Here is a 114773-nt window from a genome sequence, read left to right as displayed (position 1 = left end):
GGGGGCTGGCGAGGCGGACTTCTGCTCGCCGCGGCGGGCGGACTGGTGGTCCTTGCCGTCCGCGTGCTGGTGCGCCGCACCTGGGCCGTCGCCGTCTGCGCGCTGCTGCTGATGCTCGCCGTGATCAGGCCCGCCCCGCTGACCAGGGTGGTCACGGGGTGGCCGCCACCCGACTGGACGTTCGCGATATGCGACGTGGGGCAGGGCGACGCCACCGTGCTATCGGCGGGCCGCGGTACGGCGGTGGTCGTGGACGCGGGTCCCGATCCGCAGCTGGCCGACCGGTGTCTGAGCGAACTGGGTGTCACCCGGATCCCGCTCCTGCTGCTGACGCACTTCCATGCCGACCATGTGGCGGGGCTGGCCGGGGTCCTGCGGGGCAGGGCGGTCGGCATGGTGCAGACCACGCCCTTCGAAGAGCCCCGTGACCAGGCGGCGTTCGTACGGCGCGAGGCGGCGGCGGCCAGCGTGCCGCTGGTGCACGCGGTGCCGGGGGAGCGGCGCAGGCTGGGCCGGCTGGACTGGCGCGTGCTGTGGCCGCCGGGCAGTTCCGCACCACCGCCGGACGGGCCCAACGACGCGAGCGTCGCCCTGTTCGTCCGGGCCGCCGACGGCCCCTCGCTGCTGCTCCTCGGAGATCTGGAACCGCCGGCCCAGCGCAGGCTCATACGGGATCTCCCCGCCCTCCCGCACGTGGACGTGCTCAAGGTCGCCCACCACGGCTCGGCCTTCCAGCACCCCGGACTGATGGCGGGAGCCCGGCCGCGGCTGGCGCTGATCAGCTGCGGCCGGGACAACCGCTACGGGCATCCCTCGCCGCGCACGATCCGCGCTCTACGGGCACACGGGGCCGCCGTTCTCCGTACGGACGAGGACGGGGCGATCGCCGTGACCGGCGCTGGCGGGGAACTGCGTGCCGTGTCCCGGGGCGCGGCCTCTCACCCCCGTCAGTCCAGCCACTGACCTTCGCGCATGAGCACTCGGTCCGGCTGCTCGTTCACCTCGCGCCAGGCCTTCAGCACGACAGGAGCGAATCTGATGTACACCCAAGGCGTCCGTTCCCGCGGGTCCCAGCTGAGCTTCGCCGCGAACGCGTCGGCCGACTCCTTCGCGAGGTCGCGGCCTTCGACGAGCTCCGCGTCCGCGTCGATGTGCACCACGTCCCGGGTTTGGCCGAGGGCCACCACAGCCCGGCCCTGGCGACTCACATTGATCGCGGTCGGATTGGCACGGCGCGTGCTCACCAGCAGGGTGCCGCGCTCCCATACGAACGACAGCGGCACGAGACAGGGCTCGCCGGACGGCGAAGCCGTGGCGATCCAGGCATCCTCATCGCGGTCCAGCCGGTCCAGCCGGTCCAGCACGTCCTGCTTGCGCTGGCTGCGGCTACGTGCCGGCTCTCTGCTCGTCATGTGGCACAACCCAGGCAGCCCGTCCGGTGTCGCATGTCAGGCGGTGGTCGGAGATCCGCCTGGGCCGACCGGCCTAGGTCCCCGCCTAGGACCAAGAGCGCATGGCGCACTGGTGGGCCGGTGGCCAGACTGGAGGCATGGACACGCCCCAGCCCACAGCACCGGAGGCCATCGACGCCTATCTCCGCCGTATCGGCGCCACACGTCCGGAGCGACCGGATGCCGCGGCGCTGCGCGAGCTACAGCACCGGCATCTGCTCTCCGTGCCCTTCGAGAACCTCGCGGTGCACCTGGGCGAGGAGATCGTCCTGGCGGACGAGCCGCTGTTGGCCAAGGTCGTGGAGGCCCACCGGGGCGGCTTCTGCTACGAACTCAACGGGTCGTTCGCGGTGTTGCTGCGCGGGCTTGGCTTCGGGGTCACTCTGCTCCAGGCCCGGACGTTCGGGAAGGACGGCAGGCTGGGGATCCCCTACGGCCATCTCACCCTGCGTGTCGAGACCGAGGACGGCACCGGGCCCTGGTTCGCGGACGTCGGGTTCGGCGAGCACAGCCAGTACCCCCTGATGATGGAGGAGCGTGGAGACCAGCTGGACCCGGCGGGCACGTTCCGCATCGTCGGGGCGCCCGCGGGCGACCTCGACGTACTGCGAGACGGCAAACCGCAGTTCCGGGTGGAAGCCCGGCCACGTGTGCTGGCGGACTTCGAGGCGGGTGCCTGGTACCACCGCACCTCACCCGCCTCGCACTTCACCCAGTCCCTCGTCTGTTCCCGGCTCACCGGGAACGGCCGGATCACCCTGACCGGGCGGAAGCTGGTGACGACGGTGCACGGCGTACGCGAGGAGCGGCAGCTCGGGGACGACGCCGAGGTGTTGGCCGCATACCGGGACCACTTCGGTGTCGAGCTCCGCCAGGTCCCGCAGGCGCGCCGGCCGGACTCCGGATGAGCGGCACAATGTGGCGGTGGACGATGTGAGACATGTGCTGGTGCTGCCTGACCGCGACGCCGCAGAGGAGGTCATCGAGGCCATAGGCGACCACTTCGGCGGCCTCGACGAGCCCCAGCTCGTCAGGGACGCGCTGGCGGGCGAGGACGACGCAGAGGACGCCCAGTGGCTGGTGGTCGTCGAGGATCCGGAGGGCCGACTGGACGCGGCCGAGCTGGACGAGTTCGTCGCGGACTGGGACGGCTGGCGCGAGGAGCCGTAGGCCGGTCGGCAGGTCGGTACCCCACCGCGGTGTCGGTGCCCCGTGCGATGCTGGTCCGCGATGGCCACCAGGAAGAACACCAACGACGACCCTCTCGCCCCGGTCACGATCGCCGTGGGGCAGGAGGACCTGCTGCTGGACCGCGCCGTGCGGCAGGTCGTGACGGCGGCCAGAGCCGCCGACGCCGACACCGACGTACGCGACCTCGCTCCGGACCAGCTCCAGCCCGGCACCCTCGCCGAACTGACCAGCCCCTCGCTCTTCGCCGAACGCAAGGTCGTGGTCGTACGGGACGCACAGGACCTGTCAGCGGACACGATCAAGGACGTCAAGGCGTATCTCGACGGGCCCGTGGAGGAGATCACCCTGGTCCTGCTGCATGCGGGCGGGGCGAAGGGAAAGGGCCTGCTCGACGCGGCACGCAAGGCGGGGGCGCGTGAGGTCGCCTGCCCGAAGACGACCAAGCCCGCGGAGCGGCTGACCTTTGTGCGGTCCGAGTTCCGGGCCCTCGGCCGGTCGGCGACGCCTGAGGCGTGCCAGGCGCTGGTCGACGCCATCGGCAGCGACCTGCGCGAGCTGGCCAGCGCGGTGTCCCAGCTCGTGGCGGATGTCGCCGGTGCCATCGACGAGGCCGTCGTCGGGCGCTACTACACAGGTCGTGCCGAGGCCTCCAGCTTCACCGTGGCCGACCGCGCGGTGGAGGGGCGGGCGGCGGAGGCCCTGGAGGCGCTGCGGTGGTCGCTGGCGACCGGTGTCGCCCCCGTGCTGATCACCAGCGCGCTGGCGCAGGGGGTGCGGGCGATCGGCAAGCTGTCGTCCGCCCGGGGCGGTCGCCCAGCCGACCTGGCACGGGAGCTGGGTATGCCGCCCTGGAAGATCGACCGGGTGCGCCAGCAGATGCGCGGCTGGACCCCGGACGGGGTGGCGCTGGCCCTGCGCGCCGTCGCCGAGGCGGACGCGGGTGTCAAGGGCGGCGGAGACGACCCCGAGTACGCGCTGGAGAAGGCCGTGGTGACGGTGGCCAGAGCGGCGCGCCTGCGGCGCTGAGCCGTCGGGCCTGAAACCCGCGCCTGAAAGCCGAGGCCAGGGCCCGAAGACCCCCGAGACCCCGGCCCGTAATCCCGAAGCCGGGGCCCGAAGATCCCAGATCCCGGCCCGTAATCCCGAGGTCCGCGCCTGAAAACCCGAAACCGGGGTCCGAAAACCCGAAGCCCCGCCGCTCCATCCTCGGAAGGAAGGAGAGGCGGGGCTTGAGGTCCGGCCGGAAGGGCCGGGAAGTGCTGGTCTCGCACCCGCGTGGCGAACGCAGGCCGCGTGCGAGTCCGGGGTGCCGGGCGGGAGCGGATGAGAGAGGGCCCGCTGGATCCGCCCAGGCGATCAAGTCATGGGAGTCGCCTCCCGGGGGTGGAGCTCAGCCCTGGAGGGAGGCAACCTTGGACGACAGCGCCGACTTCTTGTTGGCGGCGGCGTTCTTGTGGATGACACCCTTCGAAACAGCCTTGTCGAGCTTGCGGGACGCCTCACGAGCGGCCACGGTGGCCTTCTCGAGGTCGCCCGAAGCGGCAGCCTCACGGGCCTTGCGGATCGCGGTCTTGAGCGACGACTTGACGGCCTTGTTACGCAGGCGCGCCTTCTCGTTGGTCTTGTTCCGCTTGATCTGGGACTTGATGTTCGCCACGAAAGAGCCTTTTCAGGTTCGATGATTATCCAAGATGCGCTCGCAGCTGAGAGGGCGTACGAGACACAGCTGCCCAGGCTACCAGCCACGGTGCGAGCGGCCCAAACCGGGCTCAGGGCCCCGGTCGTGGGACCATGGAGGCTGCGTATCGATCCGACACGACCCGAGACGAGCGCTCGGCGCTCAAGAATCAGGACCCTGCGTGCCCGCGACCCCTAGCCATGTGCCCGAGCCGAGCCGTACCGACCCGGCACTGATCCGCAACTTCTGCATTATCGCTCACATCGACCACGGCAAGTCCACGCTTGCCGACCGGATGCTCCAGCTGACCGGTGTGGTCGAGCAGCGGCAGATGCGCGCTCAGTACCTCGACCGTATGGACATCGAGCGTGAGCGCGGCATCACGATCAAGTCCCAGGCGGTGCGTCTGCCCTGGGCGCCCACAACGGGTGATGGTCAGGGCAGGACCCATATCCTCAACATGATCGACACGCCGGGCCACGTGGACTTCACCTACGAGGTGTCCCGTTCGCTCGCCGCCTGTGAGGGCACGGTCCTGCTGGTGGACGCCGCCCAGGGCATCGAGGCGCAGACCCTCGCGAACCTCTACCTCGCGATGGAGAACGACCTCACCATCGTGCCGGTCCTCAACAAGATCGACCTTCCGGCTGCGCAGCCCGAGAAGTTCTCGGAGGAGCTGGCGAACCTCATCGGCTGCGACCCGTCGGACGTGCTGAGGGTGTCGGCGAAGACCGGTGTCGGTGTGGACGCGCTGCTGGACCGGGTCGTCCAGGACGTCCCGGCGCCCGAAGGTGTGGCGGATGCCCCCGCCCGCGCGATGATCTTCGACTCGGTCTACGACTCCTACCGGGGCGTCGTCACCTATGTGCGAGTCATCGACGGTCACCTGGGCAAGCGCGAGCGCATCCGGATGATGTCCACCGGCGCCACGCACGAGCTTCTGGAGATCGGCACCAACTCGCCGGAGATGCTCGCCGCCGACGGTCTCGGCGTGGGCGAGGTCGGCTATCTGATCACCGGTGTGAAGGACGTCCGCCAGTCCAAGGTGGGTGACACGATCACCCAGCAGACCAAGGGCGCCACCGAGGCGCTCGGCGGCTACAAGGACCCCAAGCCGATGGTGTTCTCCGGCCTCTACCCGCTGGACGGCTCGGACTACCCCGAGCTGCGCGACGCCCTCGACAAGCTCCAGCTCAACGACGCCGCGCTGGTGTACGAGCCCGAGACCTCCGCGGCGCTCGGCTTCGGCTTCCGTGTGGGCTTCCTCGGCCTGCTGCACCTCGACGTGATCCGTGAGCGGCTGGAGCGTGAGTTCGGCCTCGACCTGATCGCGACCGCGCCGAACGTGGTCTACCGGGTGGTCATGGAGGACGGCGTCGAGCACACCGTCACCAACCCGAGCGAGTTCCCCGAGGGCAAGATCGACGAGGTCTTCGAGCCGGTCGTACGGGCCACGATCCTCGCCCCGAGCGAGTTCATCGGCTCGATCATGGAGCTCTGCCAGAACCGGCGCGGTGTGCTGCTCGGCATGGACTACCTCTCCGAGGACCGGGTGGAGATCCGCTACACCCTCCCGCTCGCCGAGATCGTCTTCGACTTCTTCGACCAGCTGAAGTCCAAGACCCGCGGTTACGCGTCCCTGGACTACGAGCCCACCGGCGAGCAGAACTCCTCGCTCGTGAAGGTCGACATCCTGCTGCACGGCGACAAGGTCGACGCCTTCTCCGCGATCACCCACAAGGACCAGGCGTACGCGTACGGTGTGCGGCTCGTGGCCAAGCTCAAGGAGCTCATCCCGAGGCAGGCTTTCGAGGTGCCGGTGCAGGCGGCGATCGGCTCCCGGGTCATCGCCCGCGAGACCATCCGCGCCATCCGCAAGGACGTCCTCGCCAAGTGTTACGGCGGTGACATCTCCCGTAAGCGGAAGCTGCTCGAGAAGCAGAAGGAAGGCAAGAAGCGGATGAAGATGGTCGGCTCCGTGGAGGTTCCGCAGGAGGCCTTCATCGCGGTGCTCTCCAGCGACGACTCCGGGGGCGGCAAGGCGAAGAAGTAGGCCCCTGGCGGCCCTGGGGTGTCCTCCGGGCGTCCTTCGGGCCTCCTCCCGGGCTCGGCTGTTCGCGTGGCGGGTCCGCGATCGGGTCCGCGGTCGACCCCCGGGCAAGCTCACAGCCGGCTCTCAGGCCGGCACGTGAGTCGCCCGGAAGCACCAAACACCTCTGTTCGCCTGAACCGCCCCACAGGCCCCCGTGCCCCCGGCACGGGGGCCTGTTCGTTATGAAGCGGCAGCCTGCTCCCCCTTACGTGGGGGAGCCATGGCCTTTACCCTGACAACGCCTGACGGGTTACTCGCGAGTTAAACAACCGTGTCCCGTAGCGCAATCAGCCAGTCATGCAGCAACGCCGCAGCAGCAGGCCCGGAGGATGTCGTGACCGACGCAAAGACCCTGATCGAGAACCGTCCGCCTTCCGTGGCGAATCTCTTTGTCCAGCGGGTGGCGGCCACTCCCGACGCGGAGGCGTACCGGTACCCGGTACCCGCGGCATCAGGGCAGGGGCCCGATGACTGGAAGTCGCTGAGCTGGGGCGAGGCGGCCGAGCGGGTGTATGCGATCGCGGCGGGCCTCATCGACCTCGGCGTACAGCCCGAGGAGCGGGTCGCGCTCGCCTCCACGACCCGGGCCGAGTGGATCCTCGCCGACCTCGGCATCCTCTGCGCGGGTGCGGCCACCACGACCGTGTACCCGCAGACGAACGCCGAGGAGTCCTCGTACATCCTCGCCGACTCCGAGAGCCGTGTGATGATCGCGGAGGACGCCGAGCAGCTGGCCAAGGCCCGTGAGCGGCGCGTCGAGCTGCCCAACCTGCAGCATGTCGTCGTGATCGACCCCAAGGGCGTCGAGCCGTCCGACGAAGACCCGGAGGGCTGGGTCGTCTCCCTCGCGGATCTGGAGGCGCGCGGCGCCCAGTACCTGGCCAAGCACCCCGGCGCGGTCAAGGAGCGGGTCGAGGCGATCACCTCCGAGCAGCTCGCCACCCTCATCTACACCTCGGGCACCACGGGCCGTCCCAAGGGTGTCCGGCTGCCGCACGACAACTGGTCGTACATGGCCAAGGCCGTCGCCTCGACCGGCCTGATCACCAAGGACGACGTCCAGTACCTCTGGCTGCCGCTCGCCCATGTCTTCGGCAAGGTGCTGATCTCCGGCCAGATCGAGGTCGGACACGTCACCGCCGTCGACGGCCGCGTCGACAAGATCATCGAGAACCTGCCGGTGGTGCAGCCGACCTACATGGCTGCCGTGCCCCGGATCTTCGAGAAGGTCTACAACGGCGTCGCCGCCAAGGCCCGTGAAGGCGGCGGGGCCAAGTACAAGATCTTCCAGTGGGCCGCGGGCGTGGCGCGGGCGTACGCCAAGGAGACCCAGGACACCTTCCGCCGCACCGGAAAAGCCTCGGCCTCCTTCGGTCTCACCGCCAAGCACAAGATCGCCGACGCCCTCGTCTACTCGAAGCTCCGCGAGGCGTTCGGCGGGCGGCTGCGCGCCGCCGTCTCCGGTTCGGCCGCGCTCTCGCCCGAGATCGGCTTCTTCTTCGCCGGTGCGGGCATCCACATCCTCGAGGGCTACGGACTCACCGAGTCCAGCGCCGCGTCCTTCCTGAACCCCGCCGAGGCCTACCGCACCGGTACGGTCGGCAAGCCGCTCACGGGCACCGAGGTCCGGATCGCCGACGACGGCGAGATCCTGCTGCGCGGCCCCGGCATCATGCAGGGCTACCACCGGCTTCCGGAGAAGACCGCCGAGGTCCTGGAGGCGGACGGCTGGTTCCACACCGGGGACATCGGCGAGCTCTCGCCCGACGGCTATCTGCGGATCACCGACCGCAAGAAGGACCTCATCAAGACCTCCGGCGGCAAGTACATCGCCCCGGCCGAGGTGGAGGGCCAGTTCAAGGCGGTCTGCCCGTTCGTCTCCAACATCCTCGTCCACGGTGCCGACCGGAACTTCTGCACCGCCCTCATCGCCCTGGACGAGGCCGCCATCCTCGGCTGGGCCAAGGAGAACGGGCTCGCGGGCAAGTCGTACGCCGAGGTGGTCGCGGCCGCGCAGACCCAGAAGTTCATCGAGGGCTATGTGAAGCGTCTCAACGAGGGCCTCCAGCGCTGGCAGACCATCAAGCAGTTCCGTCTGCTCCCGCGTGACCTCGATGTCGAGCACGGCGAGCTGACGCCCAGCCTGAAGCTGAAGCGCCCCGTCGTGGAGCGCGAGTACAAGGACCTCATCGAATCGATGTACGAGGGGTCACGCGAGGCGTAGCCCCGAGGGCCCTGAGCCGGGCGCGACGAGGAAGTCCTCCTCGTCGCGCCCGCGCCTTTTCTCTCCCGCTTCAGAGCACGGAATTCCTTCATCCGGGTGTGGTCATATCGGGCACTTCGATGACTCCGTGCTTATGAGTGAGTCCGGTCTGTCACCCTGTCCGTGTCGTCAGTCGTTCACCGGGGCAGCACAGGGCAACACAGAGCCGGACAGGAGCCGAGCGTGGGGTCCGTACCGACACAGCAGGAGAACACCGCAACGGCCGCCAACGCCTCCACGGCCGCCCGGCGGTCGAGGCACCTGCTCTCACAGCGCGCCGCCGCACGTGCCACGGCGCGCACCAGCCTGCCCGCCAACCCGGCCGCCGCATCGGCCGCGCGGCGGTTCGTGGGCGCGGCAATCGCCGAGTGGACACGGCTCGGGACGGTTCCGGTGCGCGGGGCCGACCGGCTGGCCGAGGACGCCGCGCTGGTCGTGAGCGAACTCGTGACCAACGCGGTGGTGCATGCCGGGACCACCGTGGAGGTGCTCGTACGGCTGGACACCGCGACGGATGACGATCCGGCGTCCCTCGTCGTCGAGGTCGGTGACCACCACCCGGCCCGGTCGGTACGCGGTCACGCCGCCGATCCGGGATCGGATCCGGGCGTGGCGGCGGGCGAGCCCGAGTACGGCAGGGGGCTGCGCCTTGTCGCGGCGCTGGCCGGGTCCTGGGGGATCATCTACCGCACGGGCCGCAAGGCGGTGTGGGCGAAACTGCCGCTCGACGGCTCCGAGATCCCGGCAGTGGCCGGCCCGACCGGCCTCACCGGTTTCCAGCAAGGTGTCCAAGGCGTCCCAGGCGTTCAGGGAGTTCAAGCGGCGCACGGCGTCATCGGATTCCCCGTGAGCCCCCCGCCACCCCGCACGCCGCCCGAGCAGCGCGACGACCACCCCGGCTGGACCGGGCGCGGCGCACTGACCTTCCTCGCCGAGGCGTCCGATCTGCTCGCCGGACAGCTGGACGAGGACATGGTCGCCGCCCTGACCGGGCAGCTCCTGGTACCCCGCTTCGCCGACTGGTGCGCGGTGTGGCTGGACGGTGAGACCGGCCCCGCACCCCGGCTCGCCAAGGTCTGGCACGCGGACGAGTCCCGGATCGAGGAGCTGCACACGGCACTGATCACGGACCCGCCGCGGTTACCGCGTGAGGCCGCCGGCACCGCAGCGACCGTCCCCGTCCCATGGCCGTGCGGGGCAGTCGCGGCGCCCGGCACGGAAGCGGGGCGCACGGTCGGCAGCGCCATGGCCCTGCGGCTGGCCGCCGGGGCCCGGCCGCTCGGCACTCTGCTGCTCGCCCGCGAGGGCGAGCACGGCGCGGACACCTGTGCGGGCATCCCCGACCAGGCGACCGCGCTGATCGAGGACTTCGCCCGGCGGGTGGGACTCGCCGTCGGAGCCGCCCGTGCCTACACCCGGCAGGCCACCATCAGCCGGGTGCTCCAGCGCGGACTGCTGCCCGCCCAGGTGGCCCAGATCCCCGGGGTCGACAGCTCGCTCGTGTACGAGCCCAGCGGCGACGGTCTCGCGGGCGGCGACTTCTACGACATCTTCCCGGCCGGGAAGGGCGGTCGCTGGTGCTTCATGCTCGGCGACGTCCAGGGCAGCGGTCCCGAAGCCGCCGTCGTCACCGGTCTCGCCCGCCCCTGGCTGCGGCTGCTCGCCCGCGAGGGCTACCAGGTCGGCCAGGTGCTCGACCGCCTCAACGACCTGCTGCTCGACGACGCCATGGAGGCGGCGGAGGCGGCGGCGCTCATGGCGGTGACCCCGGGCAGCGCGGTACCCGAAAGTCCCCAGTCGCGCTTCCTCTCCCTGCTGTACGGGGAGCTCACACCACTCCCGGGCGGCGGCGTCAGCTGCACCCTGGCCTGCGCGGGCCACCCGCTCCCGCTGCTGCTGCGCCCGGACGGCACCGTCCGGCCGGCAGGCGCGTCCCAGCTGCTCCTGGGGGTGGTCGGGGACACGACGTACGAGAGCCAGACCTTTGTGCTGAAGCCCGGCGACACACTGCTCTGCGTCACCGACGGCGTCACGGAGCGGCGCTCGGGCCAGCGGATGTTCGACGACTCCGACGGGCTGGCGCGGGCACTGGCCGAGTGCACGGGCCTGAGCGCCCAGGGTGTCGCGGACCGCATAAGGATGGCCGTCCACACCTTCGCGGAGACCCCACCCGGCGACGATCTGGCGCTGCTGGTGCTCCAGGCACGCTGAACCCCCGGCCCCAGGCACGCTGCCGCCTCCGGACCGCGGGTCCGGGGGAGTCGACGGGTGGCGGACAATGGTGTGCATGCCTTCCGTACTGCCCGATGGTGAGCCCGTGCCCGCGGACGGGTCGCTGCCCCCGCACGTCCTCGAGGGTGCGGGCGACCGGCCCCTCGGGTTCTATCTGCACGTCCCGTACTGCGCCACCCGATGCGGCTACTGCGACTTCAACACGTACACGGCGAGCGAGCTGCGCGGCAGCGGAGGCGCCCTGGCCTCCCGTGACAACTACGCCGACACCCTGATCGAGGAGGTCAGGCTGGCCCGCAAGGTGCTCGGAGACGACCCCCGCCAGGTGCGGACCGTCTTCGTCGGGGGTGGTACACCGACCCTGCTCCCCGCCGCCGACCTGGTGCGGATGCTCGGGGCGGTGCGCGAGGAGTTCGGCCTGGCCGATGACGCCGAGATCACCACGGAGGCCAATCCCGAGTCCGTGGACCCGGCCTATCTCTCGGAGTTGCGGGCCGGTGGCTTCAACCGGGTGTCCTTCGGGATGCAGAGCGCCCGGAAGCATGTGCTGAAGGTCCTCGACCGCACCCACACACCCGGCCGCCCCGAGGCCTGCGTCGCCGAGGCACGCGCGGCGGGCTTCGAGCACGTCAACCTCGATCTGATCTACGGCACGCCCGGGGAGACCGACGACGACTGGCGGGCCTCGCTGGACGCGGCGATCGGCGCCGCCCCCGACCACATCAGTGCCTACGCGCTGATCGTCGAGGAGGGCACACAGCTCGCCCGGCGGATCCGCCGGGGCGAGGTGCCGATGACCGACGACGACGTGCACGCCGACCGCTATCTGATCGCCGAGGAGGTGCTGTCCGGGGCGGGATTCGACTGGTACGAGGTGTCGAACTGGGCCACGTCAGGTGCCGGGCGCTGCCTGCACAACGAGCTGTACTGGCGGGGCGCCGACTGGTGGGGAGCCGGGCCCGGCGCCCACAGCCATGTGGGCGGCGTCCGCTGGTGGAACGTGAAGCACCCCGGCGCTTACGCCACGGCCCTCGCGGAGGGCCGCTCACCCGGCGCCGGGCGGGAGATCCTGCCCCACGAGGACCGCAGGGTCGAACGGATCCTGCTGGAGCTGCGGCTGCGCGAGGGCTGCCCGCTGGACCTGCTGCGCCCCGCGGGGCTCACTGCCGCCCGCCGAGCCCTGGCGGAAGGGCTGCTGGACCCCGCTTCGTACGAGCAGGGCAGGGCGGTGCTGACCCTGCGAGGGCGGCTGCTGGCGGACGCGGTGGTCCGGGATCTGGTCGACTAGGACGCCTCAGCCGGGTCGCCTCAGCGCGCTGGAGGCCCGGTGCCTCCCCGGGGCCCCGGAGGGACGCGGACCCGGGAAACATCGCCGGGACGGGGTGCTGCGAGGCCTGAGCGGGCTCGCGGTTCAGTCCGTCGCCGTCACGAAGTCGATGAGCTCCTCCACCCGCCCCAGCAGCGCCGGCTCCAGATCCCTGTAGCTGCCCACCTTCGACAGGATGTGCTGCCAGGCGGCCCCCGTGTTCTCCGGCCACCCCAGCGCCCGGCACACGCCCGTCTTCCAGTCCTGTCCGTGCGGCACGGAGGGCCAGCCCGCGATCCCGACCGAGGACGGCTTCACCGCCTCCCAGACGTCGATGTACGGATGCCCGGCCACGAGCACATGCGGGTCGGTGACGGACGCGGCGATACGGGACTCCTTGGAGCCCGGCACCAGGTGGTCCACGAGCACGCCGAGCCGGGCGTCCGCCCCGGGGGCGAAGTCCGCCACGATCGCCGGGAGGTCGTCGATGCCCTCCAGGTACTCGACCACCACGCCCTCGATCCGCAGATCGTCGCCCCAGACCCGCTCGACCAGCTCCGCGTCGTGCCGCCCCTCCACATAGATCCGCCCCGCCCGGGCCACCCGGGCCCGTGACCCGGGAACGGCGAGGGAGCCGGATGCCGTGCGGGTGGGCCGCACCGGGGCGCCCGAAGACGGCCGCACCAGCGTGACCACCTTGCCCTCGAGCAGGAAACCGCGCGGCTCCAGCGGAAACACCCGGTGCTTGCCGAAGCGGTCCTCCAGCGTCACCGTTCCCGCCTCACAGCGGATCACCGCGCCGCAGAAGCCCGTTCCGGCCTCCTCCACGACCAGGTCGCACTCGGCGGGGACCTCGGGCGCGGGGGCGGACCGCTTCCAAGGGGGCGTCAGATCAGGGCTGTAGCTGCGCATTGGGCAGACGCTACGACACCCCGAACCGCCGGGCCAGCTCATCCCGTTGGGCGCGTACGAAAGCCGCGTCCACGACCGCCCCGTGTCCCGGTACGTAGAGCGCGTCGTCCCCGCCCAGCGACAGCAGCCTGTCGAGGGCAGCGGGCCAGCGAGCGGGGATGGCGTCCGGACCGGCCTGGGGCTCGCCGGACTCCTCGACCAGGTCACCGCAGAGCACGACCCCGGGGCCGCCCGCCGTGCCCGGCACCAGCACCACGAGGTCGTGGCCGGTGTGACCGGGCCCCACGTTGGCCAGCAGCACCTGGCGGCCACCGAGGTCCAGGGTCCACTCACCGCTGACCACATGCCGGGGCGCCACCAGCACGTCCGCGGCCTGGGTGGCCTCGGCGGGCGCCACACCCTGGCTGATGGCGTCGTCGCGCAGGGCGTCCCGCTCCCGTGCCAGCCCCATGAGCTGGTCGGTCCCGACCGCGCCGTAGACCCGTGCCCCTGAGAACGCCGCCGTGCCGAACACGTGGTCGAAGTGCGGATGGCTGAGAGCGATATGTGTCACACGCCGGCCGCCGAGCAGGGACTGGATCTGGGTGCGCAGCTCGGCGCCTTCGCGCAGCGTGGCACCCGTGTCGTACAGGAGTACGGCGTCATCCCCGACCACCACGGCCGCTGTCGCGTCCCATACGGGCAGCCGCCGCCGCCCGACCCCGTCGGCGAGGCGCTCCCAGCCGAAGTCTTCCCAACTGACGTCCATGAGGCGACGCTATCCCGTAAGGGGACGACAGCCCCACGCGCTGCCGTGGCGGGCGCTGCCGCTGGTCCCGGCGACGGGCCCCGCGACATGTTCCGTCGCGAGCTCTGTGGCAGGGTCCGTGACGTGTTCGCCGTCCGGTCGCCCTTGCTCGGGGTGTACCTCACGGCCGTACACTGGCCGGGGGGCTTTGGCACTCCGCCCTGGTGAGTGCCAGATCACACCGACCGACCGATCCGCCGATGAACCACAGCTGGAGGTGCGCACGATGCTCAGCGAACGCAGGCTGGAGGTTCTGCGCGCCATCGTCCAGGACTATGTGGGCACTGAGGAGCCGGTCGGTTCCAAGGCGCTCACCGAGCGTCACCGGCTCGGCGTGTCGCCCGCCACCGTGCGCAACGACATGGCGGTGCTGGAGGACGAGGGCTATATCGCCCAGCCCCACACCAGCGCCGGCCGGATCCCCACGGACAAGGGCTACCGCCTGTTCGTGGACAAGCTCGCCGGCGTCAAGCCGCTGTCGTCCCCCGAAAGGCGGGCGATCCAGAACTTCCTCGACGGCGCCGTGGACCTCGATGACGTCGTGGCCCGCACGGTGCGGCTGCTGGCGCAGCTGACCAGGCAGGTCGCCGTGGTCCAGTACCCGTCCCTGACCCGCTCGACGGTGCGGCATGTGGAGTTGCTGGCGCTCGCGCCCGCACGCCTGATGCTGGTGCTGATCACCGACACGGGCCGGGTGGAGCAGCGGCACGTGGACTGCCCGGCGCCGTTCTCCGAGACCTCGCTCGCGGATCTGCGGGCGCGGCTGAACAGCCGGGTCGTCGGCCGGCGCTTCACCGATGTGCCGCAGCTCGTGCAGGACCTCGCGGATTCCTTCGAAGCGGAGGACCGCGGCACGGTGTCGACGGTGCTCTCGACGCTGCTCGAGACCCTCGTCGAAGAGACCGAGGAGCGGCTGATGATCGGCGGTACCGCCAATCTGACACGCTTCGGGCACGACTTCCCGCTCACCATCCGGCCCGTCCTCGAGGCGCTTGAGGAGCAGGTCGTGCTGCTGAAGCTGCTCGGTGAGGCGAAGGACTCCGGTATGACGGTCCGGATCGGGCACGAGATCGCCCACGAGGGCCTCAACTCCACTTCCGTGGTCGCTGTCGGCTACGGTTCGGGCGACGAAGCCGTCGCCAAACTCGGCGTGGTCGGACCGACCCGCATGGACTACCCCGGAACGATGGGAGCGGTACGCGCAGTGGCACGTTACGTCGGACAGATCCTGGCGGAGTCGTAAGTGGCCACGGACTACTACGCCGTACTAGGCGTGCGCCGCGACGCATCGCAGGACGAGATCAAGAAGGCCTTCCGGCGGCTGGCGCGGGAACTCCACCCGGATGTGAACCCGGACCCGAAGACGCAGGAGCGCTTCAAGGAGATCAACGCCGCCTACGAGGTGCTTTCCGACCCGCAGAAGAAGCAGGTCTACGACCTCGGCGGAGATCCCCTGTCCAGCGCGGGCGGCGGCGCCGGAGGCTTCGGCGCGGGCGGCTTCGGCAACTTCTCGGACATCATGGACGCGTTCTTCGGCACGGCGTCCCAGCGCGGGCCGCGGTCGCGCACCCGGCGCGGCCAGGACGCGATGATCCGGCTGGAGATCGAGCTCAGCGAGTCGGCCTTCGGCACCACGAAGGACATCCAGGTCGACACCGCCGTGGTGTGTACGACCTGTACCGGTGAGGGCGCCGCCCCCGGCACCTCGGCGCAGACCTGTGACATGTGCCGCGGCCGTGGTGAGGTCTCGCAGGTCACCCGGTCCTTCCTGGGCCAGGTCATGACCTCGCGCCCCTGCCCGCAGTGCCAGGGCTTCGGCACTGTCGTCCCGACCCCGTGCCCGGAGTGCGCGGGCGACGGACGGGTGCGCTCCCGGCGCACGCTGACGGTGAAGATCCCGGCCGGTGTCGACAACGGCACCCGTATCCAGCTCGCGGGCGAGGGCGAGGTCGGCCCCGGTGGCGGTCCGGCCGGTGACCTGTACGTGGAGATCCACGAGCTGCCCCACTCGATGTTCCAGCGGCGCGGTGACGACCTGCACTGCACGGTGACCATCCCGATGACGGCGGGCGCCCTCGGCACCAAGGTGCCGCTGGAGACCCTGGACGGGATGGAGGAGGTCGACATCCGGCCCGGCACCCAGTCAGGGCAGTCCATCCCGCTGCACGGCCGCGGTGTGACGCATCTGCGCGGCGGTGGCCGTGGTGACCTCATCGTCCACGTCGAGGTGCAGACCCCGTCGAAGCTGGACCCGGAGCAGGAGAGGCTGCTGCGGGAGCTGGCGAAGCTGCGCGGCGAGGAGCGGCCCACGGGGCAGTTCCAGCCCGGCCAGCAGGGGCTGTTCTCCCGGCTGAAGGACGCGTTCAACGGCCGCTGACGCCGCTGAAGTAGTGCTGAGAGGTACGGGGATGGGGTCCTCCCGCTGAGGACCCCATCGCTCATGGGCGCGGGATTCGGCCATGGCACCGGGACGTGGCACCATGCGGGGCATGTCCTCCGTGCCGACTGTGCTCTCGGGTCTCTGCCGCTACCCCATCGTGCAGGCCCCCATGGCCGGCGGCGCTTCCTGTCCGGATCTCGCGGCAGCCGTGTGCGAGTCCGGTGGCCTGGGCTTTCTCGCTGCCGGCTACAAGACCGCGGACGGGATGTACCAGGAGATCAAGCAGTTGCGAGGGCTCACCAGGCAGCCTTTCGGGGTCAATCTCTTCGTGCCGCAGCCCGCGCACGCCGATCCGGCCGCCGTGGACGTCTACCAGCAGCAGCTCGCGGGCGAGGCGACCTGGTACGAGACACCGCTCGGCGATCCCGACTGCGGACGGGACGACGGCTATGAGGCCAAGCTGGCACTCCTGTGCGACGACCCCGTACCACTGGTGTCCTTCACCTTCGGCTGCCCCACCAGGGCCAGCGTCGCCGCGCTCAAGCGGGCCGGCACCCTGAGCGTCGTCACGGTCACCACGGTCGACGAGGCGCAGGCCGCGCAACTCGCGGGGGCCGACGCCCTGTGCGTGCAGGGCATCGAGGCGGGAGGCCACCAGGGCACCCATCGCGACGACCCCGCCCTCGACGGCTCGGGCACCGGGCTGCTCGCGCTGATCGCGCAGATCCGCGAGACGGTACGGCTTCCGCTGATCGCGGCCGGAGGACTCATGCGCGGCAGCCAGATCGCCGCGGTACTGGCCGCGGGAGCCGACGCCGCCCAGCTCGGCACCGCGTTCCTGGTCTGCCCGGAGTCGGGTGCGCACCCGCTGCACAAGGAGGCCATGACCGCCTCGGTGTTCACCAGAACCGCGCTGACCCGGGCCTTCACCGGCCGCCCCGCACGGGCGCTGGTCAACCGGTTCATGAGCGAGCACGGACCGTACGCTCCCGCCGCCTACCCCGAGGTGCACCACATCACCTGGGGCCTGCGCAAGGCCGCCGCGAAGGCGGGCGACCCGCAGGGCATGGCCCTCTGGGCGGGCCAGGGCCACCGGCTCGCCCGTGACCTGCCCGCTGCCCAGCTCACCGAGCTGCTCGCCGCCGAGACGGCCGCCGCGAGCGCCTCCCTGACCCTGAGGAACCCCTCATGACCGCCCCCGTGTTCCTCGTGGACCAGGTGCACCCCGGCACCGTCGTCGTCGACGGTCCGGAGGGGCGCCATGCCGTGTCCGTACGCCGCCTCCGGGTGGGCGAGGAGATCGTCGTCACCGACGGGCAGGGCACCGGCGGCTACGGCACCGTCGCCGCCGTGGAAGGCAAGGACCGGCTGGAGGTCAGCGTCACGGAGGTACGCACGGAAGCGGAACCCGCGCCGCGTATCACCGTCGTCCAGGCCCTCCCCAAGGGCGACCGCGGTGAACTCGCCGTCGAGACCATGACGGAGACCGGTGTCGACGCCGTCGTCCCGTGGTCGGCGGCCCGCTGCATCACGCAGTGGAAGGGCGAGCGGGGCGCCAAGGCCCTCGCCAAGTGGCGTGCCACGGCCCGCGAGGCGGGCAAGCAGTCCCGGCGGCTGCGCTTCCCGGAGGTGGCGGAGGCCGCGACCACCCGCCAGGTGGCCGCGCTGCTCGCCGGGGCGGACTTCGCCGCCGTCCTCCATGAGGAGGGTGCCGAACCCCTCGCCACGGCAGAACTCCCGGTTTCCGGGCATATCGTGCTGGTCGTCGGCCCCGAAGGAGGCGTGTCGCCGGAGGAGCTGGCCACCTTCGCGGAGGTGGGCGCGAAGCCCTACCGCCTCGGCCGCAGCGTCCTGCGCACCTCCACGGCGGGCACCGCCGCCTCCGCTCTGCTGCTCGGGCGCACCGGCCGCTGGTCCTGACCCGGCGGACCTGTTCGGACCTCGAGGTTAAGGATCAAGCTAGGGCGTGTTGCGAAAGTAGCGCCGTCCGCCCGGAGGGTGGGGCTCGCGGCGTCTGGTGCGTGCGATCGCAAGGCGGAGGGTCGTCCTCGTACTGGACGTACTTGGCTGAGTCCGACAACGCAGTGAGTGTGCGTGCTGGGGGGCACCTCCCAGGCGAAGCTCTGGGGGAGTCGCGTACCAGGCGGGACTTTCGCAACACGCCCTAGGCGGACGGGGAGGATTCGTCGGCGCGCGCGATCGCGTCGTACAGCGTCCAGCCGTCGACCTCGGCCGGGGCACTGACCCCGGCGGTCTGTGCCGCTTCGAGGAACTGCCTTACCACGCCCGGCTCATGCAGGTTCAGGGCCTCGCCCTGACTGCGGGCGACCAGCCCGTCGTGCCAGTAACCCCCGGACACGATCAGCCCCGGCCCGTCCTTGAACACGATCCGCAGTCGGGCCGCCGTCCCCTCGCGGGTCAGCGAAAGAATCTGGCGGCAGACCCCGTCGGGGTGCCCGTGCCCCTGGGACCAGAGCCACACGGCGTCGCCGATGACGAGCCTGCGTACCCTTCGCTTGCTGCTCATCCCGTCACCGTACGCGGCCCCGTCGAAGGGGTGGGAGGTTGCGTGACCGCCGGACCGCTCCTCGGGCGCTGTCCACGCAGGCCATGCCGTCCGCGCTGTCGACAGCGCGCCACGTGGGCCGTCCGGCACTGCCCCAGGCCCGGTTCCTGCCGGCGAAGCCCCGACAGCACGGTAAATCCGTTGGTCGCGTGCGGATCTCGCGAGGCACAATCGCGCACATGTCGCCCACGGTCAATGATCTGCTCGCCGCACTCGAACCTCTGCCGCATGGGCGCCGCCTCGAGCATCTCGCCCGCACGGCAAGGGAGTCCGACCGGCGGGGTGAGCTCGACGCCATGCTCGCCGAGCTGGACCGCGGAGGGTCGTACGAGCGGCGCCTCGCGGCGCTGGCCGCGACGGTGTGCGGGCGGGGGGACTACCTGGCCGCGCGGCTCACCGACCCGGACCGTGGGGTGAGCGGATACGCGCTGCGCGCCGCCCGTACGCCGCTGGTGCCCGACGAGGCGATCGAAGCGGCCTACGAAGGGGCGTCCGCCGCGACCCGGCGCAGGCTCGCCGGGGTGCTGCTGGTGGGCGGCCGCACCGAGCTGGCCGAGCGGATGGTGGGGCGGCTGCGTGCGCAGTGGGGTGACGGGGAAGCGGCCAGGCTGCTGCCCGCCTGCTCCGCCCCGTTCGTACGCGCCCACCTTCCCGGGCTCGCCCATGCCGTCGAGTCCGGCACCCGGCTCGCCAAGGACCACCCCGATCCCGTACTCGACCAGTGCGAGCGGGAACTCGCCGGCATGACCGAGTCGAGGCAGCGCGACGCGTGGTGGAAGGACCGGGCACCGGTCATGGCGGTGCTGGCGTCCATACGCCCGCTGCGGCTGCTCGACCTGCTGGAGCGGCACGGGCCGTCCCGAGCCCCCGCGATGCTCTGGAACAGGTTCGGACTGCTGATCCGTGCGGACGCCGAGCGCACCGTGCGCTGGCTGCTTTCGCCCGACCGCAATCAGGACCGCTTCGCACCGCTTCCGTCCACCGGAATGCTGCGCGAGCTGGTCCGTGCCGACCCGCCGTCGCTGGCGGCGCTGGGCCGCCTCTGGCTGCCTCCGCAGCGGCCCTTCGTCGGTCTGGTCAAGGCCATGGCACCAGCCCGGCGGGGCGCGTTCGTCGACGCGGTCGCGGCCGGCAGGGAACTCACGAGCGATCAGATGTACTCGGTGCTGCACCTTCTGCCCCGTGAGCGGCGCTGGGCACAGCTCCGGACCTGGCTCGCCGGACAGGACGACGACGGGGCGCAGTGGTTCTGGATGGACCTGCTGGAATTCCGGTCGCTCGGTCCCTTGGACGAGGTCAGGCCCGACCTGCTCGCCGCGCTGAAGCGCCCCGACGCGGACGACCGGGCGTTGGTCTGGCCCATCCTCGTCGCCGCCACCGGGTGCGGCGGTGACCGTGCGGCGATGTCGGAGCTGCTCGACCTGATGCGGGAGCGGCTGCGCAACGAACGGGACCCCGTGCGGGTACGGGCGCTCGAAGCGCTGGCGGAGCTGCGCCCAGGGCACTTCGCCGCCGAGGACGCTCCGATGCTCGACCGGATCGTGCTCGACGCGCTCGAGGCCAGGGACGGTTCGGACGCGTCACGACGGGCGCTGTGCCGGCTCGCCGTAGGGGTGCTCGCCGAGCACACGACCCAGGAGGCGTCCGCGGGGCAGCCCGCCCTGCTGGACTGGGCCCTGCGTGCCCTGGAACGGATCACCGCCCACGCCGGGGTCCAGGATCTCGGCCCCTTGTACCGGAAGCTGCGCAGGGGTCAGGAGCACCGGGTCTTCGAGGCCCTGCGGCCCTGGGCCGAGGCAGCCGCCGGCAGGTCCGAGTACCGGCTGCTGTTCTCGTTGGCAGCCTCCTTCGGTCCCCGTGCGCGCCGGATGCCCGAGCTCCAGCGGATGCTCGAGGACGCCCTCGCCCATGGCGGCGACCGGGCCTTCGCGACCGCCGCCGAACTGTGGCTGGACGACCCCGCGGCCCGGGACGAGCGGGTGGCCAGGATCGTGGCGATGGAGCCTTCGGCCGTGGTCCTCGGCCCCGTACAGCGCGTGCTCGCCCGGCGCCGTACCGATCTGCTCGACGGCCTGCTCGGGCTCGACGGGAAGTCGCCGCACGGTCGCTTCCTGCGGCCTGGGGCCGACCGTCCGCGGCCCGCGCCGGGCCACAGCGACCGCTGGACGCCGCGCCAGCAGGAGGCGGCGGTGCGGCTGCTGCGTGCGACGGCCACGGACACGTCCCGGTCGGTGTACGAACGGGCCGCGGCCGTCCGGGCTGCCGCGCCGGTGCCGGGGCACGGGCACCGGCTGGTGCGGGAGTTCGTGGAATCGCCGGAGGTCGTGGTCGCCGAAGCCGCCCTCGGAGCACTGCCCTGGACGGACCGCCCCGCCGAGGCGCTCGGGATCCTGCTGGCCCACTCGGGCAGCGACCGCGCGCGCGTCGCGGTGTACGCGGCGGCTCGTGCCGCGCGCTTCGTCCCGCCACCGGAACTCGCGGAGCAGCTGGCGCGGTTGCTCACCGCCACCCGTGGGGTGAAGGTGACGAGCCGCAAGGAGGCGGTGCGGCTGGCCGCCCGGTACCTGCCCCCGGCGCAGGCGGCCGAGTTGCTCACGGCGGCCTACCGGATGCCGGGCCGGCACGCCGACGTGGCGGCGGCCGTCATCGCGGTCGCCCCCGGGCTGCTCGACCAGCCGCAGATGTGGGAGGTGCTCACGGACACCGCCGCGTGGACGCCGCAGACCGCGGGTGCACTGACGGCGCCCGTGCCATGGGAGGTTCCGGACGCGCACCGCCCCCGGTACGCACGGCTGATCGGCACGATGTGCGCGGCCGCGGACCAGGAGATCGCGGCGGTGGGGCTGAGGGCCCTGCCGAAGTGGGTGCGCTTCGCGCCCGAGACGGCGCACATGGTGACCCGCTGGGTCACCTCCCTCGACGCGCGCGGGAACTGGCGTGTGGCGGCCGACGCGCTGAGGTCGGTCGCGGCCTCCGGGCTGCCGCATCCGGTAGGCGGGGCAGCGGTGGGCAGCCTGCTCCAGAGCACGGTGGCGGAGCTGCTCGCCGTCGTCCGGGCAGGCGACGGGGAGGTGTCCACCGAGCGGGACCAGCCCGCCGGCCAGCGGCTGGCGTCACTGGTGGATGAGCTGTGCGCGGAACCCGCGGAAGCGATGCGTCCGGTGCTCAGGGCGCTGGCGGACCAGCTGGCGGACGAGCCTTCGCTCATCGGCCCCCGCGCCGCCCTGCTGCGCGGGCTCGTGGACCTCGACGCGGAACTCCCGCTGCTGCACGCACAGCTGACCGACCTGGCCCGGGTGCTGCGTGACCATCGCCTGCTCGCTTCCTCCACGGCGGACCGGCTGTGCTCGTGGCGTGCGTACGGGTCCTGGATGCCCCGGGACCCCGCGACCCTGCTCGCCACCGCTGAGCGGCTCGCGGCCGACGGCCTCGGCTCGGCGGGTCTGTTCGCAGTGGCCCTCGTGGGGCTGATGGGGCTGCGGCTGAACTGGCCGGAGGAGTGGCGCGGCCTGCTGTGCACGCTCAGGCGCCACGAGGACGGGGATGTGCGGTACGCGGCCATGAAGGTGCTCCTGCATCGCCAGTGACTGCCCGGGCCACGGCAACCGGCCACGGCAACCGGCGACTGCCGAAACCAGGGCGCCTACCCCGCGGAGCGGATTCAGCCCCCGCGATTGGGCCGAGTTGCGCACGTGTGCACCACGCCGCTCACGCCGCGGCTGCCGAAGGATTTGTGGGAGCAAGCGGCGGGAGCGGGGCGGGTTTCCGTTCTGAGGGGTCCCCCGGGAGGTGCGCGATGAAGATCATCTCTCGTTGAAGAGTGCACTATCCGTATGCGGTTGTCTTGTTCATGGCCATGTGCGGTCATGCCTCTCTTTCCTACCGTTCGCCACTGCCAACATGTGGGGCCACGGGACGCGTTCGTCCCACCACTCGAAGAAACGTTCCTGTTGCTGGTCATCCACGGCCGGCGGCGGACCGACGAGAGGAGCAGAACGTGCAACGTCTCACACGCCGCGACATGGTGCGAGGAACCACCCTCGTGGTCGCCGGTGCCGCGCTCGCCGCACCGGCAGCCGTCGCAGCCGCCACCGCGTCGCAGCCTTCCGGGACCCAGGGTGCGGTGCACCACGGTGCCGGTACGCAGCACACCGCCGGAGCCCATGCCGCTCAGGCCCGCGCGGCCGACGTGCCGGAGCCGTTCGACGAAACGTACCTCGGGCGGCACATAGAGGGCTGGCCCGCCGAGGAGGGCGACGGCGGCGGACACCACGGCCACGGGCAGAAGGCCCAGGCGCCCCAGGAGCCCGTGGAGTTCGTCGTCCGCGTCGACGACGACGAGCTGCATGTGATGCGTAACGCGGACGGCACCTGGATCAGCGTCGTCAACCACTACGAAATCCACCGCACACCACGCGACGCGGCCCGCGCCGCCGTACGGGAACTGCACGGCGCCTCGCTCGTGCCCCTCACCGTCTGACGTCCGACAAGGAGCGTGGTATGGCAGACCGCAAGAACCAGGCAGACCTCTCGGCCACCGAGAAGCGCGACTTCGTGGACGCCGTGGTCCAGCTCAAGAAGCAGGGCCGCTACGACGAGTTCATCACCACCCACAACGCCTTCATCATGAGCGACACCGACAGCGGAGAGCGCACGGGGCACCGCTCCCCGTCGTTCCTCCCCTGGCACCGCCGGTTCCTCCTGCAGTTCGAACAGGCACTCCAGAGCGTCAACCCCTCGGTGATGCTGCCCTACTGGGACTGGACCGTCGACCGCTCGCCCCGCAGCTCCCTGTGGGCTGACAGCTTTCTCGGCGGTGACGGCCGCGCCGGCGACGGCAGGGTCACCACCGGCCCGTTCGCCTTCGGCGGCGGCAACTGGCCCATGAACATACGCGTCGACGGCAGGACCTATCTGCGCCGCTCGCTGGGCGTCGGCGTCCGCGAGCTGCCCACCCGCGCCGAGGTCGACTCCGTACTCGCCCTGAGCACCTATGACGCGTCTCCCTGGAACAGCGGGTCCAGCGGCTTCCGCAACCAGGTCGAAGGCTGGCGCGGACCGAACCTCCACAACCGGGTCCATGTGTGGGTCGGCGGTCAGATGACCACCGGAGCCTCGCCGAACGACCCCGTGTTCTGGCTCCACCACTGCTTCATAGACAAGCTGTGGGCCGACTGGCAGCGACTGCACCCTTCACTGGGATACGTGCCCGTCTCGGCCCCGCAGGGTGTCGTCGGTCTGCGCGACACGATGAAGCCGTGGAACGACGTGACGCCCGAGGACATGCTCGACCACACGAAGTTCTACACCTACCGCTGAGGCACGGCCCACCGGCATGGCGCGGGAGCAGCGGCGGATGGGGGACTCCCCGTCCGCCGCTCCGGGGATAGCATGCGCACGTACTGATCACCGGAGTCGGGAAGGGGCCGGACCATGGCGGGAGAACCGCAGGCGGACTGCCTGTTCTGCAAGATCGTCGCGGGGGACGTGCCCGCCACTGTCGTCCGCGAGACCGAGACGACCGTCGCCTTCCGCGACATCAACCCGCAGGCGCCCACCCATGTGCTCGTGATCCCCCGGGTGCACTACCCCGACGCCGGCACGCTGGCCGCAGCCGAGCCCGCCGTCGCAGCCGACATACTGCGCGAGGCGGCCGAGGTCGCGGCCGAGGAGAAGGTCGACGGGACCGGCTTCCGTGTCGTCTTCAACACCGGTTCCGGCGCCGGACAGACCGTGTTCCACGCGCACGCCCATGTCCTCGGCGGCCGTGGCCTCAACTGGCCTCCCGGCTAGAGCGCCGGAGCCTCCCATGTCCGTACGCGAACTGGTCGTGCTCGGCACGGCCAGCCAGGTCCCCACCCGGCACCGCAACCACAACGGTTATCTGCTCCGCTGGGACGGCGAAGGCATCCTCTTCGACCCGGGTGAGGGCACCCAGCGGCAGATGCTCCGCGCCGGAGTCGCCGCGCACGACATCAACCGGATCTGCGTCACGCACTTCCACGGCGACCACTCACTCGGCCTCGCCGGGGTGATCCAGCGCATCAACCTCGACCAGGTGCCGCACCCGGTCACCGCGCACTACCCGGCGAGCGGACAGCGCTTCTTCGAACGGCTGCGGTACGCCACCGCCTACCGCGAGACCGTCCCCATCTCCGAGCGACCCGTCGCCGACGACGGTGGCGACGGCGTGCTCGCCACCACGCCGGCCTACACCCTCGACGCCCGCAAGCTCTCCCACCCCGTCGAGTCCTTCGGCTACCGGCTCACCGAACCGGACGGCCGCCGGATGCTCCCCGAACGCCTGGCCGCACACGGCGTCAAGGGCCCCGACGTGGGCCGCATCCAGCGCGAGGGCGTCCTCGGCGGGGTCAGCATCGAAGACGTGAGCGAGATACGCAGGGGACAGCGTTTCGCCTTCGTCATGGACACCCGCCTCTGCGAGGGGGTCTACGAACTCGCCGACGGCTGCGACATGCTCGTCATCGAGTCCACCTTCCTCGACGAGGACCGCCGCCTTGCCACCGACCACGGCCACCTCACCGCGGGGCAGGCCGCAACCGTGGCACGTGACGCGGGCGTACGGCACCTCGTGCTGACGCACTTCTCCCAGCGCTACAGCGACCCCGGGGAGTTCGAGCGGGAGGCCCGCGCCGCGGGCTTCGACGGCGAACTCTCCGTGGCCCAGGACCTCGTCCGCGTACCTCTGCCCAAACGCGCACCCTGAGCGAGCACCGATGCCAGCACTGCCCAAGGCCGAACTGCACCTCCACATCGAGGGCACCCTCGAACCCGAACTCGCCTTCACACTCGCCGAACGCAACGGAGTCGAGCTCCCCCATGCCGGGACCGAGGACCTCCGCAAGGCGTACCTCTTCACCGACCTCCAGTCCTTCCTCGACCTGTACTACGAGCTGATGGCGGTGCTGCGCACCGCGGAGGACTTCACCGAACTCGCCGACGCCTATCTCGCGCGGGCCGCGACCCAGGGCGTACGGCATGCCGAGATCTTCTTCGACCCGCAGGCGCACACCGCCCGCGGGATCCCCATCGGCACCGTGATCGAAGGGCTCGCCCACGCCCTGGACCGCGCCGAGGAGCGGCACGGCGTCTCCACCCAGCTGATCATGTGCTTCCTGAGGGACCAGCCCGCGGATTCCGCGATGGCCACGCTCGACGCCGCCAAGCCGTATCTCCACCACATCAGCGGAGTCGGCCTGGACTCGGCCGAGGTCGGCAATCCGCCCGCCAAGTTCCGCGAGGTCTACGCCGCCGCCGAGTCTCTCGGGCTGCGCAAGGTCGCCCACGCCGGAGAGGAGGGCCCGCCCGCCTACATCAAGGAGGCCCTCGACGTGCTGGGCGTCGAGCGCATCGACCACGGGCTGCGCGCGATGGAGGACCCGGAGCTGGTGGAGCGGCTGGTACGGGAGCGGATCCCGCTTACCGTGTGCCCGCTGTCGAACGTGCGGCTGCGCGCCGTCGACACCCTGGAGGACCATCCGCTGCGCGCGATGATGGACGCCGGGCTGCTGGTGACCGTCAACTCCGACGACCCCGCGTACTTCGGCGGCTATGTCGGGGACACCTTCCACGCGGTCCGCGAGGCCCTGGGAATGGACCGGGAGCAGATGCGGCAGCTCGCGCGGAATTCGTTCGAGGCGTCCTTCCTGGATCAGGACGAGCCCCGGCGCACGCGGTATCTGGACGCCGTCGACGCGTATGAGTTCGGCACCGGCTGAGTCCTCCCCGGACAGCCCGGACAGCCCGGACAGCCCAGACAGCTCGGACGGCTCAGAGGGACTGAGGGAAGACGTGAGCCCGGGAGCTCCCCTCCAGGTCCCGGGCTCCGTTCCAGCGCCGCTGATTCTCCGGACTTCGGGGACTCAGGAGGCGAGGACCTTGGACGACCGGTCGCGGATGAGCCGCCGCCGCCGTGCCCGTACCGGTGCCGGGATCTCCGTGACCACCTGCTCGGGCGCGCCGATCTGCGGGACACGGGCGCCCGCCGAGGCCATTCCGGCCGCACCGGCGACGACGGCCGCCGGGGTGCCGCCACGGCGGCGGATGGCGCCCGGGACCAGCGGACGGCCGGAGGTGTGCAGGGCCACCGCCGACATCGGGACCGCCACGAGCAGCAGCATCGCGCACATCACCAGGCCCATCACCGGATATCCGGTGCGCTCCGACAGCAGGCTTCCGGTCATGGGGCCGCAGGCCACGCCCAGCGACGACGCGGCGCCCACCAGCACCGCCCACCGGCCGCGCGGGTCGAGTGAGGCGGCGAGGCCGAGCAGGTACGACAGGACCACCGGGTAGAAGAGGTTCCAGAGGACCTCGCCCGTGGCGAAGCCGACCAGGCCCCGGGCCGACGAACTGACCACGATGCAGCCGCCGATCAGTGCCGTGCCGACTCCGATCGGCACCGCCCGGCCGAGCCGGGAGCCGACCGCACCGGCGCCGATGACGCCCGTCAGACCCGCGCCGAGGGCGACCGCGAAGACCGCCCCCACGGTGGCCTCGCTCAGGCCCGCCTGGGTGGTGCCGATCCGTCCGCTGACGCCCCACAGGGCGTTCTGGGCCATGGACCAGAAGAGGATCGCGCCTGCGAGCACGATGCCCGAGCGTCGGCGCGGCAGTAGGGTCCGCGAGCTGAACGGGACGGCGGCGGAGCCCCCCGGCGCCGCCACCGTCCCGGCCCCCGTCAGCCGTGCGGTCGCCGGCCACACCAGCACCGCTGCCATGGCCAGCGCCGCGAACGGCAGGGCGTGACCGCCGCCGAGCCGCGGAATCGTGAGGTACAGCGCCCCCGCGGTCGCCGACACCGACAGCAGTCCGAGCGAGGACGCCCGGTGCGGATCGCGCTGCGCTGCGATGCCCGCCGCGGCCACCGCCGTCGCCGTACCCGAGCCCAGACCGCCGACGGCGGCACCGGCGATCACCAGCGGTACGTACGAGGAGAGGGCGGCGGCGCCGTAGCCGGCGAAGGTCAGCAGCAGTCCCAGCCGGGCCAGTCGCCGCTGCCCGTGGCGGTCGACGCGGGCGGCCAGTGCGAAACCGGCAATGGCCGAGTGGAGCAGCAGTGCGGATCCCACGAGACCGGCCTCGGCGGAGCTGAGCCCGAGTCCGGTGGACAGGCGGCCGACGATGGTCGGCAGGAGGTACGGGGCCAGGTAGCCGGCGTTGAACACGGCGACCAGGGGCCACGCGGCGCGCGGGCGCGAAGACATGGGCGTTCCCGGAAAAGGGCAGGGCGAAGCGGGGGTCAAAGAGGGGGGAGGCGCCCGGTGTTGCACAGGAACGTGGGGCAGCGGGGCAATTTGTATCAAGTGTGTCCGGGGTCGGAGAAGGTGAGATGGTGTGAGGCGGGACACATTTGGTTTGTGTGGGTATCCCAGGGGTAAACGGTTGCGGTTTCGGTGATCGTGGGCACCGTCTGCGGAGCCCGGATCAGGCACACTGGGCAGATCCCGCAGAGCCCTCAGGCCGCTCGCACCACATCAGCACCGACCTGCACCGGCCCGCACCGACCGCACCCCCGGGAGGCGTCGTGATCACGCCCGGCGGAGACCTGCAACACGCGGCTGCCGCCCACCTGTTGGACGAGCACGTCGACCCGCTGCGTGGCATGCGCGCGGACGGCGACCCCGGGTGCGATGTGTTCCTGACCGGCACGGTCTTCCTGGACATCATCTTCACCGGCCTGGACAGCGCCCCCGTCCGCGGCACCGAGTCCTGGGCCCGGGGTATGGGGTCGAGCCCCGGCGGCGTCGCCAACATGGCCACCGCGCTCGCCCGCCTCGGGCTGCGCACCTCCCTCGCGGCGGGTTTCGGAGACGACCACTACGGCGACTACTGCTGGGACGCGCTCGAACAGGGTGAGGGCATCGACCTCTCGCTGTCACGCACCATCCGCGGCTGGCACTCCCCGGTCACCGTCTCCATGGCCTACGAGGGCGAGCGGACGATGATCTCCCACGGCCACGAAGCCCCGCCGCACGACGACACCGGGGACGGCGGCGAGGAGGGCGTACCCCCGGCGCACTCGGTGCCCCCGCGGGCACGGGCCGCCGTGGCGTCCCTCGTACCGGGCCGCCCGGAGGGCTGGATCGCCGAGGCCGCGGCCCGTGGCGCCCGGATCTTCGCCGACACCGGCTGGGACGACACCGGCCGCTGGGACCTGGCAGCCCTCCCCGGGCTGGAACTGTGCGAGGCGTTCCTGCCCAACGCCGAGGAGGCGATGCGCTACACCCGCACCGACTGCCCCCGCGCCGCTGCCCGGGCGCTCGCCGAGAAGGTGCCGGTCGCCGTGGTCACCCTCGGCGCGGACGGTGCCGTCGCCGTCGACGGAGGCTCGGGCGAGACCGCCGAGGTCCCGGCGATCGAGGTCGAGGCGCTGGACCCCACGGGGGCGGGCGACGTGTTCGTGGCCGGATTCGTCACGGGCACCCTCGCGGGCTGGCCCCTCGCCGACCGGCTGGCCTTCGCCGGGCTGACCGCCGCGCTGTCCGTGCAGGAGTTCGGCGGGTCACTCTCCGCACCCGGCTGGTCCGAGGTGGCCGCCTGGTGGCAGCGCGTGCAGGGGTGGGTCGGCCAGGACCCGGAGGCGCTGGCCCGCTACGCCTTCCTCGGCGGGCTGCTGGACCGGCTGCTGCCCAGGGCCTGCCGTCCCTGGCCGCGGGCGCGGGCGGTACCCACGATCGGCTTCCGCCGCTCTCCCTGAGGCGCTCTGGGTGCTCTGGCGCGTTCTGAGACCCGCCCTCCGAGGTCCTCCGTGTGAAAAACGCCTCGGCACTGTCGGCGCGGGGTCGTACGCTTGTATCCCAGAGGTTGTCGAGCAGCGAGAACCCTGCAACGGGAGGTATGTGCAGGCCACAGAGCCGGCCCATGACTCAGACACCCACAGCCCAGAACACTCCCCGTCCCGAGAGCGCCGGGGGGAACCTTGCGCCGGGGCAGGCGCGAGCCCAGTTCACCGTCCCCGCGAAGCATCCGATGGTGACGGTTCTCGGCTCGGGCGATGCCCTGCTGCGCGTGATCGAGAGGTCCTTCCCCGGGGCCGATATCCATGTCCGGGGCAACGAAGTCAGTGCGGTGGGTGATGAGCGGGAAGTCGCTCTGATCCAGCGCCTGTTCGACGAGATGATGCTGGTGCTCCGCACCGGGCAGCCGATGACGGAGGACGCGGTGGAACGCTCGATCGCCATGCTCAGGGCGAGCGAGAACGGCGATGGTCCGGATGAGACCCCGGCCGAGGTGCTCACACAGAACATCCTTTCCAGCCGCGGGCGCACCATCCGCCCCAAGACCCTCAACCAGAAGCGTTACGTCGACGCCATCGACAAGCACACGATCGTCTTCGGCATCGGCCCCGCGGGCACCGGCAAGACCTATCTGGCCATGGCCAAGGCGGTCCAGGCGCTCCAGTCCAAGCAGGTCAACCGGATCATCCTGACCCGGCCCGCGGTGGAGGCGGGGGAGCGGCTCGGCTTCCTGCCCGGCACGCTCTACGAGAAGATCGACCCGTATCTGCGCCCGCTCTACGACGCCCTGCACGACATGCTCGACCCCGACTCCATCCCGCGCCTGATGGCCGCGGGCACGATCGAGGTCGCACCGCTGGCGTACATGCGCGGTCGCACGCTCAATGACGCCTTCATCATCCTGGACGAGGCCCAGAACACGAGCCCCGAGCAGATGAAGATGTTCCTGACCCGCCTCGGCTTCGATTCGAAGATCGTCATCACGGGTGACGTCACCCAGGTCGACCTTCCCGGCGGGACCAAGAGCGGTCTGCGCCAGGTCCGGGAGATCCTGGAAGGGGTCCCCGATGTGCACTTCTCCATGCTGACGTCGCAGGATGTCGTCCGGCACAAGCTCGTCGGCCGTATCGTCGACGCGTACGAGCGGTACGACAGCCGTAACGGCTCCCACCACGCCACCCATGGCACCAGCGGCTCCCACGGGAAGTGAACCGATCAGCACCATGTCGATCGACGTCAACAACGAGTCCGGCACCGAGGTCAACGAAGAGGCGATCCTCGACATCGCCCGCTATGCCCTCGCGCGGATGCGTATCCACCCGCTCTCCGAGCTTTCGGTGATCGTCGTGGACGCCGAGGCCATGGAGCAGCTCCATATCCAGTGGATGGACCTGCCCGGGCCGACCGATGTCATGTCCTTCCCGATGGACGAGCTGCGTCCGCCGGCCAAGGACGCCGACGAGCCCCCGCAGGGGCTGCTCGGCGACATCGTGCTCTGCCCGGAGGTCGCCCGCAAACAGGGGGACGAGGCCCCGACCCAGCACTCCATGGACGAGGAGCTGCAACTCCTCACCGTCCATGGAGTGCTGCACCTCCTCGGCTACGACCACGAGGAGCCGGACGAGCGCGCCGAGATGTTCGGCTTGCAGGCGGCGATCGTGGACGGCTGGCGTGCGGAGAAGGGCCTGACCGGTCCCTCCCCGGCACCGACCGTCTCATGAGACCCGCACCTGTCTCCGTCCCCGCCTCGTCGTACGTGAGGTCCGCACCGGACGGCGGGGCCGGCTCATGAGCGCCCAGCTGATCGCCGGTGCGGTCCTGCTCGTGGTCGTCGCCTGGCTCGCGGCCTGCGCCGAGGCGGGCATCGCCCGTGTCTCCAGCTTCCGTGCCGCCGAGGCACAGCGCGCCGGGCGGCGCGGCGCCGACAAGCTCGTCCAGGTGGCGTCCGACCCGACCCGCTATCTCAACGTGGCCCTGCTGGTGCGTGTCGCCTGCGAGATGGCGGCCGGAGCCCTGGTCACCTACGCCTGCCTCCAGGAGTTCGCCGCGACCTGGGAGGCGCTGGCCGTCGCCATCGGCGTGATGGTGCTGGTCTCCTATGTCGCCGTCGGCGTGTCACCGCGCACCATCGGTCGCCAGCACCCGCTCAACACGGCGACCGCCGCCGCGTACGTCCTGCTGCCGCTGGCCCGCATCATGGGCCCGATCCCGCAGCTGCTGATCCTCATCGGCAACGCACTCACCCCCGGCAGGGGTTTCCGCAAGGGCCCGTTCGCCAGCGAGGCGGAGCTGAGGGCAATGGTCGACCTCGCCGAGCAGGAGTCGCTGATCGAGGCCGACGAGCGCAAGATGGTGCACTCCGTCTTCGAGCTCGGCGACACCCTCGTACGCGAGGTCATGGTCCCGCGCACCGACCTGATCTGCATCGAGCGCTACAAGACCATCCGCCAGGCGCTGACCCTGGCGCTGCGCTCCGGCTTCTCCCGGATCCCCGTGACCGGTGAGAACGAGGACGACATCGTCGGGATCGTGTACCTCAAGGACCTCGTGCGCAAGACGCACATCAACCGCGATGCCGAGGCCGAGCTGGTCTCCACGGCGATGCGTCCCGCGGCCTTCGTGCCCGACACCAAGAACGCGGGCGATCTGCTGCGCGAGATGCAGCAGGAGCGCAACCATGTCGCCGTCGTGATCGACGAGTACGGCGGCACGGCGGGGATCGTCACCATCGAGGACATCCTCGAGGAGATCGTCGGTGAGATCGCCGACGAGTACGACCGCGAGCTGCCGCCCGTGGAGGAGCTCGGGGACTCCCGCTACCGGGTGACGGCCCGTCTCGACATCGGGGACCTCGGCGAGCTGTTCGGTCTCGACGCGTTCGACGACGAGGACGTCGAGACGGTCGGCGGGCTGCTCGCCAAGTCACTCGGGCGCGTTCCGATCGCCGGAGCCACCGCGGTGGTCGAACTCCCGGACGGGCGATCCCTGCGGCTGACGGCGGAGTCACCGGCCGGGCGCAGGAACAGGATCGTCACCGTCCTGGTGGAGCCCTCGGAACCGGCGACCGGACCGGCCGCATGACGGACCGGATGAGCGACCCGATGACCGCGAAGCAGCTCAGGGCCTTCTGCCTGGAGCAGAACGCGGTGGTGGAGGACTTCCCCTTCACCCCCGAGGTCTCCGTGTTCAAGGTCGCCGGGAAGATGTTCGCCCTCACGGACCTCGCATCCACCCCGCTGAAGGTGTCGCTGAAGTGCGACCCGGACGAGGCGGTGCGGCTGCGGGCCGAGCACCCGGCGATCGTGCCGGGATGGCATCTCAGCAAGCGCCACTGGAACACCGTCACCGTGGGGGAACTCCCGGCCCGTATGGTCCGGGAGCTCATCGAGGACTCGTACGACCTGGTCGTCGCGGGCCTGCCGAAGGCCGAGCGACTACGCCTCGACCGGTCCTGAGCGGCCCCGGCGGGGCCGGCCAGGTGGGCGGTACCCCCGTGAACGCCCACTGAAGCGGCTCCCGCCCGCCCGGATCGTCACCGTCGCCCGCGGCCCACCGCCATCAGCAGAGCCGCCGCCACCACGATCGCCGCGTCGATACCCAGCACGGCCCGCGCACCGTCGTACAGTCCGCTGCTCCACGTGGTCGCCACCACCCCCAGCAGCGGGATCCCGACCGTCAGCCCCACCTGCTGGGTGGTGGTGACCAGCCCGGTGGCGAGACCCTGCTCCTCGTCCGGCACACCCGAGGTGACGGTCAGCCCGTACGAGATGATCGCGAGCAGATGGCACATGCTCGCCAGCGACACCGCCACGGTGGCGAGGACGACCCCGGAGCTCTCACCGAGGCCCAGCAGCAGGGCCACGAACAGCCCTTGGCCCAGCAGGGACAACGCCAGCGTCCGCCGGGTGCCCAGCCGCCCGATGACCTTGGGGGCGTACGCACCCGCGAGGATCGAAACCCCGCCCTGCACCCCGAAGACCAGCCCGGTCCCGAAAGCGGAGATCCCGAGCACCTCCTGGAGGTACAGGGTCAGCACGAAGACCACGGTCGACATCATCGAGAAGGTGACCAGTCCGCCGAGGTTCCCCAGGGCCACGGTGCGCCGCCGCAGCATCGGCAGCGACACCAGCGGGGCGGCGCTGCGGGACTCGACGACCACGAACGCGGCCAGCAGGAGCACGCCCGCGACGAGTGTGACCAGCACGTCCAGGCCGCCGAAGCCGCGGTCGGCGGCCGTGGTCAGCGCGTAGATCAGCGCGAGCAGCCCACCGGTGACGGTGACCGCGCCGGGCACGTCGAGCCGCGGCCGGTCGGGGGTACGGGACTCGGTCAGCAGCCCAGGCGCGAGCGGAAGCACCACCAGCGAGAACACAGTGAGCAGGCCCATCGTGGAGCGCCAGCCGAGGGCGTCGGTCATCACCCCGCCCAGCACCATGCCCACGGTGAAGCCCAGCGACATCAGCGTGCCGCTGATGCCCAGTGCCTTCTCACGCTGCGGCCCCTCGGGAAACGTGGTGGTCAGCAGGGACATCCCGGTCGGCACGATGACCGCCGCACCGAGGCCCTGGAGCGCCCGCCCGGCGAGGAACGACGCCGGGTCCCAGGCGAAGGTCGCCAGCAGCGACGCAACCCCGAACAGGGCCAGGCCCGCGAGGAACATCCTGCGCCGGCCGTACAGATCGGCGATCCGGCCGAACAGCAGCAGAAAGCCCCCGGAGGGCAGTGCGAACGCGGTGACCGCCCATTGCAGGGCGGAGGTGCTCATCCCGAGGTCGGCGCCGAGCACGGGCAGCGCCACGTTCAGCACGGAGAAGTCGAGCGCGACCATGAACTGCGCGGCGCACAGCACGAAGAGGGTGAGGCGGGCCCGGCCGGCCAGCCTTACGGGCGCCGTGGGGTCTCGCAGGGGGACGGATGTGTCGATTGCCATGCCATGAGCTTCCAGCGGCCGGAATGCCGCTGGGGAGCCGCTACTTATCCTGTTGGCTGCACCACCACTCAGGCACTCAGGGGGAGTTGTACATGACTGAGGTCCGGACGGTCAGGACCAGGACCCATCGCCAGACGGAGCTGCGGGAGTTCCTGATGAGCCGCCGTGCCCGGATCAGCCCGGCGGAGGCCGGGCTGCCCGACGGTGGCGCCCGGCGCCGCACGCCGGGGCTGCGGCGCGAGGAGGTGGCGGTACTCGCGGGCGTCGGGGTCTCCTGGTACCAGTGGCTCGAGCAGGGCAGGGACATCACGGTCTCCCCGCAGGTCCTGGACTCGGTGGCCAGGGTGTTGCGGCTGAACAGCCCGGAGCGCCGTCACCTCTATGTGCTCGCGGGGCTCAACCCGCCGCTCGCCGAGGTCGATCCGGCCGACCGGCAGGCCAACTGCGAGGGGATGCGCCGGCTGATCGACACGTGGATGCCCTATCCCGCGCACATCATGGACGTGTACGGGAACGTCATCATGTACAACGACGCGGCGACCGTGGTCATGGGCATGCGCCCGGAGAGCCCGCAGAACTGCGTGATCTCGTTCTTCACCGACCCCGTCTACCGGTCGCGCGCCAAGAGCTGGCGGCGGAACGCGGCGACGGTGGTGGCGCAGTTCCGGGCGGCGTGCTCGGAGCATCCGGACGACGAGGGGTTCCGGGCGGTCGTGGCGGCGGCGAAGGAGGCGAGCGAGGAATTCGCCGAGCTGTGGGAGCGCCGGGACATCGCCCCCGGCGGTCAGGTGCGCAAGGAGATGGAGCACCCGCTGGTGGGTGCGCTGTATCTGGAGGCGACCCAGCTGAAGGTGCCGGCGAGGCCCGACCTGACGATCGTGCTGCACACGCCGCTCGCGGAGGGGGACACGGCGGCGAAGCTGGAGTGGCTGGTGTCCCCGGAGGGCCGCCGGGGAGCGATGTTCCCGCTCACGGGCTGAACGCGGGTCTCGCGGTGCGGGGTGGGCTCTTGGGCGTGCCCTCGCCGTGGCAGCGCACCGGCCACGGGGCGGGCGGTTTCGCGGTGCACCGCACCCGTGCGGTGGGGCCGGAGTGTCCGTCCTCAATCGCGGGACGGGCTCAGGCCGTCGGGCTGACCGGCCCCCTGAGTCAGAGGGAGATGGAGGACGGTTCGCTGCGGGGGTGCGGCACACCGGTAGCCCGTGCTACGCCGAGAGTGTCGCCCGCAGCGCGCCGTCGGGCCCCGCCAGGTGGACCGGGGTCCCCGGCCCGCCCAGGTCGCGCACCGCGGAGAGGTCGGTGCCCGGGACCGCGGTCGCGTCAGCGACCACCGCCGCCGCCTCGAGGGACTTCGCGCCGCTCGCCACCGCCATGGCGACGGCGGTCTGGAGGGCACTCAGGCGCAGGGACTCCAGGGCCACGGTGCCCGCGACATACGTACGCCCGGTCTCGTCCCGGACCGCCGCGCCCTCCGGCACGCCGTTGCGGGCGCGGGCGCTGCGCGCCAGGGTGATGATCTTGCGGTCCTCGGGGTCGAGTGCGTCGAGTGCGGTGCTCTCAGTCATGCGCCGAGCATATGCGCTGTCCCCCTAGGCCCGCCGGGCGCGCGGAGCCCATGCCTCCGCCGTGAGCTGCGGAAACGGGGATCTTGACAGTATCTGATGGGTCATCAGACGGTGCATTTCGATTCCATTGACTTCTTTTCACTTCAACCGGTCAATGGCGGCCACCGATCGAAGTGAAAGGGGGAAGCCCATGGCATCCCTACGCTCGTCCACCCGAAGACGCCGCTGGGCAGCCGCTCTCGGCGTGACCGCTCTCGCCGTGTCCGGGTCCACCGTCCTCGCGCCCGGTGCGCAGGCCCAGGCCCAGGCGGTGGCGGCGTCGGTCTCCTTCCCGACCCACTGCGTACCGCCGCCGATCGCGGGCATCCCGCCCATCGACGGCACCACGACCGCGGAGATCACCGTCGACAACGCCGCACCCAAGGTCGGCGACACGGTCACCGTCACCTACAAGGTGACCAGCCCCGCCGCGGGCAACCCCGTCGACATCGCGCTCCCGGCCGACATCATGACGCCGACCGGCAAGGCCACACTCGGCGGCGCCCAGACCGGCAGCATGAACGTCACGGGGCCCAAGTCCAACCCGCCGGTCGCCGGAAAGGCGCCGTTCCCGGCCTTCTCGATGACCGGTACGTTCACGGTCACCACGCCGGGTTCGATCACGCTCTCGCCGGGTGACTACAACATCCACACCAGCTACATCATGGAGCTGGACACCCCCTGCACGGTGACGAACCCGCCCGCGCCCGTCTCGCTGACGATCGTCGCCAGCCCGCAGACCGTCCCCAATGACCGCGCCATCCAGCTCGGCACCGCGTCCGGCAATGCGGGCGACGCGGTCACGGTCACCGGCAGCAAGTTCACACCGGGCGCCGCCGTGACCCTCGCGGGGCGTTCCGGAGCGGCCGAGACCGCCGACAAGACGACGGTCACCGCCGACTCCAACGGCTCGTTCTCCGGGCAGCTCACGGTGAACGCGCTGGGCACCACGGGCATCGTCGCGTACGAGGGCGGCGCCTGGGACTCCGGCAAGGGCGCGGGCCCCGCCGCGTACACCGTCATCGACAACACCCCGGTCCCGGCGAACGCCCAGAAGGTCAACGCCTCGGTCGCGGCCGGCACCCTGTCGATGACCCAGGCCGGTGACAGTGTCCAGCTCACCTCGGTCGACTACGGCCAGGGCGGCTCCGCCACCGGCGATCTGAACGCGGTGACGGTCAAGGACTTCCGCGGCGGCCCCGCGGGCTGGTCCCTGACCGGAAAGATCACCGACTTCACCGGGCCGGCCGGCACCATCGGTGCGGGCCAGCTCTCCTGGACGCCGTCCTGCACCACCAAGGCCGGCAGCCCGAGCACCTGTGTCGCGGGCTCCGGGGGCGCCGTCGGCCTGGCCGGCGCGACCCTCGCGTCCACCCCCAACGGTGCGGCCACCGGTGGTGAGTTCACCGCGGGCGCGAAGCTGTCGCTGAACGTCCCGGCGTTCACGGCGCCCGGCGCCTACTCCGGAGTGCTCACGCTCACCCTCACCTGATCACCAGGCGGGCCGGGCGCGCACCCGGTCGGCCCGCCCCGAACCCCGGGGAATCCGCACCGTGCGAAGACCATCAACGCTGCCCGCACTCCTCCTCGCCCTGACCGTGAGCCTCACCGCACTGCTGCTCTGCGGCGGAGCGCCGGCCGCCCACGCCGCCGACAACGGCGAGTGGTCGGTCGAGCCCACCGCGTCCGGGCTCGGCAAACGCCCGTACTTCTATCTCACCGCCGAGCCCGGTACGACCGTCACGGACAAGGTCACCGTCAGCAACAAGACCTCCGGCCCCCTGAGCTTCCTGCTGTACGCCGCCGACGCGTACAACACGGAACGGGACGGGGGCTTCGCCGTCCGCACCCTCAAGGAGCCGCAGCGCGGCGTCGGCGCCTGGGCGAAGCCCGGGCGCGAGAAGGTCACCGTCCCCGCACACGGCTCGGTCACCGTCCCCTACACCCTCACCGTTCCCGAGAACGCCGAGCCCGGTGACCACCCGGGCGCGCTCGTCGCCCTGGACGAGCGGATCGCGCGAGGTTCCGGGGGTTCCGTCGCCGTCGGTATCCAGCGGGCCGTGGGCGCCCGGGTCTATCTGCGGGTGAACGGCCCGACGATGCCCGCGCTGACGGTCGAGGACATCGCCTATGAGCCGGACCGGCCGCTGGTGCCCGGCACAGGCGAGAGCAACGCCCTCATCTCGTACACGCTGCACAACCGCGGGAACGTCACCCTCAACCCCAAGGTCGCCCTGCGGGCCGAGGGCCTCTTCGGCCGCACGCTGCTGGCCCGCGACCTGACGAGGATCCCCAGCGAGCTGCTGCCCCGCCAGCGGATCCGGCTCACCGAACGCTGGGCGGGCGCCCCCCAGCTCGACTGGGGCGAGGTCAGGCTCACCGCCAGCGCCCGTGACGTGCGCGAATCGGGCGCCGTGTCGTTCCTCGCCCTGCCCTGGCTGGTCGCGGCCGTGCTGCTCGCGGCGTGCGCGGGAGCGGTCGGATGGCTCCGGATCCGGCACGTACGCCGTCGCCGGATGGCGCTCGGTACGTAGGGCCGCCGGGATCAGGGAGAATGGCCCGCATGAGCGTTCACACCCCTGGATCTGCTGCCCCTGGACCCGAAGCTCCGCACCGCGCGGGCTTCGCCTGCTTCGTCGGCCGCCCCAACGCGGGCAAGTCCACCCTCACGAACGCTCTGGTCGGACAGAAGGTGGCCATCACCTCCAACCGGCCGCAGACCACCCGGCACACCGTCCGCGGTATCGTCCACCTCCCCGATCTGAACGCACAGCTCGTGCTGGTCGACACCCCCGGACTGCACAAGCCGCGCACCCTGCTCGGTGAGCGGCTCAACGACGTGGTGCGCACCACCTGGGCCGAGGTCGACGTGATCGGCTTCTGCCTGCCCGCCGACCAGAAGATCGGCCCGGGCGACCGCTTCATCGCCAAGGAACTGGCCGGGATCAAGAAGACCCCCAAGGTCGCGATCGTCACCAAGACCGACCTGGTCGACTCGAAGACTCTCGCCGAGCAGCTCATCGCCGTCGACCAGCTCGGCCGGGAGCTCGGCTTCGAGTGGGCGGAGATCGTCCCGGTGTCCGCCGTCGGCGACAAGCAGGTGAAACTGCTCGGCGACCTGCTGGTGCCGCTGCTGCCCGAGAGCCCCCCGCTCTACCCGGAGGGCGACCTCACCGACGAGCCCGAGCAGGTCATGGTGGCCGAGCTGATCCGCGAGGCCGCGCTGGAGGGCGTACGGGACGAGCTGCCGCACTCGATCGCGGTGGTCGTCGAGGAGATGCTGCCGCGCGAGGGGCGCCCGGCGGACAAGCCGATGCTGGACATCCACGCCAATGTCTACATCGAGCGCCCCAGCCAGAAGGGCATCATCATCGGCCCGAAGGGCAGCCGCCTGAAGGAAGTCGGCATCAAGTCCCGCAAGCACATCGAGGCCCTGCTCGGCACGCCGGTCTTCCTGGACCTGCATGTGAAGGTCGCCAAGGACTGGCAGCGGGACCCGAAGCAGCTGCGCCGACTGGGCTTCTGAGTCAGGTCGCGCGGGCTACGAGCCCTCTTTCAGCACCCGGGTGATCAGCTTGCGCTGGGCATCGCTGAGCCGTGGGTCGGCGAAGTGGACGGACTCACCGTCCACTGTCAGCTCGTACCGGAACCCGTCGGGCACCCCTTCCGGTGGCGTGCCCCGGCCGTCGCTCATCGCCTGCGCGGCCAGGGCGTGCCACTCCCGGGCGTCGGGCCGGCCGTCGGTGTCGACCTCGGCGACCCGTTCGATCCCGGCGAAGCCACCTGTGCGTCGTACGTGGATACGCATGGGTTCAGTTTGCGGGCACACCGACCTGCTGCCAGGCCTTCAGCACCGCCTCGTGCTCCGCGCCCTCGCCGTAACGCGCCGCGGCCGCGGCGACCGTGGCCCGCGCGAAGTCCGTGAAGGACGCGTCGACCTCCAGGGTCCCGCCGGTCAGCACGTCGTACCAGATCTGGCCGGCCCGCTCCCAGGCCTTGCCGCCGAGCTGCGTGGCCAGCAGGTAGAACGCGTGGTTGGGGATGCCGGAGTTGATGTGCACCCCGCCGTTGTCCCGGCCGGTGCGGACGTAGTCCTCCATCGTGCCGGGCTGCGGGTCCTTGCCCAGCACGTCGTCGTCGTACGCGGACCCGGGCTCCTTCATCGAGCGCAGCGCCACGCCCGTCACCCGCGGTGCGAGCAGCCCGGCCCCGATCAGCCAGTCGGCCTGGTCCGCGGTCTGGTTGAGGACGTACTGCTTCACCAGTGAGCCGAGGACATCGGACACCGACTCGTTGAGCGCGCCGGGCTGCCCGAAGTAGGTGAGGTTCGCCGTGTACTGGGTGACGCCGTGGGCGAGCTCATGGCCGATGACGTCGATCGGCACGGTGAAGTCGAGGAAGATCTCCCCGTCCCCGTCGCCGAACACCATCTGCTCGCCGTTCCAGAAGGCGTTCCCGTAGTTCTCGTCGTAGTGCACGGTCGCGACCAGCGGCAGTCCCGCGCCGTCGATCGAGTCCCGTCCGTAGGCGGACATCAGCAGCTCGAAGGTCGCGCCGAGACCCGCGTAGGCGCGGTTCACCGTGGCGTCCTGCCCGGGGTCCTCGCCCTCGTCGCGCACCTGGGTGCCGGGCAGCGTGGTGCCGTGCTCCGCGTCGTGGATGGTGCGGCGCGGTTCTCCGGCCGGCGCCTCGACCGTGGGGGCGGTGGCGCCGACGACCGTGGTCAGACGGCGGCCGGTGCGCTGGGCGGCGTCGGAGACCAGGGTGCGGCGGGCGGCGGCGGAGATCGCCGGGTCCTCGCTGCGGGCCAGCTTGTCGAGGATGTGCGGCGGCACGATGCCGCAGAAGACCGGCGTCCGGGACATTCCGGCGCGGGTGGAGGAGTAGGTGTCCATGTCTGGCAATGTGGCACTGGGTCATGGAACTGTCACGAGTTGCGACGACGATTAGCAAAATGGAGTGGTCTGTCACATTTCCCCGTTACCGATCGGTTAGCTGATCAGTCGTCCCGCATACTGGAACGGGACCGCCGCTCCCGCGGAAGCTCCGCTACTCTCGATCGCATCATGCGTTTCGGGCTGCTTCTCCTTAGCTGCCGCGGCGAGGGCCTGTAGTCGTAGGCCGACCCCCTCCCCGCGGAGTCTGGTGCTGCGTTTCGACAGTCGGCCGTCCCCCTCAAGGGACCCACCAAGCCCTCCAGGACTCGAGGAGCCCCACGCAATGTCCCAGTCGCAGTGGATCGGCAAGCCCACCCCGATCACCAGCACGACGCACACCCAGCAGCCGTCCGGTATGCCGATCCACAAGTACGGCTCCTACGAGGCCGTGGACATCCCGGACCGCACCTGGCCCGAGCAGCGGATCACCAAGGCCCCGCGCTGGCTGTCCACAGACCTGCGGGACGGCAACCAGGCGCTGATCGACCCCATGTCGCCCGCGCGCAAGCGCGAGATGTTCGACCTGCTGGTACGCATGGGCTACAAGGAGATCGAGGTCGGTTTCCCGGCATCCGGTGAGACGGACTTCGCGTTCGTCCGCTCGATCATCGAAGAGGGCGCGATCCCGGACGACGTGACCATCTCCGTGCTGACCCAGGCCCGCGAGGACCTGATCGAGCGCACCATCGAGTCGATCGTCGGCGCCAAGCGCGCCACCGTGCACCTGTACAACGCGACCGCCCCGACCTTCCGCCGCGTCGTCTTCCGCGGCTCCAAGGACGACATCAGGCAGATCGCGGTCGACGGCACCCGCCTGGTGACGGAGTACGCGGAGAAGCTGCTGGGCGACGAGACCACCTTCGGCTACCAGTACAGCCCCGAGATCTTCACCGACACCGAGCTGGACTTCGCCCTCGAGGTCTGCGAGGCCGTCTGCGACGTCTGGCAGCCCGGCCCGGGCCGCGAGATCATCCTGAACCTGCCCGCCACCGTGGAGCGTTCCACCCCGTCCACGCACGCCGACCGCTTCGAGTGGATGTCCCGCCGGCTGACCCGCCGCGAGTACGTCTGCCTGTCCGTGCACCCGCACAACGACCGAGGCACGGCCGTGGCCGCCGCCGAGCTGGCGATCATGGCGGGCGCCGACCGTATCGAGGGCTGCCTGTTCGGACAGGGTGAGCGGACCGGGAACGTGGACCTGGTCACCCTGGGCATGAACCTGTTCTCGCAGGGTGTCGACCCGCAGATCGACTTCTCGCAGATCGACGAGATCCGCCGCACCTCCGAGTACTGCAACCAGATGGAGATCCACCCCCGCCACCCCTATGCGGGCGATCTGGTCTACACCTCCTTCTCGGGCTCCCACCAGGACGCCATCAAGAAGGGCTTCGACGCGATGGAGGCCGACGCGGCGGCCCAGGGCAAGACGGTCGACGACATCGAGTGGGCCGTCCCGTACCTGCCGATCGACCCGAAGGACGTGGGCCGCTCCTACGAGGCCGTCATCCGCGTCAACTCGCAGTCCGGCAAGGGCGGTATCGCCTATGTCCTGAAGAACGACCACAAGCTGGACCTGCCGCGCCGGATGCAGATCGAGTTCTCCCGCATCATTCAGGCCAAGACCGACGCGGAGGGCGGCGAGGTCACCCCGGCGGACATCTGGTCGGTGTTCCAGGACGAGTACCTGCCGCACCCCGACGACGACGGCGCCCGCTGGGGCCGTATCCAGCTGCGCAGCGGCCAGACCACGTCCGACACGGACGGCACCGACACCCTGACCGTGGAGGCGGTCGTCGACGGCGCCGACACCGTGCTGTCCGGCAGCGGAAACGGCCCGATCTCCGCGTTCGTCGACGCGCTGAACACCATCGGGGTCGACGCCCGCGTCCTGGACTACCAGGAGCACACGATGAGCGAGGGCGCGTCCGCGCAGGCCGCGTCATACATCGAGTGCGCGATCGACGGGAAGGTGCTGTGGGGTATCGGCATCGACGCCAACACCACGCGCGCCTCGCTGAAGGCGGTCATTTCGGCGGTGAACCGCGCGGGCCGTTGATTTCAGCCCGCCCGTAGGCCTCCCGGTCCTCACGAACCCCGCCCGCGTCTCCGTGGGCGGGGTTCGGCCATGTCCCGGCGAACTGCCGCCAAGGTGCTGACTCCGACTCGCGGATGTGGCTAACATCACGTCCACGCGGCGCTGTTGCCGCGGGGCGGCCCCTGGCTCCGCCCGGGGGACGTGACGGAGGTGCGACGTGCCGCAATTCAAACCGGGCATCAACGGCATGGTTCTTCTTCAGGGCTTCCCGGGCATTCTGCGGGTCGTCGGCGTGCGCACCTCGTGGACCACCGTCGGTGACGGCGAGTTCTTCTGCCCGGAGTGCGGGGGCGACCGCAACTTCCGGCGCCGCACAGGCCGCCGCCGCTTCACCGTCCTGGGCATCCCCGTGCTACCGCGCGGCGAGGCGGGCCCCGTCGTCGAATGCACCGACTGCCAGGCCCACTTCGGCACGGACGTCCTCGACCACCCCACCACCGCCCGGTTCTCCGCGATGCTCCGCGACGCGGTCCACACCGTCGCTCTCGCGGTCCTGGCGGCAGGCGGCACCGCGTCCCGTACGGTCACCGAGACCGCGGTGGCCGCGGTGAGGGCGGCGGGGATCCCCGACTGCACGGAGAAGCAGCTCACGGCGATGATCGAGGACCTCGCGGCGGACACCGGCCGCTTCGTCACCGACTCGGAGCCGTGCGGCGCGGCCCTCGCGATCGAGCTCCACGAGGCACTGGAGCCGCTGGCCCCGCATCTGGCGTCCGCGGGACGCGAGTCGATCGTGCTCCAGGGCGCGCGTATCGCACTCGCGGACGGGCCGTACACCCCCGCGGAGCGGGAGGTCCTGGCGACCGTGGGCAACGCGCTGGCGATGAACGAGGACGACACGGCCCGCCTCCTCGCAGCGGCGCACACGCCGTCCCCCTAGGGCGGGCCTGATCCGCGGTGTTCCGCACCCCGCGCGGCAGGTCGCGGAACCCCGGTCCTGTCGTCAGGACAGGGCCCGGCCGCACCCCCGGCGACGTATCGCCGCTACTCCCCGGGGAGTAGCGGCGTCCGCCCCCCACCCCGTGCAGTACGGCCCGGCTCCGCCCTGAGCGCGACGATTCGCTCCCTTCACCACGGAAGTCTTGTGTGCGGCACTCCGGTGCCCGCCAGGACCCGCCGAGAAGGGGAGACCCGCCCATGGGGCCCGTCACACCGATGCAGGCCGTGGGGCAGCAGCTTCCGCCGCCCGTCGCCGCACCACCGCGCCGCAGCCGCAGGCGCCGAGCCCTGCCCTGGGCCGTCGTCGCGCTCTGGATCGCGCTGACCGCGATCGCGCTGCCCTTCGGGGAGAAGCTCGCGGACGTCAAGCGCGACGGCGTCGTGGACTACCTTCCGGACAGCGCCGACTCCACCCACGTCGCCAGGATCCAGCAGCAACTGCCGGGTGGCAGCGGAGCCGAGGTCGTGGTCGTCTACCGCCGCGACGGCGGGCTGACCGCCGGCGACCGGGCGACCGCCGCCGCCCAGACCGCCCGGATCGCCGCCGCGCACACGCTCACCGCCCCGCCGCGGGGCGTTCCGTCCAAGGACGGCACCACCCTCATGTACCCGGTGTCGACCACCGAGACCGGCAACGACGAGAAGGCGCGGAACGCCTTCGTCGACGCCGTACGCGAGAAGGTCGGCGGGGGCGACGGGCTCGTCGTCCAGGTCGGCGGACCGAGCGCGCTGCAACGCGACATGGAGGAGGTCTTCGGGTCCGTCGACGGCACCCTGATGCTCGCCACCGCGCTCGTCGTCGCGGTGCTGCTGATCCTCACCTACCGGAGCCCGTTCCTGTGGCTGCTCCCGCTGGCCGTCGTCGGCGTGGCCGCCGTCACCAGCCAGGCCCTGATCTACGGGCTCGTCCAGGGCCTCGGGCTCACCGTCAGCAGTCAGAGCGCGGGCATCATGACCGTGCTCGTGTTCGGCGCGGGCACCGACTACGCGCTGCTGCTCGTGGCCCGCTACCGCGACGAACTCCGGCGCGTCCACAGCCCGTACGACGCGATGCGTGCCGCGCTGCGCGGCTGCGGCCCCGCCGTGCTCGCCTCGTCGGGCACGGTCGCGGCCGGACTGCTGTGCCTGCTGGCCGCCGATCTCAACAGCGCCAGCGGCCTCGGACCGGTCGGCGCCGTCGGCGTGGTGTGCGCGCTGGCCGCCATGATGACGCTGCTCCCCGCGCTGCTCGTGCTGCTCGGCCGCCGGGTCTTCTGGCCCCTGGTGCCCCGCTACGGCAGCGATCCGACGGCCACCACCGGGCGCCGCAGGGGCCTGTTCGCCGCGATGGGCGGCGCCGCCGCCCGCCGGCCGGCCGCCGTGCTCGCCGGCGGGGCGGTGCTGCTGGGGGCGCTCGCGCTCGGCATGTTCAACCTCCCCGGCAGCCTGAAGCAGGAGGACGGCTTCACCGAGCGGCCCGAGTCCGTCTCCGCGATGCGCACCCTCGCCGCCTCCTATCCCGACCGGGCCAGCCAGCCCATCACCGTGGTCGCCCCGGCCGCCACCGCGGACCGCACGCTCGCCGGGGCCCGTACGACCCCGGGGGTGGCCGCCGCTGAGCAGGGCCGCACGGCGGACGGCTGGACGGAGCTCAACGTGTTCGCCGAGGACGCCCCCGAGTCGGCGGGCGAGCACGACACCATCGAGGCCCTGCGCGCGAACCTGGATCCGGACGGGGCGTATGTCGGCGGGCCCAGTGCCCAGCAGATGGACCTGGAGGACACCAACGCCCGCGATACGGCGGTCATCGTCCCGCTGGTGCTCACCGCCGTCCTGCTGGTCCTCATCGCCCTGCTGCGCAGCCTCGTCGCCCCGCTGATCCTCATCGCCGCGGTCGTCGCCGTCTGGGGCGCGGCCCTCGGCATCGGCGGGCTGGTCTTCGGACCCGTCCTCGGCTTCGCGGGCATGGACCCCGGACTGCCGCTGCTGTCCTTCGTGTTCCTCGTGGCGCTCGGCGTCGACTACGGGATCTTCCTGATGCACCGGATGCGTGAGGAGGCCCTCGCCGGGGCCCCGCCGCGGGAAGCGGCGCTCACCGCGCTGCGCACCACCGGGGGCGTCATCGCGTCGGCGGGCGTCGTACTGGCCGCCACCTTCGCGGTCCTGGCGACCCTTCCGCTGGTCGCGCTGGTGGGGATGGGGCTTGTGGTCGCGGCGGGGGTGCTGCTGGACACGTTCCTCGTCCGCACCTATCTGGTGACGAGCGCGAGTCTGCTGCTCGGACGCCGGGTGTGGTGGCCGGGCCCGCTCAGCCGGGGCGGCGGCACCCGGGAAGAATGACGGCCAGGGTGGCGATCACCGGCCGATCGGTTGCCGGCGGGCGAGCCGAGCACGATCGGCCGGTGATCGCCCTGAAAGGGCCAAAGGGAGGGGCGAACAGGGTGGCGGGACGACTGACGGAGGCCGTCGCACGGGCGGTGCGCGGGTACGGTGACCGGGGCCCGGGCGGAGCGGGCGCGGAGGCACGCCGCCCCCGCATGGGCGAGCGCGTGCTCACCGCCGTCAGCCGCGACCCGCTGACCACACCGCACCGGCGGCGCAACGACGCCCTGGCCGCCCTCGGCACTGCCGCCGTCGCGGCCGTCCTCGCCCTCGTCGTACGGGACGGGAAGACCCCCGACCTGCTCGGCTGGCTCCTCCTAGGCGCCGGGGCGGTGCCCCTGGTCTGGCGCCGGAGCCGTCCGGTTCTCGTCCTCGGCGCCGTGCTGGCCTCGACCGCGGCCTACCACGCGGCCGGTTACACCCACGCCGCGCCGCACCCGGCGATGGTGCTCGCCCTCTACACCGTGGCCTCCACCGCACGGCCTCTGACCACCCTGCTGATCGGCGCCGGGGTCATCGGCACCACCCTGGCGGTGAAGTTCCTCGTAGGCACCGCCGAGGGGGTGGAGTCCCTGCGCACCTCCGGCTGGACCCTCGCGGTGCTGGTCTTCGGCGTCGATGTGCGCATCTACCGCCGCTACATCGCCTCCGTGGTGGGACGCGCCGAACGCGCCGAACGGACCAGGGAGGAGGAGGCCGCCCGCCGCGTCGCGCAGGAGCGGCTGCGGATCGCCCGTGATCTGCACGACCTCCTCGCGCACAGCATCACCCTCATAGGGGTACGGACCTCGGTCGCCTCACACGTACTGACCGCCGACCCGGACCGTCTCGACCGCGCGGCCGTCGCCGTCGCGCTCGACGAGATCGCGGAGACCTGCCGCACCGCCCGCCAGGAGCTGCGCACCACGCTCCAGGTGCTGCGGGACGACGCTCCGACCCAACAGGACGGTCCGCTACCGGGGTTGGACGCGCTGCCCGCGCTGGTCCGTGCCGCGGGCGCGGACCTGGAGATACGCCCGCCGACGCTCGGCGTCGCGTCCGCCACCGGCGCCGCCGTCTACCGCATCGTCCAGGAGTCCCTGACGAACGCCGTCCGCCACGCGGGGGCGAACACCCCGGTACGGGTCACCGTCGCCGCCGAGGACGAGGGCGGCGCCCTCCGGCTCACCGTCACCGACGACGGCGCGCCGCAGCACACGGCTCCGGGCGCGGGCTTCGGTATCGCGGGCATGCGCGAACGGGCGCGCAGCGTCGGGGGTACGTTGTCGGCCGGACCGCGCGAATGCGGAGGGTTCGAGGTCGCGGCGGTGCTGCCGCTCGGGACGGGGGAGCCGGCGGTATGACGGAGCACGGCACGGCGGACACGGCGATCCGCGTGCTGCTCGCGGACGACCAGACCCTCGTACGCGCCTCGTTCGCGATGCTGGTCGAGTCCGCGCCGGACATGGAGGTGGTGGCGCAGGCCGCCACCGGCCGCGAAGCCGTCGCGCTGGCCCGCTCCGAGCGTGCCGACGTCATCATCATGGATGTCCGGATGCCCGAACTCGACGGTATCGAGGCCACCCGCGAGATCGCCGCCGACGAGGACCTCGCGGGCGTCAAGGTGCTGGTCCTGACCACGTACGACACCGACGAGCACATCATCGACGCCCTGCGCGCGGGCGCATCCGGCTTCCTCGTCAAGGACATCAGGCCCGCGGACCTGCTCGCCGCGATCCGAACGGTCGCGTCCGGCGAAGCCCTGCTCTCGCCCGGCCCGACCGCCCGCCTCATCGCCCGGGTCCTCGCCACCCCGGACGCCCCGCGTGCCGTGGCCGGTCCGGACGGCCTCTCCGACCGGGAGCGCCAGGTCCTCACCCTGGTGGCCCGTGGCCTGAACAACACGGAGATCGCCGAGAGCCTCGGGCTCAGCCCGCTCACCGCCAAGACGCATGTCAGCCGCATCATGGGCAAGCTCGGCGCCCGGGACCGCACCCAACTGGTGGTCGTCGCCTACGAGTCGGGCCTCGTCGTCCCGGGAGCCTGACCGGGGCGGGTGTCCCGGCCGGTGCGGTCAGCCGGGGCAGCCGGTGACGGTGACCCTGTCGGGGCCGATGTGCGGGCTGTCAACTCTTTGTGAACATCAGCGCATTGGCGTCCCCCGATTGTGACGAAGCAGTGGGTGCGTGCCATGCTTCGGCCCAGTCATTACTCCAGAGTAATGAAGCCACCCCCCAACTCCCCTCGCCGGAGGACCACCCGTGCGTGCCCTCACCAGGAGATTCCTGGTCCCTGTCGCCCTGACGACATTCGCCCTCACCGCGAGCGCATGCTCCGCTCCGTCCCATGAGACCGGCTCCGGCGCCGGTCCCACCCCCGTCGCCGAAGCAGCGGCGAACGGTTCCGAACAGCTCGACGTCACCGCCGCGCCCACCGGCGCCCCCACGCCCACGGCCGTCGCCGCGGCGGGCAGCAGGGGCAGCGGAGCCAAGAAGACCGCGCTGAAGATCGCGGCCTACGACAAGAGCACCGGACGCGCTGTCATATCCAAGCCGGTGAAGCGCTCTCCCGGTTCCACACCCTCCTCGCCCACCAGCGAGCCCAGGCCGACCACAGAGCCCACCACCGGCACCCCCTCAGCCGACCCGTCCGTACCCGCCTCCGGCGCCCCGGACGCCGAAGCCCCCGTCCGCACCGGCGACATCATCGCCAGCGCCCCCGCGCCCGGGGCCCCGGACGGACTGCTCGCCGAGGTCACCGAAGTCGAGGCGGAGACCGCCCAGGGCACCCGGGTCCGCACCAAGCCGACCACCCTCAACGCGGTACTCGACGACGACAAGGCCGACGGCGAGGTCCCCGTCGACCCGTCCACGATGGACGTCGAACCCCTCGTCAAGGGCGTCAAGTTCTCCTGGGCCAAGCCCGGCGGCATCACCTTCGGGCCCAACGGAGCCAAGCTGCCCCTCGGCAGCCTGCGCCTTGATGTAGGCACCGCCATCGAGACCGCGAAGGACGCCCCCGTGTCCGCCGCGGCGTCCGTGGCCGGCTTCGTCCAGCTCTCCCCGCAGGTGGAGTTCTCCTACGACGGCAGCGGAAACGGCGGGGCCGGCAAGTCCGCTCCGCGTGGCGCCTTCCTCGGCCTGACCGGCGACTGGGACGCCCAGTGGCAGCTCAAGGGCCGCGCGGCGGGCGGCGTCAAGCAGCGCATCCCGTTCGCCAAGCTGCACGCCGACCCGGTGATCCAGGTCGGTCCCGTGCCCGTCGTCGTCAACCTCGATCTGACCTGCTACATCCAGGTGGAGGCCGACGGCCGTATCACCCTGGACGTCCAGCAGAAGGTGAGCGGCGACTTCCGCGTCGGCGGCGGCTACACGCCCGGCAAGGGCTGGGCCCCGGTCAGCACCTCCGACGTGAAGGGCACCCCCGTCACGGCCACGGTCACCGCGAGCGGCCAGGCGAAGGCCGCACTCGGCGCCGAGGCGTCCGTCGGCCTCTACGGAATGGTCGGCGTCACCGCCGACTTCGCGCCCTACGTGCGCGGTGAGGCGTCGGCCACCGCCACCGCCTCGTCGGACGGCAAGGCGTCGGTGGTCGGCAGCTGGGCCCTGTACGGCGGCTTCGACCTGAACGGCAACCTCCAGTTCCAGCTGTCCATCTTCGGTACGCCGATCTTCACCAAGCGCATCCCGCTGGGCAGCCTGCACCGCGAATGGACCCTGGTGAGCGGCAAGGGCGGCGCGTCCACACCCCACTAGCCCCGACCGGCCGGTCCTGAACAGACGGCGCTCCGCCACCCACCCCCGTGAGGTGGCGGAGCGCCGTCGGCCTGTCGCGGCTGCCGCTGCCGCGTCCCGAGCCGCTCGGCCAGGAAGGCGATGATCTCGTCCCGGGCCTGCACGGTGGGCCTCCGCCGGTGATGGTGGCGCCCCGATGGCACATGACCCGGCGCACACCTGGGTGCGCCACAATGGGTACACACGTACGGCGGCTGGGGGGCGTAGTGACTGTGCGGCGGGGGACTTACGCCACGGTCGTGCTGGCCATCGGATCCAGCCTTATCACCGTGCTGCTCGCCGTCGCCGTCAACGTGGCGACCGGCGGCACCCTCCCCGCGACCGTCGCGCCTCTGGCCCCGCTGGCCTGGCCCCTGGTCGGCCTGCTGACCCTCACCACGGCCTTCGGCGCCGTACGGGCACGTCGCCCCGAGCGCCCCGGCGTCGCCCCGGTGCCGGACGCCGAACCCACCTCGCTGTCCCTCCCCGACCTCGCCGAACTCCCCCCGCCCATAGCCGACTTCTCCGGACGCGGCAGCGAACTGACCACGCTGCTCGGCCTGGCGGACGCCGGTCACCGCGCCATCGCCGTCACCGGAGCCCCCGGCCTCGGCAAATCGACCCTCGCCATCCGCCTCGCGCACGAGCTGCGTCCGCGTTTCCCCGACGGCCAGCTGTACGCCGATCTCGGCGCGGGCCGGGGCGACCCGGCCGCCCCCGCCGCCGTACTGGCCCGGCTCCTCGACGCCCTCGGTGCCCCCGTCGAGGAGCAGTCCGGCGAGCCCGCCGTGCTCGCCGCACGCTTCCGCAGCCGCACCGCCCGGCGCCGCGTCCTGTTCCTGCTGGACGACGCCGCCGACGCGGCCCAGGTCCGGCCCCTGCTCCCCGGCGGCGACCGCTGCCTCGCGCTGATCACCAGCCGCAACACCCTCACCGGCGTCCCCGAGGCCGCACCGCTCGCCCTCGGCACTCTCACCGACACCGACGCACTCGCGCTCCTCGCCGCCGTCGCGGGCCAGGACCGTGTCGCCGCCGAACCCGAGTCCGCCCTCGATGTGGTCCGCGCCTGCGGGCTGCTGCCCCTCGCCGTCCGTATCGCCGCCGCCCGGCTGCGCTCCCGCCCCGGGTGGCCCGTGCACGAGCTGTCCGCACGGCTCGCCGACGAACGCCACCGCCTGGACGAGCTCCACCTCGACGACCTCGCCGTACGCGCCGTCTTCGAAGCCGGTTACGACACGCTGGAGCCCGCCGACCGGGCCCTCTTCCGGTGCCTCGGCGCCTATCCGGGATCCCGTGTCTCCGTCCGCGTCGCCGCAGCCGCCGCGGGCTGCGATCCCTACGCCGCCCGCGCGGGCCTGGAGCGCCTCACCGACACCCAACTGCTCGACTCCACGGGCCCCGACGCGTACCAGCTCCATGACCTGGTCCGGCTCTTCGCCGCCGAACGCCTCGAACGCGACACCGGCCCCACCGAACCTCGCGCCGTCCTCGCCCGCCTCATCGCCGCCCACACCGAGGACGCGACCGAGCACGGCAGTCACGCCTGGGGAAGCGCCCAGCAGGCCACGGTCTCCCTCCTCGTACGCGCCGCCGTACGCGAGGGCCTGCACGCCGAGGCGTTCCGGCTCGCGCTGGCCGCCGACCGCTGGCTGTGGGACCAGCCGAGCCAGCTACCGCGCCTCGCCATGTGGACCACGATCCTGGACACGGCCCGCCGCCTCGGCGAGCAGCGCGTGTCGGCATGCGCGCTGCGCGGCATGGGAGCCGCGTATCTGCACGAGGGCCGCTATGACCGGGCCGTGGACCATCTGCGGATGTCCGGTGCCATTCAGCGGCACACCGGCACCCGGCCCGAGCAGATCAAGACCCGCCGCCTGCTGGGCGACGCCCTGCGCCACGCGGGCCGCTACGACCAGGCACTGGGTGAGTACCGCACCGCACTCAACGGCTACCGCGAGCTGGGCCAGGCCATGGGCGAGGCAGAGGTCCTCAGCAGCCTCGGCGCACTCCACCTGGCCCGCCGCCGCCCCGACGAGGCCATCATCTGCCTGGAACCCGCGGTCGCCGCGCTCGTCCGCCGCACCGGCAGCCCGGCCTATCCGGCCGACGCTCAGCGCAACCTCGGCGCCGCCTACGTCCAGACCGGCAGTCTCGCCTACGCCGAGCAGTCCCTGCGCGCCGCACTCGCGATCTACCGTCAGCACGGCCGTCCGGTGGGCGAGGGCTGGACGCTGCGCGAACTGGGCCGACTCGAAGAACGCCGTGGCGCCTTCGCGGCGGGCGCGGCCCACCACCGCGCCGCGCTCGCCGTCTTCGAGGACGCGGGCTACGGCACCGGCGTCGCATCCCTCATGGAGACCATCGGCGACAACCTGCTGGCCCAGGGCGACGTCGCGGGCGCCGACGCCCACTACAGGCGCGCTGCCGCGGTGTACGCGGACCTCGGCGACCCCGTACGGGAGGCCGAGGTCCGCCGCAAGCTCAGCCTGCGGTGACGACGCCGCCGACGAACGCGCTCCACGCGGCGGCGGGGACCACGAGCACGGGGCCGTCGGGGACCTTGCTGTCGCGGACGGGGACGACGCCGGGGAGGTTGTCGAGGACTTCGAGACAACTGCCGCCGTTGTCGTCGCTGTAGCTGCTCTTGCGCCAGCGGGCGTTGGTCAGGTGGTCCTCGTGCATTGTCTGTGGTCCTTCGCCGCCGACTCGATCAGGGTCAGGGACGCATCCGGCGGGAGTGCTGCGGCCCTGAGCAGATCGTAGGTCTCCTGAACCCGCTTCACCAAGGCCGGATCGTCCAGCAGGTTTCCCGAATACACGGCCTCTGTATAGGCGGTTGGCGGTGCGTCCTCGAACTCCATGAGCGTCAGCATGCGTCCCATGAGGGGATACGCGCCTGCCGAGGTCGGGAGCACCTGGATCAGGATCCTTCTGGAGCGGGCGAGGGCGAGGATGTGTTCGAGCTGCTCGGCCATGGCCTCTGGGCCGCCCACCGGCAGCCGCAGCAGGTGCTCGTGCAGGATGGCCCAGTACACGGGGCGTGCAGGGTCGTTCAGGAGGCGTGCGCGTTCCATACGGCCCGCGACCTTCTCGTCGACGTAGTCATCGGAAGCGAATGCGTTGCCGGCGAGCACCACGGCACGTGCGTACGCGGCGGTCTGCAACAGGCCCGGCACCAACGTGGGTGCGAACTCGCAGATCTTCCGTGCCAGCGTTTCCAATTCGCTCGCCGCGGCGAAGTAGTCGGCGACCGGCGAATCGCTGATGAGCTTGCGCCACATACGCTCGAAAAGACCATCGGTTTGCAGGACTTCGTCGATCCGTACCGCCACATCCAGCTGCGGCTTTCGAACCGCCTGTTCGAACTGGCCGATATAGCCACCGGATACGAACACCCGGTGCCCCAGCTCGCTCTGCGTCAGCCCCGCGGCCTCCCGCCGTCGCTTCAGCTCGGCCCCGAAGAACTCCCAGGCCGCTTGCCGCGCCCCGGCGCCCTGGCCGGTATCTCCTTTGGCCATGGATTAACTCCTTTGTGCAGCCGCGCAGTTGTAGCGCGCGTGCGTCTGCCGATACTAGGTCCGTGTCTCCACACTTGTGAGGGGAAAGACAAAAGAACCCGGAAATGGGAACGGGAGATCCATGAAAAAGAAGGATTATCTTCAGGATGCTGAGGATGCCATTGCCGAATTGCGCTCCGCCCTCGCCCGCGCCGGGGTGACGCTCCCCTCACTGCGGCTGGACCTCGTGTCCTACGCGAGCGGGAACGGGAGCCGGGTGCTGGTCGAGCTCGGCAGGTGCAGCGTGGAGACGGCACGCGTCATGACGGCCGTGCTGACGGATGCGACGCACCGATGACGGAACCGGCCGTGGGGTCGTATGTGATCGACACGAACACCGGCCGGATGGGGAGAGTCATGGGCCACCTCGGGCCCTACGTGCAGCTCAGACCGATCGGCGGGGGCCGTGAGTGGGACTGCGCGCCCGATGCGCTGCGCGTGGCGACCATGGCGGAACGCATCAGCGCGGTGACGGCACACGCCAATGCCCGCAGCCGGGGCGAAGTGCCGTAGCCGAGCCCGCCACGGCGTGCGGTCGCACCGGACACCGACATCCCGTTCCCCCGGCACCCCGTGCCACCGTGGCCTCACAGAGTGCGGCCCACCCACGCGACACGCCCACCCGTGGCCACCCGGGCCCGGCGCACGAGAACCCGTCCACCACGTGGCCACGATGCCCCGCCTCGCGCATCATGAAGAGATGGCTAAGGCGACGATCCTGACCGTCGACGACGACCCAGGTGTCTCCCGGGCCATCGCCCGCGACCTGCGGCGCCACTACGGCGACCGCTTCCGCGTGCTGCGCGCCACCTCCGGGGACGAGGCACTCGAAGCGCTGCGCGAGGTCAAGCTGCGGGGCGAGGCGGTGGCGGTGATGGTCGCGGACTACCGCATGCCGACCATGAACGGCGTCCAGTTCCTGGAGTCCGCGATGGACCTGTTCCCGCGGGCGCGGCGTGTGCTGCTGACCGCGTACGCGGACACGGGCGCGGCGATCGACGCGATCAACGTCGTGGACCTCGATCACTACCTGCTCAAACCGTGGAGCCCCCCTGAGGAGAACCTCTACCCGGTGCTCGACACGCTCGTGGACCTCTGGGACGCGGCATCGGACCCGGAGGCACGGGAGACGAGGGTGGTGGGCCACCGCTGGTCGGCGCCCTCCTTCACGGTAAGGGAGTTCCTCGCGCGCAACCTCGTCCCGTACCGCTGGATCCCCGCCGACGAACCGGAGGGCGCCCAGCTGCTCCGGGCCGCAGGACTCACCGCATGCGAGGTGCCCCTGGTCGTCACGGCCGAAGGCAAGGCCCTGCACGCGCCGTCCGAGGCGGAGCTCGCCGCGCACGTGGGACTCCGCACCAGCCCGACGGCCGACTTCTACGACGTGGTCGTCATCGGAGCGGGACCGGCCGGTCTCGGCGCGGCGGTGTACGGGGCCTCCGAGGGGCTGCGCACGGTGCTGGTCGAGCGCAGCGCGACCGGCGGCCAGGCGGGACAGAGCAGCAGGATCGAGAACTACCTGGGGTTCCCGGACGGGGTCTCGGGCGCACAGCTCGCCGACCGGGCGCGGCGGCAGGCGACCCGGTTCGGGGCGGAGATCCTCAGCGCCACCGAGGTGGTGGCGCTGGAGGCCGCGGGATCCGGCCGGGTGCTGCGGTTCGGGGACGGCACGTCGATCGGGGCGCACACCGTGGTGCTGGCCACGGGAGTCACGTACCGCCGCCTCGCGGGTTCGCAGCTCGACGGCTTCACCGGTGCCGGGGTGTTCTACGGTTCGGCGTCGTTCGAGGCGGCCAACTGCCGGGGCGACGACGTGTACATCGTCGGCGGCGCCAACTCCGCGGGCCAGGCGGCGGTCTACTTCTCGCGCTTCGCCGAGCACGTCCACGTACTGCTGCGGGGCCCGGATCTGACCCGCTCCATGTCGGCGTACCTGATCCAGCAGATCGAGGCCCTGCCCAACATCGAGATCCATCCGTGCACGGAGGTGTCCGCGGGCGGCGGGGACGGCCATCTGGAGCGGCTGACGCTGCGGGACAACCGCACCGGGGCCGTTACCGAGGTGGATGCGACCTGGCTCTTCGTGTTCATCGGGGCCGAGCCGCAGACGCAGTGGCTGGAGGGCCTGGTGGCCAGGGACGAGCGGGGCTTCATCCTGACCGGCCCCGATCTGCCCGAGGCGGCCGGCCGCTCGCCTCGGTGGCCGCTGACGCGCGCCCCGTACCACCTGGAGACGAGTGTGCCGGGGGTGTTCGCGGCTGGGGACGTGCGCGCGGAGTCGGTGAAGCGGGTGGCTTCGGCGGTGGGAGAGGGAGCCATGGCCGTCACGCTCGTACACCGCTATCTGGAGGGCCAATGACAGCCGAAACCCCGGCACCCGGGGAATCACGGGAGGCGCTCACCCCGGACGAACTGCGCAAGCTGTTCCTCTTCGAGGCACTCGACGACGACCAGCTCGCCTGGCTGGCGGAGCGCGGACGCGTGGAGACGCGCCAGGCCCGCACCCACGTCTACTCCCAGGGCGAGGACGCGACCTGCTTCTTCGTGCTGCTGTCCGGTACGGTCGCGCTCAGCCGGCAGCTGCACGGCGACGACATCGAGTTGATGCGCAGCGACCAGAAGGGCGCGTACGCGGGAGCCACGCAGGCATATCTGGGCGACCGCGTCGACCAGGCCTACCCCAACACGATGCGCGCCGTGACGGACGCGGAGTTCTTCGTGCTGCCGGCGGTGGAGTTCGCCACGGCGATACGGACCTGGTTCCCGATGGCCCTGCATCTGCTCGAAGGGCTGTTCTTCGGGCTCCGGGCCAGCGACATCATCGTCGGGGAGCGGGAGCGGCTCGTCGCCCTCGGCTCACTGACCGCGGGGCTGACCCACGAGCTCAACAACCCGGCCGCAGCGGCGGTCCGCGCCACGGACACACTGCGCGACCGGGTGGCCCACATGCGCCGCAAGCTGGCCCTCATCGCGGACGGCCGCGTGGACGGAAAACGCCTCCACGAACTGGTGGAGGTGCAGGACGCGGCGGTCCGGTGTGCCCGGGACGCCCGCAAGCTGACGGCGATCGAGGCGGCGGACGCCGAGGACGAGCTCGGTGACTGGCTGACGGACGCGGGCGTGGAGAACGCCTGGGACATCGCCCCCACGTTCGTCGCCGGCGGCATCGACGCCGACTGGCTCGCCGAGGCCACCGCGGAGCTTTCCGACGACTACCGCCGGGCCGCCGTGGGCTGGCTCAACTACACCGTCGACACGGAGCTGCTGATGGGCGAGATCGGCGACGCGGTGGGCCGCATCTCCGGCCTGGTCGACGCGGCCCGCCAGTACTCCCAGCTCGACCGTGCCGCCCAGCAGCCCGTGGACATCCACGAACTCCTCGACGCGACACTGGTGATGCTCAAGGCCAAGATCCCTGCCGGGGTGCGGGTGGTGAAGGAGTACCAGCCCGAACTGCCGCTCGTCCCCGCATACGGCGCTGAGCTCAACCAGGTCTGGACGAACCTCATCGACAACGCCCTCGCCGCGATGGACGGCACCGGCACCCTCACCCTCGCCACCTGGTACGAGGCGGACCATGTGTACGTCGAGGTGCGGGACACGGGAGCCGGCATCGATCCCGAGATCAGGCCCCGCATCTTCGAACCGTTCTTCTCGACGAAACCGGTCGGCCAGGGCACGGGCCTCGGGCTCGACATCTCGTACCGGATCGTGGTCAACAAGCACGGTGGCGACATCCGCGTCGCCTCCCGCCCCGGTGACACCCGGTTCCGGGTCTGCCTGCCGATGGTCCGGCCCTCGGCGAACGAACCTCTCTGAGGCCGTCAGCGCGTCATGATCTGCGCTACGCAGAGGGCACCAGGGGGACCACGTGAGCACGACGGATCACCACCACCGCGACCACCGCGCACCCGGCCGGGTCCTGGTCGTGGACCCGGCGCTGGGTGAACAGGCGCTGACGGAGCTGCACGCTCCGCGATGCGCGCGGCGTCGCGTCGCCTTCTGGAGCAGTTCGCGCAGTTCGTGAAGGAGGCCGGTCTGCTGAGTGGCGGCACGACACCTGGCGACCTCCGGTAGTGCGGGAAGGACGTCAGCGGTGGCTGAGCACGTTGACCACCCGGCCGTTGGGGTCGCGGACGAAGAACCGGCGCACGCCCCACTCCTCGTCCCGCAGGGGATGGACGATCTCCGCACCGCTGTCCCGCACGGCCGCATAGGCCGCGTCCACGTCGTCGACCTCGACGCTCATGTCAGGGGTCACCGGGGCGGTTCTGTCGCCGGTCATGAAGCTGACCTGTGCCGCCGGACTGTCAGGGGAGGCGAGGGTCATGATCCAGCCGTGGTTCATGACCTCCTCGAAGCCCAGCAGGCCGTAGAACTCCCGGTTCTCCTGCGCGGCCTCCGACTGGATGACGGGCACGACACGGCGAACGGCCATCGATGACTCCAGGTGGGTACGGACGTGACTCCGGGACGGTCCAGGAGTACCACCCCCATGCCCGCCGCCGCGCACACTGCCCGGGCGGTGATGGGCGAGCCGGACGAGCTGCGGCCGGGGGCGGGGCCCTGGGGATCCCGTGGCCGTGACCGACAGCGCTCGACGTGACCCCCGGGGCACCCCGGGGGCACCCCCGCCCCGCCCCCGTGCGGAAGAATGGCCCCATGACCCTGTTCCGCGACGACGGCATCGTGCTGCGCACCCAGAAGCTGGGTGAAGCGGACCGCATCATCACGATCCTCACCCGCGGCCACGGCCGGGTACGGGCCGTCGCACGCGGGGTGCGCAGGACCAAGTCGAAGTTCGGGGCGCGGCTCGAACCCTTCTCGCACGTGGACGTGCAGTTCTTCGCGCGCGGCAGCGAACTGGTCGGCCGGGGGCTGCCGCTGTGTACGCAGAGCGAGACGATCGCCCCGTACGGTAGCGGGATCGTCACGGACTACGCCCGCTACACCGCGGGCACCGCCATGCTGGAGACGGCGGAACGGTTCACCGATCACGAGGGTGAGCCGGCGGTCCAGCAGTATCTGCTGCTCGTCGGAGGGCTGCGGACGCTCTCCCGGGGCGAGCACGCGCCGAATCTGATCCTCGACGCGTTCCTGCTGCGCTCCCTCGCCGTCAACGGCTACGCGCCCAGCTTCGACGACTGCGCCAAATGCGGACTGCACGGCCCCAACCGGTTCTTCTCGGTCGCTTCGGGCGGAGTGATATGCGGCGACTGCCGGGTTCCCGGCAGCGTCGTACCCTCGCCTGAGGCCATCCGGCTGCTCAGCGCGCTGCTCACCGGTGACTGGGACACGGCGGACACCTGTGAGGCCCGTCATGTCAGGGAGGCGAGCGGGCTGGTGTCCGCCTATCTGCACTGGCACCTGGAGCGGGGGCTGCGCTCGCTGCGGTACGTGGAAAAATTCGCCGCGACCGCCGCGACCGAGACCGAGACCGCTGCGAACGCTGCGAACGTCGAAAAGAAGTGAGTGTGACATGGCACGACGCGGAATCCTGGGACGCTCCCGCCGGGAGTACAAGGTCCCCGAGCCGCACCCCTCCGGTGCCCGCCCGCCGAAGATCCCGGCCGAGCTGGTGCCCGAGCACGTCGCCATCGTCATGGACGGCAACGGCCGCTGGGCCAAGGACCGCGGACTGCCCCGCACCGAGGGCCACAAGGTGGGCGAGGGCGTGGTCCTCGACGTGCTCAAGGGCTGCCTGGAGATGGGCGTCAAGAACCTCTCCCTCTACGCCTTCTCCACCGAGAACTGGAAGCGCTCCCCCGAGGAGGTGCGCTTCCTGATGAACTTCAACCGCGATGTGATCCGCCGCCGCCGCGACGAGATGGACGAGCTCGGCATCCGTATCCGCTGGGTCGGCCGGATGCCCAAGATGTGGAAGTCCGTCGTCCAGGAGCTCCAGATCGCCCAGGAGCAGACCACGGCCAACGACGCCATGACGCTCTACTTCTGTGTCAACTACGGTGGGCGTGCCGAGATCGCCGACGCCGCGAAGAGGATCGCCGAGGACGTCGCCGCGGGCCGGCTCGACCCGTCGAAGGTCAGCGAGAAGACCTTCCAGAAGTACCTGTACTACCCGGACATGCCGGACGTCGACCTGTTCCTGCGCCCGAGCGGTGAGCAGCGCACCTCCAACTACCTGATCTGGCAGAGCAGCTACGCCGAGATGGTGTTCCAGGACGTGCTGTGGCCCGACTTCGACCGCCGCGACCTGTGGCGGGCCTGCCTGGAGTACGCTTCGCGCGACCGGCGCTTCGGTGGTGCGATCCCGAACGAGGAGCTGCTCGCCCTGGAGAAGAAGCCGGGGGAGAACGCGTATCCGGCCGGGAACGCGTAACCACCCCGCACCCTCTACCAGGGCGCCGGGACCGCGACCGTGCGAGCCCGGTGGCATGGAGTGGGGTGGGACGGATGCGGGTGCTCGTCGTCGAGGACGAGGAGATGCTGGCCGAGGCGATAGCCGACGGGCTGCGCCAGGAGGCGTTCGCCGTCGATGTCGTGCACGACGGTGAGGCCGCGCTGGAGCGGCTCGCCGTCAACGAGTACGACGTGATGGTCCTGGACCGGGACCTGCCGAAGGTGCACGGTGACGTGGTGTGCGGCCGGGTCGCCGCGTCCGGGGCGGGGGTGCGGATCCTGATGCTCACGGTGTCCACCACCGTCGCCGAACGCGTCGCCGGGCTCAGCCTCGGCGCCGACGACTACCTCGCCAAGCCCTTCGCCTTCGCCGAGCTCGTGGCACGTATCAGGGCGCTGGGCCGCCGGGCCCGCGCCGCGGCACCGCCCGTCCTGGAATGCGCCGGGCTGCGTCTCGACCCCCATCTGCGCGAGACCTACCGGGACGGGCGCTACATCGCCCTGTCCCGCAAGGAGTTCGCCGTGCTGGAGGAACTGCTGCGGGCCCAGGGTGCCCCGGTGTCGGCGGAGATGCTGCTTGAGCGGGTGTGGGACGAGAACATCGACCCGTTCACCACCATCGTGCGCGTCACCATCAGGAGCCTGCGCCGCAAGCTGGGCGGCCCCGGGGTGGTGGAGACGGTGACCGGCGTGGGGTACCGGGTCCGATGAGCGAGGAGCAGCACCCACGGCAGTCGCCGCCACTCTCCCTTCGGCGCGGGAGCCTGCGGCTGCGCCTGACCGCCGTCTTCGGTCTGCTGTTCTTCATCGCGGCGGCGGCCGTGCTCATCGGCGCGGTCATCCTCGTGCAGAACAGCATGCGCTACAGCCTCGGTCTGGTGCTGCCTGGCGGTTTCGGCAGCGATCCCCTCGTGGACCAGACGACCAGGGGGATCATCGTGGACACGATGCGGACCAATCTGCTGACCAAGGGCGGGCTGACCGTCCTCGTCGTGGGCGTGGCCGCCACCACGCTCGGCTGGGTCGTCGCGGGCAGGCTGCTGCGGCCCCTCGAGCGGATCACCTCCACCGCGGAGCGCATCGCGGGCCGGACCCTGCACCGGCGCATCGGCCTCGACAGCGCGTCGGGTGAGGTGAAGCGCCTCGCGGACTCCTTCGACAGCATGCTGGACCGCCTCGACGGGGCCTTCGCGGGGCAGGAACGTTTCATCGCCAACGCCGCCCACGAACTGAAGACCCCGCTGGTGATCAACCGCACCCTGGTGGAGGTGGCCATGAGCCGCCTCGACGCCCCACCGGAGATCCAGCAGCTCGGCGAGAACCTCCTGGCGGTCAACGCCCGCCACGAGCGCCTCATCGACGCCCTGCTCACCCTCGCCCGCGCCGACGACGCGCTCACCGAGCGGGTCGGCACCGATCTGGCGGAGATCGCCGCCGTCGTCGTCGAGCACACCCACGAGGAGGCGGAACGCGGAGGTGTGACGGTCGAGTCGTACCTCGGCGCCGCATCCACCACCGGCGATCCGATCCTGCTGGAGCAGCTCGTGCGCAACCTCGTGGAGAACGCCATCCGGCACAACGTAAGCGGGGGGAGCGTGACCGTGGAGACCCGCAAGGACGCGTCCGGGGCGCAGATCGTGATCGGCAACACCGGCGCCCAGATCTCCCCGCACGAGATCCCCGTGCTCTTCGAGCCGTTCCGCAGGCTCACCGACCGTGTGGGGTCGGCCAGGGGCAGCGGTCTCGGCCTTTCGATCGTCCGGGCCGTGGCGCAGGCGCACCACGGCGATGTGACGGCCGCGCCGCGCAAGGGCGGCGGGCTGGTCGTGCACGTCACTTTGCCGTGAGGCCGCAAGAGATCGCATGTGTCACGGTGCGCGCGGGTGTGTGCGGGTACATCGGATTTGCCTGGTCTGCCGGGGTGGGCGCGGTGTGAGCTCCGTGTGAGCGGAGGCGCTCACCGTCAGTTCACGTACCGGCGTGTGTAGTTCCTGTAAGGACACCATCCCTGCAAGGAGCTCCACACCATGCCGAGCAGGCAGCACCGCAAGCAGAGCCGAAGGAAGCCACGAACGGGCCGCCCGCGCGCACCCCTGTACGCGGCGGCGCTCGTCGCCGTCGTGGGCGCCGGGTACTATCTCGGCTCCGGAGGGGACAGCGGAACGGGGGCGCTCGGGAAGCCGACTCCGTCGCCGGGTCTCGACGGCGGCGGGCCGGTGAGCCAACAGGAGCCCGGAGCACCTGAGTCCGAGGAACCGAGACCCGGCGCGTCACCGTCCGCGGCCGAGGCCGCCGAGTCGGCGAATCAGCCGCCCATACCGCAGCGCGGTGACGGCGAGTTCGACACCGTGGCGGTGCCGGGCACCTCGCGCACCGTCGGCAAGGGCACCCCGTTGCGTTATGGCGTGGCGGTGGAGCGTGGGCTCGGCCAGGACCCGGACGGCTTCGCCCGGGAGGTCGAGGGCGTACTCGCCGACCGGCGCGGCTGGACGACCGGCGGCAAGGCCGCCTTCCAGCGGGTCGACCGGCCGCCGTACGACTTCGTGGTGCGGCTGGCCTCGCCAGGCACCACGGACGAACTCTGCGCGAAGCACGGGCTCGACACGGGCGGCGAGGTCAACTGCAGCGGTGGCACGGACGTCGTGGTCAACCTCCGGCGCTGGGTGCTGCTCACCCCCGCCTACCAGGGCCGGGCAGCGATGTACCACGCGCTGATCGTCAACCACGAGGTCGGGCACCGGCTCGGCTACGGGCACCGCGGCTGCCCGGGACCCGGGCGCCCGGCGCCCGCGATGATGCAGCAGATCAAGGGGCTCAACGGATGTGTGATCAACGCCTGGCCGTATGACTCGGACGGCCGCGCGATCGAAGGCCCGAAGCTCGACTAGGGCGTGTTGCGAAACCCGCCTGGCACGCGACTCCCCCAGAGCTTCGCCTGGGAGGTGCCCCCAGCACGCACACTCGCTGCGTTGTCGGACTCATCCGAGTACGTCCAGTACGAGGACGACCCTCCGCCTTGCGATCGCACGCACCACACGCCGCGAGCCCCGCCCTCCGGGCGGACGGCGCTACTTTCGCAACACGCCCTAGCGGTCTCCACGGGCCCGGGTGGTGGACGGCCGGAGCTCAAGCCCCCGACCAGGCACCTCTTTCCGCGAACTCCTACGGGCAGCCGTCCCCGGCCTCGGACTTGGCGCACGCCGCGCACGTGCCGAAGATCTCCACCGTGTGCGCCACGTTGACGTAACCGTGCTGCGCGGCGATCGTCTCCGCCCACTGCTCCACGGCCGGACCCTCGACCTCCACCGCCTTGCCGCACACCCGGCACACGAGATGGTGGTGGTGCTCACCGGAGGCGCAACGCCGGTAGACCGCCTCGCCCTCGGTGGTGCGCAGCACATCCACCTCACCGGCCTCGGCAAGGGACTGCAACGTCCGGTAGACAGTGGTCAGACCCACCGAATCACCGCGGTGCCTGAGCATGTCGTGCAGCTCCTGCGCGCTGCGGAACTCGTCCACCTCGTCGAGTGCCGCCGCCACCGCGGCCCGCTGCCGGGTCGACCGGCCGCGTACGGGGGGTCCAGCCGTCACCACAGGTGCCTCCTTCGATCCGCCCGCTCCTCGGACGGGCCATTCTGCCAGGCCTGGTATCAGACCCTGACGTCATCGGCCGGGCGGTGACTGTTCTCAGCCGCCGTCTCGCACCGGTCTCCGGCCGCCGTCGTGACGGCCTTCGCCCGCCGTCGCGCCAGCGGCGTCGCCAGCGCGGTGAGCAGCACGAAGACCGCGATGGCCAGCAACACGATCGTCGCACCCGGCGGCACGTCCTGGTAGTACGTCGTGACCGTACCCGTCAGCGTCACGACGATGCCGATCGCCACGGACACCACGAAGGTCAGTTTGAACGACCTGGTGATCTGCTGTGCAGCGGCCACCGGCACCACCATGAGGGCGCTCACCAGCAGCAGACCGACCACGCGCATCGCGACCGTCACGGTGACCGCCGCCGTCACCGCGACCAGCAGGTTGAGCGCCCGCACCGGAAGCCCGGTGACCCGGGCGAACTCCTCGTCCTGGCTGATCGCGAAGAGCTGCCGCCGCAGCCCCACCGTCACCAGCAGCACGAAGCCCGCGAGCAGGCAGATCGCCGTGAGGTCCTCGTCGGACACCGTGGACAGCGAGCCGAAGAGATACGAGGTGAGGTTGGCGTTCGAACCGGTGTCGCTGAGGTTCATCAGCATCACCCCGCCCGCCATACCGCCGTAGAACAGCATCGCGAGCGCGATGTCGCCGCGGGTGCGCCCGTACGCCCGGATCAGCTCCATCGCGACCGAGCCGACGACGGCGACGAGGGTCGCCATCCACACCGGGTTGGTGGACAGCAGGAAGCCGAGGCCGACACCGGTCAGCGCGACATGGCCGATGCCGTCGCCCATCAGCGCCTGGCGGCGCTGCACCAGGTGGATGCCGACCGCCGGGGCGATCACACCGACCAGCACGGCGGCGAGCAGCGCCCGCTGCATGAAGGGGTCCTGGAGGAATTCCATGGTCAGGTCAGCAGTCCCGTGCGGAGCGGCTCATCGGCCGCGTGCGGATGTACGTGGTCATGGCCGGGCAGCGCGTGCTGGCCGACGGCCTCGGGCGGCGGACCGTCATGGACCACGCAGCCGTCGCGCAGCACCACGGCCCGGTCGATCAGCGGCTCCAGCGGTCCCAGCTCGTGCAGCACCAGCAGCACGGTCGTCCCGGCCGCGACCTGCTCGCGCAACGTCCCGGCCAGGATCTCCTGGCTGGCCAGGTCCACGCCCGCCATCGGCTCGTCCATGATCAGTAGTTCGGGGTCGGCGGCGAGCGCACGGGCGATCAGCACCCGCTGGTGCTGGCCCCCGGAGAGCGCGCCCACCGCGTCCTTGGCCCGGTCGGCCAGCCCGACCAGCTCGATCGCGCGCTGGACCGCGGCGCGGTCGGCCCTGGACGGCCATCTCAGCTTCGTACGCGACAGTCGGCCGGAGGACACCACCTCGCGGACGGTCGCGGGGACACCGCTGGTCGCGGTGGTGCGCTGGGGTACGTAACCGACCCGCTTCCAGTCGCGGAAGCTCCGCAGCTCCGTACCGAAGAGGGAGACCGAGCCGTCGGTCAGCGGCACCTGCCCGATCACGGACCGGACGGCCGTCGACTTGCCCGAGCCGTTGGCGCCGAGCAGCGCGACGACCTCGCCGCGGCCCACGGTGAGGTCGACCCCGCGCAGTACGGGGCGGGAGCCGAGGGTGGCCCGGGCGCCCCGGACGGATATGACGGGCTCCTGAAGCCCCTGGGACTCCTGCGTCTCCATGGCCTGCGTCTCCGATGCTGTCGTCTGCTCTGCGGCGGGGTCTGTCACTGGGCGCCGAGTGCCTTGCGCAGCGCGGCCAGGTTGGACTCCATGACGCCGATGTAGTCATCGCCCTTGGAGCGGTCCGTGATCCCCTCCAGGGGGTCCAGCACGTCCGTCTTCAGCCCGGTGTCACCGGCCAGGGTCCTGGCGGTCCGGTCGCTGGCCAGGGTCTCGAAGAAGACCGTGGTCACCTTGTCCTGCTTCGCCACGCTCTGGAGCTCCCTGATACGGGCGGGGCTCGGCTCCGACTCGGGGTCGAGGCCCGCGATGCCCTGCTGCTCGAGCCCGTAGCGCTCGGCGAGATAGCCGAAGGCGGCGTGGGTGGTGATGAAGGTCCGGGTGCCGGTGTGCTTCAGCCCGTCCGTGAAGCGGGTGTTCAGGGTGTTGAGCCTGGCGACCAGCGCGTCGGTGTTCCTGGTGTAGTCGGCGGCGTGGGCGGGGTCGGCCTTCTCCAGGGACTTGCCGACACCGCGGGCGATCTCCGCGTACTTCACCGGGTCGAGCCAGACGTGCGGGTCCTGGCCGCCACCGTGTTCGTCGTGACCGTCGTTGCCGCCGTGTGCGTGGTCGTGATCGCCGCCGGCCGCGGTGCCGTGCGCCTCCAGCTCGGTCAGGGTGCCCGCGTCGACGGTGTGCTCGACGCCGGCCTGCGCGATGGCGTCGTCCACGGCCGGCTGGACGCCCTTGAGATAGAGGACGTAGTCGGCCTGGCGGAGCGCGGACGCCTGCCTGGGCTTCAGCTCCAGGTCATGCGGCTCGACGCCGGGCTTGGTGAGCGTGGTGACCGCCACGTGTTCCCCGCCGATCTGCTCGGCGAGATACTGCATGGGATAGAAGGACGCCACCACATCCAGCTTGCCGCCGCCGTTCCTGCCCGCGGCGCCGGAGGTCCCCGCGCAGGCGGACAGGGTGACGAGCGACAGTGCGGTCGCTCCCGCGACGGCACCGTTGGATATGAGGCGGCGTACGTTCATGACAGTCATTTTCAACAAGAGTGGAAACGATTGTCAACAAGGTGGAGGAGCCGCTCAGGTCCTGCACCGATTTGATCGAAGGGGTGAGGCCGCCGGTAATCTGAAGCACTCGCCACTCCGTCACCCCCGGCCGGGCGTCTTGCGCCGCCCCAGCCAGTCGTCCAACCCGTCGTCGTAATGAAGAGAGCACCGTGGCCGCCGACAAGATCGACACGATCGTCAACCTGAGCAAGCGCCGTGGCTTTGTCTACCCGTGCAGCGAGATCTACGGCGGACAGCGTGCCGCCTGGGACTACGGACCGCTGGGCACCGAGCTCAAGGAGAACATCAAGCGCCAGTGGTGGCGCTACATGGTCACCTCGCGTGAGGACGTCGTCGGTATCGACTCGTCGGTGATCCTGGCCACCGAGGTCTGGGAGGCCTCCGGCCACGTCGCCACCTTCTCCGACCCGCTCACCGAGTGCACCTCCTGCCACAAGCGCTACCGCGCCGACCACCTGGAAGAGGCGTACGAGGAGAAGCACGGCCACGCCCCGGCGAACGGCCTGGCCGACATCAACTGCCCCAACTGCGGCAACAAGGGCCAGTTCACCGAGCCCAAGCAGTTCTCGGGTCTGCTCTCCACCCACCTCGGCCCCACCCAGGACTCGGGCTCCGTCGCCTACCTGCGCCCCGAGACCGCCCAGGGCATCTTCACCAACTTCGCCCAGGTCCAGCAGAGCGCGCGCCGCAAGCCGCCGTTCGGTATCGCCCAGGTCGGCAAGTCCTTCCGCAACGAGATCACGCCCGGCAACTTCATCTTCCGCACCCGCGAGTTCGAGCAGATGGAGATGGAGTTCTTCGTCAAGCCGGGCGAGGACGAGCAGTGGCAGGAGTACTGGATGGAGCAGCGCTGGAACTGGTACACCGGCCTGGGTCTCCGTGAGGAGAACATGCGCTGGTACGAGCACCCCAAGGAGAAGCTCTCCCACTACTCCAAGCGCACCGCCGACATCGAGTACCGCTTCCAGTTCGGCGGCAGCGAGTGGGGCGAGCTCGAAGGCGTCGCCAACCGCACCGACTACGACCTCACGGCCCACTCCAAGGCCTCCGGCACCGACCTGTCGTACTACGACCAGGAGGCCCAGGAGCGCTGGATGCCGTACGTCATCGAGCCCGCCGCCGGTGTCGGCCGCACGATGCTGGCATTCCTCCTCGACGGCTACAACGAGGACGAGGCCCCCAACGCCAAGGGCGTCATGGAGAAGCGCACCGTGCTGCGCCTCGACCACCGCCTCGCCCCGGTGAAGGTCGCGGTGCTGCCGCTGTCCCGCAACCCGCAGCTCTCCCCGAAGGCGAAGGGCCTCGCGGCGGACCTGCGCCAGCACTGGAACATCGAGTTCGACGACGCGGGCGCGATCGGCCGCCGCTACCGGCGCCAGGACGAGATCGGTACCCCGTTCTGCGTGACCGTCGACTTCGACACCCTCGACGACAACGCGGTGACGGTGCGCGAGCGCGACTCGATGAAGCAGGAGCGAGTGTCCCTGGACCAGATCCAGGGGTACCTGGCCACGCGCCTCATCGGTGCCTGACGCCAAGCGTGCCGCTTAGGACGAAGGCCGGCCTGGCTGGTGCCCGGTCGGCCTTCGTCGTGCACACTGGGCGCGCACTCGTCACCGGGAGGGGACCGATGCCGTCCATGACCAGCAGCAAGGTCAGCCGATGGGACCAGCACGGCCGCGAACACGTCGTGCACGTCAGGAAGTCGGGCATCCAGCGCGCGCTGACCTGCGACACGTGCGGTTGGCGCAAGAACGCGCAGTTCCTGCCGTGGCTGAAGGCGGAGGAGCACCTCACCGAGGCGCACCAGGCGACGATCGCCCCAGGAACCCCCTGAACTCCCCTGAATGCCCTGTACCCCTGAAACCCCGTACCCCTGAAAACCAGGTGCCCGGGGCGTGGGGTGCGGGTACGGTCGCGGCATGTGTTCTTTCCACCAGATCTACGAGTGAGAGTGCGGCGGGTGGGTCTGCCGGTGCGCCGCACCCCATGAGGGCGCCCCGGCCTGCATCGTCGGGCCTGCCCGGCATCGTCGACTGAGCGACACCCGCACCCGCGACGAACCCCTTCTCACCAGGACAGGAGAATCCGGTGGCCAAGAGCCGCAACAACCTTCTCGGCGTGGGCGGACAGCGAAAGAAGCTGTCCCGCGCCGACCAGCACGGCAACGGCCCGGCCCGCGCGGCCGGGCAGAAGTCGGCCGACGAAAAGAAGCAGGAGCTGCTGCGCAAGATGCGCGAGCGCACACAGGGCAAGCAGGACGATCAGCAGAGCTGACGCCCGACTCGAGGTGGGCCCGGACCGCATGAAGCGGTCCGGGCCCACCGGTTTTCCGCGTCAGTCGTCCCCGGGATCGTGAACCCGGAGGTGTCCGGCTCGCAGCCCATCGGACGGGGATCTCGCAGCGAGCCCCGCTCAGGGAGAACGAGGTACCGGGACGCCTACGACCCGCTCCGCGCCGCCACCCGCGCCCCCGTGCGCTCAAGTCGCTCCGCCGTCCGCCGGGCCGTCTCGCGCGCCCACCGTCCGCTCGTCGCCGCGCCCACCACGAGGACCGACAGACCGCAGGCCATGATGATCCACCAGGCTGGGCGGCTTGCCTCCAGGAAGGTCGAGGCGGGGGCTGCGGCGCTGGTGCCGGCTGCCAGGACGGAGCCGATGACGGCGACGCCGAGGGTCGCGCCGGTCTGGCGGCTGGTGGAGGCGATGGCAGCGGCCACGCCGGCCTGGGCGCGGGGCATTCCGGAGACCGCGGTGTTGGTGATGGGGGCGTTGACCATGCCGAAGCCGAGGCCGAACAGCACATAGCCGGTGAAGAGCAGCGGTGTGCTCGATTCCGCGTCGAATGCGGCGAACAGCAGGGCGCTCGCCGCCATCGTGGTTCCGGCGACGATCAGGGGCAGGCGTGGGCCGCGGGCGCCGACCAGGCGGCCGGAGAGCGGGGCGCACAGGAAGGTGAGACCGGCCATGGGAAGCATGTACAGCCCCGCGTGGAGCGGGGACAGGCCGCGCAGACCCTGGAGGTAGAGGGTGTTGAGGAACAGGAAGCCACTCAGCGCGGCGAAGGCGCTGACCGCGATCACGGTCGCGCCGCTGAACGGTGCCGAGCGGAAGAAGCGCAGGTCGATGAGGGGCTCGTCGCGGCGGGGCTCGTAGAGCAGCAGCGCGGTGAGGGCGGCGACCGCGACCCCGGCCAGGGGGAGGACGGCTGCTCCCTTGCTGGGGGCCTCGATGATCGCGTACGTGACCGAGCCGAGCAGGGCGATGACGAGGAGCTGGCCGACCGGGTCGGGCCTGCGGGGCTTGGGGGCGCGGGACTCGGGGATGCAGCGCCAGGTGAGCAGGAGGGCGGCCAGGCCGACCGGGATGTTGAGCCAGAAGATCGAGCGCCAGCCGACCGTTTCGACCAGCAGGCCGCCGATGACCGGGCCGGCGGCCATCGAGATGCCGACGACACCGCCCCAGGCGCCGATGGCGCGGGCGCGTTCGCGTGGGTCCGTGAAGGTGTTGGTGATGATCGACATCGCGACCGGGTTGAGCATCGAGCCGCCCACCGCCTGCACCATGCGGAAGACGACGAGCAGGGGGAGGTCCGGTGCGAGGGAGCACAGGGCGGAGCCCAGCGTGAAGAGCACGAGACCGGTCAGGAAGACCCTGCGGCGGCCGATCCGGTCGGCGGTGGAACCCGCGAGTACCAGCAGGGACGCCAGGACGAGGGTGTAGGCGTCGATGATCCACTGGAGGTCGGCCACGCTCGCGCCCAGGTCCTGGCGGATCGAGGGCAGGGCGACGTTCAGGACGGTGGCGTCCAGGCTGACGATCAGCAGGCTCATACAGCAGATCGCCAGGATCAGCAGCCGCCGCCGGGGGCCCGGGGCCGATGTTGACGCGGGCATGAGTGCATAGTACGCCTAACTAATGAACCTGGCCGTGCGCGACAATGGGCGAATGGCCACGCATCCCACCCTCTCGATTGGGCCGCACCCCGTGCAGCCCCCGGTCGTGCTCGCCCCCATGGCGGGCATCACCAACGCACCCTTCCGCACCCTCTGCCGCGAGTTCAGCGGCGGCAAGGGTCTGTTCGTGAGCGAGATGATCACGACGCGGGCGCTGGTCGAGCGCAACGAGAAGACGATGCAGCTCATCCACTTCGACAGGACCGAGACCCCGCGCTCGATCCAGCTCTACGGAGTGGACCCGGTCACCGTCGGCAAGGCCGTGCGCATGATCGTGGACGAGGATCTGGCCGACCATATCGACCTCAACTTCGGCTGCCCGGTCCCCAAGGTGACCCGCAAGGGCGGCGGCTCGGCGCTCCCGTACAAGCGGAACCTGCTGCGGGCGATCCTCAACGAGGCGGTCGGCAACGCCGGCGACCTGCCGGTGACCATGAAGATGCGCAAGGGCATCGACGACGACCACATCACCTATCTCGACGCGGGCCGGATCGCCGTGGACGAGGGCGTCACGGCCATCGCCCTGCACGGGCGCACGGCGGCGCAGCACTACGGCGGCACCGCCGACTGGGAGGCCATCGCCCGGCTCAAGGAGCATGTCCCGGAGCTCCCCGTGCTCGGCAACGGCGACATCTGGTCGGCCGACGACGCCCTGCGGATGATGCGCGAGACCGGCTGTGACGGCGTGGTGGTGGGGCGCGGCTGCCTCGGCAGGCCCTGGCTCTTCGGGGATCTGGTGGCGGCCTTCGAGGGGACCGGGCAGTACGCGCGGCCGTCGCTGCGTGAGGTCGCGGAGGTCATGGTGCGCCATGCCCAGCTGCTGGGGGAGTGGATCGGTGACGAGTCCCGTGGCGTCATCGACTTCCGAAAGCATGTGGCCTGGTACCTCAAGGGATTCGCCGTGGGTTCGGAGATGCGCAAGAAGCTCGCGGTGACCTCGTCCCTGGACGAGCTGCGCGCTCAGCTGAGCACGCTGGACCTGAATCAGCCGTGGCCGGTCGGCGCGGACGGCCCGCGCGGCCGGACATCCGGGAACAACCGGGTCGTACTGCCCGACGGCTGGCTGAAGGACCCGTACGACTGTGCAGGTGTGAGTGAGGATGCGGAGCTGGATACGTCGGGCGGCTGAGCTGGCCAGACCGTCCCAAGAGGCGTCCGGATGCCGGAATCAGGCCATGCGTGGCGGCGTGATCCTCGCCACCTCTGATAAGGGTGGCGCTCAGATGAGCGCTCGGGCGATGGCTGCACCTTTAGAAGGGTGGCACTGAGTGCCACCCTTTCTGCGTTCAAGAGTTGAACTCACATGCCCTCCTGTGCGCTCATGTGAGCGGATAATCTCCACTTTCAGTCAAGCGCTCTTCGAGGCGTGAAGGAGTCACGGCCGTTCCGTTAACACATCAGTAACCTGCGATCTGCTGGCGGACGGGTGGTTAAGCCCTGATGACGGAGAAGTGCACGTACCCAAACACCTTCGATCTGGGTATGTTCCTCGCCGTCAGGGCAGCCACCGAGTCCTCGAGGAGTCGAGACCCGTGTCGGAAAACAAAGATCAGAAGTTCGTCTACGACTTCACCGAGGGCAACAGGGACCTCAAGGACCTCCTCGGTGGCAAGGGTGCGAACCTCGCCGAGATGACCAACCTCGGGCTGCCCGTCCCTCCGGGCTTCACCATCACCACCGAGGCGTGCAAGGTCTACCTCGAAAGCGGCGAGGAGCCCGCGGCCCTGCGTGACGAGGTGAGTGCGCACCTCGAGGCCCTTGAGCAGAAGATGGGCAAGAAGCTGGGCCAGGCCGACGACCCGCTGCTCGTTTCCGTACGCTCCGGCGCCAAGTTCTCGATGCCCGGAATGATGGACACCGTCCTCAACATCGGGCTCTCCGACGCGTCCGCCGAGGGCCTGGCCAAGCAGGCGGGCGACGAGCGCTTCGCCTGGGACTCGTACCGCCGGCTCATCCAGATGTTCGGCAAGACCGTGCTCGGCGTCGACGGTGAGCTCTTCGAGGACGTCCTCGACGAGACCAAGGCCGCCAAGAAGGTCGCCGTCGACACCGATCTCGACGCCGCCGACCTCAAGAAGCTGGTCAAGCAGTTCAAGAAGATCGTCAAGGCCGAGACCGGCCGTGACTTCCCGCAGGACCCGCGCGAGCAGATGGATCTCGCCATCAACGCGGTCTTCAACTCCTGGAACACCGACCGCGCCAAGCTCTACCGCCGCCAGGAGCGCATCCCGGGCGACCTGGGCACCGCGGTCAACGTCTGTTCCATGGTGTTCGGCAACCTCGGCCCCGACTCCGGCACCGGCGTCGCCTTCACCCGCGACCCCGCGTCGGGTCACCAGGGCGTCTACGGCGACTACCTCCAGAACGCCCAGGGCGAGGACGTCGTCGCCGGTATCCGCAACACCGTGCCGCTCGCCGACCTGGAGTCGATCGACAAGAAGTCGTACGACCAGCTCATGCAGATCATGGAGACGCTCGAAACGCACTACAAGGACCTGTGCGACATCGAGTTCACCATCGAGCGCGGGCAGCTCTGGATGCTCCAGACCCGCGTCGGCAAGCGCACCGCAGGTGCCGCCTTCCGTATCGCCACCCAGCTCGTGGACCAGGGCCTCATCGACGAGGCCGAGGCGCTCCAGCGGGTCAACGGCGCCCAGCTCGCCCAGCTGATGTTCCCCCGCTTCGACGAGTCAGCCAAGGTCGAGAAGCTCGGCCGGGGCATCGCCGCCTCCCCGGGTGCCGCCGTCGGCAAGGCCGTCTTCGACTCCTACACGGCCGTCAAGTGGTCCCGTTCCGGCGAGAAGGTCATCCTGATCCGCCGTGAGACAAACCCCGACGACCTGGACGGCATGATCGCCGCCGAGGGCATCCTGACCTCCCGCGGCGGCAAGACCTCGCACGCGGCCGTGGTCGCCCGCGGCATGGGCAAGACCTGCGTCTGCGGCGCCGAAGAGCTCGAGGTCGACACCAAGCGCCGCCGGATGACCGTCAACGGCACGGTCATCGAAGAGGGCGACGTGGTCTCCATCGACGGCTCCACCGGCAAGGTGTACCTCGGTGAGGTGCCGGTCGTGCCCTCCCCGGTCGTCGAGTACTTCGAGGGCCGGATGCACGCGGGCGCCGACGACGCCGACGAGCTCGTACAGGCCGTGCACCGGATCATGGCCTACGCGGACCGGGTACGCCGGCTGCGCGTGCGGGCCAACGCCGACAACGCCGAGGACGCCCTGCGCGCCCGCCGCTTCGGCGCCCAGGGCATCGGCCTGTGCCGCACGGAGCACATGTTCCTCGGCGAGCGCCGCGAGATGGTCGAGAAGCTGATCCTCGCCGACACCGACGACGAGCGCGAGGACGCGCTGAGGAACCTGCTGCCGCTGCAGAAGAAGGACTTCGTCGAGCTCTTCGAGGCGATGGACGGCCTGCCGGTGACCGTCCGGCTGCTCGACCCGCCGCTGCACGAGTTCCTGCCGGACATCACCGAGCTGTCGGTGCGCGTCGCCCTCGCCGAGTCCCGCAAGGACCACAACGAGAACGACCTGCGCCTGCTCCAGGCCGTGCACCGGCTGCACGAGCAGAACCCGATGCTGGGTCTGCGCGGTGTCCGTCTCGGCCTGGTCATCCCCGGCCTGTTCACCATGCAGGTGCGGGCGATCGCCGAGGCCGCGGCCGAGCGCAAGAACGCCAAGGGCGACCCGCGCGCCGAGATCATGATCCCGCTCGTCGGCACCGTGCAGGAGCTGGAGATCGTCCGCGAGGAGGCCGAGCAGGTCATCGCCGAGGTCGAGGCCGCCACCGGCGTCGCCCTCAAGCTGGCCCTCGGCACGATGATCGAGCTGCCGCGTGCCGCGCTGACCGCCGGTCAGATCGCCGAGGCCGCGGAGTTCTTCTCCTTCGGCACGAACGACCTCACCCAGACCGTGTGGGGCTTCAGCCGGGACGACGTGGAGGCCAGCTTCTTCACGGCCTACCTGGAGAAGGGCATCTTCGGCGTCAGCCCGTTCGAGACCATCGACAAGGACGGCGTCGGCGCGCTGGTCCGCGACGCCGTCGCGGCCGGCCGGGCCACCCGCCCCGACCTCAAGCTCGGCGTCTGCGGCGAGCACGGTGGCGACCCCGAGTCGGTGCACTTCTTCCACGAGGTGGGTCTGGACTACGTCTCCTGCTCGCCGTTCAGGATCCCCGTGGCGCGCCTGGAGGCGGGCCGCGCGGCGGCGCAGTCCTCCGGGAGCGACAGCCGCTGACCGGCTGCTGAGAATCCGGGGCCGTCGGTGGCTCGACCCTCAACCCTCACCGACCCAGCGACGGCCGCGGCGCCCAGGAGACGGGCGGGAGAGGCACCTTGTGCGGAGGTGCCTCTCCCGCCCGTCGCCTTTTCCCGCCGTCCCGGGGCGCGGGGGTCTCAAGAGGCCGTCAACGGCTCAACTTGGCTTGTTCTGGCCTGACTTGGCTCAACACCGCTCCCACGGATGTGGCGTACGCCACTGTTGAACGGCGAGCCAGTAGTGGACATTAACGGGAGTTTGATTCCCGCCATTCATTGAGCAAAGAACGGGCGGGGCGCGGCCGGCGGATCCCCACCCGCCGGCCGCGCCCCATTACCAATGTCGGACACGGAGCCGCAACCTCCGCCGACCGCCGCCGGGCGGGGAAAGCCCCCCACGGTCTTTCCCTCGCCCCTCGGTACTCGAAGGTTTCGCGTCCGACGTCGTACAGCTTTTCGGGTTGTGCGGTTCTGCGCACTGCGTTTCAACTGTGGCTGAAACTCCGTGGTGACGGCCTGTGATTGCATGCATACTCAGTGGCTGGGACGATTGCGGATGCAACAGTGGGGGTTCCGTGCTGCGTATCCATTTCACGGGTGAAGACCTAGCAAGGGTGAGGATGGCGGCCAGGCCGGACGTTTTGTGGGAGACGATTCTGAGCTTTCATCGGCTGCGGGACCGCCGGGGCGCAGCGGCGTACGGGGAATGGCGCGCGGAAACCCGCGCCCGGTTGAATGGTGAAACACGACTGCTGGCCGCACTGGTGCCGCCGCGTGGATATTTCCCGGACTTCCTCACCCCGCCCGAGGCGCTCGAAGGGCTCGACGAGGGCCTCGAAGCGGTACGGGCGACTCCGGCGCCGCGGCTGCGCGCCGAGCTCGCTCTGCTGGCCGCAGACCGCCCCCAGCCGGGGCTCCCGGCCCGGCTGGCCGGGCTCGCCGACGGCGAGGCGGAGCCCATGGCCAGGCTCATCGGCGCGCTGCGCAGCTACCACCGGGCGGCGGTCGAGCCCTACTGGTCCCAGATACAGGCCGCCGTGGAGGCCGACCGGGCCGCGCGCGGCCGGGCACTCCTCGACGGCGGCGCGGACGAACTGCTCGCCTCGCTGCCGCCGATGCTGCGCTGGAGTGCGCCGGTGCTCGAGGCGGACTACCCCGTCGACCGGGAGATCCATCTGGAGGGGCGTGGCCTGCTGCTCCAGCCGTCGTACTTCTGCCGCGGCGCCCCGGTGGTACGGCGCGACGGGAGCCTGCCGCCCGTGCTGGTCTACCCCGTCACGCACACGGCCCCGCCGACCGCCGCCGATGCCGAGCGGGACCTGGTCACGCTCGGCCGCCTGGTGGGCCACACCCGCTCGGCCGTCCTGCACTCCATAGGCAACGGCTGTACGACCAGCGAACTGGCCCGCAGGGCAGGGGTGTCGCTGGCGTCGGCCAGCCAGCACGCCTGCGTCCTCAGGGAGGCGGGCCTGGTGGTCACCTTGCGCAACGGCAATGCGGTGCTGCACTCGATGACCCCGCTGGGCACCGCGCTCCTGAGGGGCGGTGCCCAGCGGGATCCGGTGGCGCCCGCCGCGGTGGTGTCCGTTGCGCCGGGCGCCCCGGGTGCGCCGGTCGTACAGCCGGCCGCGGCGGGTGGGCCGTCCGCCGCGGCGGCTATGCGCGGAAGGGCCCGGTCACCTCGTAGGTGATACCGCCCGAAGAACTCCCGCTCGTACCGCGCTGGCTGGAGAAGTACAGCCGTCTTCCGTCCGGCGAGAAGGCCGGTCCGGTGATCTCGGAACCGGACTGGCCGTTGATACGCAGGAACGGTGCGACGACATCGTCCGGGGTGATCAGGCAGATCTCCATGTTCCCGCCGTCCTCGGCGATGAACAGATCGCCCGAGGACGACCCGGTGACATTGTCGACGCCGGTCAGCGGTGCGGAGCCGCCGACGACCAGCGAGTCGTCGTAGGCCAGTTCGTAGGTGCCGCTGGTGAGGTTGAGCTGCCAGAGGCGGTTGTCGCCCTTGGTGGTGAACCAGACCGTGTCGTTGGCGTAGTGGCAGCCCTCGCCGCCGTTGAACTTCTTGGCCCCGGACACCTGGCTGCGGGTCGCGGTCGGCGAGCCGTCCGGGTCAGGGACGTCGGCCCAGCTGTACGAGCCGGAGGTGCCGCTGCCGGCCACCAGCACCTGGAGGGTGCCGGAGGAGAGATCGCCCCAGGTGGTGGGGACGAAGCGGTAGAGGCAGCCGTTGGTCTCGTCCTCGGTCAGATACACGGCCTTGCGCACCGGGTCGGCGGCGGCGGCCTCGTGCTTGAACCGGCCCATGGCGGACCGGCGCACGGCGGGCTTCACACCCCACGGGTCGGTCTCGTAGACGTAGCCGAGGCTGACCTCCTCGCAGGACAGCCAGGTGTCCCAGGGGGTCCTGCCGCCCGCGCAGTTCTGCCGGGTGCCGGAGAGGATGCGGTACGCCCCGGTGATCGCCCCGGTCGAGGAGAACCGCACCGCGCTCGCCCCGCCCGAGGGGTTGATCTCCGAGTTGGACACGTAGATCCACCCGGAGCCGTCGGCGAAGCAGGCGCCCCCGTCCGGCGCGCTGTGCCAGGTGTACGAGGTGGTGCCGACCCGCTGCCCGGACCGTGCGATCACCCTGCTGGTGAAGCCGGTGGGCAGCTGGATACCGTTCGCGTCGGCCGCGCCGAGCGCACCGTAGGGCCCGGAACCGGGCTGCGCCGGCGCCGCGGCGGCGGCGCCCTGCCACAGTGTGCCGCCGAAGGCGGCGGCGGAGGTGCCGATGACGGCCCCGCGCAGGAAGCTGCGTCGTTCCACTGTCACTCACTCCATGATGGGTTTCCGTGACTGCCCCGCGACGCCGGTCGGCGGACGGGGTCGCGCGCCTAGGCCGTGTTCGAGAGCTCCCGCCTGGCCCGCGACTCCAGCACGCACCGGACGCCGCGAGCCCCGCCGTCCGCCCGGACGGCGCTCGTTCTCAAACACGGCTTAGGGACCATAGAAGCGCGGAGTTGACACGGCTTCAACGACCGGTGAAGGGGAGACGTCGGGCGGCGGGGCAGGGGGCGAAGCGGCGAGCGCTTCCTCGAGCGGGCCGCCGATGAACGGGGAGCCCGTCGTCCCCCGCCCACTTCGGGGGCACCGGCGCGGTGGAGGCCGGCTGGCACGGCAGCGGGTTCACACTGGGTGCCCGGGCCGGCTCGGCGATGAGTTCTGCCGGGTCCGCCGGTCTACCCCTCGTAACTCGGCACACCGCACACGAACCCGAAACAGAGGAACGAACGGCCATGACCCAGATGATCTTCGTGAACCTGCCGGTGAAGGACCTGGAGAAGACCAAGGCTTTCTGGAAGGCATGTGGCTATTCCTTCAACCCCCAGTTCTCCGACGAGAACACCGCCTGTCTGGTGCTCGGCGACACGATCTTCGCGATGCTCATGACCGAGCCCCGGTTCAGGGAGTTCACGAAGAAGGAGATCGCCGACGCCGCCACCACCACCGAGGTGCTCCTCGCCCTCAGCGCCGAGAGCCGGGACCGGGTGGACGAGCTGGCGGACGCGGCGCTCGCCGCCGGTGGCTCGGAGGCCATGCCGGCCCAGGACCACGGATTCATGTACGGCCGTTCCTTCCAGGACCCGGACCACCACATCTGGGAGGTCGCCTGGATGGACCCGAAGGTCCTGGCGGAGGGTCAGCAGTAGCCCGTCAGTAGTAGCCCTTCGCGCCGTCGAGCAGCTCCCGGATCGTGTCCATGTGACCCGCGTGCCGGGCGGTCTCCTCCACCATGTGGATCAGCATCCACCGCAGGGACGCCGCCGCGGAACGGAAATCCGGGTGCCTGCCCGTCTCGTCCAGCGGATGCGCGGCGATGATCTCGTTTGACCTCGCGCACTGCTGCTCGTACTCCTCGAGCAGCTTGGCCAGGGGGACTCCCTCGACCCGCATGTCGGCGTCCTCGGGCTCGTCGAGGAACGACGGGTTGCCGGCCGCCGCACCGCCGAGGAAGAGGACCTCGAACCAGGCGTGTTCGACCCAGCGCAGATGGGAGACGAGGGCCGCCATGGTCATCAGCGGCGAGGTGGGCAGCACCTTCCGGTGGGCGTCCTCATCGGACAGGCCCTCGCACTTGTAGTGGACGATCGCTCGCTGTGTGTCGAGCCATCCGACGAGCTGGGTGCGTTCGTCGGCGTCGAAGGGCGGGCGTATGCGGGGAGGCATCGGCATGGCGCGGACCGTACCCCCGTCCCGGCCCGCGCGCACGCGAATTAGCCCCCCGCCCAGGCCCGCTCAGGACCCGTTCACGCCCCGGTGCGCACCGGATACGCGCGCACCGTCACCGCCTCGTCGTCGAGGCAGCGCCCGGTCTCCAGGTCGAAGCGCTGCTTCAGCAGCGGCGAGGCCACGAAGGGCCGGCCGCCCGCGGTGCCCAGCAGGCCGCGCGAGAGCACCTGAGCGCCCGTGAACGGGTCGCGGTTGTCGATCGCGTACGCCCGTCCCGAGCGGTCCACGAACACGGCCGCCTGGCGTCCGTCGGGGAGCAGTGCCGCCACACCGCGCCCCGGGGTGAGCCGGGACAGCTCGCAGACCTGGAACCAGGCGTCGTCCAGATGTAGTTGCAGCGTCGGTGTCATCATCGGGTCAGAGTCCCTTCCAGAGACGGGCCCATGGTCGGCCCCAGGGTCAGAATGGTCAGGTCCGGCTTGATCTGGTCCCGTTCCGGGATGAACCTCACGGACGGGTCCGGGGCTTCCGGCGCGTTCACGAACGACACGAAGCGGCGCAGCCGGTCCGGGTCGTCCAGCGTCGCGGCCCACTCGTCGTGGTAGCCGGCGACGTGCTCCGCCATCAGGGCCTCCAACTCGGCGCACAGGCCCAGCGAATCGTGGACGACCACGTCTCGGAGGTGGTCGAGTCCGCCCTCGAGCCGCTCCAGCCAGGTGGAGGTGCGCTCCAGCCGGTCAGCCGTGCGGACGTAGAACATCAGGAACCGGTCGATGAGCCGCACGAGTTCGGCGTCGGACAGGTCCTGGGCGAGCAGATCGGCGTGCCGTGGTGTGGCGCCGCCGTTTCCGCCGACGTACAGATTCCAGCCGCTGGCGGTGGCGATCACGCCGAAGTCCTTCGACTGCGCCTCCGCGCACTCACGGGCGCAGCCCGACACGGCCGACTTGAGCTTGTGCGGGGCGCGTAGCCCCCGGTAGCGCAGCTCCAGGTCGATCGCCATCTTCACGCTGTCCTGTACGCCGTAGCGGCACCAGGTCTGCCCCACGCAGGACTTGACCGTGCGCAGCGCCTTCCCGTACGCGTGCCCCGACTCGAAACCCGCGTCGACCAGCCGGGTCCAGATCGCGGGGAGTTGGTCCACCCGGGCGCCGAACAGGTCGATCCGCTGGCCGCCCGTGATCTTCGTGTAGAGGCCGAAGTCGCGGGCGACCTCGCCGATGACGATCAGCTTGTCCGGGGTGATCTCACCGCCGGGGATGCGTGGCACGACCGAATACGAGCCGTTGCGCTGGAGGTTGGCGAGGAAGTGGTCGTTGGTGTCCTGCAACGCCCCCTGTTCGCCGTCGAGGATGTAGCCGTTGCCGAGGCTGGCGAGGATCGAGCCCACCGTGGGCTTGCAGACCTCGCAGCCCTCGCCGCCGCGCGCCGCTTCGCGTCCGTGCGAGTCGAGGAGCTGCGCGTACGAGGTGAGCCGCAGTGTGCGGACGATCTCGTACAGCTCGCTGCGGGTGTAGGAGAAGCAGCCGCACAGGCCCTGGTCGGCAGCCTGCGGCAGCAGCTGGCCGATGACCTTCACGCAACTGCCGCAGCCCGTACCTGCCTTGGTGCACTTCTTCACCTCCGGCAGGGAGGTGTGGGCGCAGATCTCGCCCTTGGTGACGTTGTGGCAGGAGCAGATGACGGCGTCGTCCGGGAGCGCCGACGGACCGAGCGCGACCGGCGCCCCCGCGCCGGCCGGCAGCACCAGCTGCTCGGGCGGTACGGGCGGCACACTGCCGGTGAGGGGGCGCAGCATCCCGTACGAATCGGCGTCGCCGACGAGGACACCGCCGAGCAGCTCGCCGCCCCGGCCGATGACCAGCCTCTTGTAGACCCCGGAGCGCGAGTCCGCGTACACGACGTCCAGACAGCCGTCGGCCGTGCCGTGCGCGTCGCCGAACGACGCCACGTCCACCCCGAGCAGCTTCAGCTTCGTGGACAGGTCGGCGCCCGTGAAGGCGCCCTCCTCGCCCACGAGTACGTCGGCGACGGTCTTCGCCATCTCGTAGCCGGGGGCGACCAGTCCGTACACCCGGCCGTCGGAGGCCAGGGCGCACTCGCCGATCGCGAAGACGCCCGGGTCCGACGTACGGCACTGCTCGTCCACCACGATTCCGCCGCGCTCGCCCACCTCAAGGCCCATGTCACGGGCCAGTTGGTCGCGCGGCCGTACACCTGCCGAGAAGACCACGAGGTCGGTGGCGAGCGCGGAGCCGTCGGAGAGACTCATCCCGGTGACCGTGCCGCCGTCGGCGGTGATCGCCTGGGTGCCGACGCCCGTGTGCACGCTCAGCCCCATGCCCTCGATGGTCCGCAGCAGCGCGGCGCCACCGCCCTCGTCCACCTGCACCGGCATCAGCCGGGGCGCGAACTCCACGATGTGCGTGTCCAGGCCGAGGCCCTTGAGCGCGCCGGCCGCCTCGAGACCGAGCAGCCCGCCGCCGACGACCACACCGGTGCGGGAGGTCTTCGCGTACTCCTCGATCGCGAGCAGGTCCTCGATCGTGCGGTAGACGAAGCAGCCTTCGGCGTCCTTGCCCGGTACGGGCGGCACGAAGGGGTACGAGCCGGTCGCCAGCACGAGGGAGTCGTAAGTGAACGTCCGCCCGGAGCGCGCGGTCACCGTGCGGGCGGCACGGTCGACGCTGACGGCCGGGTCGTCGAGGTGCAGCTCGATGCCGTGCCGGTCCATGAAGCCGTCCTCGACGAGCGACAGGTCGTCGGGGGTGCGGCCGGCGAAGTAGGAGGTGAGCTGCACCCGGTCGTATGCGGGGCGCGGCTCCTCGCACAGCACGACGATCCGCGCCCGCTCCGTGGCGCCTCGCTCGGCGAGGGCCTCCAGGAAACGCTGGCCGACCATGCCGTGGCCGACCAGCACGATCGTGGGCGTGTTGGGCGTGGTGGCGGTCATTTCAGAAACCTCCGTCGGTGGTGAGCAGGTGGAGCAGCGGGGCGTCGGGCAGGGGGTCGTCGCCCTCCCAGGCGCGGGCCAGCGCGCCGACGGTGGCGAGATCCCCGAGCAGGACGCCCCCGACGAGGCGGTCCCCGCGGACGACGACCTTCCGGTAGGCCCCGCGGGTGGCGTCGGCGAGCTGCACGACGTCGTCCCCGGGGCGCGGGGCGGGATCCCCGAAGGCGGCGACATCGAGACTTCCGGCGCCACCGAGGGTGAGCCGGGTGAGGGCGCGGGTGCCGGTGTAGGGGGCCGGGCCGGTGCCGGTCAGCAGGGCGGCGAGGGCGTCGGCCTGTTCCACCGCCGCCGTCGCGAGGCCGTAGACGGTGTCCGCGTGCTCGGCGCAGTCGCCGATGGCGTGGATGCACGGATCCGACGTACGCAGCTCGTCGTCCACGACGACGCCCTGGCGGACCGCGAGGCCCGCGTCGGCGGCCAGCGCCGTACGCGGCCGGACCCCGCAGGCGAGGACCACGCACTCCGCGTCGAGGACGAAGCCGTCGGCGAGTTCGACGCCGGAGACGGCCTGTTCGGGGCCGCTGCGCAGGCCGCGGACATGACACTCCGTGTGGACCTCGACGCCGAGATCCTCCAGATGGGCCCGGACCAGGTCCCCGGCCGCCGGGTCGAGATGGCGGTCCATCAGCGTGGGCCCGTGATGGGCCAGCACCACGTCCGCCCCGCGTTCCGCAAGGGCACGCGCCGCCGACACCCCGAGCAGCCCGCCCCCGATGACCACGGCGCGCGTGCCCGTACGGGCCAGGGCGGCCAGGGCCAGGCAGTCGTCCAGAGTGCGGAAGGGGTGCACGCCTTCGGGCAGCCCTCCAGAGGTGCCGCGCAGCGGCGGCAGCACCGGGTTGGAGCCGGTCGCCAGCACGAGCCGGTCGTACTCCACCGCCGAGCCGTCCGCGCAGTGCACGGTCCGCGCCTCGCGGTCGATGCGCACCGCCCGCACCCCGTGCCGCACCGTCGCCGGTCCTCCCGGCACGGGCGGCAGGGCGATCACCTCCGGTGCGTACCGCCCGGCGAGGACCTCGGCGAGCAGCACCCGGTTGTAGGGGGTGTGCGGCTCGTCGCCGAGCAGGGTGACATCGCACACCGGCGAGAGCAGGCGCGCCAGGCGCGCCCCCGCCATCCCGGCGCCGATCACCACGGTCCTCGTATCCATGCAGGCAGCATGGGGCGCCGCTGTTACCTGCCCGCATCTCCGTTGTTTCCCGTGGGGAACGCTGATCTCAGCGCGGGTGCGGGAGCGGTGTGAGGGCGCGCCGGGCCCCCGGGCGTTGCCGCCTCAGCGGGCGCTGCCCAGATTCCGGTCGGCTTCGGCGCCTTCGAGCATGAGAGTGACCTCCTCGATACGGCGGAAGCGGCCGTCGGGGGCGAACTCCCCGAGCAGGTACACCTCCGTGCGCACGGTGGATCCGTCCTTCTTCGTGACGTGGACCGTGTGGCGGTCGGCGTAGCGTGTGTCGTCGTACAGCTCGTCGTGGACCTCGACGGATCCTCCGGTGACGACGTTGCGGAGGTGGGCGATGTGCTCCAGGAAGCCCTCGCGGTCGGCCCACTCGCCGTCCGTGCGCTGGCGGTAGTCGGGGGCGAAGTGCCGGTCGGCGGCTTCCCGGAGGTCGGGTACGGGGGTGAGGATCAGGTCGTTCAGCGCGGCGGCGATGCTGGTGCGGTGCGTGGTCATGGCGGGGTCCTTCCAGGCCGGTCACTGCTGGAGCGATGCGTGCGTCGCGCACGCTTCTCCTGAACTGTAGCGCACATGCGTGCGTCACGCACGCTAATCTGGGTGCATGGAGAGCGGTGTGGGACACGAGATCGCCGACGCCCTGGGCGTACTGCTCAAGCGCAGCAACCGGCTGGAGCTGTACCGGAGGCTGACGGACGGCCTGGGCGAAGCCGTGGACGAGCTGACCTATCCCATCCTCAGCGCACTGGCGCGCAGCGGTCCGCGCAGCGCCGCCGCGCTGGCCGGGGACGTGGGCCTCGACCGCTCCGGCGTCACCCGCCGTGCCTCCAGACTGGAGGAGGCGGGGCTCGTCCGGCGCGAACCCGACCCCGAGGACAGGCGGGCGACCCTGCTCGCCCTCACGGCTGCGGGCGAACGGACCGTGGGGGCCCTGCGCCACCGTCTGTCCGCCCACATCGAGGCCGGCCTCGCCACCTGGCCGGCCGGCGAGGCCGCGGCCTTCGCGCGGTACCTTCAGCGCTTCGTCAGCGAGGGCCCCTTCGCGTAGGGACCGCTGCGAGGCCCCATCATCCGGAGCCGGCTGCGAGACCCCTTCGCCCAGGGCCGGTGCGAGGGTGCTGACCCGGCATCCGGGCCGGGAGGGCGAGCGAGGACCTCACGCCGCTGTGCGACCGACGGATCACCGTCATTGAGGTCTGCGTGCCGGACGTGGCTCCCCGCCCCCGTCAGCCGGACGCATGACGGGGGCGAGGACGGGGCGGTTACGAGGACGGTGGAGGCCGAGCCCGTTGGTTGCCCTGCGCGCCGCTCGCCCAGCGCGGCAAGGGCCACGCCCCGCCGACGGCGGGCGCGGCCGAAAGGGCCGCGCTCGCCGCGATCTGGGTGGTGTCCGGGCCCCGGCGCTGCCGCCGACGCCCTTCTCACCTCTGAGGTAAGAGCCAGCGCGCCGGGCACGCCTGCTGATGGGCGATCAGATATGCGGGTGTGCGGGGCTCGTCGCCGTAGCGGGATTCCGTTTTCGCAGGTCACAGTGGTGGAATGGGCCATCGGGTGCACCGTGGGGGCGGTCGCGCCGAATGGGTGATTCGAGGGCGCTGTACGGCGAGTCGGCTGGCATGTGCGAGGTTGGGCACAGGAGCCGAGGCGATGGCCGGGCGAGGAGAGGAGCGTGCGCATGACCGCGACGAACGGGCCCCTGGCCGCCGTGAAGGTGCTGACCGTGCTCACCACCACCGGCAGCGCCGCGCAGGCCGCGGCGCTGGCGCGGGGTGCCGTGGAGGCGCGACTGGCCGCGTGTGCGCAGACCTCCGGACCCGTCACCTCCGTCTACCGCTGGCAGGGCGCCGTCGAGACGAGCCAGGAGTGGCAGATCCTCTTCAAGACCACGGAGGACCGCTACGACGCCCTTGAGACGCATCTGAAGGAGCGGCACGACTACGAGACCCCGGAGATCATCGCCACGCCGGTGGTACGCGGCAGTGCGGACTACCTGGAGTGGATCGCCGCCGAGACGGCCACGCCGGATGTCCCACCGGCGGTTTCCCCTCAGCAGCCCGCGCCGTGAACGGCTTGCTGCCGTTCTTCGTCTACGGCACCCTGCGCCCCGGCGAGCACAACCACGACCGCTTCCTGCGCGGCCGCACCTGCGCCGAGGAACCGGCCCGCCTCCCGGGAGCGGTGCTGTACGACGGGCCCGGCTACCCGTACGTCATCGAGGATGTCGATGGGGACGGCGACGGCACGGTGCTCGGCGAGCTGGTCACCGCGTCCCCGGACGGATATCACGAGCTGTCGGCGGTGCTGGACGAGCTGGAGGACTACTTCGGCCCCGATGACCCGCGCAATGTGTACGTACGGGTCGCCAGGGACGTCGAGACGGCCCGGGGGAGCGTCACGGCCTGGGTGTATGTCGCCGCGGACGTGATGGCACGGGAGCTGCGGGCACGCGGCACAGTGATCCCGGGCGGCGACTGGACGGCCCGGAAGGCACCTACCCGTCCGCAGGCTCCAGCCGCACCGCGCACACCTTGAACTCCGGCATCCGCGAGACCGGGTCGAGTGCGGGGTTGGTCAGTGTGTTGGCCCGCCCTTCGCCCGCCCAGTGGAACGGCATGAAGACCGTGTCCGGCCGGATCGACTCGGTCAGCCGGGCCGGTGCCACCGCCCGTCCGCGCCGGGACACCACCGCGACGGGCTCTCCCTCGGCCACCCCGACCCGCGCGGCGAGCCGCGGGTGCAGCTCCACGAACGGCCCCGGGGCCGCGGCGTTCAGCTCGGCGACCCGGCGGGTCTGCGCCCCTGACTGGTACTGGGCGAGCACCCGGCCGGTCGTCAGCAGGACCGGATACTCCGCGTCGGTGTCCTCGGCGGCCTCCCGGTGGACGACCGGTACGAACCGGGCCCGCCCGTCCGCCGTGGCGAACCGGTCCAGGAACAGCCGCGGTGTCCCGGGATGGACCTCCTCAGGGCCGCCCGTGATCTTCTCCGGCGGCTCAGGGCAGGGCCAGAACACGCCGTTCTCCTCCTCCAGCCGCCGGTAGTCGATGCCCGAATAGTCCGCCGCTCCGCCCGCCGATGCCCGCCGCAGCTCCCCGAAGACCTCCTCGGGGTCCGTCGGGAAGCCCTTCTCGTGGCCCAGCAGCCCGGCAAGACCGTGCAGCACCTCCAGGTCGCCACGTACCCCGTCCGGCGCCGTGATCGCACGCCGCCGCAGCAGCACCCTGCCCTCCAGATTGGTCGTGGTCCCCGTCTCCTCCGCCCACTGGGTCACCGGGAACACCACGTCCGCCAGCCCGGCCGTCTCCGACAGCACCACATCGGCGACCGCGAGGAAGTCCAGCGCCCGGATCCGCTCCTCCACATGCGCGGCACGCGGGGCGGACACCACCGGGTTGGACCCCATCAGCAGCAGGGCCTTCACCTCCCCGCCGAGCGCGTCCAGCAGCTCGTACGCGCTGCGGCCGGGGCCGGGCAGGGAGTCGGGGTCGACCCCCCACACCCCGGCGACGTGCGCCCGTGCAGCGGGGTCGTCCAGCTTGCGGTAACCGGGCAGCTGGTCCGCCTTCTGGCCGTGCTCCCGGCCGCCCTGCCCGTTGCCCTGTCCGGTGAGGCAGCCGTATCCGGTGAACGGCCGGCCCGCGTTTCCCGTGGCCAGAGCCAGATTGATCCAGGCGCCGACCGTGTCGGTCCCCTTCGACTGCTGCTCGGGGCCGCGTGCCGTGAGCACCATGGCGGTGGGCGCGTCGCAGAACAGGTCAACGGCCGTGCGCAGTTGCGGCACCCCGACACCGGTGATGCGCTCGACCAGCTCGGGCCAGTGCGCCATCGCCGCCGCCCTGGCCTCCGCCCAGCCGCTGGTCCGCTCGCGGATGAAGTCCTCGTCCGTCCGACCCTGCGCCACCACCAGGTGCAGCAGCCCCAACGCCAGGGCCAGGTCCGTGCCGGGGCGCGGGGCCAGATGCAGATCGGCCTGCTCGGCGGTCCTCGTACGGCGCGGATCGACGACGATCAGCGAACCGCCGTTCTCCTTCAGCTCCGTGAGGTAGCGCAGCGCGGGCGGCATCGTCTCGGCGAGGTTGGAGCCGACGAGGACCACGCATCCGGTGCGCGGAACGTCCTCCAGCGGAAACGGCAGCCCGCGGTCCAGGCCGAACGCCCTCTGGTGCGCGGCCGCCGCGGACGACATGCAGAAACGGCCGTTGTAGTCGATCTGGGAGGTGCCGAGCACCACCCGGGCGAACTTCCCGAGCGTGTACGCCTTCTCGTTGGTGAGCCCCCCGCCGCCGAACACCCCCACCGCGTCGGCGCCGTGTGCCTCGCGGGTGCGGCGGAGCCCCTCGGCGGTGACGCGCAGGGCCTCGTCCCAGGTGGCTGGTTCCAGCGCGCCCGTGGCGGGGCTCCGCACCAGGGGCGTGGTCAGCCGCACCCGGGAGGAGAGCACGGCGGGCGCGGTGCGTCCCTTGCCGCACAGCGCACCCCGGTTCACGGGGAAGTCGGGGCGCTCCACGACCTCGACCGCGCCCGTGTCCGCGCCGGTACCGCGCAGGTTCATCCCGCACTGCAAGGAGCAGTACGGGCAGTGGGTGGGGACCAGTGCGGGGGTGGCGGGAGCGAGGGACATGTCCCTCAGCGTGCGTCGCCGGTGTTACGCCGACGGGCTCCTCGTGTTACGACGCCGGTGCGGGGTGCTCAGCCCGTTGCCCCGGCAAAGGTGAGGTGTCCGCTGCCAGGGCTTCCGCGACACCGGACTCCTTGCGCCCGAGGAAGGTCGGTTCCGGCTTGAACGCGGCGTCCAGCGCCGCCTTGCCCGCCGCGGCCAGCTCCCGCGTCTCCCCGTAGTACCAGGTCGTGTCGAGCGGCTCCGCGACCCCGACCCCGTACGACTCCACCCCCGCCGCACCGCACAGTGCGAGGGCCCGTTCGATATGGAAGCCCTGGGTCACCAGCACCGCCCGGTCCACCCCGAAGATCTGCTTGGCCCTGACACACGAGTCCCAGGTGTCGAAGCCCGCGTAGTCGCTGACGATCCGGCCGTCGGGCACCCCGCGGTCGGTGAGGTACGCGCGCATCGCGTCCGGCTCGTCGTACTCGGCCCGGCTGTTGTCCCCGGTGACGAGCACGACCTTGACCTTGCCCGTCCGGTACAGCTCGGCGGCGGTGTCGAGCCGGTGCGCGAGATACGGCGTCGGGCGCCCCTTCCACAGCCCCGCGCCGAACACCACGGCGACATCGCGGGCGGGGACGTCGGCCACCGTACGGACCCGGCTGTCGGCGACGGTGTGCATCCATGTCGCCGGGGCCAGCGCGAGGACGCAGCCCAGCATGACGCCCTGCACGGCGCGCCGCTGCCCGCGACGGGTCCTGGGCAGGCGGAGCGAGAGCTTGCGCATCGTTGAGAACTTGCGCATACGGTGGAGACCCCCTGGATTCGCCGTCCGGTCGTTCTGTCGTACGACTCATCTCTTCCGACGTCATCTCGGGCACGGCGGTTCAGTGTCCGACAGACGAAAACCCGGCGGGTCGAGCGCCGCCGGTCCGGCATGATGACGGGATGATCGCTGACGCTGCCCGCAACAACGCCGAATGGTGCGACGCCATGTGCCGTGCGCACGGGATCTCCGGAGTGTTCGGCGAGCGGGCCTGGACCAGCGAGTTCCGTACCCCGCCGCTGTACCCGGACGCGGTGACGCTGTCACCGCGGGCCGCGGCCCAGGACGTACTCGACGGCATCGACCGTGCGGCGCCCGGCTGTTCGGTCAAGGACAGTTTCGGCCGGCTCGACCTCTCGTCGGACGGCTTCGAAGTGATCATCGAAGCCCGCTGGATCCACCGCCCGGCCACGCTGGTCACCCCGGTCGCCCCCGCCGGCGTGGTCTGGCGGCCGGTCCGCACGGCCGGCGGCCTGGGCCAGTGGGCGGCGGCGTGGGCCGGCGAGGACGGGGACATGGCGGGCATCTTCCGCCCCGAACTCCTCACCCACCGCGCCACGACCGTGCTCGCGGGCACCACGGAGGCCGCGGAGGGCGGACGTCGGACCATCGCGGGGGCGGTGGTCAGCCGCAGTGCGTCCGTCCTCGGCATCTCCAACCTCTTCGCCGTCGACGACGACCTCGACCGCGCCTGGGCGGGCTGCCTCGCCGCGGTCGCCCGGCTGTGGCCGGGCATGCCGGTCGTCGGCTGGGAGGCGGGGGAGTCGCTGGACGCGGCGATGGGGCAGGGGTGCCTGCCGGGCCAGGAGCTGCGCGTCTGGCTGGCGGGCTGACACCCCGTCCGGGGCCTGCCGGGAGGAAGCGTGCCGAGGCACCACGGCATTACCGCGGTGCCGAGGCACCACGGCATTACCGCGGTGCCGAGGCACCGCGGTAATGCCGTGGATGACGCTCCTGTGTGACGCGGTGCCGGGTAGCGCGGCGGCATCACCCGGGATCCAGCTCATGATGGGCGGGATCAGGACATACTTCGGCATCGCCTGACCTGAGCCCGGTGCCTGGCCGTGAGGTCCTGGAAAACACCTTTCACGGCCCCGCAACGGGGACGCAATCTGCGCCCGTCACGATCGGCTCATGACGGAGTCGGTACACCCTCGCGCGTTCACGGCCCCCGGCATGCTGCCCCCTGACAGCAGCTTCGACGGCACTCCCGACAGCACCTTCGACAGCACCGCGCAGCTGCTCACGCGGATCACCGCGCAGTTGGGGACCCAGCTCAGTCACGTCCAGCTCAACGGAGTGCGCAGACCCATGAGTTCTCCCGCATCCCCCGCCCCTTCCCCCATCCACGCCCCTTCCCTCCTCGCCGTCGCCCACGGCAGCCGCGACCCCCGTGCCGTCCGCACCGTCCGCCGTCTGCTCGACCGGGTCCGGGAACTGCGTCCGGGGCTGGACATCCGCCTCGGGCACATCGAGCTCGACGCGCCCCTGCTGCCGGACACCCTCGCCGGCCTCGTCGCGGAGGGCCGCCGCGACGCCGTGCTCGTGCCGCTGCTGCTGGGCCGGGGCTATCACGTCAAGCGGGACATCCCCGATGCCGTCACCGGGTTCCCGGGTCTGCGGGCCAGGCTCGCACCGCCGCTCGGGCCGCATCCGCTGCTCGTCGAGGCGCTGTACGCGCGGCTGACCGAGGCCGGCTGGCGCGCCGAGGACCACGGCAGCCGCAGCGCCGGAGTGGTGCTGGCCGCGGCCGGGTCACGCGACCCCGATTCGGCCGCCGACGCCCGCCGTACCGCGGCCCTGCTCAGCGAGCGCATCGGCGGGGTGCCGGTCGTGCCCGCCTACGCCTCCGCGGGCTCGCCGAGCGTGCCGGACGCCGTACGCGCCCTGGCCGCCCGCGGCCGCCACCGTGTCGCCGTGGCCTCGTACTTCACCGCCCCCGGCCGGTTCGCGTCGGCGGCGGCCGCCGCCGCCCCGTGGATCGCGGCGGAACCCGTCGGCGCCCACGCCGCACTCGCCCGGCTGGTGCTCCATCGCTATGACGCGGCGCTGGACACCCCGCCGCTGCCCGGCCGGCGCGAGCTGGTGACGGCCTGAGCCCGACGACCACTCGCCGCCGCTCAGGGCCCGTACCGCACCGCGGGCCCTGAGCGGTTACCGTCGGGGCATGGAAGGCACCACGGGCACGCCAGGCGAGCATGACTACGACGAAGCGGCCACCGCGCGCTGGGCCCCCGAACCCGACAAACGCCCTGGCCGCACCGCCTTCCAGCGCGACCGCGCACGGGTGCTGCACTCCGCCGCGCTGCGCCGCCTGGCCGGGAAGACCCAGGTGGTGACCCCGGGCTCACGCAGCGCCGCCTGGGACCCGAGCCCCCGCACCCGGCTGACCCACTCCCTGGAGTGCGCCCAGGTCGGCCGTGAGCTCGGCGAGGCACTGGGCTGCGACCCCGATCTGGTGGAGGCCGCGTGCCTCGCGCACGACATGGGCCATCCGCCCTTCGGGCACAACGGCGAGCAGGCGCTCAACGACGTGGCCAAGGACTGCGGCGGCTTCGAGGGCAACGCCCAGTCGCTGCGGCTGCTCACCCGTATCGAGCCCAAGCGCTTCGTCCACTCGTCCCACTCGGACGAGCCCGTGAGCGTCGGACTCAATCTCACCCGGGCGGCACTCGACGCCGCGACCAAGTACCCCTGGGCCCGCGGCGGCCATCCGACCGACCCCGGGTCGCCGAAGTTCGGGGTGTACGAGGACGACCTGCCGGTCTTCACCTGGGCGCGCGAGGGCGCTCCGGGCCACCGCAAGTGCTTCGAGGCCCAGGTCATGGACTGGGCCGACGACGTGGCCTACTCGGTGCACGACTTCGAGGACGGGCTGCACGCCGGGCATATCGACCCCAACGCCCTGCTGTCCGAGCACGAGGGCCGGGAGATCTGGGCCGTGGCGATCGGCCGCTACGTACCCGACGGCACCGATCCGCAGGCCCTCGCCGCGGCCCTCGAACGGCTGGTGGACCAGGAGTGGTGGCCGCACGGCTACGACGGATCGGCCGTCGCGCAGGCTCGGCTCAAGGACGCGACCAGCCAGCTCATCGGCCGGTTCTGCCTGGCCGCCGAGTCCGCGACACGTCAGGCGTACGGCACCGGCAGGCTCACCCGCTATGCCGCGGAGCTCGTCGTCCCGGACGAGACCCGCCTGGAGTGCGCGGTGCTCAAGGCGGTCGCCGACCGCTATGTCATGCAGCGGGCGGAGCAGGAGGCGCTGCGCGCCGAGCAGCGCATCGTGGTGGCCGAACTCGCCGAGGCCCTGATGGCCCGGGCGCCGGAGGGACTGGACCCGCAGTTCCGGGCGCTGTTCGACGCCGCGCCCGGCGACCGGTCACGCAAGCGGGTGATCATTGACCAGATCGCCTCGCTCACCGACGCATCGGCGCGAGCCCTGCACGACCGGCTGACTTCGCGGGGGGCGTAAGGGAAGCCGAGATGGCCGAAACCAGCCCGGCACCGACCTGAACCGCCGCTGGACCGGCCCGCACACCCCGACACCCCCTCTTCCCCCATCACGCTCCGTGCGGGACGCTCACAGTAGGCGGCGTAGCGTGCTGTGCTGTCCGGGGGGCCAACCCCCGGAGCCCCGGCCGTGAACAACCGGCAGTGAACTAGGAGGAGCGAAGTGGTCGACGCGCATCGGACGTTCGTCATCGTGGGCGGGGGACTGGCCGGGGCCAAGGCCGCGGAGACCCTGCGCGCCGAGGGATTCACCGGCAGGGTGATCCTGATCGGCGACGAACGCGACCACCCGTACGAGCGCCCGCCGCTGTCCAAGGGCTATCTGTCCGGCAAGGACGAACGCGACAGCGTGTTCGTCCACGAACCGGCCTGGTACGCCCAGCACGACATCGAACTGCACCTGGGCCAGCCGGTCACCGCCGTCGACCGCGACGCGCAGTCCGTACGGCTCGGCGACGGGACCAGCGTCCACTACGACAAGCTGCTCCTGGCCACCGGCGCCGAACCACGGCGCCTGGACATCCCGGGTACCGACCTGGCCGGGGTCCACCATCTGCGCCGCCTGGCGCACGCGGACCGGCTGCGGCAGGTGCTCGCGGGCCTCGGCCGCGACAACGGCCATCTGGTGATCGCCGGGGCCGGCTGGATCGGCCTGGAGGTGGCGGCCGCGGCCCGTGGTTACGGCGCGGAGGTCACCGTGGTCGAGCCGGAGCCCACCCCGCTGCACGGGGTCATCGGCCCCGAGCTCGGTCAGCTGTTCGCCGACCTCCACGAGGAGCACGGCGTCCGCTTCCGCTTCGGCGTCCGCCTCACCGAGATCGTCGGCCAGGACGGCATGGTCCTCGCCGCCCGCACCGACGACGGCGAGGAGCACCCGGCCCACAGCGTCCTCGCCGCCATCGGTGCCGCCCCCCGCACCGGACTCGCGGAGGCGGCCGGGCTCGCCCTGGTCGACCGGGCCCACGGGGGCGGTGTGGCGGTCGACGCCTCGCTGCGCACCTCGGACCCGGAGATCTACGCGGCCGGTGATGTCGCCGCCGTGCACCATCCGCTCCTGGACATCCGGCTGCGCGTGGAGCACTGGGCGAACGCGCTCAACGGCGGACCGGCGGCGGCCCGGGCGATGCTCGGCCAGGAGGTCTCGTACGACAGGGTCCCGTACTTCTTCTCGGACCAGTACGACCTCGGCATGGAGTACTCCGGCTGGGCGCCGCCCGGCTCGTACGACCAGGTCGTGCTGCGCGGGGATGCGGGAAAGCGGCAGTTCATCGCCTTCTGGCTCAAGGAGCGCAAGGTCCTGGCCGGGATGAACGTGAACGTGTGGGACGTCACGTCGGACATCCAGGACCTGATCCGCTCGGGAGCCGAGGTGGACACCGAGGCGCTGGCGAACCCGGCGACGCCGCTCACCGGTGTCATCCCGGCACCTTAAGATTCACGTGTGGCAGGCAGGATCAACGATGACGACGTGAAGGCGGTACGGGACGCGGTCCCGATCGACTCCGTCGTGTCCGAGTACCTCCAGCTGCGCAACGCGGGCGGCGGCAACCTCAAGGGCCTGTGCCCGTTCCACGACGAGAAGTCCCCTTCCTTCCAGGTCAGCCCGAGCAAGGGCCTGTTCCACTGCTTCGGCTGCCAGGAGGGCGGGGACACCCTCACCTTCGTGATGAAGGTCGACCATCTGTCCTTCTCGGAGGCGGTGGAGCGGCTCGCGGCCAAGGCCGGGATCACGCTGCGGTACGAGGAGGGCGGGTACAACCCCGCCCATCAGCGAGGCGAGCGCATCCGCCTGGTCGAGGCCCACCAGGTCGCGGCCCGGTTCTACGCGGAGCAGCTCGACGGCGCGGAGGCCGAGATCGGCCGGAAGTTCCTCGCCGAGCGCGGTTTCGACCAGAGTGCCGCCAGGCACTTCAGCGTCGGCTACAGCCCGGCGGGCTGGGACCACCTCACCCGCTTCCTGCGCGGGAAGGGCTTCTCGGACAAGGAGCTGCTGCTGTCGGGGCTCTCCCAGGAGGGCCGCCGCGGTCCCATAGACCGCTTCCGCGGTCGGCTGATGTGGCCCATTCGCGATATCTCCGGCGATGTCGTCGGTTTCGGTGCGCGCAAGCTCCGCGACGACGACAACGGCCCGAAGTACCTGAACACCCCGGACACGGCGATCTACAAGAAGTCCCAGGTGCTCTACGGGATCGACCTGGCGAAGAAGGAGATCGCCAAGTCCAGCCGGGCCGTGGTGGTCGAGGGCTACACGGACGTGATGGCGTGCCATCTCGCCGGGGTGACGACGGCCATCGCGACCTGCGGTACGGCCTTCGGCGCCGAGCACATCAAGATCCTGCGGCGGCTGCTGATGGACAACGGCAGCGCCAAGGTGATCTTCACCTTCGACGGTGACGCGGCCGGCCAGAAGGCCGCGCTCCGGGCCTTCGAGGACGACCAGAAGTTCGCCGCCGAGACCTTCATCGCGATCGCCCCCGACAACATGGACCCCTGCGAGCTGCGGCTCGCCAAGGGCGACGAGGCCGTACGGGAGCTGGCCGAACCGCGAAACCAGCTCTTCGAGTTCGCGATCCGGCACATCGTGCGCAACTACGACCTGGAGACCCCGGTCGGCCGGGCCGCCGCGCTCGACGAGGCCGCGCCGATCGTCGCCCGGATCAAGAACAGCGCCTCCCAGCACGAGGTGGCCGTCCAGCTCGCGGGTCTGCTAGGCATCCTCGACACGCAGTTCGTGGTCAAACGCGTCGCCCAGCTGGCGCGCTGGGCCAGGCAGGGAGGCGGCGACAGCCGTGACGGGCGCGGCCCGGGACAGGGCTCGTCGCGTCCCGGCCAGGCGCACGACACCGGGCATCCCACCACGCCACGGCCGAGCGGCCCCGCCCTCAACCTCCGCAGCCCCGCACACCGCACCGAGCGCGAGCTGCTCAAGCTCGCCCTCCAGCGCCCCGAGCTGGTGTCCCCGGCCTTCGACGCCTACGGGGCCGACGAGTTCACCGCCCCGCCCTACGCCGCCGCGCGCCAGGCCGTCGCCGACGCGGGCGGCGCGGAGCTCGGTATCCCGGACCCGTCCGGCTATCTGGCCCGGGTCCGGGACGCCGCGCCCAACGACACCGTGCGCTCGATGATCACCGAACTCGCCGTGGAGGCCATCCACTCCAGGACCGTGGACGAGAGCTACGCGGGCTTCCAGCTCGTCCAGGTCCGGCTGCGTGCCGTCGACCGCCGTATCGCCGAGGTCCAGGGCACTTTCGCCCGTCTCGGCGCCCACGCGGACCCCGAGCAGCTCGCCGCGGTGCAGAACGAACTGTGGGTGCTCCAGCAGTACGCCCAGTCGCTGCGCAACCGGGGCGCCGACGCTCTCTGATCCCTTGGCGCGGTAACCGCGCGGTCACGGAAGGGACGCAAAAAGTCACCGCACGCCCCTCGTGGCAGAGATGTGTCGTACCCCACACTGGACGCGGTGCCTGAGTCCTCGGAGCGCGGCCGGTCCACACAGGGTGGGCCTCTCACCCCCGCGGATCCGCTCGTGTACCTGGAGGTCGCCCCCGTGCAGACCCAGACCCAGCCACAGACACAGTCCATGACTGCCCTGACGGCCGCCGATCCGGCCGCGGTCGTGCCCGCACAGAGCCATTCCTCGCACCACCCTGAGAACGTCCCCGAGAACGACCCGTCGCAGGCCGGGGAGAACGACGTACAGGGCGTGAGAGAGGAAGCGCCCGAGCCGCCCGACCCTCCTGTCCGTACCGAGTCAGCCGGCAGCGCTCCCACGTCCGACCTCTTCCGGCAGTACCTCAGAGAGATCGGCCGGATCCCGCTGCTCACCGCCGCCGAGGAGGTCGAGCTCGCCCGCCGGGTGGAGGCGGGCCTCTTCGCCGAGGAGAAGCTCGCCAGCGCCCCGGACCTCGACACGCGGCTCGCCCATGACCTCGACAGACTCGTCGTGATGGGCCGCATGGCCAAGCGCCGCCTCATCGAGGCCAACCTCCGCCTCGTCGTGTCCGTGGCCAAGCGGTATGTCGGACGCGGGCTGACGATGCTCGATCTCGTCCAGGAGGGGAACCTGGGCCTGATCCGTGCCGTCGAGAAGTTCGACTACGCCCGCGGCTACAAGTTCTCCACCTACGCGACCTGGTGGATCCGCCAGGCCATGTCCCGGGCCCTCGCCGACCAGGCCCGGACCATCCGTGTCCCCGTCCATGTCGTCGAACTGATCAACCGGGTCATCCGGGTCCAGCGCCGGCTGCTCCAGGAGCGCGGCTACGAGCCCACCGCCGAAGAGGTCGCCGCCCAGCTCGACCTCGCGCCCGAGCGGGTCGGCGAGGTGCTGCGGCTCGCCCAGGAACCGGTGTCGCTGCACGCCCCCGTGGGCGAGGAGGACGACGTGGCCCTCGGTGACCTCATCGAGGACGGCGACGCGACCTCACCCGTCGAATCCGCGGCCTTCCTGCTGCTGCGCCAGCACCTGGAGGCCGTGCTGTCCACGCTCGGCGAGCGCGAACGGAAGGTGGTCCAGCTCCGCTACGGGCTGGACGACGGGCGGCCCCGCACCCTGGAGGAGATCGGCCGGATCTTCGGCGTGACACGGGAACGCATCCGCCAGATCGAGTCCAAGACCCTCAACAAGCTGCGGGACCACACCTTCGCGGACCAGCTGCGCGGCTACCTGGACTGAGCGCCGTCGCCCTCAGGCGTGCCGCCCCGGCGCGTCCGCCGTGCGTCGATCAGGGCGCCGACGGCGGTGCCGAGAGCCATGCCCAGGCCGAGGCCCAGCGGCAGACTGTCGAGCACCAGCGCGATGACGGCCCCGGTCGACAGGCCGAGCGACAGCCCCAGCGCCGTCGCCGAGCCCGCGGGCGCGCGACCTCCGCCGTTTGCTTCCTTGCCCATGTTCCGTTCCTTCCCCCGTGGGTGGCCCGGTCGGCCACGTGCCGCGCACCTCACTCGACTTCGGCCACCGCCTGGGCGAACTGCGCGGCGTAGAGCCGGGCGTAGGCCCCACGGGCCTGCAGCAGCTCCTCATGTGCGCCCTGCTCGACGATGGAGCCGTCCTCCATCACCAGGATCACATCCGCGTCCCGGATCGTGGAGAGCCGGTGTGCGATCACGAACGAGGTGCGCCCGTGGGCCAGGCCCGCCATCGCCTTCTGGATCAGCACCTCGGTACGGGTGTCGACCGAGCTGGTCGCCTCGTCCAGCACCAGGATCACCGGATCGGACAGGAACGCCCGGGCGATGGTGATGAGCTGCTTCTCACCGGCGCTGACGCCCGAGCCCTCGTCGTCGATGACCGTGTCGTAGCCGTCCGGCAGGGTGCGGATGAAGCGGTCGGCGTGCGCGGCCCGTGCGGCCTCCTCGATCTCCTCCCGGGTGACCTCGCGGGACGCGCCGTAGGCGATGTTCTCGGCGATCGTGCCCCCGAACAGCCAGGTGTCCTGGAGCACCATGCCGATGTCGGCCCGCAGGTCGTCCCGGGACATCGTGGCGATGTCGACACCGTCGAGCGCGATCCGGCCCCCCGTCACCTCGTAGAACCGCATCAGCAGATTGACCAGGGTGGTCTTGCCCGCGCCCGTCGGGCCGACGATCGCGACCGTCTGGCCCGGCTCCACGGACACCGACAGGTCCTCGATGAGCGGCTTCTCCGGGTCGTAGCGGAAGGACACCCGCTCCAGCGAGACCTCCCCGCGCAGTTTCCCGGGGCGGGCGCCGCGCACCGGGTCCGGCTGCTGCTCCTCCGCGTCCAGCAGCTCGAAGACCCGCTCGGCCGAAGCCACCCCGGACTGCACCAGGTTCGCCATCGACGCGACCTGCGTCAGCGGCATCGAGAACTGGCGCGAATACTGTATGAAAGCCTGCACATCACCGATCGACAGCGTGCCCGAGGCGACCCGCAGTCCGCCGACCACGGCCACCAGCACATAGTTGATGTTCGAGATGAAGAACATCAGCGGCTGCATGACGCCGCTGTTGAACTGCGCCCGGAACCCGGCCTCGTACAGCGCCTCGTTCTGCTCGGCGAAGTCCTTCGCCGACTCCTCCTGGCGCCCGAACACCTTCACCAGGGCATGGCCGGAGTACATCTCCTCGACATGCGCGTTGAGCGTGCCCGTGGACTTCCACTGCTGCACGAACTGCGGCTGCGAGCGCTTGCCCACCTTCGCCGCGACGAACACCGACAGCGGCACGGTCACCAGCGCCACCAGGGCCAGCAGCGGCGAGATCCAGAACATCATCGCCAGCACGCCCACGATGGTCAGCAGTGAGTTGATCAGCTGCCCCATCGACTGCTGCATGGTCTGGGCGATGTTGTCCAGGTCGTTGGTCGCCCGGCTCAGCACCTCACCCCGCCTGGCCTTGTCGAAATACGACAGCGGCAGCCGCGACAGCTTCGTCTGCACGTCCTCGCGCATCCGGTACACGGTGCGGTTGATCACCCGGATCGACAGCCTGGTCGACACCAGCATCAGCAGCCCAGCGCCCACATACACCGCGAGGGCGACCAGCAGCACATGCCCGACCGCGGAGAAGTCGATGCCCTCGCCCGGGGTGAAGTCCACCCCGGAGAGCATGTCGGCGAGCCCGCCTTCACCCCGGGCGCGCAGGGCGTCGAGCGCCTGCTCCTTGCTGGTGCCACCGGGTATCTCCCGCCCGACGACACCCGCGAAGACCAGGTCCGTGGCCTGACCCAGGATCTTCGGCCCGACCACCGCCGCCGCGACGCTCAGCACTCCGGCCGCGAGCATCGTCCACAGGGTGCCCCGCTCCGGGGCGAGCTGCGCGAGCAGCCGCTTGCCCGAACCCTTGAAGTCCATGGACCGTTCGCCCGAACCGGGCATCATCATGCGTCCGCCAGGACCGGCCATCAGGCTGCCTCCGCCTCGGTCAGCTGGGAGAGCACGATCTCCCGGTATGTCTCATTGCTCTCCATCAGCTCATGATGGCGTCCGGCACCGACAACCCTGCCCTCGTCCAGGACCACGATCCGGTCCGCCCCACGGATGGTCGACACCCGCTGGGCGACGATCACCACGGTCGCGTCGGCCGTCTCCAGGGCCAGCGCCCCGCGCAGCGCCGCGTCCGTCGCGTAGTCCAGCGCCGAGAACGAGTCGTCGAACAGATAGATCTCCGGACGCTGCACCAGGGTCCGCGCGATCGCCAGCCGCTGCCTCTGACCGCCCGACACATTGGTGCCGCCCTGGGCGATCGGCGCGTTCAGCCCGCCGTCGAGGTCACGCACGAACTCGGCCGCCTGGGCCACCTCCAGCGCCTGCCACAGCTCCTCGTCGCTCGCCTCGGGATTCCCGTACCGCAGGTTCGTGGCCACCGTGCCGGAGAAGAGGTACGGCTTCTGGGGGACGAGCCCCACGGTCCGCGCCATCAGCGCCGGATCCAGCTGCCGTACGTCGACACCGTCTACCAGCACCTCGCCGCCGGTGACGTCGAACAGCCGGGGGACGAGTCCGAGCAGCGTCGACTTTCCGCTGCCCGTCGAACCGATGATCGCGGTCGTCTCTCCCGGCCGGGCCACCAGCTCCACATCCACCAGTACCGGCTCCTCCGCACCTGGATAGCGGAACTGCGCGCCCCGCACCTCCAGGTGCCCGCGGCGCTCCAGCTCCCGTACCGGATCGGCCGGCGGCACCACGCTCGACTCCGTGTCCAGGACCTCCTGGATCCGCTCGGCACACACCTCGGCCCGCGGCACCATCATGAACATGAAGGTGGCCATCATCACGGCCATCACTATCTGCATCAGATAGGCGAGAAACGCGGTGAGCGCGCCGATCTCCATCCCGCCGCTGTCGATCCGCTGCGCACCGAACCAGACCACCGCGATGCTGGACACGTTCACGACCGTCATGACGGTCGGGAACATCAGCGCCATCAGCCGGCCGGTCGACAGGGAGACATCGGTCAGCTCGGTGTTGGCGCCGCGGAACCGCTCCTGCTCGTAGGGGTCCCGTACGAACGCCCGGATCACCCTGTTGCCCGTGATCTGCTCGCGCAGCACCCGGTTCACCGTGTCCAGGCGCTCCTGCATGGTGCGGAAGAGCGGGCGCATCCGCTTCACGATCAGCGTGACCGAGATGCCGAGCACCGGCACGACCGCCAGCAGCACCGCTGACAGCGGCACATCGAGGGCGAGGGCCAGCGCGATACCGCCGACGCACATGATCGGCGCGGACACCATCAGCGTGAACGACATCAGCACCAGCATCTGAACCTGCTGGACGTCGTTGGTCGTCCGGGTGATGAGCGACGGAGCCCCGAAATGGCCCACCTCGCGGGCCGAGAACGCCTGCACACGCGCGAAGACGGCCGCCCGTACGTCCCGGCCGAGCGCGGACGCGGTCCTGGCGCCGAAGTAGACGGCCCCGATGTTGCCCAGGACCTGGACGACACTGACGCCGACCATGAGTGCGCCGAATGTCAGGATGTATCCCGTGTCACCCTTGATAACACCGTTGTCAATGATGTCCGCGTTCAGGGTCGGCAGATAGAGGGTGGCGCTGGTCTGGAGCAGTTGGAGAGCCACCAGCAGGGCGAGGGGCTTGGTGTAGGGACGCAGGAACGTCCGCAGCAGTCTTATGAGCACGCGGGGTCTCTCGGGTGTGGGGTCATGGGGCGCGGAGGCCGCACCCATACTCCGTCACCCAGCTCCCCGAGCACCAAAGGATTTCCCCAAGCACGGGTCAAGAACGAGCCACCCGTGCTCGCGGCACAGCATGGCTCACGAACCCGGACCGAACGCCCCCGGATGCACCTGGTTCCTGGTCGCCACGTACTGCTGACGCACCGCCTGCCCCACGGCCAGCTCATCGCCCGGCTCGAACACCTGGGCGGACGCGCCCTGCCAGGCCGGCGGGGTGTGCGGGGCCAGCGCCCCCTGGGCGACACCCAACGCCCAGGCCGCCTGACGGGCGGCGCCGATGGCCGCGTAGTCGGCCGGCTGGGGCACGACGACCTGCGCGCCGAAGATCGACGGCGCCGCGGCCTGGACCGCGGGCAGATCGGCGGCCTGGCCCAGCAGGAACACACGCCGCACCTCTACGCCCCGGCCGCGCAGCACGTCCAGCGCGTCGGCGAGCCCGCACAGCATGCCCTCGAAGGCCGCACGCGCCAGATGCTCCCGCTTCATCGACTCGCGCCGCAGCCCCGTGATCGTGCCCGCGGTGTGCGGGAGGTGAGGGGTGCGCTCGCCTTCCAGATAGGGGAGCAGCACCAGACCGGAGGCACCCGGCGTCGACTTCATCGCGAGCGCGGACAGCTCGGAGAGGTCCTCGATGCCCAGCATCTCGGCGGTGCCGCGCAGCGCGCGGACCGCGTTGAGCGTGTGCACCACCGGCAGATGCATCCCGGTGGCGTCCGCGAAGGAGGTGATCATCCCGCTGGGGTCCGCGAGGGCCTCGTGGTGCACGGCCATCACCGAACCGGACGCGCCCAGCGACACCACCGCGTCACCGGGCGCGAGGCCGAGGCCGAAGGCCGCCGCCATCGTCTCGCCGGTGCCCGCGGAGATCAGCAGCCCTTCCGGGGTCGTCCCGGCGGCGTCGGACGGGCCCAGCACCTCGGGCAGTGCGGCCCGGTGCCCGAGCGCCAGCTCCACCAGATCGGGCCGATAGGCCCCGGTGCCCGCCGACCAGTACCCGGTCGACGAGGCGGCGCCCCGGTCCGTCGTACGGCGCGCGGGCCGGCCCAGCAGCTGCCACACCAGCCAGTCGTGCGGCTGCATCACCAGGGCGGTGCGCTTGGCCGCGTCGGGCTCAGCCGCCGCCAGCCACCGCAGCTTGGCCACCGGCATCCCCGACTGCGGCACGCATCCGACGGCCTCGGCCCAAGCCTGACGGCCGCCGAACGCCTCCACCAGATCCGCCGCGGCGACCTGCGCCCGCTTGTCGTTCCCGACCAGCGCGGGCCGCACCGGGCCGCCCGAGGCGTCGATCGGGATCAGCCCGTGCTGCTGCGCCGACACGCCGATGGCCTGCACGCCTTCGAGCAGTCCGCCCGCCGCCGCCTCACCCAGCGACAGCAGCCACGCCTGCGGATCGACATCGCTCGCCTTCGCCTCGATCGGGTGCGGAGCGTACCCCTGGCGCAGCACGGCACCCGTGTCCGTGTCGCAGACGACGATGCGAGTGAAGGCGGACGAACTGTCCAGCCCGGCGACTATCCCCATGTCGTCAGATTCTGCCGCACTCCGGGGCCTGCTGCGGCCCCGGCCGAGCGGTCAGTCCCCTTCTCTAGGTGTTGGTCGTTCCCCAGTCGTCCTCCCCGTTGCTCTGACTCCGCTCCCGCAGCGACCGCACCCGCGCGGCCACCGACTCGGGCACCCGGTCCTGCACCTTGTCGCTCACGGCGTGGTACGCCTTGCCCGCCGCCTCACGCCCCGTGTGGGCGGCGGACTCGGCGGCATTGCGCACCGCGGGGTTCTGCGCGAACTCCCGCGCGGACTTCTTCAGCTGCTCGTAACGCTCGCGCCCGGCACGGGTGCCGAGCACGTAACCGAGGGCCAGTCCGGCGACGAACGTAAGCCGGTATCGCATCGCTGCCACCCTTCGCCGACGCCGTCCCCGACGCCGGGATCTGAGGTCACGAGGTCACGGGGGAACCGATTGGCGGAGCACCCCCCTGCTTGCGCTAATGTATGTGTCGCAGCGAGCGAGCGCCGCCCGGAGAGCCCTGGGTAGGTACGTTCGGTGCACATGCAGCAATCCCCTGTAGCTCAATTGGCAGAGCAGCCGGCTGTTAACCGGCAGGTTACTGGTTCGAGTCCAGTCGGGGGAGCGCGATCCCCTGTAGCTCAATTGGCAGAGCATTCGGCTGTTAACCGGAGGGTTACTGGTTCGAGTCCAGTCGGGGGAGCGGTACCGGAAGAGGACCCCTCGGGGTCCTTTTTCTGTGCCCACCGCCATGCGCGCCTCCCGTGCTCCCGGGCACTTTCCGGTCCCGGGAACCGCGCAGGCGGCGGCGCGGTCTTCATGGTCACAGCGAATCCGATCATCCGAAGCAGGAGATCGTATGAGCGGCTATGCTGCGGCAGACGGCGCGCACAAGTGTGCGCGACGCGCCGTAAGGGGCGGTAGCTCAGCCGGTTAGAGCAGCGGACTCATAATCCGTCGGCCGTGGGTTCGAGTCCCACCCGCCCCACCTATGCAGGTCGCTTACCTGCGGAAACGTCCCTTCTCTTGGCAGGGAGATCAGGAACTCTGACTCAACGGAGAGAATCCGCTGCTCAGGGGCTCTGTCGGAAGCCGCAGAGAGTGATCTGACTGGTCCAGGCATGGCCCCTACCTGCAGTGATGCGAGCGATCGGGTGCGCTGAAAACCACCTTGCGGCTGCTGCTCCAAGATCCAGTGGACACAGTGGACGCGAGGGCCTAGAGCTGAATACAGAGCGGCATGGCGAAGGATCACTGTCTGAGGTCGATCGTGCGTACCGGCTGTCCAGTGGTCCGGGCGATGGTTTCGAAGTCGCGGTCGTAGTGGAGCAGGGTGAGGCCCGCTTCTTCGGCGGCGGCTGCGACGAGGAGGTCGACCGGGCCCGCGCTGCGGTGTTCCCCCTTCGCGGTGAGCTGCTCCTGGACCACGCGGGAGCGGCGATAGATGCCGTCCGGCATCGGACACCAGACGTAGTGGGCGTCGAGTGCCGCCTTCAGCCGAGCGCGGTCCGCGGAAGAGCGGGCGGAGTAGAGGACCTCAAGCTCCGTGAGGTCGCAGATCGCGATGAGGCCGGCGGCGATCCTGTCGTCCCACTCGGCCGTGTTCTGGGCGAGAAGGACGCGGGCGAGGGCGGAGGTGTCGATGAGGTAGTCGGCGACGGTCACGGCCGGTACTGGCTCTTGTCCAGGAGGATGTTGATGTCCAGGGCTCCGTCGGCCACCAGTTGCCGGGAGTCCTCGAGTGCGCGCAGGCGCCGGTAGCGAGCGGTGACCTCGCGCAGGGCGGTGTTGATCGTGTCGCGCTTGGTGGTGGTGCCGAGTTCCCTGGCGGCTGCCTCCAGCGCCTCGTCGTCGAGGTCGATGACAGTTCGGCTCACGGCGACTCCCTGTGTATACGGCGATGTATATCAGTACACATGCTTCATTGTATATCGAGCGGCGGGCTCCAGCCTGGTCCTGATCGGCGGGCTTCCTTGGCCGGCTGGCGAGGCCTGACGAGGTCGAGAGCAGGCGGTCGCGGACAGTTGAGGGCGACGACCTGCCTCGCGTTTCGAGGGCGATGTGATGGGCGCGTACATCGAGTACGCGGACGCCTCCGGGTATGCGCGGCAAGTCGCCGTCGGTGGAGTCCTCGGCGCACTGATCATCGGCTTCAAGCGTGCCGCCTTCTCCAACGAGGCCGGTCTCGGTTCCGCCCCGATCGCGCACTCTGCAGTGAAGACCAAGCATCCGGCCAGCGAGGGCCTGGTCGCCCTGCTGGAGCCCTTCATCGACACCGTGGTCATCTGCACCATGACCGCACTCACGATCGTGATCGCCAACCCGGCCAGCTGGGCCGAGGCGCGGGCTGGTGAGTCGATCGGCGGCGTCACCATCACCTCCGACGCCTTTGGCACGGTGTTGCCCTGGTTCCCGTACATCCTCACCATCGCGGTGATGCTGTTCGCCATCTCGACGGTGCTGACCTGGGGCTACTACTGCATGAAGGCCTGGACTCACCTGTTCGGCCGCAGCAGGGCCAGCGAGCTGACGTTCAAGGTCATCTACACCCTGTTCGCCGTCGCAGGGTCCCTGCTGACCCTGCAGACCCTGATCGACATGGCTGACGCGATCCTGTTCATGCTGGCCGTCATCAACATCATCGGCCTCTACCTCCTCGCCCCGGTCGTCAAGCGCGAGCTGAATTCCTTCCTGGAGTTCGTCCGCGCCCGAAAGGCCGGAGAAGTCGATGCCGAAGAAGACCAGGAGCCGGTGAAGACCACCGTCTGACCGCCCCGGCGGCCCGGCTCCCGAGGGGGCTCGCATACGCTCGCGCCTTGCGTATGCGAGCCCCCTCACCCACGCCATCTGGTGGCGCTGACACGCTTCTGGTTAGGGTGTAAAGAACGTGTCAAGCGGCGCGGGGTGTGCCGGGAAGTCTGGTCGGCGACAAGGGCGCAGTGTGCCCGTTTCATCGACATGGCCCGGAGGCTTCCCCCCTCATGTCAGACTCCCCGCGACAGCGCCGTACCTTCCTCGGCCTGATGCCCCTACCGGAGCGCAACGCGGTCGCCGAAGCCCTGCGCACCGAGACCATCGGCGGGCTGGTACTCCTCGTCGCCGCGCTGGTCGCGCTCGTGTGGGCGAACACCCCGTGGAGCGGGGTCTACGAGCAGATCCGCGGCTTGCACTTCGGGATACCGTCTCTGGGCCTGGACCTGTCCGTGCAGCACTGGACGGCCGACGGGCTGCTCGCGGTCTTCTTCCTGGTCGCCGGGATCGAACTCAAGCGGGAACTCGTCGTCGGGGAACTGCGCACGCCTGCTGCCGCAGCCCTGCCGGTCATCGCCGCGGTCAGCGGCATGGTCGTACCGGCGCTGGTCTACCTCACGGTCACCTCGGTCGGTGGAGGAAGCAGCAAAGGGTGGGCGGGTTCCGATGGCCACCGACATCGCGTTCGCACTCGCGGTCCTGGCCGTCCTGAGCTCCCACCTCCCCGCCGCGCTGCGGGCCTTCCTCCTCACCCTCGCCGTCGTCGACGACCTGGGCGCCATCCTGATCATCGCGATCTTCTTCACCAGCGACCTGAACCCGTGGGCACTCGGCGGGGCCTTCGCCGGACTGATCGTCTTCTATGTCCTCCAGCGGTTCCGGGTGCGCGGCTGGTGGTGGTACGTACCCCTGGGCGTCGCCATCTGGGCGCTGATGTACAACGGCGGCGTCCATGCGACCGTCGCGGGCGTGGCGATGGGGTTGATCCTGCGCATCACCCGCGAAGACGGGGAGACGGCCTCTCCCGGAGAGCGGACCGCGCATCTGCTGAGGCCCATCTCGGCAGGTGTCGTGGTACCCCTTTTCGCCCTCTTCGCGGCTGGTGTGAGCGTGACCGGAGCGGCGCTGGGGGACGTTTTCACCCAGCCCGAGCCACTCGGCGTCGTACTCGGCCTGGTCGCCGGAAAGACGGTTGGCATCTTCGCCGGCACCTACCTCGCCGCCCGCTTCACCCGAGCCCGACTCAATCCCGACCTGGAGTGGGCGGACGTCTTCTCGCTCGCGGTCCTGGCGGGTATCGGCTTCACCGTCGCCCTCCTCATCGGCGAACTCGCGAGTGACTGGTGGACCAAGGCTGCACCCCATCACACACGACGAAAATGAGAGAATGGGAACGGAACCTCATTGCGGACCTGGCTTGCGGCTGACTCGATGGTTTTTGCCCGCAGCCACAGGGTGTCGCAGCCTGCGGTGCGTCCACGGGTCGGTGCCTGGCGGAGTGCCTCTGGACGATGGCACCGCTGTCGGTCTGGCTGTGACGACGGGGCGTGGCAGGGTCGACGTCACGAGGTCAACGTGAGCAGCAATTCGGTGGGGATGCGCGACTCCACGCCAGCGAAGAGGGGGCCTGGAAGTGGCGTGGGCAAGGCAGGCGGCGAACACCAACGGCAGTGAACGGCCTACACGTTCGGCGTGCAGGCGGGGCCAAGGCGAGGGTTACATGATCGTCAGCGGCGACGACGCGCTCGCGCACCGCCTCTCCGACGAACTCCATGGCATGTACCGGCAACGCGTCACCCTGCTCGTCCCGCCGGCCGGGGGGCAGGGGGCCGCCACGGTGGGCACGGGCTCTGCCTCCGGAGGCCGTGCGTTGGCCTTGTTGGGGCGTGTTTCATCGGCTGTGGTCCGTTCGGAGTCATCGCCGTCTTCGGTGGGAAGTGTCGAAGGCGCGGACGTGGTGCGCGTTGTCCAGGCCGTGGAGCCGGATGAGGCCGCGCTCTGTCGTGCGGGCGTCGAGCACGCGGACGCGTTGGCCCTCGTGTACGAAGACGACGAGACCAACATCCGCGCCGCACTGATCGCCCGCAGGCTGAATCCTCGCCTGCGGCTGGTGATCCGGCTCTATAACCGGAAGCTGGGGCAGCACTTGGAGCAGCTGCTCGACCAGGCAGCTGCCGTCGCCGTGCCAGGTCTCGACTCGTCAGTGCTCGACTCCTCGACGACCGTCCTGTCGGACGCCGACACGGCAGCGCCCGCGCTCGCCGCCACGGCTGTGGCCGGCACCAGCAAGGTCGTTCAGGCTGACGGACTCCTGCTCCGCGCTGCGGAGCGGCCTCCCGCGGGTGAAGGCCGGACCGCGGACCCGGGGCTGTGCACCCTTGCTCTGTTGTCGTCAACCACCGCCGACCCGGCTGGCGCGGAAGGTTCGGAGAGCAGCGGTGCCGAGAGCCCGCGCCTCCTGCCTGACGACGACACCGTCTCCGCCGCGACCGGCCACGGAACGGTCGTCCTCGAAGCGGTCACGCACAGCGCGCCCGCACTTCGGGCCGGCCGTAGCCTCGGCGCAGCGGCGCTGCCGTACGGTGAGTTGCTTTCCCGCCGGGTGCGTTGGTCCTTCGCGGGCGTCGCCGTTGCTGTCACCGCACTGGCGGTCGCCTCCTGGCTCACGACCGGTGACCACCCCCTGCGCGCTGCCTACATCACGCTGCTCGACCTGTTCTCCATCAACGACCCCGCGCTCGGTGAGCAGGCCGACCGGCAGGTCCTTCAACTACTCACCGGGCTCGTGGGACTGCTTCTCCTGCCCCTCCTCGTCGCGGCGGTCCTGGAGGCCCTGGGGTCCTTCCGTTCTGCCACGGCCCTGCGCAGACCCCCGCGCGGACTGACCGGCCATGTCGTCCTCCTCGGTCTCGGCAAGATCGGCACCAGGGTCCTGGCGCGGCTGAACGAACTCGACATACCCGTCGTGTGCGTGGAAGGCGATCCCGAGGCTCGTGGTGTAGCCCTCGCCCGCCGCCTGCGTGTTCCCGTAGTGATCGGCGACGTCACGCAGGAAGGGGCACTGGAGGCAGCGAAGATCCACCGGGCCCATGCCCTGCTCGCGCTCACCAGCTCGGACACCACCAACCTCGAAGCCGCCCTGTACGCGCGATCCGTCGCCTCGGACGTCCGGGTCGCGCTGAGGCTCTACGAAGACGGCTTCGCCACTGCCGTCTATCGCACTCTCCGGGCCGCTCATCCAAGGGCGCTCACCCGCAGCCGGAGCGTATCCTCACTCGCCGCCCCTGCGTTCGCGGGCGCGATGATGGGCCGACAGATACTCGGCGCGATCCCCGTCGAACGCAGAGTGCTGCTTTTCGCCGCTCTGGAAGTCGAGGGGCTGCCACAGCTGGAGGACCGTACCGTCACCGAGGCCCTGCGCCCCGGAATGTGGCGGGTCCTGGCTCTGGACACCACAGACCCCGCCGAACGGCGCCCCGACCTCGCCGCCAGCCTGCCTGATGACGGAAGGGAACACACAACCGGGCTTGTCTTCGACCTTCACCCCGGATACGTCCTGCGCGCCGGAGATCGGGTCGTACTGGCGGCCACCCGCCGCGGCCTGGCGGAGCTACTCCGGGCCAGAACGTTGCGGTAGCAGAGCCGCCGGCCGGTGTCCGGACACGGTAATGCGATGGCGCCATGTCACGGTTGCGGCACTCTCCGACCGGGGCGGTGATGCCTTCCGCAATCAAGCGGAGGTAGGGCAGCTCCGGCCAAGGAACACGTTCAGCTGGGAGAGGCCTCCTCCAGGCTGTGACTGGGTTCGAATCACCCGGATCTGTCCGCGAGCGTCGCAGTACCTTCCAGTCCCTCCGGTGATCGCGGTGAAGTATGGAGTTGCTTGGCCGCGATTCGCATTCTCCCACGTGATCTCCCCTTTGCCCTCCAATACATAGGATCCGTGACACAGGACTGTTGTTGGGTTCGACGAAACCGGAGAGCAGGAGGTCGCGGAGAACCCAATCCGATTTCCCTCCACATCGAACAGATCTGCACTGTGGCCAGGGGGAACGGGTGAGCCGACAGACTTGGAGATCACCGTGATGGTTTCCTTGTTCTGCCGATCCGGTCGATCTCTCTCTCCCCCTGTTTCCCCGTGGGCAACTGGCGAGCTGAGCACGAACGGGAGTAGGGCTAGGCCATAGGCCGGCCAAGCCGATGATGCTTTCATGTCAGTTCCTTCTTAGTGGTCACAGGCGGATAGAGCGGTTCCCACGCTAGTTCCGAGGTGGCCAACTGGTGTTGCCCGAAGGTCCGAATGAGTGACGGGAAGGAATCGTCGAGCTCAGCCGTCTGCGTCTGTGCACGCCGGCCGGCTACTCGGTGGTCTGGTTGGGTGCGAGGGGGCGGCGACAGGGTGGACGCTGGCATCTGCAATGTGTGGGGCGATGACGGTGCAGTCCTTTGGGATGGCGCGGATGGCCAGCGCGACGCCGCTGGTGATCTGGCAGCGGCGACCGACTGCGACGCCGGACCGATGATGATGTTGTTGCCCGTCTGGGTGTCGTCGCCGATGACGGCCACGAACTGTGCAGTTCCGCTCTAAAGGCGGATGATGACCTCACGGCTTGCGCATTTTCGTGGCGCCACAGTGACGCGCGGCGAGAGGTGGGCTCTCGCTCCGAAAATCGCCGTGCGGTGGAAGTAGGCGCTCGCGTGGATGCGCTGGTCTTCGCCGAGCAGGGTGAGGTCTCCGCGCTGGAGACCCCGCCGCTGGACCAGGAAGTCGGCCAGGCCGATTTCTCCAGGCCCCGGTAGGTGGTGGCGATGGCGCCGCGGGTGGGCGCGGTGACGTAGGTGCCGAGGACGATGCGGTCCATGTGTGGACCGTTGGGATGGGTGCATCAGCGGGTTTCGGTGTGGGTACGCTCGCCGTTCACCTGATGCTGGCTTGAGGGGAAGCGAATGGTCGTGACCCGGCCGCGTGTGGGCGTTGCCGTGCTGACCAGGGGCGACCGGATGCCCGAGCTGCCGGCTCTGCTGGAGTCGGTGGCGAAGCAGACGAGCCCGCCGCCTCGACGGTCGTCGTCGGGCACGGGACGGCTCTTGCGGGGCCTTACGGGCAACTGGTCACCCAGAATGGTCCACTGCCAGGAGTGGACCGCGGCTGTGATCTTTCGCGTACGCCTGGTAGACGTCGCGCGGTGACCCCCCGCAGTGGAGGAACCGTTCGTCGAGCACCGTGGCGAGGTCTTCCAGCGCCATGGTGAGCAATGCTGCAGCGAGCTGTAGCTCGGCGTGTTGGGATTCTGTGCCGCGCTCGGCTAGGTCCACGGCGTAGGGAGCCTTGGCGGCCAGGGAGGTGTGATCCTCGCCTTCGTGGAAGTAGTAGGACTCGGCGAACTGCAGGAAGTCAATGGAAATGCGGGCCACTTCATCGGCGAGGTTCTCGAGGATGGCAGCTCCCAGCGGGGATTCGAGCTGCGATGGGGACGGGGCATTCCGCTCCAGCTGGGACAGTCGCAGAGCCAGCGCCCGCCTGCGGGTGATGGCGGGGTAGATCTCCAGCACCCAGGAGACCGTGGCTGTCAGCAGAGCGAAGCCGACGAGGGCTTCAAGAGGCGCAACGACACGGAGCCACGGCTCGGCCGGTGCGATGTCCCCGAGCCCCAGCGTCGACACGGTGACCAGCGAGACGTAGAGCGCGTCAACCGGGCCGCCGTGCTCCGTCGGCTCCAGTCCGGAGGTGAGGGAGAACGCGTCTGGCATGTGCGGCCAGTAAATCAGCGCCCATCCCACGATGACCGTGCCCGTCCACATGGCCACCACGGTCACCATGGCGAGCGGTCCGACGAGTCCCGCGCCGTTCCTGCGCAGGGGAACCTGCCGGGACAGTCTCCACAGCGCAGCCATCACGGTGCGGCTCATCCCGCCGTGACGGGTCGGGTGCCACAGCGTGTGGAACACGTCTCGCAGGGTAGCCATGACCAGCGCCGCACCGAGCAATGAGACCAGCCATTTCATACCTGTCTCCCGAGCATTCACGTGAGATCGGTTCCAGCATGCCCGGTGCGTCACCCAGAGTTCGGCAGCCGCGCAAGTGGTATCTCGGGGTGTATCAAGGTCAGGGTCGCCGTCGTTGAGGCCCGGCAGCTTCGGCGCCGGTCCCTACACGGTGTGCTCGCCGGCGTCCTCGTAGCCAGTCACCGGTTTCCCCGATCGCTGCCATCAGCGCTGCGGAGGCGACGCAGGCCGCTGAGGAGGTGGGCTGTCCGATGGCCTGGCCCGCGAGCCACAACCCACCGGCGAACAGCAGCCACCACGCGCTGAGTGATCTGGCTGGCCGCCATTTGCGGCGGGAGGGGCCGGTCATCGTGTAGCGGCCCGGACATCCCGGGCGGTGACGGCCACGGTGATGCAACCCGAGATTGCCAGTGTGCTCGCGAAGGCTGTGGCTGCCAAGGTGATGGCGGGCGAGGCGCCCGCAAGGCGGGGGAGCGCACTGACCGGCGCGACCGCGTACAGGGACAAGAGGGCGAACCCGCGGGGACGCATCGGGGCCGGCCGGGGGCCCAGCCGGTGGGGCACTCGGCCGGTGAGCAGAGCCACGGACGCCGGCGGGAGGGTGAGGGCGAAGACGGCAGGGCATGCCCGGTGCAGCTTCTGCCCGGGTCCTCAGAGGTCCTGATTCGGCCAGTCCAACAGGCGGGCACCGATGACCGCCGTCTGCAGGGTGTAGCGGTGCACGGGGTCGCCGGGGTCGGCACCGGTGAGCTGGTGGATGCGTTCGAGCCGATAGGTCATGGCCCGCACGCTCAGGGAGAGCCGTCGGGCGGCCTCAGCGGCCACACAGCCCGTGTCGAAGTACGCGATCAGGGTCTCGATCAACGGCTGGGCTCCGCCACGGGCGCCCTTCAGGGGGCCGAGGACGCTTCGCACGAGCTCGGACATCGCCTGCCGGTCACGGGTGAGCACCGGGTAGACCAGCAGGTCCGAGGCCTGGAGTACCGGGTCTTCCAGGCCCATGCGGGCAGCCATGTCGAGGGCGTTCAGCGCCTCCTCGTAGGAGTGAACAACACCGACTCGGCGGCGTACCGCTGTGCGTCGGCGGGCTTGCGCACCTGGGTGTCCAGCTGACGGTCGGTCAGTGCGGCCTGCCTCTCGGCGACCTTCTCCTGCTCGGCGAGGATCTCCTGCTGCCTGGCGGCCTCGGCCAGCGGGCCGGCGGCTGACGCGCGAGCGGCGGCCTCGTCGGTCTCGGCCTTGATCTCCGCCTGCTTCAGCGCGAACGTCCGCTGCGCGACGGCGATTTCCTCCTCGGCCTTCAACCGCGCCTGCTCGGCCGCGCGCCGGGCCACGGCTTCGGCGATGTCGGCCTCCTGCTTCGCCCTGGCGGCCTCCGGGCGGCCGAGGTCCTCCAGGTAGGAGCCCTCGGTGGTGATGTCCTGGATCTGGAAGGCGTCCAGCACCAGGCCCTGCCCGGACAGGCTCGCCTCCGCCTCTTCGGCGACCTGCCCGGCGAACGCGGCGCGGTCGCGGATGACGTCCTCGACCGACATGCGGCCGACGATGGCCCGAAGGGCGCCGGAGAGCACTTCCTGGGTGAAACCGACGATGCCGTCCTGCTGCATCAGGAACCGCTGCGCCGCCGCGCGGATGGAGTCCTCGCTGCCGCCGACCTTGACGATGGCGACCCCGTCCAGATTGGCCTTCACGCCGCGCAGGGTGACGGCGCCGCGCACCGCGACCGGGATGTGCCGCGACGACAGGTCGAGAGTGAACTTCTGCTGCACGAAGGGCACGACGAACACACCGCCACCGACCACGACCTTCTGCCCGCTGTTGTCGGTGAACACCCGGCCGGTCTCCGGGTCGGTGGCCTTCTTTCCCCGGCGACCGGTGACGATGAACGCCTCACTGGGGCCCGCCACCTTGTAGCGGCTGACGACGACGAGGGCCGACAGGACGAGGAGTACGACGACTCCGATCACGGCCACCACGACAGGACTCATGACAGTGCCCCCAGACACGTAGAACCCCGGAGGGTTGGAATGCCCCAGAAGGGGCGCTCGGAATTTCGAGAAGACGAGCGACTGAAGAGGTGCTGCCGGAGATCAGCAGTCGACCGGCCGCACCAGGACGGAGGTCGCCGAAGGCGTCGCCTCCACCCAGACCTCTGCGCCGCGTTCCACCGGCACCTCGCTGCGGGCGGCGTACTTCGCGCGCTGGCCGCCGAGGTGCAGAAGCACCTCGCCGAAACCGTCGGCCGGAATCGCCGTCACCACACTGCCGGAGGTCCCGATCAAATCGTTCTCTGTGGGAGCCGATCCCGTCTGGTCGCGCATGAGGGCGCGGCTGAAGCGATACGTCAGCCATGCTGTGCCCGCCCCCGACAGCGCACCGACGCCGATGGCTCCCGCTGGCCCCAGCCCCGCGGCGAACTGGGCGATGACCGCGCCGAACCCGGTCATGGCCAGGAATCCGGCCACCACCGGCAGCGATAGCCACCCGTCGAGACCGCCGCCAAGCGCGCCGTCGACCACGCCGTCCAGCAAACCGTCGAAGACCAGCGACAGGGCGAGCAGTACGACCCCCCCGATGCCGATTCCAAGGAACCAGGCCATCGCGCCCCCCCGTTCGCCCTGCCGCTGACCTCCGGCTTGACGGAATCCTGACACGGAGGAGAGCGCTCATTCACTGCCGTCCTCCGGCAATCTTTACGCGCTTTTGATGCCGCCCGCCGGACGGGCTGACGGATGGGCTCCAGTGGCCTGCCGTCGTGATCTGACGAGCTGAGAGGCGGGGCGTGGCGTGGGGAGATGTGGGGAACAGGGCAGGCTGTCGGCGGACCCATTCGGTGCGGCACCCAGAGGGCTGCGACGCCTGTGTGACAGTCGGCGATCACCTGGTACGTGGCGATCAAGGCTTGCGGCCACGGAGACGGCGGCCCAGGTGGGTCTCGGCGCAGGTCTCGCGGCGGCCGGTGAATGAAGCGGGTGGAGGGCTCCGGATATGCAGCGCGGCTCTGGCATAATGCGTGTATGGCACATGATGAGGTATCAGGAACCCGGCCCATAGGCATCGGCCTGGTGGCAGGCATGTCGCTCGGGGTGATCATCGGACTGCTGCTCGGTCTCTACGTTCTCGACAACGTCGGCCTGGGCGTGGGCCTGGGCATTGGTATCGGCAGCGCGATCGGTGTCGGTATCGGTACCGCCACGGCGCGCCGGTCTCGTCGCGTGCCTTCATCAGGGACCTCCTGACGTCGTCGGCCGAGATCGGCAACGAACCGCGAGTGGGAAGCCGGCTGAGTCGGCTTCGGCTCCGTTCGCTATCGGAGCCCTGGTTCCATTCTTCACGGCTCGGTCCTCCGCCGACCGGAGTGAAAAATCATCAGCGCCGGGGTTTGGCGGCCCGTCACGACGACGGGCCGCACAGAAGGGCATGCGGCCAGTCGCCGATCCGAGACGGCTCCTTATGCCTAGGGTCCCGGGTGGAACCGCCCTACTTCTTCACATAAAGGTGCATGAAGGGCGTGAAGGGGAGATCCCGGTGGCAGAGGTATGCAGTCCACTGCCCCTCCTCGACACCGCTCCTGCCTACTGACTCGCAGGTCGAGGCCGGACCGAAGAAGCCCTCTCGAGTGAAGCCCGCGGGGGGTGTCCGGAGATTGGCTCTTACAAGATTTCCGTAGGCGGTGATCGCTTCAACTGGCCTGTGGTGTCGGTTGGTTGGCGGTGAGATGCTGTCTGGGTGTGTTGTCGTGG

Annotated in this window: 98 protein-coding genes, 3 tRNA genes and 3 pseudogenes (1 of these 104 running past the window's edge); 67 read left to right on the top strand and 37 right to left on the bottom strand. The window is 70.8% G+C overall.

What is annotated here, in order from left to right; translation table 11 throughout:
• Nucleotides 1-963: the end of a ComEC/Rec2 family competence protein gene (locus ABZ532_RS04470; RefSeq protein WP_361279548.1), read on the top strand. The gene continues 1524 nt to the left of window position 1, outside the view; only the last 963 of its 2487 coding nucleotides appear in the window; the start codon falls outside the window, past its left edge; its stop codon occupies nt 961-963.
• On the opposite strand, the gene ABZ532_RS04465 is transcribed toward ABZ532_RS04470, so the two are convergent.
• Nucleotides 948-1412: a pyridoxamine 5'-phosphate oxidase family protein gene (locus tag ABZ532_RS04465; RefSeq protein WP_361279547.1), complete on the bottom strand. Its 465-nt coding sequence runs from the start codon at nt 1410-1412 to the stop codon at nt 948-950. The genes ABZ532_RS04470 and ABZ532_RS04465 overlap by 16 nt on opposite strands.
• A gap of 137 nt (nt 1413-1549) precedes the next feature.
• On the opposite strand from ABZ532_RS04465, the gene ABZ532_RS04460 reads away from it, so the two are divergent.
• The 3 genes from ABZ532_RS04460 to holA are packed head-to-tail and all read left to right on the top strand — an operon-like array spanning nt 1550 to nt 3668.
• Nucleotides 1550-2359, top strand: coding sequence for an arylamine N-acetyltransferase (locus ABZ532_RS04460; RefSeq protein ID WP_361279546.1), 810 nt, complete (start codon nt 1550-1552; stop codon nt 2357-2359).
• 16 nt (nt 2360-2375) lie between these two features.
• Nucleotides 2376-2621: a hypothetical protein gene (locus tag ABZ532_RS04455; protein WP_361279545.1), complete on the top strand. Its 246-nt coding sequence runs from the start codon at nt 2376-2378 to the stop codon at nt 2619-2621.
• Between the two features lie 60 nt (nt 2622-2681).
• Nucleotides 2682-3668: a DNA polymerase III subunit delta gene (gene holA, locus ABZ532_RS04450; RefSeq protein WP_361279544.1), complete on the top strand. Its 987-nt coding sequence runs from the start codon at nt 2682-2684 to the stop codon at nt 3666-3668.
• A 364-nt stretch (nt 3669-4032) separates the two neighbouring features.
• On the opposite strand, the gene rpsT is transcribed toward holA, so the two are convergent.
• Nucleotides 4033-4299, bottom strand: coding sequence for a 30S ribosomal protein S20 (gene rpsT, locus ABZ532_RS04445; protein ID WP_361279543.1), 267 nt, complete (start codon nt 4297-4299; stop codon nt 4033-4035).
• Nucleotides 4300-4501: 202 nt separating this feature from the next.
• Here rpsT and lepA point away from each other — a divergent pair, with 202 nt between their 5' ends.
• The 4 genes from lepA to hemW all read left to right on the top strand — a co-directional run bounded on the left by lepA (nt 4502) and on the right by hemW (nt 12195).
• Nucleotides 4502-6373, top strand: coding sequence for a translation elongation factor 4 (gene lepA, locus ABZ532_RS04440; protein WP_361279542.1), 1872 nt, complete (start codon nt 4502-4504; stop codon nt 6371-6373).
• A gap of 373 nt (nt 6374-6746) precedes the next feature.
• Nucleotides 6747-8636 carry an AMP-dependent synthetase/ligase gene (locus tag ABZ532_RS04435; protein WP_361279541.1) on the top strand — a complete coding sequence of 630 codons (1890 nt, stop codon included), beginning with the start codon at nt 6747-6749 and terminating at the stop codon, nt 8634-8636.
• A gap of 300 nt (nt 8637-8936) precedes the next feature.
• Entirely contained in the window at nt 8937-10886 is a 1950-nt protein-coding gene (locus ABZ532_RS04430; protein ID WP_361279753.1) for an ATP-binding SpoIIE family protein phosphatase, read from the top strand.
• A 76-nt stretch (nt 10887-10962) separates the two neighbouring features.
• Nucleotides 10963-12195: a radical SAM family heme chaperone HemW gene (hemW, locus tag ABZ532_RS04425; protein WP_361279539.1), complete on the top strand. Its 1233-nt coding sequence runs from the start codon at nt 10963-10965 to the stop codon at nt 12193-12195.
• A 123-nt stretch (nt 12196-12318) separates the two neighbouring features.
• On the opposite strand, the gene ABZ532_RS04420 is transcribed toward hemW, so the two are convergent.
• Both ABZ532_RS04420 and ABZ532_RS04415 read right to left on the bottom strand, forming a co-directional pair.
• Nucleotides 12319-13125, bottom strand: coding sequence for a DUF3097 domain-containing protein (locus ABZ532_RS04420; protein ID WP_361279538.1), 807 nt, complete (start codon nt 13123-13125; stop codon nt 12319-12321).
• Nucleotides 13126-13135: 10 nt separating this feature from the next.
• Nucleotides 13136-13873, bottom strand: a complete 738-nt coding sequence (locus ABZ532_RS04415; RefSeq protein ID WP_361279537.1) for an MBL fold metallo-hydrolase — start codon at nt 13871-13873, stop codon at nt 13136-13138.
• Between the two features lie 265 nt (nt 13874-14138).
• Here ABZ532_RS04415 and hrcA point away from each other — a divergent pair, with 265 nt between their 5' ends.
• From hrcA to ABZ532_RS04395, 4 genes are all read left to right on the top strand, one after another.
• A complete protein-coding gene (hrcA, locus tag ABZ532_RS04410; RefSeq protein WP_361279536.1) occupies nt 14139-15155 on the top strand; it encodes a heat-inducible transcriptional repressor HrcA in 1017 nt (338 codons plus the stop codon).
• Nucleotides 15156-16289 carry a molecular chaperone DnaJ gene (gene dnaJ / locus ABZ532_RS04405; RefSeq protein ID WP_361279535.1) on the top strand — a complete coding sequence of 378 codons (1134 nt, stop codon included), beginning with the start codon at nt 15156-15158 and terminating at the stop codon, nt 16287-16289.
• Between the two features lie 121 nt (nt 16290-16410).
• Nucleotides 16411-17484, top strand: a complete 1074-nt coding sequence (locus ABZ532_RS04400) for a nitronate monooxygenase (RefSeq protein ID WP_361279751.1) — start codon at nt 16411-16413, stop codon at nt 17482-17484.
• A complete protein-coding gene (locus ABZ532_RS04395; RefSeq protein WP_361279534.1) occupies nt 17481-18212 on the top strand; it encodes a 16S rRNA (uracil(1498)-N(3))-methyltransferase in 732 nt (243 codons plus the stop codon). Before ABZ532_RS04400 ends, ABZ532_RS04395 begins: the two co-directional genes overlap by 4 nt.
• Before the next feature lie 244 nt (nt 18213-18456).
• On the opposite strand, the gene ABZ532_RS04390 is transcribed toward ABZ532_RS04395, so the two are convergent.
• Complete coding sequence (locus ABZ532_RS04390) at nt 18457-18819, bottom strand: hypothetical protein (RefSeq protein WP_361279533.1); 363 nt, start codon at nt 18817-18819, stop codon at nt 18457-18459.
• Between the two features lie 218 nt (nt 18820-19037).
• Between ABZ532_RS04390 and ABZ532_RS04385 the strand changes: the two genes are divergently transcribed.
• From ABZ532_RS04385 to ABZ532_RS04360, 6 genes are all read left to right on the top strand, one after another.
• Nucleotides 19038-22445 carry a hypothetical protein gene (locus ABZ532_RS04385; protein WP_361279532.1) on the top strand — a complete coding sequence of 1136 codons (3408 nt, stop codon included), beginning with the start codon at nt 19038-19040 and terminating at the stop codon, nt 22443-22445.
• Between the two features lie 410 nt (nt 22446-22855).
• Nucleotides 22856-23338 (top strand): tyrosinase family oxidase copper chaperone, encoded by a 483-nt coding sequence (locus ABZ532_RS04380; RefSeq protein ID WP_361279531.1) that lies wholly within the window; start codon nt 22856-22858, stop codon nt 23336-23338.
• Between the two features lie 20 nt (nt 23339-23358).
• Nucleotides 23359-24177: a tyrosinase family protein gene (locus tag ABZ532_RS04375; RefSeq protein ID WP_361279529.1), complete on the top strand. Its 819-nt coding sequence runs from the start codon at nt 23359-23361 to the stop codon at nt 24175-24177.
• 114 nt (nt 24178-24291) lie between these two features.
• The gene (locus ABZ532_RS04370) at nt 24292-24651 is read left to right on the top strand and encodes a histidine triad nucleotide-binding protein (RefSeq protein WP_361279528.1); all 360 of its coding nucleotides are present in this window, start codon (nt 24292-24294) and stop codon (nt 24649-24651) included.
• Nucleotides 24652-24667: 16 nt separating this feature from the next.
• On the top strand, nt 24668-25585 hold the full coding sequence (locus ABZ532_RS04365; RefSeq protein ID WP_361279527.1) for a ribonuclease Z: 918 nt from the start codon (nt 24668-24670) through the stop codon (nt 25583-25585).
• A gap of 10 nt (nt 25586-25595) precedes the next feature.
• On the top strand, nt 25596-26597 hold the full coding sequence (locus tag ABZ532_RS04360) for an adenosine deaminase (RefSeq protein WP_361279526.1): 1002 nt from the start codon (nt 25596-25598) through the stop codon (nt 26595-26597).
• A 144-nt stretch (nt 26598-26741) separates the two neighbouring features.
• Here the strand turns inward: ABZ532_RS04360 and ABZ532_RS04355 are convergent, their stop codons facing one another.
• On the bottom strand, nt 26742-28085 hold the full coding sequence (locus tag ABZ532_RS04355; RefSeq protein WP_361279524.1) for an MFS transporter: 1344 nt from the start codon (nt 28083-28085) through the stop codon (nt 26742-26744).
• A 398-nt stretch (nt 28086-28483) separates the two neighbouring features.
• On the opposite strand from ABZ532_RS04355, the gene ABZ532_RS04350 reads away from it, so the two are divergent.
• The 5 genes from ABZ532_RS04350 (at nt 28484) to ABZ532_RS04330 (ending at nt 33073) form a co-directional block, all read left to right on the top strand.
• Complete coding sequence (locus ABZ532_RS04350) at nt 28484-29578, top strand: PfkB family carbohydrate kinase (RefSeq protein ID WP_361279750.1); 1095 nt, start codon at nt 28484-28486, stop codon at nt 29576-29578.
• Nucleotides 29579-29742: 164 nt separating this feature from the next.
• Nucleotides 29743-30828, top strand: coding sequence for a PhoH family protein (locus ABZ532_RS04345; protein ID WP_361279523.1), 1086 nt, complete (start codon nt 29743-29745; stop codon nt 30826-30828).
• Between the two features lie 13 nt (nt 30829-30841).
• Nucleotides 30842-31339, top strand: a complete 498-nt coding sequence (ybeY, locus tag ABZ532_RS04340) for an rRNA maturation RNase YbeY (RefSeq protein WP_361279522.1) — start codon at nt 30842-30844, stop codon at nt 31337-31339.
• 67 nt (nt 31340-31406) lie between these two features.
• Complete coding sequence (locus tag ABZ532_RS04335; RefSeq protein WP_361279521.1) at nt 31407-32699, top strand: hemolysin family protein; 1293 nt, start codon at nt 31407-31409, stop codon at nt 32697-32699.
• 20 nt (nt 32700-32719) lie between these two features.
• On the top strand, nt 32720-33073 hold the full coding sequence (locus ABZ532_RS04330; protein ID WP_361279749.1) for an MmcQ/YjbR family DNA-binding protein: 354 nt from the start codon (nt 32720-32722) through the stop codon (nt 33071-33073).
• A 77-nt stretch (nt 33074-33150) separates the two neighbouring features.
• Here the strand turns inward: ABZ532_RS04330 and ABZ532_RS04325 are convergent, their stop codons facing one another.
• A complete protein-coding gene (locus ABZ532_RS04325; RefSeq protein WP_361279520.1) occupies nt 33151-34548 on the bottom strand; it encodes an MFS transporter in 1398 nt (465 codons plus the stop codon).
• A gap of 92 nt (nt 34549-34640) precedes the next feature.
• Between ABZ532_RS04325 and ABZ532_RS04320 the strand changes: the two genes are divergently transcribed.
• Nucleotides 34641-35528: a helix-turn-helix transcriptional regulator gene (locus ABZ532_RS04320; RefSeq protein WP_361279519.1), complete on the top strand. Its 888-nt coding sequence runs from the start codon at nt 34641-34643 to the stop codon at nt 35526-35528.
• Nucleotides 35529-35753: 225 nt separating this feature from the next.
• Here ABZ532_RS04320 and ABZ532_RS04315 read toward each other — a convergent pair whose 3' ends face one another.
• Nucleotides 35754-36113, bottom strand: coding sequence for a cytidine deaminase (locus ABZ532_RS04315; protein WP_361279518.1), 360 nt, complete (start codon nt 36111-36113; stop codon nt 35754-35756).
• 190 nt (nt 36114-36303) lie between these two features.
• Here ABZ532_RS04315 and ABZ532_RS04310 point away from each other — a divergent pair, with 190 nt between their 5' ends.
• The 3 genes from ABZ532_RS04310 (at nt 36304) to era (ending at nt 39678) form a co-directional block, all read left to right on the top strand.
• Complete coding sequence (locus tag ABZ532_RS04310) at nt 36304-37644, top strand: beta-xylosidase (protein ID WP_361279517.1); 1341 nt, start codon at nt 36304-36306, stop codon at nt 37642-37644.
• 61 nt (nt 37645-37705) lie between these two features.
• Nucleotides 37706-38686 carry a DUF916 domain-containing protein gene (locus ABZ532_RS04305; RefSeq protein ID WP_361279515.1) on the top strand — a complete coding sequence of 327 codons (981 nt, stop codon included), beginning with the start codon at nt 37706-37708 and terminating at the stop codon, nt 38684-38686.
• A 20-nt stretch (nt 38687-38706) separates the two neighbouring features.
• The gene (gene era / locus ABZ532_RS04300) at nt 38707-39678 is read left to right on the top strand and encodes a GTPase Era (protein WP_361279514.1); all 972 of its coding nucleotides are present in this window, start codon (nt 38707-38709) and stop codon (nt 39676-39678) included.
• Nucleotides 39679-39693: 15 nt separating this feature from the next.
• Here era and ABZ532_RS04295 read toward each other — a convergent pair whose 3' ends face one another.
• Both ABZ532_RS04295 and ABZ532_RS04290 read right to left on the bottom strand, forming a co-directional pair.
• Nucleotides 39694-39960 carry a protealysin inhibitor emfourin gene (locus ABZ532_RS04295; protein ID WP_361279513.1) on the bottom strand — a complete coding sequence of 89 codons (267 nt, stop codon included), beginning with the start codon at nt 39958-39960 and terminating at the stop codon, nt 39694-39696.
• Nucleotides 39961-39964: 4 nt separating this feature from the next.
• Nucleotides 39965-41047 carry a M4 family metallopeptidase gene (locus tag ABZ532_RS04290; protein WP_361279512.1) on the bottom strand — a complete coding sequence of 361 codons (1083 nt, stop codon included), beginning with the start codon at nt 41045-41047 and terminating at the stop codon, nt 39965-39967.
• Between the two features lie 325 nt (nt 41048-41372).
• Between ABZ532_RS04290 and leuA the strand changes: the two genes are divergently transcribed.
• The 7 genes from leuA to ABZ532_RS04255 all read left to right on the top strand — a co-directional run bounded on the left by leuA (nt 41373) and on the right by ABZ532_RS04255 (nt 52731).
• Complete coding sequence (gene leuA / locus ABZ532_RS04285) at nt 41373-43145, top strand: 2-isopropylmalate synthase (protein ID WP_361279511.1); 1773 nt, start codon at nt 41373-41375, stop codon at nt 43143-43145.
• Between the two features lie 226 nt (nt 43146-43371).
• Complete coding sequence (locus ABZ532_RS04280; protein ID WP_361279748.1) at nt 43372-44064, top strand: TerB family tellurite resistance protein; 693 nt, start codon at nt 43372-43374, stop codon at nt 44062-44064.
• A 275-nt stretch (nt 44065-44339) separates the two neighbouring features.
• Nucleotides 44340-46442: an MMPL family transporter gene (locus ABZ532_RS04275; RefSeq protein WP_361279747.1), complete on the top strand. Its 2103-nt coding sequence runs from the start codon at nt 44340-44342 to the stop codon at nt 46440-46442.
• A 197-nt stretch (nt 46443-46639) separates the two neighbouring features.
• Nucleotides 46640-47827, top strand: coding sequence for a histidine kinase (locus ABZ532_RS04270; protein WP_361279746.1), 1188 nt, complete (start codon nt 46640-46642; stop codon nt 47825-47827).
• Nucleotides 47824-48510, top strand: a complete 687-nt coding sequence (locus tag ABZ532_RS04265; RefSeq protein ID WP_361279510.1) for a response regulator transcription factor — start codon at nt 47824-47826, stop codon at nt 48508-48510. Before ABZ532_RS04270 ends, ABZ532_RS04265 begins: the two co-directional genes overlap by 4 nt.
• Before the next feature lie 214 nt (nt 48511-48724).
• Nucleotides 48725-50218 (top strand): hypothetical protein, encoded by a 1494-nt coding sequence (locus ABZ532_RS04260; protein WP_361279509.1) that lies wholly within the window; start codon nt 48725-48727, stop codon nt 50216-50218.
• Between the two features lie 278 nt (nt 50219-50496).
• The gene (locus ABZ532_RS04255; RefSeq protein ID WP_361279508.1) at nt 50497-52731 is read left to right on the top strand and encodes a tetratricopeptide repeat protein; all 2235 of its coding nucleotides are present in this window, start codon (nt 50497-50499) and stop codon (nt 52729-52731) included.
• Here ABZ532_RS04255 and ABZ532_RS04250 read toward each other — a convergent pair.
• Nucleotides 52718-52918, bottom strand: coding sequence for a DUF397 domain-containing protein (locus ABZ532_RS04250; RefSeq protein ID WP_361279507.1), 201 nt, complete (start codon nt 52916-52918; stop codon nt 52718-52720). The genes ABZ532_RS04255 and ABZ532_RS04250 overlap by 14 nt on opposite strands.
• Entirely contained in the window at nt 52900-53754 is an 855-nt protein-coding gene (locus ABZ532_RS04245; RefSeq protein WP_361279505.1) for a helix-turn-helix transcriptional regulator, read from the bottom strand. The genes ABZ532_RS04250 and ABZ532_RS04245 overlap by 19 nt, the downstream gene beginning before the upstream one ends.
• A 121-nt stretch (nt 53755-53875) precedes the next feature.
• On the opposite strand from ABZ532_RS04245, the gene ABZ532_RS04240 reads away from it, so the two are divergent.
• The 5 genes from ABZ532_RS04240 (at nt 53876) to ABZ532_RS04220 (ending at nt 57820) form a co-directional block, all read left to right on the top strand.
• Nucleotides 53876-54091: a hypothetical protein gene (locus ABZ532_RS04240; RefSeq protein WP_361279504.1), complete on the top strand. Its 216-nt coding sequence runs from the start codon at nt 53876-53878 to the stop codon at nt 54089-54091.
• On the top strand, nt 54088-54306 hold the full coding sequence (locus tag ABZ532_RS04235) for a hypothetical protein (protein ID WP_361279503.1): 219 nt from the start codon (nt 54088-54090) through the stop codon (nt 54304-54306). Before ABZ532_RS04240 ends, ABZ532_RS04235 begins: the two co-directional genes overlap by 4 nt.
• 160 nt (nt 54307-54466) lie before the next feature.
• On the top strand, nt 54467-56152 hold the full coding sequence (locus ABZ532_RS04230) for an FAD-dependent oxidoreductase (protein ID WP_361279745.1): 1686 nt from the start codon (nt 54467-54469) through the stop codon (nt 56150-56152).
• Nucleotides 56149-57612 carry an ATP-binding protein gene (locus ABZ532_RS04225; protein ID WP_361279502.1) on the top strand — a complete coding sequence of 488 codons (1464 nt, stop codon included), beginning with the start codon at nt 56149-56151 and terminating at the stop codon, nt 57610-57612. Before ABZ532_RS04230 ends, ABZ532_RS04225 begins: the two co-directional genes overlap by 4 nt.
• Before the next feature lie 52 nt (nt 57613-57664).
• A complete protein-coding gene (locus ABZ532_RS04220; protein WP_361279501.1) occupies nt 57665-57820 on the top strand; it encodes a hypothetical protein in 156 nt (51 codons plus the stop codon).
• Nucleotides 57821-57883: 63 nt separating this feature from the next.
• Here ABZ532_RS04220 and ABZ532_RS04215 read toward each other — a convergent pair whose 3' ends face one another.
• Entirely contained in the window at nt 57884-58231 is a 348-nt protein-coding gene (locus ABZ532_RS04215; protein ID WP_361279500.1) for a VOC family protein, read from the bottom strand.
• A 224-nt stretch (nt 58232-58455) separates the two neighbouring features.
• On the opposite strand from ABZ532_RS04215, the gene recO reads away from it, so the two are divergent.
• From recO to ABZ532_RS04190, 5 genes are all read left to right on the top strand, one after another.
• On the top strand, nt 58456-59265 hold the full coding sequence (gene recO / locus ABZ532_RS04210) for a DNA repair protein RecO (RefSeq protein WP_361279499.1): 810 nt from the start codon (nt 58456-58458) through the stop codon (nt 59263-59265).
• Nucleotides 59266-59272: 7 nt separating this feature from the next.
• The gene (locus ABZ532_RS04205; RefSeq protein ID WP_361279498.1) at nt 59273-60133 is read left to right on the top strand and encodes an isoprenyl transferase; all 861 of its coding nucleotides are present in this window, start codon (nt 59273-59275) and stop codon (nt 60131-60133) included.
• Nucleotides 60134-60207: 74 nt separating this feature from the next.
• Complete coding sequence (locus ABZ532_RS04200) at nt 60208-60864, top strand: response regulator transcription factor (protein WP_361279497.1); 657 nt, start codon at nt 60208-60210, stop codon at nt 60862-60864.
• Nucleotides 60861-62000, top strand: a complete 1140-nt coding sequence (locus ABZ532_RS04195) for an ATP-binding protein (RefSeq protein WP_361279496.1) — start codon at nt 60861-60863, stop codon at nt 61998-62000. The genes ABZ532_RS04200 and ABZ532_RS04195 overlap by 4 nt, the downstream gene beginning before the upstream one ends.
• Nucleotides 62001-62180: 180 nt before the next feature.
• Nucleotides 62181-63041, top strand: coding sequence for a DUF3152 domain-containing protein (locus ABZ532_RS04190; RefSeq protein WP_361279495.1), 861 nt, complete (start codon nt 62181-62183; stop codon nt 63039-63041).
• Between the two features lie 274 nt (nt 63042-63315).
• Here ABZ532_RS04190 and ABZ532_RS04185 read toward each other — a convergent pair whose 3' ends face one another.
• From ABZ532_RS04185 to ABZ532_RS04170, 4 genes are read right to left on the bottom strand one after another with little or no spacing between them, the layout of a single operon-like run.
• Complete coding sequence (locus tag ABZ532_RS04185; RefSeq protein WP_361279494.1) at nt 63316-63747, bottom strand: transcriptional repressor; 432 nt, start codon at nt 63745-63747, stop codon at nt 63316-63318.
• Nucleotides 63748-63803: 56 nt separating this feature from the next.
• On the bottom strand, nt 63804-64700 hold the full coding sequence (locus ABZ532_RS04180; RefSeq protein WP_361279493.1) for a metal ABC transporter permease: 897 nt from the start codon (nt 64698-64700) through the stop codon (nt 63804-63806).
• Between the two features lie 2 nt (nt 64701-64702).
• Nucleotides 64703-65488, bottom strand: coding sequence for a metal ABC transporter ATP-binding protein (locus tag ABZ532_RS04175; RefSeq protein ID WP_361279492.1), 786 nt, complete (start codon nt 65486-65488; stop codon nt 64703-64705).
• A gap of 44 nt (nt 65489-65532) precedes the next feature.
• On the bottom strand, nt 65533-66504 hold the full coding sequence (locus tag ABZ532_RS04170; RefSeq protein WP_361279491.1) for a metal ABC transporter substrate-binding protein: 972 nt from the start codon (nt 66502-66504) through the stop codon (nt 65533-65535).
• Nucleotides 66505-66695: 191 nt separating this feature from the next.
• Between ABZ532_RS04170 and ABZ532_RS04165 the strand changes: the two genes are divergently transcribed.
• The 3 genes from ABZ532_RS04165 (at nt 66696) to ABZ532_RS04155 (ending at nt 68823) form a co-directional block, all read left to right on the top strand.
• Entirely contained in the window at nt 66696-68078 is a 1383-nt protein-coding gene (locus ABZ532_RS04165; protein WP_361279490.1) for a glycine--tRNA ligase, read from the top strand.
• A gap of 98 nt (nt 68079-68176) precedes the next feature.
• Nucleotides 68177-68383, top strand: a complete 207-nt coding sequence (locus tag ABZ532_RS04160; protein ID WP_361279489.1) for a hypothetical protein — start codon at nt 68177-68179, stop codon at nt 68381-68383.
• 254 nt (nt 68384-68637) lie between these two features.
• Entirely contained in the window at nt 68638-68823 is a 186-nt protein-coding gene (locus ABZ532_RS04155; protein ID WP_361279488.1) for a DUF6243 family protein, read from the top strand.
• Between the two features lie 164 nt (nt 68824-68987).
• Here the strand turns inward: ABZ532_RS04155 and ABZ532_RS04150 are convergent, their stop codons facing one another.
• Nucleotides 68988-70442, bottom strand: a complete 1455-nt coding sequence (locus tag ABZ532_RS04150) for an MFS transporter (protein WP_361279487.1) — start codon at nt 70440-70442, stop codon at nt 68988-68990.
• Between the two features lie 52 nt (nt 70443-70494).
• On the opposite strand from ABZ532_RS04150, the gene dusB reads away from it, so the two are divergent.
• The 3 genes from dusB (at nt 70495) to ABZ532_RS04135 (ending at nt 76454) form a co-directional block, all read left to right on the top strand.
• Entirely contained in the window at nt 70495-71631 is a 1137-nt protein-coding gene (gene dusB / locus ABZ532_RS04145; RefSeq protein ID WP_361279486.1) for a tRNA dihydrouridine synthase DusB, read from the top strand.
• Nucleotides 71632-72034: 403 nt separating this feature from the next.
• The gene (gene ppdK, locus ABZ532_RS04140; protein WP_361279485.1) at nt 72035-74743 is read left to right on the top strand and encodes a pyruvate, phosphate dikinase; all 2709 of its coding nucleotides are present in this window, start codon (nt 72035-72037) and stop codon (nt 74741-74743) included.
• Nucleotides 74744-75338: 595 nt separating this feature from the next.
• Entirely contained in the window at nt 75339-76454 is a 1116-nt protein-coding gene (locus ABZ532_RS04135) for a winged helix-turn-helix domain-containing protein (RefSeq protein WP_361279483.1), read from the top strand.
• Here ABZ532_RS04135 and ABZ532_RS04130 read toward each other — a convergent pair.
• On the bottom strand, nt 76420-77580 hold the full coding sequence (locus tag ABZ532_RS04130) for an alkaline phosphatase PhoX (RefSeq protein WP_361279744.1): 1161 nt from the start codon (nt 77578-77580) through the stop codon (nt 76420-76422). The genes ABZ532_RS04135 and ABZ532_RS04130 overlap by 35 nt on opposite strands.
• Before the next feature lie 470 nt (nt 77581-78050).
• Here ABZ532_RS04130 and ABZ532_RS04125 point away from each other — a divergent pair, with 470 nt between their 5' ends.
• Nucleotides 78051-78464, top strand: a complete 414-nt coding sequence (locus tag ABZ532_RS04125; RefSeq protein ID WP_361279482.1) for a VOC family protein — start codon at nt 78051-78053, stop codon at nt 78462-78464.
• A 4-nt stretch (nt 78465-78468) separates the two neighbouring features.
• Here the strand turns inward: ABZ532_RS04125 and ABZ532_RS04120 are convergent, their stop codons facing one another.
• The 5 genes from ABZ532_RS04120 to ABZ532_RS04100 form a co-directional block, all read right to left on the bottom strand.
• A complete protein-coding gene (locus ABZ532_RS04120; protein WP_361279743.1) occupies nt 78469-78981 on the bottom strand; it encodes a DinB family protein in 513 nt (170 codons plus the stop codon).
• 80 nt (nt 78982-79061) lie between these two features.
• Entirely contained in the window at nt 79062-79397 is a 336-nt protein-coding gene (nirD, locus tag ABZ532_RS04115; protein WP_361279481.1) for a nitrite reductase small subunit NirD, read from the bottom strand.
• Entirely contained in the window at nt 79394-81937 is a 2544-nt protein-coding gene (gene nirB / locus ABZ532_RS04110) for a nitrite reductase large subunit NirB (protein ID WP_361279480.1), read from the bottom strand. Before nirB ends, nirD begins: the two co-directional genes overlap by 4 nt.
• A 1-nt stretch (nt 81938) precedes the next feature.
• Nucleotides 81939-83147 (bottom strand): FAD-dependent oxidoreductase, encoded by a 1209-nt coding sequence (locus tag ABZ532_RS04105; RefSeq protein ID WP_361279479.1) that lies wholly within the window; start codon nt 83145-83147, stop codon nt 81939-81941.
• 123 nt (nt 83148-83270) lie between these two features.
• A complete protein-coding gene (locus tag ABZ532_RS04100) occupies nt 83271-83669 on the bottom strand; it encodes a nuclear transport factor 2 family protein (RefSeq protein WP_361279478.1) in 399 nt (132 codons plus the stop codon).
• Nucleotides 83670-83775: 106 nt separating this feature from the next.
• Here ABZ532_RS04100 and ABZ532_RS04095 point away from each other — a divergent pair, with 106 nt between their 5' ends.
• From ABZ532_RS04095 to ABZ532_RS04085, 3 genes are all read left to right on the top strand, one after another.
• On the top strand, nt 83776-84219 hold the full coding sequence (locus ABZ532_RS04095) for a MarR family transcriptional regulator (protein WP_361279477.1): 444 nt from the start codon (nt 83776-83778) through the stop codon (nt 84217-84219).
• A gap of 627 nt (nt 84220-84846) precedes the next feature.
• Nucleotides 84847-85236 (top strand): divalent-cation tolerance protein CutA, encoded by a 390-nt coding sequence (cutA, locus tag ABZ532_RS04090; RefSeq protein WP_361279476.1) that lies wholly within the window; start codon nt 84847-84849, stop codon nt 85234-85236.
• Between the two features lie 5 nt (nt 85237-85241).
• On the top strand, nt 85242-85703 hold the full coding sequence (locus ABZ532_RS04085; RefSeq protein ID WP_361279742.1) for a gamma-glutamylcyclotransferase family protein: 462 nt from the start codon (nt 85242-85244) through the stop codon (nt 85701-85703).
• Here ABZ532_RS04085 and ABZ532_RS04080 read toward each other — a convergent pair.
• A complete protein-coding gene (locus ABZ532_RS04080) occupies nt 85663-87792 on the bottom strand; it encodes a molybdopterin oxidoreductase family protein (protein ID WP_361279475.1) in 2130 nt (709 codons plus the stop codon). The two genes, ABZ532_RS04085 and ABZ532_RS04080, sit on opposite strands and share 41 nt — an antisense overlap.
• A gap of 46 nt (nt 87793-87838) precedes the next feature.
• Entirely contained in the window at nt 87839-88579 is a 741-nt protein-coding gene (locus tag ABZ532_RS04075; protein WP_361279474.1) for an ElyC/SanA/YdcF family protein, read from the bottom strand.
• Between the two features lie 143 nt (nt 88580-88722).
• Between ABZ532_RS04075 and ABZ532_RS04070 the strand changes: the two genes are divergently transcribed.
• The 6 genes from ABZ532_RS04070 (at nt 88723) to ABZ532_RS04045 (ending at nt 96785) form a co-directional block, all read left to right on the top strand.
• The gene (locus tag ABZ532_RS04070) at nt 88723-89433 is read left to right on the top strand and encodes a hypothetical protein (RefSeq protein ID WP_361279473.1); all 711 of its coding nucleotides are present in this window, start codon (nt 88723-88725) and stop codon (nt 89431-89433) included.
• A gap of 343 nt (nt 89434-89776) precedes the next feature.
• On the top strand, nt 89777-90697 hold the full coding sequence (locus ABZ532_RS04065; RefSeq protein ID WP_361279741.1) for a sirohydrochlorin chelatase: 921 nt from the start codon (nt 89777-89779) through the stop codon (nt 90695-90697).
• A 70-nt stretch (nt 90698-90767) separates the two neighbouring features.
• On the top strand, nt 90768-92072 hold the full coding sequence (locus ABZ532_RS04060; protein ID WP_361279472.1) for a deoxyguanosinetriphosphate triphosphohydrolase: 1305 nt from the start codon (nt 90768-90770) through the stop codon (nt 92070-92072).
• Between the two features lie 201 nt (nt 92073-92273).
• Nucleotides 92274-93542 carry an FAD-dependent oxidoreductase gene (locus ABZ532_RS04055; RefSeq protein WP_361279470.1) on the top strand — a complete coding sequence of 423 codons (1269 nt, stop codon included), beginning with the start codon at nt 92274-92276 and terminating at the stop codon, nt 93540-93542.
• A gap of 9 nt (nt 93543-93551) precedes the next feature.
• The gene (dnaG, locus tag ABZ532_RS04050; protein ID WP_361279469.1) at nt 93552-95474 is read left to right on the top strand and encodes a DNA primase; all 1923 of its coding nucleotides are present in this window, start codon (nt 93552-93554) and stop codon (nt 95472-95474) included.
• Between the two features lie 96 nt (nt 95475-95570).
• Nucleotides 95571-96785: an RNA polymerase sigma factor gene (locus ABZ532_RS04045; protein ID WP_361279468.1), complete on the top strand. Its 1215-nt coding sequence runs from the start codon at nt 95571-95573 to the stop codon at nt 96783-96785.
• On the opposite strand, the gene ABZ532_RS04040 is transcribed toward ABZ532_RS04045, so the two are convergent.
• From ABZ532_RS04040 to ABZ532_RS04020, 5 genes are all read right to left on the bottom strand, one after another.
• On the bottom strand, nt 96773-97000 hold the full coding sequence (locus ABZ532_RS04040; protein WP_361279466.1) for a hypothetical protein: 228 nt from the start codon (nt 96998-97000) through the stop codon (nt 96773-96775). The two genes, ABZ532_RS04045 and ABZ532_RS04040, sit on opposite strands and share 13 nt — an antisense overlap.
• Before the next feature lie 50 nt (nt 97001-97050).
• On the bottom strand, nt 97051-98976 hold the full coding sequence (locus ABZ532_RS04035; RefSeq protein ID WP_361279465.1) for an ABC transporter ATP-binding protein: 1926 nt from the start codon (nt 98974-98976) through the stop codon (nt 97051-97053).
• The gene (locus tag ABZ532_RS04030; protein WP_361279464.1) at nt 98976-100709 is read right to left on the bottom strand and encodes an ABC transporter ATP-binding protein; all 1734 of its coding nucleotides are present in this window, start codon (nt 100707-100709) and stop codon (nt 98976-98978) included. Before ABZ532_RS04030 ends, ABZ532_RS04035 begins: the two co-directional genes overlap by 1 nt.
• A 135-nt stretch (nt 100710-100844) precedes the next feature.
• Nucleotides 100845-102290, bottom strand: coding sequence for an FGGY family carbohydrate kinase (locus tag ABZ532_RS04025; RefSeq protein ID WP_361279463.1), 1446 nt, complete (start codon nt 102288-102290; stop codon nt 100845-100847).
• 64 nt (nt 102291-102354) lie between these two features.
• Nucleotides 102355-102657 carry a YtxH domain-containing protein gene (locus ABZ532_RS04020; RefSeq protein WP_361279462.1) on the bottom strand — a complete coding sequence of 101 codons (303 nt, stop codon included), beginning with the start codon at nt 102655-102657 and terminating at the stop codon, nt 102355-102357.
• Nucleotides 102658-102825: 168 nt separating this feature from the next.
• On the opposite strand from ABZ532_RS04020, the gene ABZ532_RS04015 reads away from it, so the two are divergent.
• The 3 genes from ABZ532_RS04015 to ABZ532_RS04005 all read left to right on the top strand — a co-directional run bounded on the left by ABZ532_RS04015 (nt 102826) and on the right by ABZ532_RS04005 (nt 103261).
• Nucleotides 102826-102898 (top strand) — tRNA-Asn (locus tag ABZ532_RS04015).
• Nucleotides 102899-102903: 5 nt separating this feature from the next.
• Nucleotides 102904-102976, top strand: a tRNA-Asn gene (locus ABZ532_RS04010).
• Nucleotides 102977-103187: 211 nt separating this feature from the next.
• Nucleotides 103188-103261 (top strand) — tRNA-Ile (locus ABZ532_RS04005).
• 263 nt (nt 103262-103524) lie between these two features.
• Here the strand turns inward: ABZ532_RS04005 and ABZ532_RS04000 are convergent.
• Nucleotides 103525-103938: a PIN domain nuclease gene (locus ABZ532_RS04000; RefSeq protein WP_361279461.1), complete on the bottom strand. Its 414-nt coding sequence runs from the start codon at nt 103936-103938 to the stop codon at nt 103525-103527.
• Entirely contained in the window at nt 103935-104150 is a 216-nt protein-coding gene (locus ABZ532_RS03995; protein ID WP_018889935.1) for a type II toxin-antitoxin system VapB family antitoxin, read from the bottom strand. Before ABZ532_RS03995 ends, ABZ532_RS04000 begins: the two co-directional genes overlap by 4 nt.
• A 184-nt stretch (nt 104151-104334) precedes the next feature.
• Here ABZ532_RS03995 and ABZ532_RS03990 point away from each other — a divergent pair, with 184 nt between their 5' ends.
• The 3 genes and pseudogenes from ABZ532_RS03990 (at nt 104335) to ABZ532_RS03980 (ending at nt 108661) form a co-directional block, all read left to right on the top strand.
• Nucleotides 104335-105042 carry an alanine:cation symporter family protein gene (locus ABZ532_RS03990; protein WP_361279459.1) on the top strand — a complete coding sequence of 236 codons (708 nt, stop codon included), beginning with the start codon at nt 104335-104337 and terminating at the stop codon, nt 105040-105042.
• A 212-nt stretch (nt 105043-105254) separates the two neighbouring features.
• Nucleotides 105255-106359: pseudogene (nhaA, locus tag ABZ532_RS03985) on the top strand (Na+/H+ antiporter NhaA); the annotation flags it as partial.
• Between the two features lie 385 nt (nt 106360-106744).
• Entirely contained in the window at nt 106745-108661 is a 1917-nt protein-coding gene (locus ABZ532_RS03980; RefSeq protein WP_361279458.1) for an NAD-binding protein, read from the top strand.
• Nucleotides 108662-110136: 1475 nt separating this feature from the next.
• On the opposite strand, the gene ABZ532_RS03975 is transcribed toward ABZ532_RS03980, so the two are convergent.
• From ABZ532_RS03975 to ABZ532_RS03960, 4 genes and pseudogenes are all read right to left on the bottom strand, one after another.
• Entirely contained in the window at nt 110137-110973 is an 837-nt protein-coding gene (locus ABZ532_RS03975; RefSeq protein ID WP_361279456.1) for a potassium channel family protein, read from the bottom strand.
• A 708-nt stretch (nt 110974-111681) separates the two neighbouring features.
• A pseudogene (locus tag ABZ532_RS03970) lies at nt 111682-112086 on the bottom strand (helix-turn-helix domain-containing protein); the annotation flags it as partial.
• A gap of 2 nt (nt 112087-112088) precedes the next feature.
• Nucleotides 112089-113018, bottom strand: a pseudogene (locus tag ABZ532_RS03965) (SPFH domain-containing protein); the annotation flags it as partial.
• A gap of 102 nt (nt 113019-113120) precedes the next feature.
• Entirely contained in the window at nt 113121-113630 is a 510-nt protein-coding gene (locus tag ABZ532_RS03960; RefSeq protein WP_361279454.1) for a hypothetical protein, read from the bottom strand.
• A 417-nt stretch (nt 113631-114047) separates the two neighbouring features.
• Between ABZ532_RS03960 and ABZ532_RS03955 the strand changes: the two genes are divergently transcribed.
• Nucleotides 114048-114269 (top strand): hypothetical protein, encoded by a 222-nt coding sequence (locus tag ABZ532_RS03955; RefSeq protein ID WP_361279453.1) that lies wholly within the window; start codon nt 114048-114050, stop codon nt 114267-114269.
• Nucleotides 114270-114773 lie beyond the last annotated feature (504 nt).

Source organism: Streptomyces sp. NPDC019396 (genome assembly GCF_040632375.1).
Lineage (GTDB): Bacteria > Actinomycetota > Actinomycetes > Streptomycetales > Streptomycetaceae > Streptomyces.
Note: the sequence above shows the minus strand (reverse complement) of the source record. Positions and strands in the feature narration are given on the sequence as shown.

Bases quoted from the DNA above. Each gene is read 5' to 3' on its own strand.
- ABZ532_RS04465 (WP_361279547.1), bottom strand. From the start codon at position 1,412: ATGACGAGCAGAGAGCCGGCACGTAGCCGCAGCCAGCGCAAGCAGGAC.
- ABZ532_RS04460 (WP_361279546.1), top strand. From the start codon at position 1,550: ATGGACACGCCCCAGCCCACAGCACCGGAGGCCATCGACGCCTATCTC.
- holA (WP_361279544.1), top strand. From the start codon at position 2,682: ATGGCCACCAGGAAGAACACCAACGACGACCCTCTCGCCCCGGTCACG.
- hemW (WP_361279539.1), top strand. From the start codon at position 10,963: ATGCCTTCCGTACTGCCCGATGGTGAGCCCGTGCCCGCGGACGGGTCG.
- ABZ532_RS04420 (WP_361279538.1), bottom strand. From the start codon at position 13,125: ATGCGCAGCTACAGCCCTGATCTGACGCCCCCTTGGAAGCGGTCCGCC.
- ABZ532_RS04415 (WP_361279537.1), bottom strand. From the start codon at position 13,873: ATGGACGTCAGTTGGGAAGACTTCGGCTGGGAGCGCCTCGCCGACGGG.
- hrcA (WP_361279536.1), top strand. From the start codon at position 14,139: ATGCTCAGCGAACGCAGGCTGGAGGTTCTGCGCGCCATCGTCCAGGAC.
- ABZ532_RS04395 (WP_361279534.1), top strand. From the start codon at position 17,481: ATGACCGCCCCCGTGTTCCTCGTGGACCAGGTGCACCCCGGCACCGTC.
- ABZ532_RS04390 (WP_361279533.1), bottom strand. From the start codon at position 18,819: ATGAGCAGCAAGCGAAGGGTACGCAGGCTCGTCATCGGCGACGCCGTG.
- ABZ532_RS04385 (WP_361279532.1), top strand. From the start codon at position 19,038: ATGTCGCCCACGGTCAATGATCTGCTCGCCGCACTCGAACCTCTGCCG.
- ABZ532_RS04375 (WP_361279529.1), top strand. From the start codon at position 23,359: ATGGCAGACCGCAAGAACCAGGCAGACCTCTCGGCCACCGAGAAGCGC.
- ABZ532_RS04370 (WP_361279528.1), top strand. From the start codon at position 24,292: ATGGCGGGAGAACCGCAGGCGGACTGCCTGTTCTGCAAGATCGTCGCG.
- ABZ532_RS04365 (WP_361279527.1), top strand. From the start codon at position 24,668: ATGTCCGTACGCGAACTGGTCGTGCTCGGCACGGCCAGCCAGGTCCCC.
- ABZ532_RS04360 (WP_361279526.1), top strand. From the start codon at position 25,596: ATGCCAGCACTGCCCAAGGCCGAACTGCACCTCCACATCGAGGGCACC.
- ABZ532_RS04355 (WP_361279524.1), bottom strand. From the start codon at position 28,085: ATGTCTTCGCGCCCGCGCGCCGCGTGGCCCCTGGTCGCCGTGTTCAAC.
- ABZ532_RS04350 (WP_361279750.1), top strand. From the start codon at position 28,484: ATGCGCGCGGACGGCGACCCCGGGTGCGATGTGTTCCTGACCGGCACG.
- ABZ532_RS04345 (WP_361279523.1), top strand. From the start codon at position 29,743: ATGACTCAGACACCCACAGCCCAGAACACTCCCCGTCCCGAGAGCGCC.
- ybeY (WP_361279522.1), top strand. From the start codon at position 30,842: ATGTCGATCGACGTCAACAACGAGTCCGGCACCGAGGTCAACGAAGAG.
- ABZ532_RS04335 (WP_361279521.1), top strand. From the start codon at position 31,407: ATGAGCGCCCAGCTGATCGCCGGTGCGGTCCTGCTCGTGGTCGTCGCC.
- ABZ532_RS04330 (WP_361279749.1), top strand. From the start codon at position 32,720: ATGACCGCGAAGCAGCTCAGGGCCTTCTGCCTGGAGCAGAACGCGGTG.
- ABZ532_RS04325 (WP_361279520.1), bottom strand. From the start codon at position 34,548: ATGGCAATCGACACATCCGTCCCCCTGCGAGACCCCACGGCGCCCGTA.
- ABZ532_RS04320 (WP_361279519.1), top strand. From the start codon at position 34,641: ATGACTGAGGTCCGGACGGTCAGGACCAGGACCCATCGCCAGACGGAG.
- ABZ532_RS04315 (WP_361279518.1), bottom strand. From the start codon at position 36,113: ATGACTGAGAGCACCGCACTCGACGCACTCGACCCCGAGGACCGCAAG.
- ABZ532_RS04310 (WP_361279517.1), top strand. From the start codon at position 36,304: ATGGCATCCCTACGCTCGTCCACCCGAAGACGCCGCTGGGCAGCCGCT.
- era (WP_361279514.1), top strand. From the start codon at position 38,707: ATGGCCCGCATGAGCGTTCACACCCCTGGATCTGCTGCCCCTGGACCC.
- ABZ532_RS04295 (WP_361279513.1), bottom strand. From the start codon at position 39,960: ATGCGTATCCACGTACGACGCACAGGTGGCTTCGCCGGGATCGAACGG.
- ABZ532_RS04290 (WP_361279512.1), bottom strand. From the start codon at position 41,047: ATGGACACCTACTCCTCCACCCGCGCCGGAATGTCCCGGACGCCGGTC.
- leuA (WP_361279511.1), top strand. From the start codon at position 41,373: ATGTCCCAGTCGCAGTGGATCGGCAAGCCCACCCCGATCACCAGCACG.
- ABZ532_RS04280 (WP_361279748.1), top strand. From the start codon at position 43,372: ATGGTTCTTCTTCAGGGCTTCCCGGGCATTCTGCGGGTCGTCGGCGTG.
- ABZ532_RS04275 (WP_361279747.1), top strand. From the start codon at position 44,340: ATGCAGGCCGTGGGGCAGCAGCTTCCGCCGCCCGTCGCCGCACCACCG.
- ABZ532_RS04270 (WP_361279746.1), top strand. From the start codon at position 46,640: ATGGGCGAGCGCGTGCTCACCGCCGTCAGCCGCGACCCGCTGACCACA.
- ABZ532_RS04265 (WP_361279510.1), top strand. From the start codon at position 47,824: ATGACGGAGCACGGCACGGCGGACACGGCGATCCGCGTGCTGCTCGCG.
- ABZ532_RS04250 (WP_361279507.1), bottom strand. From the start codon at position 52,918: ATGCACGAGGACCACCTGACCAACGCCCGCTGGCGCAAGAGCAGCTAC.
- ABZ532_RS04245 (WP_361279505.1), bottom strand. From the start codon at position 53,754: ATGGCCAAAGGAGATACCGGCCAGGGCGCCGGGGCGCGGCAAGCGGCC.
- ABZ532_RS04240 (WP_361279504.1), top strand. From the start codon at position 53,876: ATGAAAAAGAAGGATTATCTTCAGGATGCTGAGGATGCCATTGCCGAA.
- ABZ532_RS04235 (WP_361279503.1), top strand. From the start codon at position 54,088: ATGACGGAACCGGCCGTGGGGTCGTATGTGATCGACACGAACACCGGC.
- ABZ532_RS04230 (WP_361279745.1), top strand. From the start codon at position 54,467: ATGCCCCGCCTCGCGCATCATGAAGAGATGGCTAAGGCGACGATCCTG.
- ABZ532_RS04225 (WP_361279502.1), top strand. From the start codon at position 56,149: ATGACAGCCGAAACCCCGGCACCCGGGGAATCACGGGAGGCGCTCACC.
- ABZ532_RS04215 (WP_361279500.1), bottom strand. From the start codon at position 58,231: ATGGCCGTTCGCCGTGTCGTGCCCGTCATCCAGTCGGAGGCCGCGCAG.
- recO (WP_361279499.1), top strand. From the start codon at position 58,456: ATGACCCTGTTCCGCGACGACGGCATCGTGCTGCGCACCCAGAAGCTG.
- ABZ532_RS04205 (WP_361279498.1), top strand. From the start codon at position 59,273: ATGGCACGACGCGGAATCCTGGGACGCTCCCGCCGGGAGTACAAGGTC.
- ABZ532_RS04200 (WP_361279497.1), top strand. From the start codon at position 60,208: ATGCGGGTGCTCGTCGTCGAGGACGAGGAGATGCTGGCCGAGGCGATA.
- ABZ532_RS04195 (WP_361279496.1), top strand. From the start codon at position 60,861: ATGAGCGAGGAGCAGCACCCACGGCAGTCGCCGCCACTCTCCCTTCGG.
- ABZ532_RS04190 (WP_361279495.1), top strand. From the start codon at position 62,181: ATGCCGAGCAGGCAGCACCGCAAGCAGAGCCGAAGGAAGCCACGAACG.
- ABZ532_RS04180 (WP_361279493.1), bottom strand. From the start codon at position 64,700: ATGGAATTCCTCCAGGACCCCTTCATGCAGCGGGCGCTGCTCGCCGCC.
- ABZ532_RS04175 (WP_361279492.1), bottom strand. From the start codon at position 65,488: ATGGAGACGCAGGAGTCCCAGGGGCTTCAGGAGCCCGTCATATCCGTC.
- ABZ532_RS04170 (WP_361279491.1), bottom strand. From the start codon at position 66,504: ATGAACGTACGCCGCCTCATATCCAACGGTGCCGTCGCGGGAGCGACC.
- ABZ532_RS04160 (WP_361279489.1), top strand. From the start codon at position 68,177: ATGCCGTCCATGACCAGCAGCAAGGTCAGCCGATGGGACCAGCACGGC.
- ABZ532_RS04150 (WP_361279487.1), bottom strand. From the start codon at position 70,442: ATGCCCGCGTCAACATCGGCCCCGGGCCCCCGGCGGCGGCTGCTGATC.
- dusB (WP_361279486.1), top strand. From the start codon at position 70,495: ATGGCCACGCATCCCACCCTCTCGATTGGGCCGCACCCCGTGCAGCCC.
- ABZ532_RS04125 (WP_361279482.1), top strand. From the start codon at position 78,051: ATGACCCAGATGATCTTCGTGAACCTGCCGGTGAAGGACCTGGAGAAG.
- ABZ532_RS04120 (WP_361279743.1), bottom strand. From the start codon at position 78,981: ATGCCTCCCCGCATACGCCCGCCCTTCGACGCCGACGAACGCACCCAG.
- nirD (WP_361279481.1), bottom strand. From the start codon at position 79,397: ATGATGACACCGACGCTGCAACTACATCTGGACGACGCCTGGTTCCAG.
- nirB (WP_361279480.1), bottom strand. From the start codon at position 81,937: ATGACCGCCACCACGCCCAACACGCCCACGATCGTGCTGGTCGGCCAC.
- ABZ532_RS04105 (WP_361279479.1), bottom strand. From the start codon at position 83,147: ATGGATACGAGGACCGTGGTGATCGGCGCCGGGATGGCGGGGGCGCGC.
- ABZ532_RS04100 (WP_361279478.1), bottom strand. From the start codon at position 83,669: ATGACCACGCACCGCACCAGCATCGCCGCCGCGCTGAACGACCTGATC.
- ABZ532_RS04095 (WP_361279477.1), top strand. From the start codon at position 83,776: ATGGAGAGCGGTGTGGGACACGAGATCGCCGACGCCCTGGGCGTACTG.
- cutA (WP_361279476.1), top strand. From the start codon at position 84,847: ATGACCGCGACGAACGGGCCCCTGGCCGCCGTGAAGGTGCTGACCGTG.
- ABZ532_RS04080 (WP_361279475.1), bottom strand. From the start codon at position 87,792: ATGTCCCTCGCTCCCGCCACCCCCGCACTGGTCCCCACCCACTGCCCG.
- ABZ532_RS04075 (WP_361279474.1), bottom strand. From the start codon at position 88,579: ATGCGCAAGTTCTCAACGATGCGCAAGCTCTCGCTCCGCCTGCCCAGG.
- ABZ532_RS04070 (WP_361279473.1), top strand. From the start codon at position 88,723: ATGATCGCTGACGCTGCCCGCAACAACGCCGAATGGTGCGACGCCATG.
- ABZ532_RS04065 (WP_361279741.1), top strand. From the start codon at position 89,777: ATGCTGCCCCCTGACAGCAGCTTCGACGGCACTCCCGACAGCACCTTC.
- ABZ532_RS04060 (WP_361279472.1), top strand. From the start codon at position 90,768: ATGGAAGGCACCACGGGCACGCCAGGCGAGCATGACTACGACGAAGCG.
- ABZ532_RS04040 (WP_361279466.1), bottom strand. From the start codon at position 97,000: ATGGGCAAGGAAGCAAACGGCGGAGGTCGCGCGCCCGCGGGCTCGGCG.
- ABZ532_RS04035 (WP_361279465.1), bottom strand. From the start codon at position 98,976: ATGGCCGGTCCTGGCGGACGCATGATGATGCCCGGTTCGGGCGAACGG.
- ABZ532_RS04025 (WP_361279463.1), bottom strand. From the start codon at position 102,290: ATGGGGATAGTCGCCGGGCTGGACAGTTCGTCCGCCTTCACTCGCATC.
- ABZ532_RS04020 (WP_361279462.1), bottom strand. From the start codon at position 102,657: ATGCGATACCGGCTTACGTTCGTCGCCGGACTGGCCCTCGGTTACGTG.
- ABZ532_RS03980 (WP_361279458.1), top strand. From the start codon at position 106,745: ATGATCGTCAGCGGCGACGACGCGCTCGCGCACCGCCTCTCCGACGAA.
- ABZ532_RS03960 (WP_361279454.1), bottom strand. From the start codon at position 113,630: ATGGCCTGGTTCCTTGGAATCGGCATCGGGGGGGTCGTACTGCTCGCC.
- ABZ532_RS03955 (WP_361279453.1), top strand. From the start codon at position 114,048: ATGGCACATGATGAGGTATCAGGAACCCGGCCCATAGGCATCGGCCTG.